Annotated in this window: 98 protein-coding genes, 4 tRNA genes and 1 pseudogene (2 of these 103 cut by a window edge); 61 read left to right on the plus strand and 42 right to left on the minus strand. The window is 41.5% G+C overall.

The window, feature by feature from the left end:
- The 27 genes from M2137_RS06895 to M2137_RS07025 all read left to right on the plus strand — a co-directional run.
- Positions 1-132 carry the end of a hypothetical protein gene (locus tag M2137_RS06895; RefSeq protein WP_280765731.1) on the plus strand. The gene continues 423 nt to the left of window position 1, outside the view, so 132 of the gene's 555 nt are visible here — the last part of the coding sequence; its start codon lies off the left edge, out of view; the stop codon is at positions 130-132.
- Between the two features lie 115 nt (positions 133-247).
- Positions 248-442 (plus strand): helix-turn-helix transcriptional regulator, encoded by a 195-nt coding sequence (locus tag M2137_RS06900; protein WP_280765732.1) that lies wholly within the window; start codon positions 248-250, stop codon positions 440-442.
- A 4-nt stretch (positions 443-446) separates the two neighbouring features.
- Positions 447-3620: a helicase-related protein gene (locus M2137_RS06905; RefSeq protein ID WP_280765733.1), complete on the plus strand. Its 3174-nt coding sequence runs from the start codon at positions 447-449 to the stop codon at positions 3618-3620.
- Between the two features lie 2 nt (positions 3621-3622).
- Complete coding sequence (locus tag M2137_RS06910) at positions 3623-4351, plus strand: DUF4391 domain-containing protein (RefSeq protein WP_280765734.1); 729 nt, start codon at positions 3623-3625, stop codon at positions 4349-4351.
- A 3-nt stretch (positions 4352-4354) separates the two neighbouring features.
- On the plus strand, positions 4355-6388 hold the full coding sequence (locus M2137_RS06915; RefSeq protein ID WP_280765735.1) for a site-specific DNA-methyltransferase: 2034 nt from the start codon (positions 4355-4357) through the stop codon (positions 6386-6388).
- A 7-nt stretch (positions 6389-6395) separates the two neighbouring features.
- Positions 6396-9371 carry a DEAD/DEAH box helicase family protein gene (locus tag M2137_RS06920; RefSeq protein WP_280765736.1) on the plus strand — a complete coding sequence of 992 codons (2976 nt, stop codon included), beginning with the start codon at positions 6396-6398 and terminating at the stop codon, positions 9369-9371.
- A gap of 54 nt (positions 9372-9425) precedes the next feature.
- The gene (locus M2137_RS06925) at positions 9426-10847 is read left to right on the plus strand and encodes a hypothetical protein (protein WP_280765737.1); all 1422 of its coding nucleotides are present in this window, start codon (positions 9426-9428) and stop codon (positions 10845-10847) included.
- 10 nt (positions 10848-10857) lie between these two features.
- Positions 10858-11274, plus strand: a complete 417-nt coding sequence (locus M2137_RS06930) for a phosphohydrolase (RefSeq protein ID WP_280765738.1) — start codon at positions 10858-10860, stop codon at positions 11272-11274.
- 15 nt (positions 11275-11289) lie between these two features.
- Entirely contained in the window at positions 11290-12318 is a 1029-nt protein-coding gene (locus M2137_RS06935; RefSeq protein WP_280765739.1) for a Fic family protein, read from the plus strand.
- A 38-nt stretch (positions 12319-12356) separates the two neighbouring features.
- Positions 12357-14030 carry a DUF4365 domain-containing protein gene (locus tag M2137_RS06940; protein WP_280765740.1) on the plus strand — a complete coding sequence of 558 codons (1674 nt, stop codon included), beginning with the start codon at positions 12357-12359 and terminating at the stop codon, positions 14028-14030.
- Between the two features lie 13 nt (positions 14031-14043).
- A complete protein-coding gene (locus tag M2137_RS06945; RefSeq protein WP_280765741.1) occupies positions 14044-14301 on the plus strand; it encodes an antitoxin VbhA family protein in 258 nt (85 codons plus the stop codon).
- A gap of 518 nt (positions 14302-14819) precedes the next feature.
- Positions 14820-15098, plus strand: a complete 279-nt coding sequence (locus M2137_RS06950; RefSeq protein ID WP_280765742.1) for a hypothetical protein — start codon at positions 14820-14822, stop codon at positions 15096-15098.
- Between the two features lie 134 nt (positions 15099-15232).
- The gene (locus M2137_RS06955; RefSeq protein WP_280765743.1) at positions 15233-15703 is read left to right on the plus strand and encodes a hypothetical protein; all 471 of its coding nucleotides are present in this window, start codon (positions 15233-15235) and stop codon (positions 15701-15703) included.
- A gap of 349 nt (positions 15704-16052) precedes the next feature.
- Positions 16053-16259: a helix-turn-helix transcriptional regulator gene (locus M2137_RS06960; protein ID WP_163172620.1), complete on the plus strand. Its 207-nt coding sequence runs from the start codon at positions 16053-16055 to the stop codon at positions 16257-16259.
- 3 nt (positions 16260-16262) lie between these two features.
- Complete coding sequence (locus M2137_RS06965) at positions 16263-17768, plus strand: class I SAM-dependent DNA methyltransferase (RefSeq protein WP_280765744.1); 1506 nt, start codon at positions 16263-16265, stop codon at positions 17766-17768.
- Between the two features lie 46 nt (positions 17769-17814).
- A complete protein-coding gene (xerA, locus tag M2137_RS06970; RefSeq protein ID WP_280765745.1) occupies positions 17815-18807 on the plus strand; it encodes a site-specific tyrosine recombinase/integron integrase in 993 nt (330 codons plus the stop codon).
- 13 nt (positions 18808-18820) lie between these two features.
- Complete coding sequence (locus tag M2137_RS06975; protein WP_280765746.1) at positions 18821-19531, plus strand: restriction endonuclease subunit S; 711 nt, start codon at positions 18821-18823, stop codon at positions 19529-19531.
- Between the two features lie 10 nt (positions 19532-19541).
- Positions 19542-20705, plus strand: coding sequence for a restriction endonuclease subunit S (locus tag M2137_RS06980; RefSeq protein ID WP_280765747.1), 1164 nt, complete (start codon positions 19542-19544; stop codon positions 20703-20705).
- A gap of 10 nt (positions 20706-20715) precedes the next feature.
- A complete protein-coding gene (locus M2137_RS06985) occupies positions 20716-21258 on the plus strand; it encodes a restriction endonuclease subunit S (protein WP_280765748.1) in 543 nt (180 codons plus the stop codon).
- Positions 21259-21271: 13 nt separating this feature from the next.
- A complete protein-coding gene (locus M2137_RS06990; protein ID WP_280765749.1) occupies positions 21272-21904 on the plus strand; it encodes an abortive infection family protein in 633 nt (210 codons plus the stop codon).
- An 11-nt stretch (positions 21905-21915) separates the two neighbouring features.
- Positions 21916-25086: a type I restriction endonuclease subunit R gene (locus M2137_RS06995; RefSeq protein WP_280765750.1), complete on the plus strand. Its 3171-nt coding sequence runs from the start codon at positions 21916-21918 to the stop codon at positions 25084-25086.
- 15 nt (positions 25087-25101) lie between these two features.
- Positions 25102-25773, plus strand: coding sequence for a hypothetical protein (locus M2137_RS07000; protein WP_280765751.1), 672 nt, complete (start codon positions 25102-25104; stop codon positions 25771-25773).
- A 38-nt stretch (positions 25774-25811) separates the two neighbouring features.
- Entirely contained in the window at positions 25812-26843 is a 1032-nt protein-coding gene (locus M2137_RS07005; protein ID WP_280765752.1) for a Fic family protein, read from the plus strand.
- 4 nt (positions 26844-26847) lie between these two features.
- On the plus strand, positions 26848-27111 hold the full coding sequence (locus tag M2137_RS07010; protein WP_280765753.1) for a hypothetical protein: 264 nt from the start codon (positions 26848-26850) through the stop codon (positions 27109-27111).
- Entirely contained in the window at positions 27108-27524 is a 417-nt protein-coding gene (locus M2137_RS07015; RefSeq protein WP_280765754.1) for a hypothetical protein, read from the plus strand. The genes M2137_RS07010 and M2137_RS07015 overlap by 4 nt, the downstream gene beginning before the upstream one ends.
- Before the next feature lie 20 nt (positions 27525-27544).
- Positions 27545-27802 carry an antitoxin VbhA family protein gene (locus M2137_RS07020; RefSeq protein ID WP_280765755.1) on the plus strand — a complete coding sequence of 86 codons (258 nt, stop codon included), beginning with the start codon at positions 27545-27547 and terminating at the stop codon, positions 27800-27802.
- Positions 27803-28385: 583 nt separating this feature from the next.
- The gene (locus M2137_RS07025) at positions 28386-29720 is read left to right on the plus strand and encodes a DUF2130 domain-containing protein (RefSeq protein WP_280765756.1); all 1335 of its coding nucleotides are present in this window, start codon (positions 28386-28388) and stop codon (positions 29718-29720) included.
- Between the two features lie 19 nt (positions 29721-29739).
- On the opposite strand, the gene M2137_RS07030 is transcribed toward M2137_RS07025, so the two are convergent.
- Positions 29740-31503, minus strand: coding sequence for a helix-turn-helix domain-containing protein (locus tag M2137_RS07030; protein WP_280765757.1), 1764 nt, complete (start codon positions 31501-31503; stop codon positions 29740-29742).
- Positions 31504-31684: 181 nt separating this feature from the next.
- Here M2137_RS07030 and M2137_RS07035 point away from each other — a divergent pair, with 181 nt between their 5' ends.
- Together M2137_RS07035 and M2137_RS07040 are read left to right on the plus strand one after the other, a co-directional pair.
- Positions 31685-31969, plus strand: coding sequence for a hypothetical protein (locus tag M2137_RS07035; protein ID WP_280765758.1), 285 nt, complete (start codon positions 31685-31687; stop codon positions 31967-31969).
- A gap of 222 nt (positions 31970-32191) precedes the next feature.
- Complete coding sequence (locus M2137_RS07040) at positions 32192-32797, plus strand: riboflavin synthase (protein ID WP_280765759.1); 606 nt, start codon at positions 32192-32194, stop codon at positions 32795-32797.
- Positions 32798-32811: 14 nt separating this feature from the next.
- Here M2137_RS07040 and M2137_RS07045 read toward each other — a convergent pair whose 3' ends face one another.
- Complete coding sequence (locus M2137_RS07045) at positions 32812-33636, minus strand: hypothetical protein (RefSeq protein WP_280765760.1); 825 nt, start codon at positions 33634-33636, stop codon at positions 32812-32814.
- A 134-nt stretch (positions 33637-33770) separates the two neighbouring features.
- Here M2137_RS07045 and M2137_RS07050 point away from each other — a divergent pair, with 134 nt between their 5' ends.
- The 23 genes from M2137_RS07050 to ccsA all read left to right on the plus strand — a co-directional run bounded on the left by M2137_RS07050 (position 33771) and on the right by ccsA (position 60987).
- Positions 33771-34115, plus strand: coding sequence for a translation initiation factor (locus tag M2137_RS07050; protein ID WP_280765761.1), 345 nt, complete (start codon positions 33771-33773; stop codon positions 34113-34115).
- Positions 34116-34205: 90 nt separating this feature from the next.
- A complete protein-coding gene (locus M2137_RS07055; RefSeq protein WP_280765762.1) occupies positions 34206-37376 on the plus strand; it encodes a UvrD-helicase domain-containing protein in 3171 nt (1056 codons plus the stop codon).
- A 76-nt stretch (positions 37377-37452) separates the two neighbouring features.
- Entirely contained in the window at positions 37453-38130 is a 678-nt protein-coding gene (locus M2137_RS07060; protein WP_280765763.1) for a phosphatidylserine decarboxylase family protein, read from the plus strand.
- The gene (locus M2137_RS07065; RefSeq protein WP_280765764.1) at positions 38121-38816 is read left to right on the plus strand and encodes a CDP-alcohol phosphatidyltransferase family protein; all 696 of its coding nucleotides are present in this window, start codon (positions 38121-38123) and stop codon (positions 38814-38816) included. Before M2137_RS07060 ends, M2137_RS07065 begins: the two co-directional genes overlap by 10 nt.
- 90 nt (positions 38817-38906) lie before the next feature.
- Entirely contained in the window at positions 38907-39158 is a 252-nt protein-coding gene (locus M2137_RS07070; RefSeq protein ID WP_280765765.1) for a DUF4834 family protein, read from the plus strand.
- Positions 39159-39161: 3 nt separating this feature from the next.
- Complete coding sequence (locus M2137_RS07075; protein ID WP_280765766.1) at positions 39162-40013, plus strand: sugar phosphate isomerase/epimerase family protein; 852 nt, start codon at positions 39162-39164, stop codon at positions 40011-40013.
- Complete coding sequence (locus tag M2137_RS07080) at positions 39998-41044, plus strand: DUF6340 family protein (RefSeq protein WP_280765767.1); 1047 nt, start codon at positions 39998-40000, stop codon at positions 41042-41044. Before M2137_RS07075 ends, M2137_RS07080 begins: the two co-directional genes overlap by 16 nt.
- Before the next feature lie 58 nt (positions 41045-41102).
- A complete protein-coding gene (locus M2137_RS07085) occupies positions 41103-41564 on the plus strand; it encodes a hypothetical protein (RefSeq protein ID WP_280765768.1) in 462 nt (153 codons plus the stop codon).
- 35 nt (positions 41565-41599) lie between these two features.
- Positions 41600-41672 (plus strand) — tRNA-Thr (locus M2137_RS07090).
- 137 nt (positions 41673-41809) lie between these two features.
- Positions 41810-43009: a site-specific integrase gene (locus M2137_RS07095; RefSeq protein ID WP_280765769.1), complete on the plus strand. Its 1200-nt coding sequence runs from the start codon at positions 41810-41812 to the stop codon at positions 43007-43009.
- Positions 43010-43077: 68 nt separating this feature from the next.
- Positions 43078-43947, plus strand: coding sequence for a hypothetical protein (locus M2137_RS07100; protein ID WP_280765770.1), 870 nt, complete (start codon positions 43078-43080; stop codon positions 43945-43947).
- Between the two features lie 195 nt (positions 43948-44142).
- Positions 44143-44673 carry a hypothetical protein gene (locus M2137_RS07105; RefSeq protein WP_280765771.1) on the plus strand — a complete coding sequence of 177 codons (531 nt, stop codon included), beginning with the start codon at positions 44143-44145 and terminating at the stop codon, positions 44671-44673.
- A 120-nt stretch (positions 44674-44793) separates the two neighbouring features.
- On the plus strand, positions 44794-45318 hold the full coding sequence (locus M2137_RS07110; protein ID WP_280765772.1) for a hypothetical protein: 525 nt from the start codon (positions 44794-44796) through the stop codon (positions 45316-45318).
- A 158-nt stretch (positions 45319-45476) separates the two neighbouring features.
- On the plus strand, positions 45477-47420 hold the full coding sequence (locus M2137_RS07115) for a hypothetical protein (protein ID WP_280765773.1): 1944 nt from the start codon (positions 45477-45479) through the stop codon (positions 47418-47420).
- A gap of 404 nt (positions 47421-47824) precedes the next feature.
- On the plus strand, positions 47825-48277 hold the full coding sequence (locus M2137_RS07120; protein ID WP_280765774.1) for a JAB domain-containing protein: 453 nt from the start codon (positions 47825-47827) through the stop codon (positions 48275-48277).
- A gap of 599 nt (positions 48278-48876) precedes the next feature.
- Positions 48877-49605: a hypothetical protein gene (locus tag M2137_RS07125; RefSeq protein ID WP_280765775.1), complete on the plus strand. Its 729-nt coding sequence runs from the start codon at positions 48877-48879 to the stop codon at positions 49603-49605.
- Between the two features lie 296 nt (positions 49606-49901).
- Positions 49902-50005: transfer RNA gene (locus M2137_RS07130), tRNA-Thr, on the plus strand.
- Between the two features lie 272 nt (positions 50006-50277).
- Entirely contained in the window at positions 50278-53121 is a 2844-nt protein-coding gene (locus tag M2137_RS07135) for a BACON domain-containing carbohydrate-binding protein (protein WP_280765776.1), read from the plus strand.
- 406 nt (positions 53122-53527) lie between these two features.
- Positions 53528-55267 carry a helix-turn-helix domain-containing protein gene (locus M2137_RS07140; protein WP_280765777.1) on the plus strand — a complete coding sequence of 580 codons (1740 nt, stop codon included), beginning with the start codon at positions 53528-53530 and terminating at the stop codon, positions 55265-55267.
- A 448-nt stretch (positions 55268-55715) separates the two neighbouring features.
- On the plus strand, positions 55716-56978 hold the full coding sequence (locus M2137_RS07145; RefSeq protein WP_280765778.1) for a leucine-rich repeat domain-containing protein: 1263 nt from the start codon (positions 55716-55718) through the stop codon (positions 56976-56978).
- 25 nt (positions 56979-57003) lie between these two features.
- Positions 57004-57774 carry a hypothetical protein gene (locus M2137_RS07150; protein ID WP_280765779.1) on the plus strand — a complete coding sequence of 257 codons (771 nt, stop codon included), beginning with the start codon at positions 57004-57006 and terminating at the stop codon, positions 57772-57774.
- 83 nt (positions 57775-57857) lie between these two features.
- Positions 57858-58406, plus strand: a complete 549-nt coding sequence (locus tag M2137_RS07155) for a hypothetical protein (RefSeq protein WP_280765780.1) — start codon at positions 57858-57860, stop codon at positions 58404-58406.
- A gap of 112 nt (positions 58407-58518) precedes the next feature.
- Complete coding sequence (gene ccsA / locus M2137_RS07160) at positions 58519-60987, plus strand: cytochrome c biogenesis protein CcsA (protein ID WP_280765781.1); 2469 nt, start codon at positions 58519-58521, stop codon at positions 60985-60987.
- Here the strand turns inward: ccsA and aroC are convergent.
- Positions 60947-62017 carry a chorismate synthase gene (gene aroC / locus M2137_RS07165; protein ID WP_280765782.1) on the minus strand — a complete coding sequence of 357 codons (1071 nt, stop codon included), beginning with the start codon at positions 62015-62017 and terminating at the stop codon, positions 60947-60949. The two genes, ccsA and aroC, sit on opposite strands and share 41 nt — an antisense overlap.
- A gap of 115 nt (positions 62018-62132) precedes the next feature.
- Complete coding sequence (locus M2137_RS07170; RefSeq protein WP_280765783.1) at positions 62133-62708, minus strand: FKBP-type peptidyl-prolyl cis-trans isomerase; 576 nt, start codon at positions 62706-62708, stop codon at positions 62133-62135.
- 163 nt (positions 62709-62871) lie between these two features.
- Here M2137_RS07170 and M2137_RS07175 point away from each other — a divergent pair, with 163 nt between their 5' ends.
- Entirely contained in the window at positions 62872-63306 is a 435-nt protein-coding gene (locus M2137_RS07175) for a thioredoxin domain-containing protein (RefSeq protein WP_280765784.1), read from the plus strand.
- A 20-nt stretch (positions 63307-63326) separates the two neighbouring features.
- The gene (locus tag M2137_RS07180; protein ID WP_280765785.1) at positions 63327-63575 is read left to right on the plus strand and encodes a hypothetical protein; all 249 of its coding nucleotides are present in this window, start codon (positions 63327-63329) and stop codon (positions 63573-63575) included.
- Here the strand turns inward: M2137_RS07180 and M2137_RS07185 are convergent.
- From M2137_RS07185 to M2137_RS07345, 33 genes and pseudogenes are all read right to left on the minus strand, one after another.
- Entirely contained in the window at positions 63560-65146 is a 1587-nt protein-coding gene (locus M2137_RS07185) for an FAD-dependent protein (protein ID WP_280765786.1), read from the minus strand. The two genes, M2137_RS07180 and M2137_RS07185, sit on opposite strands and share 16 nt — an antisense overlap.
- Positions 65147-65166: 20 nt before the next feature.
- Positions 65167-66537, minus strand: a complete 1371-nt coding sequence (gene radA / locus M2137_RS07190) for a DNA repair protein RadA (RefSeq protein ID WP_280765787.1) — start codon at positions 66535-66537, stop codon at positions 65167-65169.
- Between the two features lie 115 nt (positions 66538-66652).
- On the minus strand, positions 66653-67819 hold the full coding sequence (locus M2137_RS07195) for a glycosyltransferase (RefSeq protein WP_280765788.1): 1167 nt from the start codon (positions 67817-67819) through the stop codon (positions 66653-66655).
- Positions 67820-67821: 2 nt separating this feature from the next.
- Positions 67822-68979, minus strand: coding sequence for a diaminopimelate decarboxylase (gene lysA / locus M2137_RS07200; RefSeq protein ID WP_280765789.1), 1158 nt, complete (start codon positions 68977-68979; stop codon positions 67822-67824).
- Positions 68980-69046: 67 nt separating this feature from the next.
- Positions 69047-70387, minus strand: a complete 1341-nt coding sequence (locus tag M2137_RS07205; protein ID WP_280765790.1) for an aspartate kinase — start codon at positions 70385-70387, stop codon at positions 69047-69049.
- Between the two features lie 75 nt (positions 70388-70462).
- Positions 70463-71140 carry an ATP-binding cassette domain-containing protein gene (locus M2137_RS07210; RefSeq protein WP_280765869.1) on the minus strand — a complete coding sequence of 226 codons (678 nt, stop codon included), beginning with the start codon at positions 71138-71140 and terminating at the stop codon, positions 70463-70465.
- A gap of 64 nt (positions 71141-71204) precedes the next feature.
- Positions 71205-71798, minus strand: coding sequence for a bifunctional phosphoribosyl-AMP cyclohydrolase/phosphoribosyl-ATP diphosphatase HisIE (gene hisIE / locus M2137_RS07215; RefSeq protein WP_280765791.1), 594 nt, complete (start codon positions 71796-71798; stop codon positions 71205-71207).
- 26 nt (positions 71799-71824) lie between these two features.
- A complete protein-coding gene (gene hisF, locus M2137_RS07220) occupies positions 71825-72577 on the minus strand; it encodes an imidazole glycerol phosphate synthase subunit HisF (RefSeq protein WP_280765792.1) in 753 nt (250 codons plus the stop codon).
- Between the two features lie 78 nt (positions 72578-72655).
- The gene (gene hisA, locus M2137_RS07225) at positions 72656-73372 is read right to left on the minus strand and encodes a 1-(5-phosphoribosyl)-5-[(5-phosphoribosylamino)methylideneamino]imidazole-4-carboxamide isomerase (RefSeq protein ID WP_280765793.1); all 717 of its coding nucleotides are present in this window, start codon (positions 73370-73372) and stop codon (positions 72656-72658) included.
- A complete protein-coding gene (gene hisH / locus M2137_RS07230) occupies positions 73369-73959 on the minus strand; it encodes an imidazole glycerol phosphate synthase subunit HisH (protein ID WP_280765794.1) in 591 nt (196 codons plus the stop codon). The genes hisA and hisH overlap by 4 nt, the downstream gene beginning before the upstream one ends.
- 541 nt (positions 73960-74500) lie before the next feature.
- Positions 74501-75226 carry a CpsB/CapC family capsule biosynthesis tyrosine phosphatase gene (locus M2137_RS07235; RefSeq protein WP_280765795.1) on the minus strand — a complete coding sequence of 242 codons (726 nt, stop codon included), beginning with the start codon at positions 75224-75226 and terminating at the stop codon, positions 74501-74503.
- Between the two features lie 3 nt (positions 75227-75229).
- Entirely contained in the window at positions 75230-77578 is a 2349-nt protein-coding gene (locus M2137_RS07240; RefSeq protein WP_280765796.1) for a polysaccharide biosynthesis tyrosine autokinase, read from the minus strand.
- Between the two features lie 18 nt (positions 77579-77596).
- Positions 77597-78388, minus strand: coding sequence for a polysaccharide biosynthesis/export family protein (locus M2137_RS07245; RefSeq protein WP_280765797.1), 792 nt, complete (start codon positions 78386-78388; stop codon positions 77597-77599).
- A gap of 412 nt (positions 78389-78800) precedes the next feature.
- Positions 78801-79022: a hypothetical protein gene (locus M2137_RS07250; protein ID WP_280765798.1), complete on the minus strand. Its 222-nt coding sequence runs from the start codon at positions 79020-79022 to the stop codon at positions 78801-78803.
- 138 nt (positions 79023-79160) lie between these two features.
- Positions 79161-80252, minus strand: a complete 1092-nt coding sequence (locus tag M2137_RS07255; protein WP_280765799.1) for a GDP-L-fucose synthase — start codon at positions 80250-80252, stop codon at positions 79161-79163.
- Between the two features lie 7 nt (positions 80253-80259).
- Positions 80260-81330: a GDP-mannose 4,6-dehydratase gene (gene gmd, locus M2137_RS07260; protein ID WP_280765800.1), complete on the minus strand. Its 1071-nt coding sequence runs from the start codon at positions 81328-81330 to the stop codon at positions 80260-80262.
- Positions 81331-81574: 244 nt separating this feature from the next.
- Positions 81575-82324 carry a glycosyltransferase family 2 protein gene (locus tag M2137_RS07265; RefSeq protein WP_280765801.1) on the minus strand — a complete coding sequence of 250 codons (750 nt, stop codon included), beginning with the start codon at positions 82322-82324 and terminating at the stop codon, positions 81575-81577.
- A gap of 18 nt (positions 82325-82342) precedes the next feature.
- Positions 82343-83239, minus strand: a complete 897-nt coding sequence (locus tag M2137_RS07270) for a glycosyltransferase family 2 protein (protein WP_280765802.1) — start codon at positions 83237-83239, stop codon at positions 82343-82345.
- A gap of 3 nt (positions 83240-83242) precedes the next feature.
- Positions 83243-83791 (minus strand): putative colanic acid biosynthesis acetyltransferase, encoded by a 549-nt coding sequence (locus M2137_RS07275; protein ID WP_280765803.1) that lies wholly within the window; start codon positions 83789-83791, stop codon positions 83243-83245.
- A 118-nt stretch (positions 83792-83909) separates the two neighbouring features.
- On the minus strand, positions 83910-85022 hold the full coding sequence (locus M2137_RS07280; RefSeq protein ID WP_280765804.1) for a glycosyltransferase family 4 protein: 1113 nt from the start codon (positions 85020-85022) through the stop codon (positions 83910-83912).
- Between the two features lie 3 nt (positions 85023-85025).
- On the minus strand, positions 85026-86135 hold the full coding sequence (locus M2137_RS07285; RefSeq protein ID WP_280765805.1) for a glycosyltransferase: 1110 nt from the start codon (positions 86133-86135) through the stop codon (positions 85026-85028).
- Positions 86132-87499 carry a hypothetical protein gene (locus M2137_RS07290; protein ID WP_280765806.1) on the minus strand — a complete coding sequence of 456 codons (1368 nt, stop codon included), beginning with the start codon at positions 87497-87499 and terminating at the stop codon, positions 86132-86134. The genes M2137_RS07285 and M2137_RS07290 overlap by 4 nt, the downstream gene beginning before the upstream one ends.
- 17 nt (positions 87500-87516) lie before the next feature.
- Positions 87517-88545, minus strand: coding sequence for a hypothetical protein (locus M2137_RS07295; RefSeq protein ID WP_280765807.1), 1029 nt, complete (start codon positions 88543-88545; stop codon positions 87517-87519).
- A gap of 75 nt (positions 88546-88620) precedes the next feature.
- A complete protein-coding gene (locus M2137_RS07300) occupies positions 88621-89703 on the minus strand; it encodes a glycosyltransferase family 4 protein (RefSeq protein WP_280765808.1) in 1083 nt (360 codons plus the stop codon).
- Positions 89700-91226 (minus strand): polysaccharide biosynthesis protein, encoded by a 1527-nt coding sequence (locus M2137_RS07305; protein ID WP_280765809.1) that lies wholly within the window; start codon positions 91224-91226, stop codon positions 89700-89702. The genes M2137_RS07300 and M2137_RS07305 overlap by 4 nt, the downstream gene beginning before the upstream one ends.
- A gap of 31 nt (positions 91227-91257) precedes the next feature.
- Entirely contained in the window at positions 91258-92517 is a 1260-nt protein-coding gene (locus M2137_RS07310) for a nucleotide sugar dehydrogenase (protein ID WP_280765810.1), read from the minus strand.
- 4 nt (positions 92518-92521) lie between these two features.
- Positions 92522-93493, minus strand: coding sequence for an SDR family oxidoreductase (locus M2137_RS07315; RefSeq protein WP_280765811.1), 972 nt, complete (start codon positions 93491-93493; stop codon positions 92522-92524).
- Between the two features lie 28 nt (positions 93494-93521).
- Positions 93522-93728 (minus strand): annotated as a pseudogene (locus M2137_RS07320) (oligosaccharide flippase family protein); the annotation flags it as partial.
- 223 nt (positions 93729-93951) lie between these two features.
- The gene (locus tag M2137_RS07325; RefSeq protein ID WP_280765812.1) at positions 93952-94200 is read right to left on the minus strand and encodes a hypothetical protein; all 249 of its coding nucleotides are present in this window, start codon (positions 94198-94200) and stop codon (positions 93952-93954) included.
- Positions 94201-94563: 363 nt separating this feature from the next.
- Positions 94564-95178, minus strand: coding sequence for a nucleotidyl transferase AbiEii/AbiGii toxin family protein (locus M2137_RS07330; RefSeq protein ID WP_280765813.1), 615 nt, complete (start codon positions 95176-95178; stop codon positions 94564-94566).
- Between the two features lie 495 nt (positions 95179-95673).
- Positions 95674-96789: a glycosyltransferase gene (locus M2137_RS07335; protein WP_280765814.1), complete on the minus strand. Its 1116-nt coding sequence runs from the start codon at positions 96787-96789 to the stop codon at positions 95674-95676.
- Between the two features lie 25 nt (positions 96790-96814).
- The gene (locus M2137_RS07340; RefSeq protein ID WP_280765815.1) at positions 96815-97759 is read right to left on the minus strand and encodes an MraY family glycosyltransferase; all 945 of its coding nucleotides are present in this window, start codon (positions 97757-97759) and stop codon (positions 96815-96817) included.
- A 687-nt stretch (positions 97760-98446) separates the two neighbouring features.
- Positions 98447-99028 (minus strand): sugar O-acetyltransferase, encoded by a 582-nt coding sequence (locus tag M2137_RS07345; RefSeq protein WP_280765816.1) that lies wholly within the window; start codon positions 99026-99028, stop codon positions 98447-98449.
- 234 nt (positions 99029-99262) lie between these two features.
- Here M2137_RS07345 and M2137_RS07350 point away from each other — a divergent pair, with 234 nt between their 5' ends.
- The 3 genes from M2137_RS07350 (at position 99263) to M2137_RS07360 (ending at position 104171) form a co-directional block, all read left to right on the plus strand.
- The gene (locus M2137_RS07350; RefSeq protein ID WP_280765817.1) at positions 99263-100732 is read left to right on the plus strand and encodes an MFS transporter; all 1470 of its coding nucleotides are present in this window, start codon (positions 99263-99265) and stop codon (positions 100730-100732) included.
- Positions 100733-100880: 148 nt separating this feature from the next.
- Positions 100881-101180 (plus strand): nitrous oxide-stimulated promoter family protein, encoded by a 300-nt coding sequence (locus M2137_RS07355; protein ID WP_280765818.1) that lies wholly within the window; start codon positions 100881-100883, stop codon positions 101178-101180.
- 117 nt (positions 101181-101297) lie between these two features.
- Positions 101298-104171 carry a M16 family metallopeptidase gene (locus M2137_RS07360; protein ID WP_280765870.1) on the plus strand — a complete coding sequence of 958 codons (2874 nt, stop codon included), beginning with the start codon at positions 101298-101300 and terminating at the stop codon, positions 104169-104171.
- 67 nt (positions 104172-104238) lie between these two features.
- Here M2137_RS07360 and M2137_RS07365 read toward each other — a convergent pair.
- Positions 104239-104312: transfer RNA gene (locus M2137_RS07365), tRNA-Pro, on the minus strand.
- A gap of 242 nt (positions 104313-104554) precedes the next feature.
- Here M2137_RS07365 and M2137_RS07370 point away from each other — a divergent pair.
- Positions 104555-104627: transfer RNA gene (locus tag M2137_RS07370), tRNA-Phe, on the plus strand.
- A 240-nt stretch (positions 104628-104867) separates the two neighbouring features.
- Here the strand turns inward: M2137_RS07370 and M2137_RS07375 are convergent.
- From M2137_RS07375 to M2137_RS07390, 4 genes are all read right to left on the minus strand, one after another.
- Positions 104868-106190, minus strand: coding sequence for an ATP-binding protein (locus M2137_RS07375; protein WP_280765819.1), 1323 nt, complete (start codon positions 106188-106190; stop codon positions 104868-104870).
- A 730-nt stretch (positions 106191-106920) separates the two neighbouring features.
- Complete coding sequence (locus tag M2137_RS07380; RefSeq protein WP_280765820.1) at positions 106921-108975, minus strand: ATP-binding protein; 2055 nt, start codon at positions 108973-108975, stop codon at positions 106921-106923.
- A 14-nt stretch (positions 108976-108989) separates the two neighbouring features.
- Positions 108990-109637 (minus strand): response regulator transcription factor, encoded by a 648-nt coding sequence (locus M2137_RS07385; RefSeq protein WP_280765821.1) that lies wholly within the window; start codon positions 109635-109637, stop codon positions 108990-108992.
- Between the two features lie 186 nt (positions 109638-109823).
- Positions 109824-110786 (minus strand): hypothetical protein, encoded by a 963-nt coding sequence (locus tag M2137_RS07390; protein WP_280765822.1) that lies wholly within the window; start codon positions 110784-110786, stop codon positions 109824-109826.
- 476 nt (positions 110787-111262) lie between these two features.
- Between M2137_RS07390 and M2137_RS07395 the strand changes: the two genes are divergently transcribed.
- From M2137_RS07395 to M2137_RS07405, 3 genes are all read left to right on the plus strand, one after another.
- Entirely contained in the window at positions 111263-111823 is a 561-nt protein-coding gene (locus tag M2137_RS07395; RefSeq protein ID WP_280765823.1) for a DUF3575 domain-containing protein, read from the plus strand.
- A 17-nt stretch (positions 111824-111840) separates the two neighbouring features.
- Positions 111841-114288 (plus strand): hypothetical protein, encoded by a 2448-nt coding sequence (locus M2137_RS07400; protein WP_280765824.1) that lies wholly within the window; start codon positions 111841-111843, stop codon positions 114286-114288.
- 336 nt (positions 114289-114624) lie between these two features.
- On the plus strand, positions 114625-115343 hold the 5' portion of the coding sequence (locus M2137_RS07405; RefSeq protein ID WP_280765825.1) for an FISUMP domain-containing protein. The gene runs 1738 nt beyond the window's last position; only the first 719 of its 2457 coding nucleotides appear in the window; the start codon lies at positions 114625-114627; the stop codon falls past the right edge of the window.

The raw sequence follows: 115343 nt of genomic DNA on the forward strand, positions 1-115343 counted from the left end.
ATCCGAAAGCAAGTAGAGCAACATGAGAAAGCTGTATTGGAGGAGGCCAAGCGTTTGGAGCAGGCGAGGTTGAAAGAACAAGAAGCGGAACGACTAAGACGCGAAGCGGAGAATTTGAAGCAAAACAAGTAAGATACTGAAAGCGAGTGGTAATAAAGCAGGGATATTTATCCTTGCTTTATTTTTATAGCAAAATTTACACTATATTTGTGGCTACATTTTATATGTTTCACCGAAAAACAATCCGATGGAATTAAACAGAATAAAGGAAGTGCTTGACGAAAAAGGAATTAAGCAGACGTGGTTAGCTGAAAAACTTGGTAAAAGCTTCAGCTCAATAAATGCTTATGCTTGTAACCGGCAGCAGCCAAGTTTGGAAATGTTGCACCAGATTGCTAAGATTCTACAGGTAGAAATAAAGGATTTGATTAAAAACCAGTAAGAGCATGAACGAAATACCTCAATTAAGAGATATCATAAATAAAAACGTAGATTCAGGATCTAAATTGAAGATTATTTCTTCCTTCTTTACTGTTTACGGTTTTAAAGAAATCAAAGATGCACTTAATTCTATAGATAGCGTAAAGCTAATAATTAACCCGGATCAGTATGATACCAGCGGGAAATATATTGAGACCATTGAGGAAACGCCTCTTAAGAGCGAGCTTGACTACGAAGGTGTAGCAAAGGAATTTGCAAGCTGGATAAAGAAAAAGGCTGAGGTAAGAAAGATTAAATCGAAGAAAGTAAAGGGTAAGATGTTAAGCATAGACAACCATGAAAATTATGCAGATTACATCACACATTCAGACTTTAATGCAATCGGTTTAGGCAGTATTGATCTTGGCGGTCGAGTTCATATCAATGAAAAGATAGAAGACCCAATACATGCTCAAAGATTCAGAAATACATTTGATGCTATTTGGGAAAATACTCAGTTAGTTGAAGATATTAAAAGTAAGCTTTTAAAAGAACTTCAGTTAATCTATCAAGACAAGTCCCCTGAAGTACTTTATTTTTTCACTCTAAATCATCTTTTCAAACATTTTCTTGAAGATGTTGAAAAGGAGCAAATGATTGAGAAGAAAACAGGGATTACCAATACCCTTATCTGGAATAAGCTATACGATTTTCAACAAGATGGTGTTGTGGGTGCAATCAACAAAATAGAAACTTATGGAGGTTGCATTATCGCTGATTCAGTGGGGTTAGGGAAAACATACGAAGCTCTTGCTATAATCAAGTATTATGAACTGCGAAATCATAAAGTTTTGGTACTTGCGCCTAAAAAGCTGCGAGATAACTGGCGTATCTACAAATTGAACGACAAGCGTAACCCATTCGCTTCAGAGCGATTGTTCAGTTATACATTATTAAATCATACAGACCTTTCTCGTGAAAGTGGATACTCGGAAGATGTAGATTTGTCTTATGTGAATTGGGGGAACTTTGACCTTGTTGTTATTGATGAGTCTCACAATTTCCGTAATGCATCAACAGGAAAAGACAGAATGACTCGTTATGAGCATTTGATGAAAGAAATCATTCGCTCTGGGGTTAAGACTAAAGTGCTAATGTTATCTGCTACTCCAGTAAACAAAGAACTGAACGATATAAAGAACCAAATAGCTTTTATCTCAGAAGGAAAAGATGATGCGTTTGCTGAGAATGCAGAGATAGAAAGCGTTTCAAATACAATGCGAAAGGCTCAAGCCGCTTTTAATTTGTGGAATAAACTTCCCCTGAGCGAACAAACAACGGATAATTTATTAGAATATCTCAACTGGGATTATTTCAAACTACTTGATTCTTTGACAATTGCTCGTTCACGTAAACATATAGAAAAGTATTATGGATTAGAAAAAGTGGGGAAGTTCCCAACCCGATTAAAGCCTATTAACAAGTATTGCGAAATTGACATCCAAAGGAAGTTCCCTTCTTTTGGAGCGATTAATGAACTCATAATGTGTATGAATCTTTGCATGTACACGCCTATGTCTTACTTGCTTTCTGACAGAATCGGATTCTACGAGGATTTGTATGACACAAAACTAAAGGGTAAAGCGAGCTTCAAGCAAGTAGATCGTGAGTTTAGTTTGAAGGCTTTGATGCGCACCAACCTGTTGAAGAGATTAGAAAGTTCTGTTTATGCATTTAATAAGTCTATAAATTACCTTATAGAGAATATAGAGAATATTATTAGTAGTTTAGAAAATTCTGTTGCTGACATTAGTTATAAGAATGATGACGAGTACTGGGAAGATGATGAATTAGCAAACAACGAAATGACTATCGGCAAAGTCACAAAGATTAAAGTATCCGACTTAGATAAAGTGAAGTATAAGTCTGATTTGGAATATGATTTAGTTATCCTGAACCAAATAGCAACCGACATAAAGGCTGTAACTCCTGATAGAGATGAAAAGTTAGCCGAACTAAAGAGAATAATAGCCAATAAAATACAGCATCCTATAAATGCTGAAAACAAAAAAGTTTTAGTATTTACCGCTTTTGCTGATACTGCGGATTATCTGTATGAAAATATATCAGGTTGGGCGAATAACGAATTAGGAGTTTTTTCAGGCTTGGTTACAGGAACACGTGATCCACAAACCACGTTGCCTATGAAGCGGAAAGACTTCACGGGATTGTTGATTAATTTCTCGCCTTGCTCGAAAGAAAGAAATGAAGATGGGAATGAAATAGATATACTGATAGCAACAGATTGCATATCGGAAGGACAAAATCTTCAAGATTGCGATTATGTGGTTAATTATGATATACATTGGAATCCTGTGCGTATCATTCAACGATTTGGACGTATAGACCGTATTGGTAGCAAAAACAAAGAAATACAGCTGGTTAATTTTTGGCCTGCTCTTGAACTAGAAGAGTATATTAACTTGGAAAGAAGAGTGAAAGGGCGAATGAAACTACTTGACATCTCAGCAACCGGCGAAGAAAATATAATCGAAAACTCGCAAGAAATGCGTGATCTGGATTATAGACGTAAGCAATTGGAACAGATGAAAGAAGAAGTCCTCGACATGGAGGATTTAACAGGAGGTGTTTCAATTACCGATCTTACATTAAGTGATTTCCGCATGAATTTGGTGGATTTCAATGAGAAGAATCCAGGTTTATTGGATGGACTATCTAAAGGTATACATTCTATAACTCGGAATGAGAATGAGAGTTTGAATGAAGATATTAAGCCCGGCATTATATTCTGTCTTAAAAACATCTCTGATACGATAGATAAAAATGCCAGTACGTTAGCTCCTTTTTATTTGCTCTATATAACAGACGAAGGCGAAATTTTATTCTCTGATAAACAAACTAAGCAAGTGTTGGATATTTATCGTTCTCTTTGTTTAGGAAAAAGAGAACCGATTAAAGAGCTGATAGAAAAATTCGACAAACTTAGTTCAGGGCAAACAAAAATGAAACATTGGACTGAGTTATTAACACAAGCGAAGTCGGCAATCAAAAAGGTGGAAGATGAACAATGTGGAGATGTATTTGCGCTGGGAGGCTTAGTCGATTTTGGGGCAGGCGATTCCAATTTGCTTATTGCTGATGATGAATACGAGTTAATATCCTATTTAGTGATTATGTAAAGATGGTAGCTGTTTTTCAACAAATAGGGCTTCAGGGTACGGTTAAATCGTACGATAAACGGATTCCCAAGAAAGAAATTTTCATTCATGGGAAGTTGTCGAAATCCGAGCGAGATATCATAACCGAACGGATTGAGGAGGTTCGTTTAAAGTATGTGCTTAATAAGTTCACTTTTCCTATGGAGATAGTCGTAAACGAGACAGAACGTTTTGATTGCATTCTCTTCGCGCAAGTATCCTTACGAAAAGAGCTTGCTACGCAAAAAATTAATCGTCTTATGCAAGAGGTGATACCTTCACCTCTCATTGTAATATTCTCTTTGGAAGATAACTTGTTGTTTGCATCTGCCATAAAACGATTAAACAGAAATGAGCAAGAGAAAGTGGTGGTCGAAGAATACCATCAAACTGAATGGATGAATGCCGATACTTGTGATGATTTTTTGAAAACAATATCTCTGAAAAACATCCCAATCTTAGATTATAAGCAGGTATATACCATTATTCATGAAAACATATACAAGCAGGCAAACATCGATATTCTCAAAAAAGCGGAAGACTCTAATTTCTATCAATATAAAGAACGAACCGAACAGTATAAACTGTTGGAAAGCGAAGTGCAATATCTGACTAAAAGGCTGAACTTAAAGTCAACGCCTTTAAAAGAAAAAACGGAGTTGGCGCGAAATATAGAAGATCTAAAAAAGAAACAAAATAAAATAACATCATAAATTATGGACGGGAAAAGCAAAGATTTGATTACAGATAATATAGAGAAAATCAAAGTATTATTTCCAGAGGCAGTAGCCGAAGTGGCTGATAAAGACAGCAACATATCCTACAAAATAGATATGGAAAAACTTTCCATTTTACTCGGTGAAGCCGCCATACCGACGGAAGATGCGGAGTATTACCAAAAATATGGAGAGAAATTCGCTTTCGAGTGGTCTGGTAAAAGAAGAGCGATTGCCGAAGCTCAGAAACGAAGTACTGGCACCTTACGTCCATGCCCGGAAGAATCAGTTGATTGGGAGAATACTGAGAATCTTTACATAGAAGGGGATAATTTGGAAGTTTTGAAACTATTACAAGATTCTTACATGGGAGCAATCAAAATGATTTATATTGATCCTCCTTACAATACCGGGAAAGATTTTGTGTATAAAGACAATTACAAAGATAATTTATCCAACTATTTAGAACAGACAAATACGACAAATGCTGTGAATAGTGAAGCGAGCGGACGCTATCATACGAATTGGCTAAATATGATGTATCCACGCTTAAAACTTGCTCGTAATTTGCTTACTGACGACGGGGTCATTTTTATTTCCATCGATGATAATGAAGTGGCGAACTTAAGAAAAATTTGTGATGAGGTGTTTGGAGAAGATAATTTTGTGACTGAGTTTGTTTGGGAAAAGAAAAAGAAACCATCATTTTTACATCGAAATGTCGGAAAATTAGGCGAATATGTATTATGTTATACAAAAAAAAGTTTATTCTCAATACCATTTTCTATAGAAACGACTACTGAGGGGAAAAAATATCCACTCAATAATGCTGGAAACTCTTTGGCGGTTTTAAAGTTTCCACCTAAAAGTGTTAGATTTAATTTTCAAGATCAGCAAATTGCAGCTCAAGATATGTCCGAGGGGAATATAATAACACGATTATTGGATGAGGTTGTAATAATTGACAATATGAATGAAAATGAATTCAGACTTGAAGGCGAATGGCGTTATTCTCAAGAATTACTTAATACTATAATTGAAAACAAGGAAGAAATAATTATAAGCAAAATACCATTTCGTCCTAATCATGTAAAAAAAGGAGGAGAAATAAAAAAAATGAAAAACTTCTTTTCTCCAAATCACTATTCTATGGAGACGAATGAAGATGCATCATCTCAGATAATTGAACTGTTTGGTAAAGAAGTCTTTTCTTATCCTAAGCCAATTAAATTGATACAAACTCTTATACAGGCTATTACATATTGTGATTCAAAAGCAATTGTATTAGATTTCTTCTCCGGGTCAGGAACGACAGCTCAATCTTTATTTGAGTATAATATGAAAAATAAAGGTGAAAGGAAGTTTATTTTAGTACAACTTCCAGAGAACTTGGATGAAAATATAGGAAATGCTGATCCTGATACAAAAAAAATGTTACAGTCGGCTATTTCAACCTTAGAGGAGCTTAACAAACCTCATTATTTGACAGAACTAGCTAAAGAGCGCATCCGCCGTGCAGGCAAGAAAATACTTAAAGAACATAATTCAAAAGATACAGGCCTGTTTGCTGAAGACTATAAGCTCGACATCGGTTTCAAAGTCTTCAAGCTCGATCGTTCCAATGTGAAAAATTGGGATATTGAGTTAGATAATCTCAAAGAAAGTGATGCTGCGACACAATTAAAAGCAGAATTTAATAAAATATTAAATATTCTAAAACCCGAACGAACGGAATTAGACATTCTCTACGAAGTAATGCTTAAGCTCGGGCTTTCTCTTACCACAAAAGTGGAAGAAAAAGAGATTGAAGGAAAGAAAGCATTTGTTGTTGGCTCCGGAGTAATGGTTGCCACATTTGCAAAAAAGATAAGCTATAAACAAATTGGGCAAATGTTAGACCTAAAAGCCGACTTTGTCAATCCCGGAGAGTTCAAATTCGTGATTGCTGATGAGAGTTTTGCCGATAGCAAAGATAAAACGAATGCTTTACAACTCTTTAAGCAACGTGGAATCACCAACTACGAAATAATCTAATTGGAGTATGGCTAAGGAAACAAAAATAAAGTTTAATCCAAATTTGGATTATCAGAAACAGGCTGTTTCTTCTTCATTATTGATATTCAACGGACAGCGAAAATCATCTTCCCCTTTTACGATAAGCCAAGGGATAGGGATGTTTACGCAAGATGAAGACTCTTTAGTTGTTGGAGAGGGAAATAGACTTACTATTTCAGAAGGAAAGATTCTGGACAACCTGAGGTCGATACAAATGGAGAACGGGCTGGACGTATCAGAAAACATGAAGATGCCTGATTTTACCATTGAGATGGAAACGGGAACCGGTAAGACCTATGTTTATCTCCGAAGCATTATTAATATGTATCTGGAATACGATTTTAAGAAGTTTATCATTGTCGTTCCAAATCGTGCCATTCGAGAGGGTGTAAACGCCTCGCTAAAGGATCTGCAAGATCACTTTCACGCATTGTACGGTGTTCGATATAGACACTTTATTTATAACTCTCAAGATTTGGGACAAGTAACCTCGTATGCACGTGCTACTACTTTGGAGATTATGATTATCAATATTTCGGCGTTTAATCGTAGTTTTAAAGATATAAAGAAAGAAGATAAAGCGAATGTTATCCATCGTCCAAACGAAAAAACGCATGGCAGAAAACCAATCGATTTATTAGCAGAAACCAATCCGATTGTCATTATTGATGAACCTCAATCAGTGGACAATACTGATAATGCAAAAGTAGCGATAGCTTCTTTAAATCCATTAGCTCTCTTTCGTTACTCCGCTACACACCGACAAATAACGAATCCTATTTATAAATTAGGTCCGGTCGAAGCCTATAATCAAGAGCTGGTTAAACAAATCGAAGTCTTATCGATATTTGAAGATAGCGACTTGAATGGTTTATACATCAAAGTTATTTCTACCAATCCCTCAAAAAGAGAGGCTGAATTGGAAATGAACTTTATTAATAGTAGTGGGCATGCAAAGCGAGAACATAAGAAAGTGGCCTATAATAGGCTTTTACATGAAGTTACTAAAAATCCGGCGTATATTGGTTGTCGACTTACCAATATTGATGATAATAGCATAGAACTGAATGGTCATGAAAAACTATATATCGGGAATGTAAAAACGAATAATTTATTATACTCGGATGATGAATTGAAACGACAAATGATTCGCGAAACGATAAAAGTACATTTTGAAAAACAACTGTCGTTACTTGATAAAGGAGTTAAAGTGTTATCCCTTTTTTTTATTGACCGTGTTGCCAACTTTAGAGATTATGGAGCAGAAGATCAACGAGGTAAATATGCAAAGCTTTTTGATGAGGAGTTCTTGAAACTGACTCAAGAGAATGCTTTTTATCAAGAACTTTTCAATCGTTGGGGAGGTAGTGTTAGTAAATTGCGTGAAGGCTATTTCTCGGAAGACAAAAAAGGACTTCTAAAGGACACAAAAGGGGATACGGATGATGATATTTCGACTTACGATAAAATAATGAAACGCAAAGGGATATTGCTGAGCGAAACAGAACCGATTCGTTTTATATTCTCACACTCTGCATTGAGAGAAGGTTGGGACAATCCCAATGTATTCCAAATTTGCATCTTGAAAGACCCTCAAATTAAAGAAGATAAAAACATTCGCTTACGACAGGAAATAGGACGTGGTCTTCGTATTGCAGTCAATCAGAATGGAGAACGAGTTCATGATAAAGGGGTAAACACGCTTACAGTTACCGCAAATGAAACTTTCGGCGACTTCGTATCGCGCTTCCAAACTGAATTAAAAGATGATATCGGAGAGGAATTTAACAAAATAACGCCACACAAATTCCGTAATATCACCTATATGGATAATGATGGAGTTAGACATATTCTTGGAGATGCTTTGGCTGAAAAACTATATTCCCATTTTGAAGATGAAGGCCTTGTTGTAAAACATAAGCCAACTGAGAAGCTACAAGACGCTTTGAAAATAAATCCTCAATCAATAGTTCCTAAAGAAGAGGTATTCCAACCGTATGAGGAGGCTATTATAAAACGAACTGAAGAACTTGCAACTAAGATTGAGATTACAAAATACAAACCCAAACAGAAAGTTCGTATCAATAAACAGGTGAGATGCTCTGAAGAATTTAATGCGCTTTGGGATAAAATCAAGCATAAGACCACTTATTCTGTGGATTACAATGTCCATAATTTCAAATTGAAATGCATTAAAGAATTAAATGAACTAGAAGTTCGAAAGATAGTTTACAACATAGAAAAAGGTACTATCCAAATCGATTCAGACAAAGGTGTGTCAGATAAAGACGGTGTAAAAACCGATTTTAATGCCATGAGCTATTCGGGTAAAGTGCAAATCCCGGATATTATCCGTTACTTGCAAAATGAGACCGGATTAAAACGACAAACACTTATAGAACTTCTTTCTGAAACAAAAACGTTAGGGCAAATCATTTACAATCCCCAACTATACATGGAGTTGGTTAGAGATACCATTAAGCGTCTTATGCAACACGAATTAGTGGAGGGAATCAAATATGAAAGAATTGGAGAAGAATATGTGATGGAATTACCTGCTAACGACGAGATAGAGCAATTCTTTAATAAGCTGATTGCTGAAACACCTAATCGTTGCATACTCGATCATATAAGCGTTGATTCTCAAGAAGAACAAAAATTTGCTCAGCAGTTAGACAATAACGAAAAAGTAAGTTGCTTTATGAAGCTGCCATCCTCTTTCAAAATAGACACACCATTAGGCTCTTATAATCCAGATTGGGCTGTTTATGTGAAAGGGATAGAAAACAAAGTCTACTTCATTGTAGAAACAAAAGGCACAAATATCTTTTCTGAATTGAAACCATCAGAACAAGATAAAATCAATTGCGCAAAGAAGCACTTTGAAGTTGCTGCTCCTGAAGTAATTGTAGCAGCACCGGTTAAGGGTGGAGAAGCAAATAGATGGTTGAGTGGATTGTAGATTAAGAAAGAGAAGGAAATTAATAAAAAAAGTAAATAATACAGATATTAAAATATGGGAAAAATTGGCAAACTAATACTATTTAGCGAGTACTTTGGAATCGATAGTAAAGAGATGTCGGAAATAGGAATATTCAATCCTATATTGAATTTAGACACACGTTTGTTTATTGACCCGATATTATTAAAAACATCTATTCATGAAATCATCAATACGGATGCTGCTCAAGAGTATCGTACATATTTTTCAAATATTATTTCACTTTTGGCTCTTTCTAAACAGCCTGATGATTTCGCTTGGAAAAATGCTTTAAAACAATTACCTGAAAAAGAAATTGACGGCACTTGCTTGGGTTATGGAACAAATTCAATCTCAGGCAGAAGAATGAATGAAGATATTAAATTTTCGTTGATTACGACAGCAAAAGGCATTATTGATTTAGGGATTAAAGACCCTGAGTTGTTTTCTATTTTACCTTTATTCAACAAAGGTATCGGGCCGGATACCATAAGCGATATTGCTACAAGAGCAATTCATAAATCGTTGTTGAAATTCTCCGCTGCTCATGCTAAGATTTTGAAAATACCAACAGAAAGGGTTGATCTTTATGGTGAAGAGTGGGACGTGATTACAAATCCCATTAGGAGAAAATCTCACATCTTATTACTGCCTAATGATATATTAAGAAATCTTCCAATTGTAAATGACTGGAATGATATTGCAGATGCTGCCTCATTTAATAGTAATCTGAGGCATAAAATTAATAGACTGGTTGCTGAAATATTCAAGCAAAAAACGAAAGAAAGCAGAGCCAACTACATTTCTGAGATAATGCATGACAAGAGTGCGATTTTAGATTTTATAGAAGTTATAAGAGGCTGTAAAGGAGATGCATATAATCAGCTTGTAGATAATGACAGGATTGTTGTTTTTAGTAAAGCTGCTGAAATCATTCAACAACAACCGTGTGATAAAAGAAGTTTTCGAAAAAACAAAAGCGGACTTGAAGAGTTGGTGGCAACCATAATAGATCGATTTCAATTTTTAGTTGAAGATAAGGGGCTTAATAAACTACTTTGGAAAGAAGACAAAAAGAATAGATGCAAGGAGTCGGTAGCACAATTAATCTTTCATGCTGTGGCTCTAATCTATTGTCAAGCAAACGACATTGATGTAAGTCCTGAAACAGATACAGGTACAGGGCTTATTGATTTTAAATTCTCAGATGGATACAGAAATAAAATTATTGTAGAAATTAAGTATTCTGACAACCCCAGCTTGCTACATGGATTAGAAAAACAACTTCAGCAGTATTTGAAGTCAGAAGAGTGCGACAAGGGTTATTATGTTGTATTAGATGTGGGTAAATTAGATTCAAAACTAGACAAAATGAATAAATTGAATAACGATGCACAAATTAAGTCAGAGATTTTCTATATTGATGCACAACTCAAAAAATCAGCGAGTAAAAAATAATTAATTAGTTATGTTACAAAAAGCCATCCAAATAGCAACTAAAGCCCACGAAGGTCAATACGACAAAAGCGGAATGCCTTACATTGGCCACGTTATGCGTGTCATGGAAGCTGGAAAGAACGATAACGAAAAGATTGTTGCTGTTCTTCACGATATTGTAGAAGATACCGATTGGACTTTCGAGAAACTAGAAGAGGAAGGATTTGCTACATATATAATTGATGCAATACGATGTTTAACTAAGACATCAGAAGATGAGCCTTATGAAGAATTCATAAAACGGGTTCAGACAAATCCTTTGGCTGTGCGAGTGAAAATTAATGATTTAGCAGACAATATGGATATACGAAGACTTTCTGCTATTTCAGAGAAAGATGTTGAGCGTTTAAGAAAGTATCACAAAGCACATAAAAGGCTAACCACATAAGCAAATCAATATCGCATGAAAAAGACTAATAAAGAGCAACTTCTCCAACTTATTGATGAATACAATCAATTAGGGATTGGACAGCAGATAGATCATGATAAGTTCTATCTCTATTCTCTTATTACACATTCTACTGCTATAGAAGGCTCTACGGTAACGGAGGTAGAGAACCAATTGCTCTTTGATGAAGGTATTTCTGCAAAGGGGCGGACAATTGGCGAGCAGATGATGAACCTTGATTTGAAAGCGGCTTATGAATACAGTATGAAGTTGGCAAAACAACATACTGAATTCAACACAAAAATGCTCAAATCCCTTTCCGCAATTGTGATGAAGAATACTGGTAGCGTCTACAACACTTTGCAAGGTTCGTTCGATTCTTCTAAAGGTGACCTTCGTTTAGTAAATGTAATAGCAGGCACAGGAGGTAGTTCTTATATGAATTATCTGAAAGTTCCGGCACATTTGGAGGCTTTCTGCCAACAGATGAACGAACGCAAAAACACCCTATTGCAAAGTAATGATATAATAGAAAAGTATTTGTTGAGTTTTGATGCTCACTATTTACTCGTAACTATTCATCCGTGGGTGGACGGCAATGGAAGAATGTCTCGTCTAGTGATGAATCACCTGCAATTTGAGCTTGATCTTATTCCTACCAAGGTAGAGAAAGAGAATAAAGCGGAATATATACAGGCATTGATAGATTCTCGTGAACAGGAATCATTAGAACCTTTTCGCGAGTTTATGTTAGCTGAACATATCCGCAATTTGCACAAAGAGATAGAGGCTTATAAAAAATCAAATGAATTTGATCCATTAAAAGTGATAAGTGAACCTCAAGAACCCCAAGATGAACCTCAAGAAAAGACAATAGAAAAGATTATACTAGAAGAAATTCGGAAAAACAATAAAATCACAAGAGAAGAATTGGTGGAAATTACCCATACTAGCCTAAGCACGATTAAACGTAGACTTAAGAAGATGAGCGATAAGGTTGTTTATATCGGCAGCGGATATAGTGGTCATTGGGAGATAAAATGAAAAGTAAGTATTGTATTTAAGCTTAAGAACAAGTTAAAATGTCATACAAAGCAAAAATCTCTAAAACTGCGAATGGAGTAAAAGAGAAAAAATCGGTTCTCTTTATTGAATATCTACTGGTTGATGCTCCTGCGAAAACTAAAATAGAAACAGAAGACACAAATGCCAATATAGATGGATATATTGAACTTTTAGATGAAGATGGGTATCCTAAAGGTAAAGTAACTATACAGGTTAAAACGGTCAATAAGGTGGATGAAAACAAGAATCGTTTCCCTTGCCCAACATCTCTTTTTGCACATGCTGAAGTCACAACAGATATAGTTTTACTTATTGCTGTTGATCATAGCCAAAATGTTGCTCTATGGAAATACATATCTCGATCATTGCTAGAAGAGAATCGTAGTAAAGAAGAGCAAGAAACTATAACTTTGCATTTTGGAAATGAAGAAAAACTCTCATCATCAACACTATCCACCACTCTTCAAACTTGGCGCTCAATATCTCAACGAGAAGTTAAGATAAACCAAGATGCATCGTATCTTAGTGCTGAGAACGAAAAATTACGCCAACTGATTCTTCAGTCACAAAACTCTACTTTCAAAATTGCCAAAGAAGATGTAATCAAAATCCAACAGTTTTCAGATGCATACAATCATCTCCTTGATAGTGAATTTCGTTATATCAAAGAGACCATTTTCCCTAAGTGCTGGAAAAGAGGTATTGCAATTTATACATTTGGAGACACAGAACTCTGCTATTCTCTCTTCAATATCAAATATGGAGAAAATAGTCTTCTTATGAAGCAACTTCCCGAGACTGTCATGAGATATGACAAAGGTGATTATTCTTCATGTCAATATCAGTCAAATGACATAAAAGAGAACCATAAGTTAATGGCTATTAAACTCGTAAAGACCCATGTGGAAAAATTCATCAAAGAGCGAAGAATTATTCCTGCATATGATGAATTCATTTTAGAATATGTTAGAGATTTTTGTGTATATAGCAATCGGGAGCTTAATATTGACGACTCAAAGCTTTCAGATATACCAAAACTTATTGAACAAATAAAACACAAATATCCGCGCATTTCAAGTATGCCCCATACAGTACTTCGTGGACACAAGAAAATACCTATCAATATATTATACGAAGGCCTTCTTTTTCTTCAAAACCGAGGGTACACAAAGATACCTTCGCTCTATCCAAATCGTGGAAATTACGCAGACTCTGGATTAGTATCTAGCTGGTATACACCAGAATTAGCTTTTCAAAAATTGCAGATGGTAGTAACTGTCGCTTATAGTGCTTATTCTGATTTTATTAATAACAATTTCCCATTTTTAGCGAAAGAGCTTGATTGTTATTATGGGGCAAACATAATTGTAATCGATTTAGAATACACTTCTGATGGTTGGCCCTGTATATACATTCTATTTTTAAAGAATCAAATGCCTGATAATACTAAAAAAATCATATTCACAAAAAAAGAAAGTTCCCCACTGCTTAAGGAAAATGAGGTTGAGGAGTATTCCAAACTTTTTCAGCTTCCTTTAGTTACTTATCAAGGGAAACAATACGTTCTGTTTAGAGGACAAGGAGGTGATGCACATAAATATTTATTTGATCGATATAATTTTCTTTCTGTATTTTACGATGTCTTAGAAGATAGAATGCAAGAATACTTCAAACAGATTACTGAAAATTAATACTAAAAACAAAATGACCAACTTCGAAGAATACCTCCAACACCCCGACCCAGAAAAGCGAGAAAGAGCCGCTAACTGGCGAATGGCAATTGGTCTGCAAGCAGTCGATGGCTTGAAGACCTCGAACTACTTGGTTGAAATTGCTCGAAGACAGATAGAAGGGGAGATAACAATGGATGAAGTGCAAGAGTTAATTTCAGCGCATTATCAGGCAAAAAAGAAGCAGAAGAGTGATGCGGATAAGGCAGTGGAAACAGAAAAAAGGCTATAAAACGGGATTTTCACTCTCCCGTAATTTCGCCAAAGCGTTGCAAACACCAGTACTTCAGCATGTTAATACTTCTCTAATTTGGTAAAATGAAGAAAAACAGTACATTTGTACCGTGCGAAATGATAAACGATTGGTTCTCAATACATTCTATATACTTGTTTTTCGAGCTTTGTACCGTTAAAAATGCTATTTAGTTGATAATATGACAACTACATATCCTGTATCGGGAAATAATACAGTATAGCTTCCCGCCAACAAATGTCAGGATTGTTTAGCAGAGATGTTTAAGCGACAAATAGTATGAATAGTACTCAAAAAGAAGAGTTAAGATAAATTCCAATTGTCGTATATTTTGCGACAACTGAAATTTATCGTATAAAAACTACTATATTTGTAGATATTCCGAGTATATAAATATGGCATATAAGATCGAAAGTAAAAAAGCAAACTTGTTGTTGCAATAGCCTCTAATCCATACCTATCTATTCACTAACGAATACAAATAAAAATCTATTTTTATGAAAGACAAAAAGACAATATCAGTCAAATTTCCAACCATGCTTTATGACTTTTATATGGGTCAGCTAAAACTCTTTGGTTATTCAAATAAATCCGAGATAATAACCTACCTCATTGATGGATTGTGGAAAAGGCAAAATGGGAAAAAGAATTCGGATGTGGTAAATAGGATTCTTGATTTTGCAAGTGCAGATCGCCCTACTGTATTTTCACATGTACCTCACTCATTACTAGCCATTTTATTAAGAGGTCTTATTGTTACAAATTTAACAAAATAGAGGGATTCAGAAGCCAAGACAATCTCATTAATGCATTATTAGAAGCATTTCTTTCAGCTAAAACTTCAGACAAAAAGTTACTCAGAAAAGAAATCCATCGAGAGTATCTAAAATTGGATATTTCAAAAACACGAATGAACACTTATGTAAGTAAAGAGCAGTATGAGATGCTCCAAAAAACTGGAATGAGATGTAAAATGAATGTACCTAATCTAATCCATCTAACTATAAACCTAATATTAAAAAATGAAAACTCAAATCCGGATGAGCGTGTTCTACCCCCAAAAGTCCAGGAATTAATAACCTCATTTTTAATATTGGAAGGAAGTACACTTTCTGAATTTGAAAGAGATACTCAAATCGTCGTTTATTTCAAAGACGATATGTTGAAAGCTGCAATTGTGTGGATGATTATCAAGTATGAAATACCTGGTTGGAATGAATTTTTACGTCGTATTGTTCTTTTCCTTTTAAAATCCCCTAATCTCATTGATTTACGCGAAGCAGCAGAGTTCGAAAATGAGTCAAATATATTCTCCACAAAGGAAGAAGACGAGTATTTGAACTTAGCAAGAAAGGATTTTTATTTTGCATTGTATAAATAGTCTTGCAATCTAGGGAGATTACAAGACAAATAACGTCACCAAATTACTACACTATGGGAAATTATAAGGGTCAAAATCCATAGAAAACAACAAGTGAACCTCAACATGAACCTCAAGACCCTCAAAAAACAATAGAATATCGTCTTTGTAGGTAGCGGATACAGTAGGCATTGGAAAATAAAGGAAAGGAAGCATGATGAATGCGAGGCGGATAATTTGAAGCAAAATAAGTAACATTCTGAAAACGAGTGGTAATAAAGCAGGGATATTTATCCTTGCTTTATTTTTATAGCAGATTTTTAGCTATATTTGTGCGTGCGTTTTGTATGTTTCATAGAAAAACAATCCAATGGAATTGAACAGAATAAAAGAAGTCCTTGATGAAAAAGGAATTAAGCAGACATGGCTGGCAGAAAAGCTTGGCAAAAGTTTCAGCTCTATAAATGCGTATGCTTGTAATCGGCAGCAACCGAGTTTGGAAATGTTGCACCAGATTGCGGAATTACTACAGGTGAGTGTGAAGGATTTAATTGTAGATAATAAAAAGGAAAAGTAAAATATGGCTAAGAAAAATACGGCAGAGATAGGCTTTGAGAAAGAAATTTGGAAAGCTGCAGATTTGTTAAGAGGTAATCTCGATGCTTCTGAATACAAGTCAGTTGTATTAGGATTAATTTTCTTAAAGTACATCTCGGATTGTTTTGAAGCAAGATACCAAGTTTTGATAGAGGAGGGAGATGGTTTTGAAGAAGACAAGGATGAATACACCTCAGAAAACATATTTTTTGTTCCTACAGAAGCTCGTTGGAATGTAATAGCAGAAGCTGCTCATACCGCAGAGATTGGAACAACGATCGACAATGCAATGCGTATGATAGAGAAAGAGAACCTTCGATTGAAAGGGATTCTACCCAAGAATTTTGCACGTCCGGAATTAGATAAAAGACGACTTGGTAATGTTGTTGACCTGTTTACTAACATCCAAATGAAGGAACACGGCGATAACAAAGATATTCTTGGACGAACTTATGAATACTGTCTCTCCAGATTTGCGGAAGCGGAAGGTAAATTAGCCGGAGAGTTTTATACACCAGCATGTATCGTTAAAACATTGGTAGAAGTTTTGAAACCTTATAGTGGTCGAGTTTATGACCCTGCTTGTGGCTCTGGAGGAATGTTTGTTCAGTCTGCTAAGTTCATTGAAAAGCATAAACGAAATATTAATGACATTTCAGTCTTTGGTCAAGATAGCAACCCTACTACATGGAAAATGGCTCACATGAATTTGGCTATTCATGGGATAGAAGCCGATTTAGGGAAGTTCTATGCAGATACTTTCTTTGACGACCAACATCCAACGTTAAAAGCTGACTTTGTTATGGCTAATCCTCCTTTCAATCTCAGTGATTGGGGAGCAGACAAATTGCAAGAGGATGTACGTTGGAAGTTTGGAACTCCTCCTGCCGGCAATGCCAACTTTGCATGGTTGCAACATATGATTCATCATCTGTCTCCAAATGGAAAAATTGGGATGGTTTTAGCAAATGGCTCTTTGTCCTCTCAAACAGGTGGTGAAGGGTCTATTCGAGAGAATATCATTAAAGCTGATTTGATAGAGGGAATAGTAGCTCTTCCGGCTCAACTGTTTTACACAACGGGGATTCCGGTTTCTTTATGGTTCTTAAATCGAAATAAGAAACAGAAAGGTAAGGTTTTATTTGTTGATGCTCGCAATATGGGGACAATGGTTACCCGTAAACTCCGAGAACTTACAGACGATGACATCTTAAAAATAGCTAATACGTTTGAGGCTTTCGAAGGTAGCACATTAGAAAACGAAAAAGGTTATTGCGCTGTAGTTTCTTTAGAAGATATAGCTAAGCAAGATTATATACTGACACCCGGTCGTTACGTGGGAATAGCAGAAATTGAAGATGACGGAGAACCGTTTGATGAAAAAATGACACGCCTAACCGGCGAGTTATCTGATCTCTTCGCACAATCACATGAATTAGAAGACGAAATTCGCAAACAGCTGAAGAGTATTGGATTTACGATAAAATAGCATTCATGTTCTCTTCAGTTTAATAATCACTTATAATTGAAGAAATATGAAAGAAAAATTAATTAAAGAGATTGAAAATTCTATGTCGGGAGCTTTAACACTGGAACAAACAGCGCAACTCAGCACTTCGTTGCTTCAAATACTTAGTAAGTATGAAGTGGTTGAGGATAAGGAAAGTGTGCATGAAGATTCTGCATCAAATACCCGGTTATTGGAAGTTTTCTTATCAGCAAAACAAGTCGAAGGTTGCTCAATTAAAACAATCAAGTATTATGAATCAACGATTCGCCATTTGTATAAAGGTTTACCTAAGAATGTAGCGGATTACACTACTGAGGATATTCGAGCGTACTTGGCTGTTTTTCAGAGTAAACGTAAATCAAGTAAAGTCACAATAGATAATATCAGGCGGATATTTTCCTCCTTTTTTTCTTGGTTGGAAGAAGAGGATTATATTCTAAAAAGTCCTGTAAGGCGGATCCACAAGGTAAAGACAGGTACACAAATAAAAGAGGTACTGAGTGATGAAGCGTTGGAGATGCTTCGGGATAATTGTGAAAATATACGGGATTTAGCAATAATAGACCTTCTTGCGTCAACTGGTATTCGTGTGGGTGAACTGGTAAAACTCAATCGGAACGATATTAACTTTCAAGAACGAGAGTGTATTGTTTTTGGAAAAGGGAACAAAGAACGCATGGTTTATTTCAATGCACGAACAAAGATTCACTTACAGCAATACCTAAAATCTCGCAAAGATAAAAACCCTGCTTTGTTCGTCTCGTTGGCTAAACCTCATAAACGACTGGAAATATCCGGCGTAGAGATTCGTCTTCGGAAGGTTGGACAAAAATTGAAAATAAACCGGGTACATCCTCATAAGTTCCGACGAACACTGGCAACTATGGCCATTGATAAAGGTATGCCTGTTGAACAAGTACAACAATTATTGGGTCATGTTAAGATTGATACGACCATGCACTATGCAATGGTCAATCAGACAAACGTGAAACTCTCTCACCGAAAATTTATTAACTGATAATTGATAATTTATGTGGGTATGTAATCTAACACATAATTGTAGGCCTCGTTTCTCCCCAAAGAGAGCGAATAATGATAATTTAGAGCAGCAAGCACAAAGTCTATACGATGAATTGTTTGCTAATGAAAGTGTTAGTAGTCTAACTAATTTGGGAGATGTGATAGAAACGACTTCGGGTGGAACACCTTCTCGTTCAAAGCCTTCTTTTTATGAAAATGGCACTATAAATTGGGTTAAGTCAAAAGAGCTTAATAGATCTTTTATAATTGACACTGAGGAATTTATTACGAATGAGGCTGTGACAAAGTCTGCTACGAAAATACTACCAAAAAATTCTGTTTTGATTGCAATGTATGGAGCAACCGTTGGAGAATATGCAATCATTTCTAAACAAATGACGTGTAATCAAGCTGTTTGTGCTTTGTTGCCAAATAACAAGTATCCCTATCCTTATTTATTTATGTTCGCTAAGAATAAAAAAAAAGAATTAATTAACAATGCTATAGGCTCAGCTCAACAAAATATTAGCCAAATATTGGTGAAGCAACTTTTTATTTCAAGAAATGTTGAACTGATCAATAAATATGACTTAATTGTCCGTCCATTATTTGAAAAAATATTAGAGTTACAGATAGAAAACGAAAAAATATCTCAGCTCCGCGACGTGCTTTTACCCAAATTGATGTCCGCCGAGTTAAAAATCAGTGATTTAAACAGCTAAATTCTCATTTATGGAAGAGTGGAAAAAATATAGATTGGGTGATGTTTGTACTATATCTTCAAGTAAAAGGATATTTGCGAGTGAATATCAGAGTATAGGCATTCCTTTCTATCGAGGGAAAGAAATAATCGAAAAACAAAGGGGGGCTAATATTTCCAATGAATTATATATATCGAAGTCAAGGTATAACGAAATCGAAAATAAGTTTGGAGTCCCTAAAAAAGGAGACATGTTGTTAACTTCTGTCGGTACATTAGGCATCCCATATATCGTTAAGGATGAAGTCTTTTATTTTAAAGATGGAAATCTTACTTGGTTTTATAGTTTCGATAGTATCAATAATGAATATCTTTATTATTGGTTTCTATCACCCATTGCTAAGCATCAGATTGACACAAAAGCTATCGGATCAACTCAAAAAGCATTGACTATAGAGGTCCTGAATAAGTTTGACATAACACTACCGCCGAGAGAATTGCAAAGTAAAATAGTTAATATCCTCTCTTCCCTCGACAATAAAATCGCCCTCAATCGCCGGATAAATGATAATTTAGAGCAGCAAGCGCAGGCTTTATACAAGTCTTGGTTCGTTGATTTTGAGCCGTTTAATGGAGGAAAATTCATTGATTCGGAGTTAGGGAGAATACCGGAAGGGTGGAGAGTAGGCAGTTTGGAGGATTTAATTATCGTAAAATATGGGAAAGATCATAAGAGGTTAAGAGATGGGGATATTCCTGTGTATGGTTCTGGAGGCATTATGAGGTATGTTGATGATTATCTGTATTCTGGAGAATCAGTTTTAATTCCTAGGAAAGGTTCTTTAAACAATGTTTTTTATATAAATGACAAGTTTTGGAGTGTTGATACAATGTTTTATACACAGATGAGACAAGAAAATATTGCAAAATTTGTTTATTTCTTTGTCTTAAGTCAAAATTTGAGTTCTATGAATGCAGGATCAGCGGTGCCAAGTATGACTGTTGATATTCTTAATGGCTTAAAATGTGTAATAGTACCATTAAATATCATGGCTCAATTTAACACTCTACAAACTCCTATTTTTGATGAGATGAAAAAAAACATGATAGAAAACGGAAAATTGTCTCAGTTCCGCGACTCGCTTCTCCCCAAATTGATGTCCGGCGAGTTAAAAATCAGTGATTTAAACAGCTAAATTCTCATTTATGGAAGAACTTAAAAAATATACATTGGCAGAATTAACAACGGATGGTAAAGGAGCATATGGCATTGGAGCTCCTGCCGTTGATTTCGACTCTCAGAAGTATACTTATCTACGTATAACAGACATTAAAGATGATGGAGGCATTTATTACGTAGGACTTAAATCAGTTGAGGATAAGGATGCCTACAAATATCTTCTAAAAGAAAACGATATAGTTTTTGCCCGTACGGGTAATAGCACCGGAAGAACATATTTTTATGAAATTTCTGATGGAGAGCTTGTTTACGCTGGATTTCTCATTAAATTTAATTTAGATCCAACGAAAGTGAATCCGCGCATATTAAAATATTATACTCATTCAAAAAAATATTATGATTGGGTTAAATCATTTGATACAGGTGGTACAAGGGGAAATATTAATGCTCAAACATATGCAAATATGCCAATTGAGCTTCCACACAGAGAATACCAAGATAAAATAGTTAATATCCTCTCTTCCCTCGACAATAAAATCGCCCTCAATCGCCGGATAAATGATAATTGATATTTGAACTAGTATGGATTGGACAAGAGAATATATCGCTAAGATGCCGAGTTTTGGCGCTTTTGAAGCACATGTTTTAATGATAGAAGAATCTATCGAAACAAATGCATCGCTATGCATTGAAACTTGTAAAAGTCTAATCGAAGGAATATGTAAAACCATCCTAACCAATAAGAATATCATATACAAACAGAGCGAGTCTTTTCAGGGTTTAGTTCGCAAAACTGTTGATACAATAACTCCTTCTTGTTATAATAATGAGAAGATTTGTGAATTATCAAGACGAATTGCCGCCGTTACACAAACGATTGCAGAATTCAGAAATGACTGTGGCTTTGCCTCGCATGGAAAAGATATAAAAGAGCCTCGAATAGACAGGAGCTTATCCTTGCTAACCTATAAAATAACTGATGTTCTTGGAGGGTTTATCTTACACTATTACATAAAGTATAATAAGCCCCAAAGGAATGGTCGAATACACTACGAAGATTGCCAGATGTTCAATGAGTATTTTGACTATGCAAACCCTTTGGTTATTGGATTACTTAGCCTTTCTGCTTCGGAAGCTTTGTACCAACAAGACTACCATGCATACAGAGAGGAATATCTATACTATTTAGAGACTAAAGATGAATTTGATACTTAAAACGATATAATATGTCATTCACAGAGAACAGCTACGAACAGGCTCTTATCAAGCTATATCAAAAGTTAGGATACGAGTATTTATATGGTCCGGATGTTGAACGGGACTATTATGTTCCTTTTTATGAAGCTCAATTAAAACAAAGCCTTATTGAACTGAATAGGTCGATACCACAAATCGGTATTGAAGAGGCTATTTCTAAGTTGAAAAATCTGGATACAGGTAGCTTGACTCAACGAAATGAACATTTCATGGATTATCTCCAACATGGCATAGAGGTTAGTTACTTTGACGGAAAAGAACAACAAAGCAATCTCGTTTACCTGATAGATTATGATTATGAACATATTCATAAAAACACATTCCAAATCATAAATCAGTGGACTTTTGTTGAAAAATCCGAAAAACGCCCGGACTTGGTTGTTTTCATAAATGGATTGCCACTTGCTATTGTTGAAATCAAATCTCCATCACGAGAAGAGACTGATGCATCTGCCGCTTATCGCCAATTGCGAAACTATATGCAAGAAATCCCATCTATGTTTGTATATAATGCAATCTGTGTGATGACTGACATGAGTGCGTCTAAAGCGGGCACCATAACCAGTAAAGAGGATCGTTACATGGAGTGGAAAACCAAAGATGGAAGTTATGAAAGCACGCAATTTGCCGATTACGATACCTTCTTTGAGGGAATCTTTGTTAAAGAGCGCTTTTTAGATATAATCAAAAATTATATTTGTTTCTCTAAGGATGACAAAAGCGAATCTATCAAGATATTAGCAGGATATCATCAATACTTCGCCGTAAGCAAAGCGATTGAACGAACCAAACAAGCTATAGGGAATGATGGCAAAGTTGGTGTCTTTTGGCACACACAAGGAAGTGGGAAATCGCTCTCTATGGTTTTCTATGCTCATTTACTCCAACATTCTTTATCTCAACCAACGATTGTAGTTATAACCGACCGGAATGACCTTGATGATCAGTTATACACACAATTTGCAAAATGCAAGCAATTCTTGAGACAAACACCAATACAAGCCAAAAGTAGGGAAAACCTCAAAGAGTTGCTTCTAGGTAGGGAGGCGAATGGGATTATATTTACTACCATGCAGAAGTTTGAGGAATCAAACGAGCCATTGTCTGAAAGACGGAATATAATCGTTATGACCGATGAAGCACATAGGGGACAATACGGCTTTGAAGAAAAGATTCGTCTCACAAAGAACAAAGAAGGCAAAGAAGAGGCTAAAGTCGTTATAGGTGCTGCTCGTATTATTCACGATTCTTTACCCAATGCATCTTTTATCGGATTTACCGGCACGCCCATATCAACAAAAGACAAAGATACACAAGAGGTCTTTGGAAATTATATTGACGTTTATGACATGACCCAGGCTGTAGAAGATGGAGCTACTCGTCCTGTATTCTATGAATCGCGTGTTATCAATTTGAAATTGGAAGAAGAAACACTTAAATTAATCGATGCAGAATATGAAAGCTTGGCCGAAGAGGGAGCAGAGGTAGAGCAGTTAGAAAAAAGCAAACAAGAACTATCTCATCTCGATGTCATACTTGGAGCTCCTGAAACTATTGATTCGCTTTGCATAGATATTATCAAACACTATGAAGAAAACCGTCAGTTTGAACTGACAGGAAAGGCTATGATTGTCGCTTATTCACGATCTATCGCCATTGATATCTATAAAAAAATACTTGAACTACGTCCGAAATGGGATGAGAAGGTAAAAGTAGTCATGACTGGCGGAAATAATGACCCGGAAGAATGGCACTCAATTGTTGGTAACAAGCAATACAAGAAAGAATTGGCTAAAAAGTTCAAAGATAATGAAGACCCGATGAAGATTGCCATTGTCGTTGATATGTGGCTTACAGGATTCGATGTGCCATCGCTTGCAACAATGTATGTTTATAAACCGATGAAGGGGCATAATCTGATGCAAGCGATAGCGCGTGTCAATAGGGTATTCTTAGATAAAGCAGGAGGTCTTGTTGTTGACTATATAGGTATTGCTAAAGCCCTGAAAGATGCCATGCGCGATTATACCAAACGAGATAAGAGTAATTTTGAGAAATTAGATATAAAGGAAACGGCGCTATCCAAGTTCAAAGAAAAGTTAGAAGTCTGTCGAGATATATTCCACGGATATGATTATGGAAGTTTTCAAACAGGAACAGATGCCGACAGAGCGCAGTTAATAAAGGGTGGAGTGAACTTCATTATGTCTCCTGATAAGGAGGCGCAAAGAGATGCATTCTTAAAGGAAGCAAAATTATTGCATGACGCAATTACTTTGTGTCGTAGTTTGTTAGATAATAAACTGCGTTTTGAAGCTGCATTCTTTGAAACTGTCCGTATATTGTTGAGTAGAATGTCCGGCAAGGGAAAGGTTTCAAAACGAGAAATCAACGAACGGATTGGTGAACTCTTAAAGCAAAGCATAAAGAGCCAAGGAGTTATCAACCTATTCTCGGATGTTAAGACAGAGTTTTCGCTATTCGATGCTGCCTTCTTGGACGAGATATCAAAGATGAAAGAGAAAAATATAGCCATAGAATTACTTAAACGCTTATTGGCAGAAAGAGTAAGCCTTTACAAAAGAACCAATCTTGTACAGGCAGAAAAATTCTCTGAAATGTTAAATCAAGCTTTATCAAACTACCTCAAAGGAATGCTTACCAATGAAGAAGTGATTCAGGAACTTCTAAAAATGGCAAAAAATATAGCCGAAACAGAAAATGAGAAGAATGAGCTTGGGCTCAATGCGGAAGAAAAAGCTTTCTATGACGCATTAACTAAACCAAGAGCCGTTCAAGATTTCTATACAAACGAACAGTTAGTCGAAATGACTAAAGAGTTAACTGATATGCTACGTAAGAATAGGACTATTGACTGGCAAAAGAAAGAGTCAGCAAGAGCAGGTATGCGCCGACTCGTAAAACGTCTATTGAAGAAGTACAAATATCCACCAGAAGAATCTGAAAATGCGATGGCTGTTCTTCTGAAACAATGTGAAGAATGGAGTGATAATCCATCAGATTCCACTGACTTATCTGACTCGAGGCATAAGCTTTATAAAACAACTCTCAATGATGAATTTGTGCAACAAGCGGCTGAACCTATTGTAAAATACGGTAAAGATAAGAACGAATTATAAATACTTTTTTTGATTATGACTAAATTAGAAACATTATACAACTCCATACGTGGACTTAAAGAATTAGGTTTACCTTTGAATGAAGAGACCCTGAAGGCGGTAGATCAACTGGAAGAAGAATTGATTAAAGATGATGTAATACCTCGACTTTCAGATAGTATAGAGCCTATCATAACTAAGATAGAACGTCCAATTGTCTTAGTTGTCGATTATATTCCGGGGGAAAACTTGTCTGTTCGCTTAACTCGTAAACGGGTTATTACAGATGAAAAAGAAACAAAACAATACCCTCTCTCTTCAGAGCGAAAGGAAGCCCAAGAAAAAGTATATGCGACTAACGAAAAAGTTAAAAAGAAAAAAACTGAACGAAAAATGAAGTTCGCTAATAAGGCGAAAAAGACCCGTCTTTCTGTTAAATTTCCAGACGGTACAATTATTGAAAATTCATATGCTTATGAAACTTTTATAAATACTATCCTCAGAATAGGAGTAGAAAAAGTTGCCGAGCTAAATATGAAATGGGTTGGTCTTCCACTTGTTTCAAAAGCAAAAGATGACTTTTATAACCAACATGAAATAGAAGGTGGTTGGTGGATTGTCACTCATTCGGCCACAAATCAAAAAAGATTGCAATTGGAAGAGATGTCCAAGAGATTAAAATTGGGGTTAAACGTGGAGATAATATAATTCAGTGGGCAACTGTAGTATAAGCAAATAAATATCGCATGAAGAAGACTAATAAAGAACAACTTCTCCAGCTTATTGATGAATACAATCAATTAGGAATTGGGCTGCAGATAGATCATGATAAGTACTATCTCTATTCTCTTATTACGCACTCTACTGCCATAGAAGGTTCTACGGTAACGGAGATCGAAAACCAGTTACTCTTTGATGAAGGTATTTCTGCTAAAGGACGGACGATTGGCGAGCAGATGATGAACCTTGATCTAAAAGCGGCTTATGAACACAGTATGAAGTTGGCAAAGCAACATACTGATTTCACTACAGAGATGCTCAAATCCCTTTCTGCTATTGTGATGAAAAATACCGGTAGTGTCTATAATACCATGCAGGGTTCATTCGATTCTTCGAAAGGAGATCTTCGTTTAGTAAACGTAACAGCAGGTACAGGGGGAAGTTCTTATATGAATTATCTGAAAGTCCCGGTTCGATTGGAAGAGTTTTGCCAGCAAATGAATGATCGCAGAAATTCCCTATTGCTAAGCGACGATATAATAGAAAAGTATCTTTTGAGTTTTGATGCTCACTATTTACTCGTAACTATTCATCCGTGGGTAGATGGTAACGGTAGAATGTCTCGTCTTGTGATGAATCATCTGCAATTTGAACTTGATCTTATTCCTACCAAAGTGGAAAAAGATAACAAAGTGGAATATATACAGGCATTGATTGACTCTCGTGAACAAGATTCCTTAGAGCCTTTCCGTGAGTTTATATTGGCGGAACATATCCGCAATTTGCACAAAGAGATAGAAGCCTATAAAAAATCAAATGAATTTGATCCACTAAAAACGTCAAGTGAACCTCAAGAACCCCAAAGTGAACCTCAAGAGATAACAATAGAACAGATTATACTGGAAGAGATTCGGAAAAACAATAAAATTACAAGGGAAGGATTGGTTGAAATTACCAATACTAGTTTAAGCACCATTAAACGTAGACTTAAGAAGATGAGTGACAAGGTAGTCTTTGTTGGTAGTGGATATAGCGGGCATTGGGAAATAAAAAAATAGAATTATGAGAAAATTAGAAGAATTAAATGGAAAATACACATGGATTCTACGATGCGATACATGTGCTAGTGATGACCAGTTTGAAATCTCAGAAGATCAATCTTACATTAAATGTATCTGTTGTGATCGTGAGTATTTGGGCGGTATAGAAGAACTCAAAGAATATAACAGCGCATCATTAGAACAGATTAAAATCGATTTGGCAAAAGATGCAAAGAAGGTTGTAGAGGAAGAGTTACGAAAAGCTTTTAAGGGATTTCTCAAATGAATGAAAAGGTTATTTCATTGATAAATTGGATTATTTCCCATTGGGAGATTACTACTTCCATAATTGTAGCCATTACAGCTGTCATTTCTTTTCTGTATAAATGGAGAAAGAAGTGGGTTGCCAATAATCATGCTGAATTACGAGCTAATATTTTCCCTCAAAAACCAAGCCGTATAATCCGTATTTATAATCCATCAGAAGCTGAGGCGACAAATATTAGGGTTGAAGGTTTGGAAATTGATAACATAGCAGTATATCCTATCGACTTACCTTTTCCATCATTGAAGTCTAAAGCTCGGTTTGATATTAAGGTATCACCATTCAGTTCATCTCCTGACTATCTTAAAATTAAAATAATTTGGGATGATAAATCTGGTAAAAACCATGAAGCTTTCGAGGTACTACAACTGTAAAAACACAAAAGAACTTAGCAATGCAAATCTTCGAAGAATACCTCCAACACCCCGACCCAGAAAAGCGAGAAAGAGCCGCTAACTGGCGAATGGCAATTGGTCTGCAAGCAGTCGATGGCTTGAAGACCTCGAACTACTTGGTTGAAATTGCTCGAAGACAGATAGAAGGGGAGATAACAATGGATGAAGTGCAAGAGTTAATTTCAGCGCATTATCAGGCAAAAAAGAAGCAGAAGAGTGATGCGGATAAGGCAGTGGAAACAGAAAAAAGGCTATAAAACGGGATTTTCACTCTCCCGTAATTTCGCCAAAGCGTTGCAAACACCAGTACTTCAGCATGTTAATACTTCTCTAATTTGGTAAAATGAAGAAAAACAGTACATTTGTACCGTACGAAACGCTAAATAATTGGTTTTCAATACATTCTATACACTTGTTTTTTGAGCTTTGTACCGTTAAAAATGCTATTTAGCTGATAATATGAAATATACATATCCTGCGTGGGGAAGTGATATGGCTCTCGCAAAAAAAATAGTGGAGCTGTTTAGGATAAGACGACTCTCTAATACAAACATCTTAGTGACATATAAAAATAGGAGAACTGGAGGAGCTTAGCACATGTTCCATTTTGGAACATACTGCCAATGATGCTAAAAACTATATTGTTGTCACACAACTGCCATTTCTTTATAGCTGAAGTGCATGAGTTATAAAATTCTCGGTAGTGATAAAGTAATTGAATCTAAACAAATTCGCTATATTTGTATGATACAAGATACGCTTCATCCAAGTCCTAGTAAGCTTGGCTTTGCATTCAGCTTTCACGTATATTTGTATACGTTAATTATTTATGAAAAAGAGATGAAAGAACTTAAGTGTCCTAATTGCGGGAGTGTGTTTACTGTGGACGAAGCGGATTATGCTTCGATCGTTAGCCAGGTGAAGAACAATGAGTTTCAGGCCGAGGTGGATCGGCGGTTAGAGGAATTGCACAAACAGCATATTGCCGAACAGAAATCAGAGGTATTGAAAGCCGAGCAAAGCTTTCAGACGAAGCTTTCCAACAAAGAGGTTGAACTGAATAAAAAGGTGACAGAGATTGCCCGGCTTACCGAACAGTTGAACGCCATTGCCCAATCCAAGCAACTGGAGTATACCGAAATATTGGCCAAGAAAGAGCAGGAAATAGCCAAACTCAAATCGTCCATTGAGCAAAAGGAGAGCAGTATAAAGATTGCTGTATTGGAAGAACAGGGGAAAGCGCAACAAACAGCTCAAAAGAAAGATGAACAAATTGCCGAGCTGAAAAACAAGATTATCCTTGAGCAAAACACGGCGATTGAGCGACAAAACAGCCTGAAGGAGAAATATGAGTCGGAGCTCAAACAGAAGCAGGAACAGGTGGATTATTATAAAGACCTGAAATCGCGGATGTCGACCAAAATGGTTGGAGAAACGCTTGAGATACATTGCAACACCGAGTTTAACCGGATGCGCCCTCTCTTCCCGAATGCTTATTTCGAAAAAGACAACGATGCCTCGGGAGGCAGCAAAGGTGATTTTATTTTCCGCGATTTTGAAGATGGGATAGAATATATATCCATCATGTTTGAGATGAAGAATGAGATCGAGACAACAGCCACCAAGCATAAGAATGAAGACTTCCTGAAGAAACTGGATGAGGATCGGACAGCTAAGAATTGTGAATTCGCCGTCCTGGTGTCTCTGCTTGAGCCCGATAGCGAATTATATAATACAGGGATCGTGGATGTGTCGCACAAATATCCCAGGATGTATGTTATCCGTCCTCAGTTTTTCATGCCGTTGATTACACTTCTGATGCAAACCTCCAAGAAAAGCCTTGCATACAAAATAGCGCTAAAAGAGGCACAAAGCCAGTCGGTTGACGTGACCAACTTCGAAAAACAACTGACAGAGTTCAAGGATAGGTTTGGACACAATTATCGCTTAGCCAGTGAAAAGTTTCAAACAGCGATTGCCGAAATCGACAAATCGATAGAACATTTGCAAAAGATAAAGAGTGCGCTTCTGGGTTCCGAGAACAACCTCCGGTTAGCCAACAACAAAGCGGAGGAGTTGACCATCCGGAAACTAACCTACAAAAACCCCACCATGAAAGCCAAGTTTGACGAGGCCAGGGCTAAAGACCGGCAAATCGAAGAAGAGAACGAGTAAATAGAGCTAACACCCCATCCTACCCATTCGCCCGCTCCTCGGCGGCTATGCGGCGAAACTCGGAGGGACTCATGCCATAACGTTCACGAAAGAGGCGGTAGAAGGTGGTGCGGGAGCCAAACCCACAGGCTTCGCCAATATCCTCGATAGAGCTATCTGCGGCGGTGTGTAACAGCAACTTTCTGCCATGTTCCAGGCGCAGGAGGCTGATATACCCGGAGAACGATAGATTTAGTTTTTCCTTGATCGCGTTATGAAGATAATTTTCATTGGTAGACAACTCCGTAGCGACCGCCTTGCGCGAAATATCAGGCTGTGTATATACTTGTTTTTCCTGCATCAACCGATCCAGACGGTCGAAAAGCGAGTCTGCTGCCTGCGATTCCTGCAAGGTTGTCTGCTTGTCGGTATCCAGTGGGCGCACAATCTCCAACTGTAACAGGTGGTCTTTCTCTGCCAATTGACGGAAAAGCAGCCGATTCTTCTCATGCGCGCGCCGGGCATTCAGTAGTGCCATGACTGAAATAGCAACAATCAATAAAAGGATTACAGCCAGCGCCACGATAATGATACGAGCCGAGCGCACCCGTTCCCGCTCCTGTTGGGTCAGCAACTCCTGTTTATCGAGTTCGTAAACCGTACGCAGCTCATTGATATTCTTATAGAAATCCTCCTCTTTCAGTTCGTTGGTCAGGCGTAGGCTTTCGGCATAGGTCTCTGCCGCCTCTTTGTGCCTGTTCAGCAATGTATAACAAAGCCCTACATCCTCTAAGATAGAAGCCAAGTCCTCTTTCCACCCTTTCGATTCATAGTGGTGGGCGATAAGCAGTTTGTATTCCAAGACCTTATCAAAGTCCTCTTTCCCTATATAGTATTTAGCATATAGCTGATTGAGCATCAATGTGTAGTGTGGGCTGGGCTCAGTAGAGAGCAACGCTTCCGCCCGGCGGATGTAATGCAATGCTTCGTCGAACTGTTTCAGATCACTGTATGCGCATCCGGAGAAATAATCCGCTTCAAAGGCATAATTGGTTTGCCATTGCGCCGGGATACTTCCCAGCATCATGCGCATCGTATCGGCATAAGCCAATGTCTGCTCATACTTTCGCTGGTTCAGATAAGCACCTGCCAAATCGGTCATCGCCTGTATCAAGACAACGGTATCCGGCACCGCCGCCATGCGTCCGACCGATATAGTCTCTTTGAAGTATTTTTCCGCCTCCTCATCTCTGTTCATATAGTTATAGGTAAACGCCAGGGCAGAGAGTGCCCGCGCCATACCCGTATAATGGCCTGTTTCTTTCGCCTCATCATATACTGCCCGTGCCTTTTCCTGCGCCTCATCGAATTGTCCCAGGTCGGTAAACAGTTTTGCCAAGCTCTCTCCAGTCAGGAAAAGCCCGTCGTACATCTGATGTTCACGCGCTATCATCTCCGCTTTTTGATCCATCATCAACGTACTGTCCAAAAATCCCAGTTCATAATAGTTGCTTCCCCATAAACGCGCCACATCAAAAAGCATCTTCGGGTCGTTCTGCCGCTCTGCCTCTTCTTCGAGCCGACGGATATATTTTTTTTGTTGCGAAGGATGATACTCGGTAAACTGAGCCAGGGAGAAAAGCGCCGATAAGCGTTCTTTCCCTTCGAGACGTTCCAGTACTTTTTCCACACTATCGATTTGTGCTGTTAGCTCGGCAGGCAATGCGTCGCCTTGCCCCCAAATGGTACAAGAAAAAAAGAGAGAGAGGATAAAAAAGAGATGTCGCATAGAGTTTGTGGTCATGAATAGATCATTTAGTGAAATTAAATACAATTCGGGCGTAAAAGTAATAAAACTCGCCCCTTTTTGGCTCAAAAAGCCCATTTTCTCCGGATATGAAACATCATTTTTCAGATTCGAAACATCTCTACGCCGGTTTTTAGGCAGTTTTGCAACGTGATAAATAAAGCATGAAACAGCTGCGATGAGATCAAAGAGAATAACCCCTTGTTATGATTACTGCTGGGTATTTATTACCCGGGAGAAGCATTCACCGCAACATATATACATCGGAATGGTCGCCAACCTGCCTCAACTCTTTCGTGACAACGCGGATAAGGATATCCTCTATTACCGGCAATTTGCCACGACAGTGGAAGGCATAGGACATAAGCTCTTCCTTTCCCATATAAAAGAGGAGACCCTTTGGCACACGATCCGGGGCATGAATCCCGAAGGGCGGGATTTAAGAAAAGAGTTTTATGAATGATGAAATAGTAACCCCTTCATTATATGTTCCATGTCGCACCGCACCGCCTTTACCCTTCCCCTTTTGGGGTAAAGGTCGGAGCGGTTGCGATTATTTATGGTAGGAGTATCCCCCCTACCTGCTCTTCCCCCAGCAGTCCATTGACTTATGCGAGCATTATTTGCCGGATGAGACTAAATGTGTACCTTTGTTCAACGTAAATAAACTAAAGAAGATTGTCGTATGTTTTCAGGAATAGTAGAAGAAGCGGCCCGGGTAGTGGGCATTGAGAAGGAAAAAGGCAATGTGCATCTGACCATGCAATGTTCGTTTGTGAACGAATTGAAGATCGACCAGAGTGTGGCTCATAACGGGGTATGCCTGACGGTGGTTAGTCTGACGGAAGATACCTATACGGTGACAGCTATTCAGGAAACCCTGGATCGTTCGAACTTGGGACTATTGCAAGTGGGCGACCGGGTGAACCTGGAACGTAGCATGATCATGAACGGACGTTTGGACGGGCATATCGTACAGGGACATGTCGACCAGACAGCGGTTTGCACCGAAGTACGTGAAGCCGACGGTAGCTGGTATTACACCTTCGAATATACCTTCGATAAAGCCATGGCGCGCCAGGGATATATGACAGTAGAAAAGGGTTCGGTCTGTGTCAACGGGGTCAGCCTGACGGTTTGCAACTCCGGAACGAACAGCTTTGAGGTGGCTATCATTCCGTTCACCCACGATATGACCAATTTCGGCGATATCCAGGCCGGAACAGTCGTAAATATTGAATTTGATATTGTTGGCAAGTATCTGAGCAAGATGATGCAGTTCAACGACTGATCTCCGGTTCGTGTTTAATTCACCCGGATCTGTATCATCTTTGAGTTGAAGACCGGATAGATCAGATATTGCGGTTCCATGCGGCGACGGCGGGGGTTATATTCATAGTTGACCCCTACGCCCACACCGAAATCGTCATTGAATTTAAATTCGAAAGCACCTCCCGCTCCGGTATGATAGAAGAAGGGATTCATCAGCATGTGGGGATTGTTCTTCTCTTCGCCGAAGTAATGGGTGTATTGCCCCCAACCACGGATAGCCATGCGGTCGTTTATTTCAAAGCGGGCGCCGACGTTTGCCCCGGCATTGTAGGCGGGACTGGCATTGAACGGAGTGAAGAAGCGTCCGACAAAGCCACCTCCGGTAAGCGTCCAGTTGCCACTTTGCCAGGCGTAGGCGGGAACGATCGAGGTGAATCCTCCGGCTCCCGGCCAGGTGTATTGATGGCCGCTGATGAGGAAGGTGGAGTGTTCGGTCAGTGGCACCACTTTCGTCTCATGAAAATCGAAAGCCATCGGTGATACCCTGCGCAGCATGGGGGCATAGATGTTGAAGAATGGACGATAAGCCTCTGACAGGATCTGCATATCCATGGGGCGCTCGTCGAGCAGAGTCTGTGTGTACTCGGGCGTGAAGCTATTTAGCTGCCTGTCTAAGCGTAGGGTAGAGGCCGGCGTATACGACTCCATTTTGACCTCGGGAATCTTTAATTCATAGCTTTTCAGGCGAGGCAAAATAAACATTTTACCCTCCTCGTTAAAGAAAAACTGGAAGTGGGATTGTCCGAATAGCAGTCCGGCTATTCCACAAAAGATAAGTATCAGGAAAATTTTTTTCATAACATCGGTCTCCTTTCAAGCGGCAAGTTACATTATTTTTGGCAGACTTCGTGTTTTGTTTCTCCGGTTTCTTTTTTGCGGGAGCATCGTATTCCAAGTATTTTATATAAGTTTGCCTATTATACAAGTGATATATGAAAAATAATGACTGGAAAGATCGTCTGGGCGTGATGTATTCGACCAATCCCGACTTCAACTATAACACGGGAGAAGAGGAGGAAGAGGAAACGCTCGACAAAGAAAAACAACAACTACGTGTCTCTTTAGATAAACGCAACCGGGGAGGGAAAAAGGTGACACTTATTACCGGCTTCCGCGGAACGACGGAAGATCTGGAGACGTTAGGTAAATTTCTGAAAGGGAAATGCGGCGTAGGTGGTTCGGTAAAAGAGGGAGAGATCATCATTCAGGGTGATTTCCGACAAAAAATAACAGAGTTATTACAAAAGGAAGGGTATACAAAGACGAAAACAATATAATAATTATGAATTATGAATTATGAATTATGACTCAGTCAAGACATTTATAGTTCATAATTCATAATTCATAATTCATAATTTTTTCAAGTTGTGCTAACAATATACAGAGCTTCGGCCGGAGCCGGTAAGACACACCGGTTGACCGGTGATTATCTTCGATTGCTGTTTCTTCATCCGGGAGCCTATCGCCGGATCCTGGCGGTTACCTTTACCAATAAGGCGACCGATGAGATGAAAACGCGTATCATCGAAGAACTTTACCTATTGGCTTCGAATAAAAAGTCCGATCATCTGAAGGATCTGATGAGGCAGACCAGATGGGACGAAAAACGGTTGCGCGAGGAGGCACGCCGTGTGTTGGTGGTGATCCTGCATGATTACTCCGCTTTTCAGATCAGTACGATCGATCGCTTTTTTCAGCAAACCATGCGTGCTTTTACGCGAGAGATTGGTCTGCGGGGTGGTTATGGGCTGGAGATGGACGAGCGGCTGGTACTGACCGAGGCTGTCGATAATATTCTGGCCGATCTGGATAAGAAAGAGAACAGGGAACTATTGAACTGGCTCTTGCGCTTTGCCGAAGATAAGGTCGAAGAGGGAGGCGAATGGAATCTGCGACGGGATATTATGGCATTGAGTAGCGAGGTGTTTAAAGAACGTTTTAAGCAGTCGAGCGATCAGATCAGCCAAAATATAGCCGACAAAGGCGCCTTGGAGGCCTATCGAAAAACCTTGCAGGCGCTTATCCAAGCCACAGAGGCCGATGCCAAGAAACTGGGTGATAAAGGAATGGAGATGATGCAACGAGCCGGTTTACACCCGTCGGACTTTAAATGGGGAAAAAGCTCAGGCCTCTCCTTTTTTGAAAAATTAGCGGCCGGTGCGATGGACGCGCCGAAAGATCGGTTTCTCGGACTGGCAGACAATGTCGATAATTGGTACACCAAAACAACAGATCCGGAGAAAGGCATCGCTATCATTCGTTTGTTTGACGCAGGCATGAATGAACTGGTGAAGTCGGTGTTCACCTTCTTTGAGAGCCTGACCTCTTATTATACCGCTAAGGAGATTACCCGTTATTATTATACACTCGGCATATTGAATGATATTTCCGGTAAGATTGCCGAATACAGGGAAGAGAAAAATGTGATGCTGATTGCCGATACGACCGAATTGCTCAGTAAGGTGATCGACGGGAGCGAGGCACCTTTTATTTATGAAAAGACAGGCACCCGGATCGATCATTATATGATTGATGAATTTCAGGATACAAGCAGTATGCAGTGGCATAATTTCCGTCCGCTCCTGCACGAGAGTTTGGCGGCCACGCATGACAACCTGATTGTGGGTGATGTGAAGCAGAGCATATACCGCTTTCGTAATTCGGATTGGAAACTATTGGATGAAGAGGTCGTGCATGACTTCCGGCCGGAGCTGATTGCCGAGCAGACATTGACCGAGAACTGGCGAAGCTGCCGGAAGGTGGTGGAATTCAATAATTCGTTTTTTGCTACGGCTCCCGCGCTTCTGCAGGCGATGTATAACGAAGCGCTTATGGAGTCATCGTTGAACGAAGAGGAGAGAGGCCTTTTTGCTACTAAGATCCTATCGGCCTATAAAGAAAACAGTCAGGAGGTGGCTCCGCCTTTTAAAATAAAAGAGGGACATGTGCGGATTGAATTTATAGAGGAACAAGAAGAGAAGCCCTGGAAGGAAGAGGCGATGGAACGTTTGCCTTCGCTGTTGGAACGTTTGCAGGATAACGGATATCGTTTGAGTGATATCGCTGTTTTGACGCGGACGAATTACGAAGGGGCGTTGGTGGCCGATACCCTGTTGGCCTGTCAGGAAGAACGGGCCGGTAATGGCTACCGCTATGATATTATCTCGGATGACGCGCTTTTTGTCGGGAGTTCGCTTGCCGTGCGTTTTGTTATTGCTCTGTTGGGCTATCTGACGCATCCCGAAGAGAAAACCTACGAACAGATGGCGCGTTTCTCCTGGTATGCCATGAAAGGGATCGACGATACGATAGAACCCTTTTTCCCGGAAGAGGAAAAGAGCAACCTGTTGGCGCTTATTCCGTTGTCTTTGTATGAAATGACCGAAGGGTTGTGCCGCCTGTATGGCGATCATTTCCCGGATAACGAACAGGCATTCCTGCAGGCGTTCTTAGATCTGGTGGCGGAATACACCCGGCAGGAGAACGCCGACGCGCGGCGTTTCCTGAAATGGTGGGAAGAAACAGGTGTCAGGAAGACCATCGCTTCGCCGGATGGACAGGATGCTGTCCGCATTATGACCATTCATAAGGCAAAAGGCTTGGGTATGCCGGTGGTGATTCTGCCTTTTGGCGACTGGGAGATTGATCATCGCCCGACACAATCGGTGATTCTCTGGTGCAAGCCGCAGCAGGCTCCCTTCGACCGCTTGTATCTGGTGCCGGTACGCTATGGGAAGAATCTGGGGAATACGCATTTCGCCGTGGATTATTTCAATGAGAAACTCTATGCCTATATCGATAGTTTGAATACGCTCTATGTGGCTATGACGCGTGCCAAAGAGGAGATGATTGTATTTGCTCCAAAACCGAAGAAACTGACAAAGAGCGGGGAGGTGGAAAAGACCGATTCGATAGCCAAATTGATGTGGGCCGGATTGCAGCCGGATATCGAGGAGGATGTGTATGAGTCGGGTACCTGGTGGATGCACGAGCGAAAGGAAAAGGCGAAAGAGAAGGAAGAAATTGCCATCCGTCGATTGGATTCTGTCTCTTTCGACGACAGATTGCATCTGCGTCTGTATGGAAAAGGTTTTTTCTTCGATAATAAAGAGAGGAAGCGGGGTGTATTAATGCATGAATTATTGAGTCGTATCCGCAGCCGGGAGGATATCGAAACGTCGGTGAATAGCTATCACCTGGAAGGATTGATCAATAAAGAAGAGAACGATGAGTTAATCGAACGGTTGAGTCGACTGCTAAGCGACGATCGGGTGAAAAGCTGGTACACGGAGCCGACACGGGTCTTGAACGAGGTCGAGATCCTTTTCGGAAAAGGCGAAAGCCGTCGTCCGGACCGTGTGATGCTGCATGGCGAAAAGGCTATTGTGGTGGATTATAAGTTTGGAGAGGTGAAAGAGGTGAAGTATCAGAAGCAGGTGAAAAGCTATATGCAATTGATAACCGAAATGGGTTATTCGGAGGTAGAAGGATATATCTGGTACGTTGAATCAGGAGAGATAGAAAAAGTTGTATTTTAACCGAAGGTTTTATTATTCGGCAAAAATGAATAATTTTGTAGTGAGTTAACAACACACATTACAAAGAAACAACATAATGAAGGTACATAAAGAAGGGACAGGCTTATTGCTGACTGTATTCACTGTATTTTTTATAGTGAATGTTACCGTATTCTATATGGCAGGTTCCAATTGGCTGTTTTACTCTGTGTTGACAGCGACAGGTATCCTTTTTCTTTTGATGCTGAATTTTTTCCGCAGTCCTTTCCGACGCTTTCCGTATGACTCGGAAGGCTTGGTGATTGCGCCGGCTGACGGCACGATTGTGGCCATCGAGGAGGTAATGGAAAATGAGATATTACATGAAAAAAGAATGCAGGTATCTATTTTTATGTCGATTTTCAATGTGCATGCCAATTGGTTTCCGGTGAATGGAACCGTTAAATATATCTCTCATAACAAAGGGCGTTTCATGGCGGCCTATCTTCCGAAAAGCAGTACGGAGAACGAACGTTCGGCTGTTGTGGTTACCACACGGAACGGTGTCGACATCCTGGCACGGCAAATAGCAGGAGCGATGGCGCGGCGTATTGTCACTTATGCGAAGATCGGAGAGAAATGCCATGTGGATGAACATTTGGGATTTATTAAGTTCGGATCGCGCGTCGATCTATATTTGCCACTTGATACAGAGATTTTGGTGGAAATGGATCAGAAAGTGACAGGCAACCAGACACCGATAGGGCGATTAAAGCAACCAGCACCATGCAATTAACAAAACATATTCCCAATACCATTACTTGTTTAAGTCTGTTTTCCGGTTGTATTTCCATTGTTATGGCTTTACAGGGGAATTTGTTATGGGCAGCCGGCTGGATCATTATTGCTGCTGTTTTCGATTTTATGGATGGCTTTGCCGCCCGCATACTCAAGGCCTATTCAGCCATTGGGAAAGAGTTGGATTCTTTATCGGATATGGTCAGCTTTGGTGTGGCGCCGGGCGTGATCCTGTATTATCTACTCGCCCAGGCAGCCCCGCTGCTACCGTTAGGTGGTTTGAATATGCTTGTTCCTTATCTGGCCTTTATTATACCGGTCTTTTCCGGATTGCGTCTGGCAAAATTCAATGTCGACGAGCGGCAGACATCCTCCTTTCTCGGCTTGCCGGTGCCAGCACATGCCTTGTTCTGGGCTTCGATCGGTTATTCGGTGCAGCCTCTTGTCGGGCAATATCCTGGCTTGTTTACGGGGGGGTCGCTTGTGATAGCGTTGCTCACCTCGCTGTTGCTGGTTTCAGAGATACCGATGTTTTCGTTTAAGATCAAGTCGCTGGCCTGGAAAGGGAATGAATTGCGTTACATCCTGGCCGTCTGTGCTGTCCTGTTTGTTTTAATCTGGGGATTTCTCGGCTTGGCGGGTACCATTGTACTTTATATCGTGTTGTCGCTGATCAAGCGATAACGGATGTTTAATTATCTTAACATCAGATACAATCGGGTGTGTATTCAACTATTATACCTATCTTTGTCTTTCACTTATGATGTTTAGACTATGTTTCGATTCCTAATAATATGCGTTTTCTTTTTTGTGATCCTGATGTTTCTGATGGGCTTTTCCGTGTTCAAAACCCTCAGAGAGATCTTTTTTGGTAGTTCCGGAAAGCGAGCCGCTTCCAACCAGCGCAGCCGGCCTTCCAGCCAGTCGGCGCAACAACCGCGACAGGAGGAACAGCCGCCGCAACGCAAGAAGATATTCGCCAAAGATGAAGGCGAATATGTCGATTATGAAGAGGTGAAAGAATAACATATGAAAAACGCAAGACGTAGGTTCTTAAAACAAAGTTTGGCCGGAACGCTATTGATGGGTGTAACGCCTATGTTTCGTGCGCAAGCTTCTTCTCCGGTTCAGCCGCAAAGGATTAAGTCGATCAACCCTTTCCATTTGGGTATGGCTGGTTATACCTTTGTGAATTTCGATCTGGAGACGACGCTTAAGACCATGCAACGGTTGGATATGCACTATCTTTGTATCAAAGATTTTCATTTGCCCTTAGATAGCAACGACGAACAGATAAAGGCTTTTCATGAGACCTGTGCCGCGCACAACGTGACAGGTTATGCCGTTGGACCGATCTATATGCGTAGTGAAGCCGAGGTTGACCGGGCGTTTGAGTATGCCAAACGGGTAGGAGTGAAGCTTATTGTGGGTGTGCCCAATTACGAATTACTGCCTCATGTCGATAAAAAGGTAAAAGAGTATGGTTATCATTATGCCATCCATTTGCATGGACCTGATATGCCTTTGTATCCTGATGCGGATGATGTCTGGGAAAACACCAAAGGACTCGATCCGAAAATTGGTATGTGTCTGGATATAGGGCACGACCTGCGTAACGGGAAAGATCCGGTTGCCGATCTGAAAAAACACCACACCCGTGTGTTCGATATACATATTAAAGATGTGACCGATTCGACAAAGGCGGGTCGGAGCATTGAGTTTGGACGTGGAAAGATCGACTTCCCGGCTTTTGTGAAAGCTTTGCGGGATGTGAATTATACAGGAATGTGCAGCCTGGAGTATGAGAAAGATATGAAGGATCCATTCTTGGGTATAGCAGAATCGATTGGTTATTTTAAAGCAGTATGCGATATAATTTGATAAAACAGGTGGGACTCCTGGCCGTCTTATGCCTTTTTTCGGCTTGTGGCAGCATCACGTATCTGGATATAGAAACCTATAATCCGGCCACTATCACGTTTCCGGAGAAGGTGAAGAAGGTTCTTGTTGTCAATAATGCGGTTCCGCAATCGTCGGATGTGGGTTATGAGTTGAAGATATATGGTATTGAACAGGATACATGCAGGGCAGTTGCTGATAGCGCCCTGTATTATGCCTGTAAGTCTTTGGGAAACGCCATTGTCGAAGCGAATTATTTTGAAGATGTCCTTTTATATAATAGCCCGACCCGGACAGACGATCTTTATCTGGCAGACGAGAAACTCTCCTATAATAAGGTGAGAATGTTGTGTCGTGAAACGGGAGCGGATGCAGTTATCACCTTTGATCGCCTATTGTTTCAGATGAAAAAAAATGTCATAGCCTATCTGGGCGGTTATGTGAGCGGGGAAACAAAAGTGAATGCGTCTGGCGTCATACGTGTGTATCTCCCGGAACGAACTTCTCCTATGACGACAATTATGGTGAGCGATAGTGTTGCTATCTTTGAGATGGCGGATGATTTAATGCAGTTGAATGAAATCATGCCCTCTCCCGATGAGTCGTTGTCTATTGCCGGCCGTGTTATCGGGCATAACTCGTACCCTCTTTTTGTGCCTTACTGGCAGGAAGAACCGCGTTGGTATTTTAAGGGTAACGGAGCGCGTTGGAAGGAAGCCACCGCTTATGCCGATGCGCAGAAATGGGATCAGGCAGCCGAGTTGTGGAATCTGCTCTATCAGAATGGGCGTGGCAAGGCGAAAGCAAAAGCGGCATCCAACATGGCATTTTACGAGGAGATGCAAGGAAGGCTTCAGAAAGCATACGATTGGTCCATTCTTTCCTACGATTTGTTTGTAGCCCATCAAGGCAAGGAGTCAAAAGAAGTGGAGTTGTTAGGCGCCTATAAACAGGCCTTAGCGGAGCGAATTGCTGCCGATACAAAGCTGAATATCCAATTTGGCGAAAAATAAGATTCCATTCGACAATAAATTACTAACTTTGAGTCCAATTATTCGGAAGACAAGAAAAATGAATGCAAACACCACTAAAGTCCAATCTATTATTGAGACAACGTTTATTTCTGCTATCGAACGCCTGAAAAGGGAGGGAAGCGGAAGTTTTGTGAGTGACCTTTATGTTCAGGTGGATCCTGAAAGCGGAGAGGTACAAATCTATGATGAAAATGAAAATCTGTTGGATAAGGTGGTCATATTCGACTGGATCAACAAGAGTCATCAGATGGAATCCTTCCAAAAACAGGTGATCGCAACCTTAAAAGCCGTGCTTACAGTGCAGTCCACGAAAGGAATGTTTGAAGATCCCCTTTTTATCAAACCGGTTTCTGTTAGCTTGACAAATGAATACTTTGTTGTGGTAGAGGAACTTCTGTTTCTTGACGATGATCTATTCCGTTTGGATGATCCTTTGTTGAAAGATTTAGACGCAGAATTAGATGATTTTTTAAACAATCTTCTTTCTGATATCAATTAGAACTATTACTTTTGCACCCGTAAAATAAATGAGCGGCCGAAATAGCTCAGTTGGTAGAGCAATTCATTCGTAATGAATAGGTCGCCGGTTCGAGTCCGGCTTTCGGCTCAGAGAGAAATATCTCACTTTCTGCATTAAGCCTACGTTTCACAGCGTAGGCTTTTTTCATCCTCTAAACATCTCTTGTGTGTCTTTATTGGTTTTTAGATGGCAGAGTTAAACCAGGAGTTAAACCGCAAATCAGTATGAATGCAACGGTTAATGTCTTGTGTTACAAATCTAAGACTTTGGCAAATGGAGAAAATCCATTGATGATTCGTGTCTGCAAAGACGGGAAAAAGAAGTATTTGAGTTTAGGAGTGTCCGTTAATCCCATTTATTGGGACTTTGAGAAGCAAAAGCCTAAACGAAATTGCCCTAATAAAGAAGAACTTCAACGGCTCATTACGATGAAGACGGAAGAATATCAGAAACTGATATTAGACTATAAGGTAGCCAATAAAGACTTTTCGGCAACATCATTAATAACAAAAACAAATGCAGCCTCGAAGGCAAGAACAGTGAGAGAAATGTTCGATCTCTACATTGCAAGGTTGAAAGATGCAAATCGTTTGCGTTATGCACAAATGTATGAGTCAACGCTCACTTCTTTACTGGCTTACAATGGCCATTTAGATATTCTCTTTTCTGATATTGATGTACCTTGGTTGAAAAGATATGAAGCATGGCAATATAAGCAAAGCTTTGCATTAAATACCATAGGAACGAGATTTCGCCATTTGAGGGTGGTTTACAATTTAGCGATTGAGGAGAATATTGTTAAACCTGATCACTATCCATTCAAGAAGTTTAAGGTCTCAAAACTAAATGAGCAGACAGCAAAGCGATCTATCACGAAAGAAGAGATCATAAGTGTTCTCAACTATCAAGGAAAATCATACTACGAGTGTTTAGCTGTAGACGTCTTCACCTTTGCTTACCTTACGGCTGGTATCAATTTTGCAGACATTGCAAGGCTGACAACAGACCATATAATGGATGATCGTTTGGTTTATTCTCGAAAGAAGACAAAGAAGCTTATAAAGATTCCATTGCAAGAAAGAGCGATAGAGCTGATAGCAAAGTATCGGCAAGATAATTCTCCGTATCTCTTTCCAATCCTCTCTACCTTTCATAAGACTGAGCAGCAGAAAGTGAACCGAGTGCATAAGGTTTATAGTCATGTGAGCAAACACCTGAAAGCCATTGGAGAGGAGTTGAAGCTGCCGATCAAGTTGACGACCTATGTAGCCCGTCATTCCTTCGCGACCAACTTAAAACGTTCCGGCGTAGCCACGCCAATCATCAGTGAATGTCTTGGTCACAGTTCTGAGAAAATCACTCAGATTTACTTAGACAGTTTCGGGAATAGTCAATTAGACGAGGCAATGAAAAACCTACTCTAAAAAATATCCCGCCTTCAGTGATGGAGGTGGGATATTTTGTATTTTTATGCCTTCAAACGATGTTTATTATGGAAGAATATAATAACCCAGATAATGGAGTATGCTCAATCCCTCGTAACAGAATAGACAACACTACTGTATCATTATATCTTGCAGGAATAAAGGGGTATAAGAAGTACAAGAAAGCATCGGTGGACGCAAACAGAACTCTTCAAGATGCAGAGGTTATTATCGAAGCTATTTGTGAATATGCTAAACAGAACCACATTCTGATAAAGGATGAAGATGATTTGAACAAACTGTTAAACTGTTTCTATATCCAATACAAATTACCTGGCAATCCAATCGTGGAGTTAAGCTGTATGTTGCAATCGTTTTCCGCTGACGATATACGAATTAAAATAGATGGGCATTTCAAGTCTCTTTCTGACTCTGCCGCCAAAACCCTTAGAGAAGCTCTGATGGAGAAATTGTTGAGCTTATTATACAAAAGGTACAAAATTGATGACTATACTTCATACATTGAAGTGAAAGAAAATGTTGAAAATGCTGATAAACTAAAAGTTGATGGAATGTACCTTTATTCTTCAGACAATATTAAGAAGCTTACTGTTAATGCAGACGGTCTTAATAAGATAATTCAGACAGAACAAAGTTTAGATACGACAAAAGAAGAGAACTATTATGTCAGCAACTTATACAAAAACTTAGTTGAATCAGGTTTTACCCAACAACTATCTACATATATCGGATGTTTTATTTACGATACACTCACCTACATCAATATTCTTAATTACTATATGCCTGAGGAAAAAAAGAAAGATAGAAGAAAGGTAGGGGAAAAGGAATATTACGAAAAGAAGGGAATGAAAGACCATTCGAAACCCAGACATGAAATAAGAAGGAAAAAGTTCGAAATCATAGAAAGGAAAATCTAGTACAATTCCTTTAAAATCAAACACTTCGAAACCAAAGCTGCATAATTAGGGGATTTCTCTACAAAACCACCCTCAATCTCACCCCAATAACAACACTTCAGATTTGTTTATTCTGCAGAAATTTGCAACATACTCAAAATGGGTATGCTGTGACTTGCGTTACAGGTAATATAAACTCCATAAAACAACGAAAATATGGAAAACTTAATTAATGTAGTAGAGCAAAACTACTATGTGATTTCAAAAGAACAGTTCCTGAAAAACTTGGCAAATGATGTCAAAAATAGACCTAATACTGTTCAGGTTACAATGTATGATTCTAAAGATGGAGCACATTTCCGATATAGAGCCTTGTTCGAAAGACAGGTTGGAGGTTATCGACGAACAGACTGTACATGCCAAGCTGATGAAAACTTGGTGAAGGAAGTTGAAAATATTCTTTCAAAGAAACTCAACAATGTTCCTGCCTATAAAGGAATAAGTGAGGAGATTTCTCCTTACGAAGGAAATTTTGAGGTGGATATGCTAAAGCGATCTATTGAATCTGGCAAAATTCCCACATATGCGGGTGAATTTACCGACAAAAAGGGAACAGTTCGCTTACGGTTATTCAACACGTATGCTCGTCGAATAGAAATGCACTTTACTCCAGCTAAAACGGAAGAGTTGATTGCATACCTCAGAAAGCATGAAGTGATTAATCCCGAATCATTTTTTAACAATTAAAATAAGTGTATGAGAAAGAAAGAAGAGGACTTGAAGTCCAAGTTGGAAAATCATCCACTCATGAAATTCGTAGTGTATTCAAAGTGAATACATTGAAACAATTATAAATTTTTTTACAATATGTATGATGATGATAAAAAGTTAGTCGAAATGTTCGACTTCGTAGTGCCAAGAATACACTTTATTAATGGTATGATTCAGGAATTTGTCGAAAACGCACCTGATTATGCTCGCATAAAATTTGGGCAATCCACAGACAAGATCCCACGCGTACGAGTATTAGTATTCTCTAAAACAAGAAAGGGAAATATCCGAGAAACAGACTATAAATGTTATTCGGATGAAAAGATTGTTGAGTATGTTGAGTCAATGGCATATCGTCAAGAGCCTGACACTTTTGAACTTGAAGATTGGACTGCAAAAATCCAACCTCTCGATGAGGACTATGAGACTATCGTTCTAAAACAGTTCATCGAAAAAGGAAAAACCTTCAGGAATACAGGAACTTTTACAGATGAAAATGAAGATACCCGTATTCGTCTCATTAGGGTTTTTAGTTCTAAAATTGAGATGATCTTCACTCCTGTTTTGACAAAGGATTTGCTACACTATCTCATTGCAGAAGGAGTGATAGCTCCTATATGAGAGCATTGCTTAATTAGCTTTAGAGCGGGAGAGGGGGCAACCCCTCTCTTTCGTTAGAAACAGTGATTAACTTCGAAAATCAAGATTAGTACGGAATTTGTTTAGGGGCATATACACCCAATTTAATCAACTTTCGTACCACATAAAAGCAGAAGATTATGATCAATTCTGAAGAAGTTTTATCTCTTCCAGTTGAACAGATAGAAATAAATAAAGGTGAATACATTACCGATGCCTTAAAAAAGGCAGGGTATGACTATATCCCCACCAATGTGTTCTTAAATAAAATTGAACCCGGCTCGGGAGCAACACACGGCGAATTAATTGCCAAACGTAACTCCATAATAATAGAGCCACCTGTTCCCGCAGTTGTCGGCAAGACTGAAAACAATCCCAACTATCTAGGTGTTTATGAGAAGATAAGCCAGCGAGACGTTGAGCAATATCTGAAAAGAAAAGACATTAAGTATAAAAAGGTCATCACCACTCCTGAAGGCTACATTAAGAAAATTTTACCCGCCGCAAAGAAACTCGGAATAGACCTTCATAAGGATTTCTTCTGTTTGTATGATGAATGCGACAAGCTGATAGAAGATACAGATTACAGACCTGCAATCTCTATACCTATTAAAGATTTCTTTAGGTATGAGGGGAAAGCATACGTTTCAGCTACCCCAATTCAACCGCGAAGCCCAATCTTTAAGGAGAAAGGTTTTCGTTGCTTAGAGATTAAGCCTACATATGATTATAGAAAAGATGCAACGCTGATTGTTACCCGTAGTATTAATCGGACTATCAAAGAAGAAATTCTTCGCCTACTGGAAACCTCTAAATGTATCTGCATCTTTTATAAGACTACAAAAGGAATAAACAAACTCCTCTCGTGGCTACTGGATGAAGGGATAATCAAGGAGAAAGACTACAAAGTGTTTTGTTCCCAAAAAAGTGTGAAGAAGCTTAAAGACGTGCGTTTCAAAAACAGCTACGAGCAAATTGATCTGCCATTGGAAAAGATAAATTTCTTTACTTCTCGTTTCTTTTCTGCATTCGACTTGTGGGTGACAAAACATTGTGATCTACTCGTACTCAGCAATTATCGGGAAGCTATTCATTCCATTATTGATCCATTTACAGAAGCCGTTCAGATACAAGGTCGATTCAGAAGAGTACTCAAGGACGGGAAACGATACAACTCTCTCACATTTATCACGAATGTGAGTGAGAGACTGATAATTAAATCGGAAGAAAAAGTCACATTGGAGATAGAAGCCTATCGAGAAGAATATGAGGACATTCACAAACGCCATAAAAACGACCCTAATAAAATAAAGAAAGCAGTACACAAGAAGCAACTAGATAAAATGGATTATACCTTGCTCTTGGATGCTGACGGAGAGATTGACCCGTTCAAGGTTGAGAATCGTTACAATGAGGAGAGGGTGAAAGCATACTATACTGACCAGTATAAATTAAAACAAGCATATGAAGCTACTGGGCATTTCAATTTGACCTTCATTCCCGAATCAGAACTACTTGGAGAAGACGATAAACTTGCAATGTCTACGGCTAAACAAAAAGACCGTTGGAAGTTGATAGTTGATAATATCGAACGAATAGAGCAAGTGAGCAAACAAAATGATACATTCAAACTAGAAGAAGGCATTGAGTTTATTCGCACCGCTTACAGAGATGATGAATTTATTATTGATGCATACTTTAAAATAGGCAGACCTGCAATAGAAAGGGCTGAATGGGGAAAAAGGAAGATTGAAACAGAACTTAAAGCTTATCATTTGCAAGTATCAAAGGAACTTCGCTTTGCCTCCGAAGTGATTGCAGATATAGAAAAAGAGTTCCATCATGAATTGGAAACGCAATGTTTCATATCAAAGGATGATTTCAGGAAAAGACTGAAGACAATATATCAGGCGCATGGCATAACCTTTAAAGAATACGGAGATGGGCGAAAAGGCAACTCCGTGGTCTGCAGTATTTCGAATGAAACGGTGCATGATTACTTTGATGCCACTATTCATAACTGCGAAGTTCCGGCGTCGTATCGACTTAAGGCCTTAAAATTCGAGTTAGTACGGAATTCTTGATTACCCATATGAAGATGAAAAAACAAAATTTCATACCTGGATAAAAGGTTTGATAGAACACCCTCTCCCGTTCTCCTTTTATAAGTGATTCAATTGATAACCCGTTTCTGTGTGTTAGACGCCTCTCCTGTTCCATATTAGACCCCTCGCAGACATTTAGAGGAAAATCGAAGTATATAAGTTGAAAATGGTAGAATCAAAAGAGACTCCTTTTTTCACTTTCTCTTTCCTGTTTTGAAATCGTTCTGAGAAAACCAAATAGAAGTAGAACTTCACAAAGGGAATCAGGCAACTTTCAACTTCTGGGAAGATTTTTACTTCGTACTTCCACTTTTACACAATCCCAAATTGAGCCATCTCATTGCGAGGTGGCTCTTTTTATGTCTAACTAAATCATTTACCACATGAACAATTCTTTTAACGCTTGTGAGGTGAAACTCACTTACAGCAACAAAGTCAAGGCAGCAGACAGGGTGAAAATAAGAATGTCCAAAGACACCTATGATTTTCTGCAGAAAGTCTATGATCCCAATACGATGGATCATCATGAATCTTTTAAGGTTCTCCTTCTAAATCGTGCAGGAGAAGTTTTAGGAGTGCATTCTATTTCAGAGGGTGGCATTACTGGTACTATTGTGGATATTCGCTTAATCATGCAATCTGCAATCCTCGCAAATGCGTCTGCTATTATTTTGAGCCATAATCACCCTTCTGGAAATCTTTGTTCCAGCATTGAAGACAATGATATGACTTTAAGAATAAAGAAGGCTTGTGAAGTGATGGGCATAAGCCTACTGGATCATCTTATTCTTACGACAGCAGGATACTACTCTTATGCAGATGAAGGGATGATTTAAAATAGCTTCTTCACTCTGATACGAACATTATAAAACACTTTTTGTTATATTTGCAGTACACCACATCCATAGAGATGGAGAGGTGGGGTACTTATTAAACACGAAAGCGTTAAACGACATTATCCTTGCTCAGAAAATCGCCAGTTTTCAGAACAACTCAGGGATAGAGGAATTGACGCTCACGTTGCATTATGCATACTTCTCATTTGAGGATTATCATAAATGGACGTGAGCTGATTCCTGCTATTTGAGTTGGGGTTTCTGGCGATACCTTTGAGCAGATAGTTAGGTTTCAGTCTCACGTTTTCATTTTATATAATCGCTTCTGATGAGACAAGGGAAGCATTATCTATTCAATCATGAAGTATGTCTTAGCGTTATTTTCCCCAGCACTTATTGCAATCGCTGTACGTATTGTGTTGTTTATACTCTGTTGGTTGTTTGAGCAATTGGATATAAGCTACTTGTATTATTTGCTCGATTTTGAAGCTTTTATCTGGGATGACTCTTATGGCTATTGGAGCATTGTTATTATTCTCACATTTGTGGCCGAAATGTATATTTTTAGTGGAGAGTTAGACGATTAATAAATTGAAAATATGAAAGCATTATTTATTGCGACACTAATACTCCTTTCTTCTTGCGAATTTAGAGAATTTAAATCTAAAAAAACGCCGCAAATAGCTGACGAATTAATAGAATCATGCGGTTTCCACTATTCCATTGTTCGAGACAACAAAGGGCGTGCAATCAGACTCTTAAATGATGATAATGTAATAGCTTCTGTTTCTTATGAAAAAAAACAATTTTCAATAAATTATGGTTACAGTGTTGGTGATTCTGAAACTACGTACAAAGTGTCTGGAATATTAAACAAAGATGGATATATTGATTCTGCAAAAGAATACCGATGTAGAAATAGTGTTTTTGAAGAGGAACATTCCTATAAATTCACCTATAATGATGGATTCCTTCGCGAAGCATTTATAGAAACCCCTGAATGTACATATTACTATAAATTCTATTATCTTTCCAATAAAATTACAATTGATTATAGTAGCCATTGTACTGGTTCTATAGGAACAGGAAAATACTACGTCATCCCCCTGACGAATGAACCTAACACTAATGGAGTCATTGATGTACTATCTAAAGAAATAACTTGTTTTGACGGGATAGCTTATTTTTTAGGGATATTAGGCAAACCTATACCCTACTTGCCCCCATACAAAGAAATCAAAAGAGACTCTAAAGGAAGAATTCTTGTCACAGAACAGGAGGTGTCTCCAGGAATAATCTATTATTGTGATTATATATATAAAGACTAGTTTTTATATAAAATCTGAATTTGTCCCATATCTTCCCAAGCCTATCTTAGCTATATAAACATAACAGGGCATTATATGCGCAAACGACATATAAAACTATTATATTTAATAGCAGATAGCCTTACGAAGATATTACCGTTAGCTTTATGGGCAGGCGGGCTTCTGATGCTCTTTCGGACGAGGAAGAGAAGATATAAATTTATTGTTAATTCATCTTGATTTAACGCTGTCAGTTAAACCGCCAGTTAAACCAAGCGGATGTTGATGATGGGGATAATTGAGAACGACGATACAAACCGAAATAGCTCAGTTGGTTGCGACGAATGCGAAGCATTTGTTGCCGAAGAAGAGCAATTCATTCGTAATGAATAGGTCGCCGGTTCGAGTCCGGCTTTCGGCTCAGAGAAGAATATCTCACTTCTCGCATTAAGCCTACGTTTCACAGCGTAGGCTTTTTGTTTTCCTAAACATCTCTTATGTGTTTTTACTATCACGAACATTCTTAGAGGTTTATTGTTATATTACATACCTCATGTTTACAAAGTGGATGGGGAATACACATTGCTAAAGCGTTTATTGCAACTCTTTTCGTTGATCAATCCCGCAAATTTGACTTTTGGCACGGAAAGGTAACTGTAAATGTTCACTTCTGATTAAATAAAATAATTCAATATGGAAACTAAATTTACAAACTACCACCTTCATTTGTTTAAAAAAATAATCGTATTACTGGTTGCCTTATTACCTCTCTATTCTTGTTCTGAAGACAAGGGGACAGAGCTCGAAGTCGATCATAAAATAGAAATATCCGAAGAGTTTCTAACACCTGTTTTTTTAGAATCGTCAGGTAGTAAAGTCGTTGAATTTACGTCGTCAGGAGATTGGTCTCTTTCTTTTGCAAACACCAGAGCAGAGTCCTGGATATCCGCACATCCAATGAATGGTGGACGTGGGAAAAATCAGATCACAATAAGTGTTGATAAAAATGACACCTACGATGAGAGAAATGCAACACTACATATCATATCAGGAACAGAGAAACAGGTAATATCTATCACTCAAAAACAGAAAGATGCATTACTACTTGAATCATCAGTAATTGACTTATCTTCTGAAGGAGGAGCTTTTAGTATTGAAGTTAATACAAATGTATCATTTCAAATAGAAGTGAAATCGGATTGGATTAAAGAAAAGGGAAATTCAACAAAAGCATTAAGCGATAAAACCTTGACTTTTGTTGCAGAAAAAAATGAAACAGGAGACAAACGTGAAGGAGAGATCATCCTTAAGAGTGGTGATCTTCGAGAGACAATCAAGGTATTTCAGAGTTTTGATAAATTTATCACTATATCACAGAATGAATACCTTCTATTCGGCAATGATACTGTCATTCAAATAGAATTGAAAAGGTCTGTAGACTACAAGGTTAAATCGCCTGATGTAGACTGGATAAAGGAGGTTTCAACTCGCTCCATTTCGACCCATACCCATTTTTATGAAATAGAATCCAATGAAAGTGATGAAAATAGAGAGGCGGAGATCGTTTTCTTTAATGAAGAATATAATTTGTACGATACGGTATTCGTGTGTCAATTGTTTAAAGAAGCCATCGTGCTGTCTCATAGTCATTACGAAATTGACCATGAGGGAACAATTATCGAATTACCAATATCTTCCAATAACAAGTTCACTATTCAAGCAACAGTTGATTGGATAAATCATATAGAAACAAAAAGTCTTACAGACTATAACTTGCGTTTTGAAATAAAGGAAAATATAGGTAAATCTGATCGTGAAGGATTTATTGTGTTTAGATCGCAAAACAGTACAATAGAACAGAGTGTCCAAATAAAGCAAAAAGGGTTAACGGCGTATGATGAAATAGAAAGGCAGATCTTAGTTGAGTTTTACGAGAAAACCAATGGCAAAAATTGGATAAACAAGAAGAATTGGTGTAGTGATAAACCGTTGAGTGAATGGTATGGCATAACGGTGCAAGATGGACGTGTGATAACAATATGTTTGCCCAACAACAACTTGATAGGAAGTTTGCCGGAATCTTTTTCGAAATTATCTAAATTAAAACGCATAGAATTGAACAATAACAAACTGAGCGGGAGATTTTTCGATACACTTATAAAAATGACTGACATAGAGTGGGTTGTTGTTAGTCATAATAATTTTACGGGATCAATTCCTGCAGAAATCAATCAACTAACACGACTGCTGGTGTTAGCAGCGTGGCACAATTCGTTTACTGGACACCTGCCCGATGAAATCACAGAGCTAAAGAATTTAGATACGTTGCAATTGGGGAATCATGATGAAAATGGTGATTATCCTAAAAACAAACTAGAAGGAGAAATACCTAAAAATATTGGTGCGTTAAAAAAATTATCAACCTTAGATTTAGCAAACAATAATTTTACAGGGACTTTACCTATTTCCTTAAGTCAAATGGATGGTCTATATAATATCTATTTACAAGGTAATCGTCTAAGCGGAAACATATCTTCTGAAATAGTAAGATCGATGCCTTGGAAATTATATTGGACTCCTTCTATTTCGGTTATTCCACAGCAGGAGGGTTATACGTTGACTGTTGAGCATTACATCTCTACTGATTACTCGAAAGATGGCGAGGTGAAGCAATTGCATAAAGCAACGAAAGGGAATGGGATTGATATCGTTATTTTAGGAGATGCTTTTGTTGACAAAGAGATCGAAGATGGCACTTATGCTAAAGCAATGGAAAAGGCTATGGAATTCTTCTTCGCTGTAGAACCAATAGCCTCCTTTAAAGAATATTTCAATATATATTCAGTAACAGCTGTTTCTAAAAATGACGGAATTGAAGGATCTTCCTCAACTGCATTTGGGACAAAATATGATCCCGCAACGGATTTAGCTCCACATATTACTGATCATGATGCTTGTAAAAGATATGCCAGTATGGTTGAAAACAGCAAGCATAGGCTTATTATGGTGATTGTAAATACTGTCATAGGTGGGGGAACTTGTTCTATCTCAACAGATATTTCTATTTCATGTAGTCCTTTGCCTATCATTGATGATAGAGGAATGTATAGATATCAAAACCTATTATACCATGAAGCAATTGGGCATGGTTTTGCAATGATGCATGATGAATATTATTATAATGCTATGCCAATGCCGGATTATATGATAGATAATTTTGAAAATGCTCAAAAAAGAGGACTGTATTTAAATATCTCAACAACAAATAATCCAGATGAAGTTCCTTGGAGTTATTTTCTTAATAATCCACTATACGAAAAAGAAGAATTAGGCGTATTTGAAGGAGCTGTCTACAAAGAAGGAGTATACAAATCTAGTCTTGAAAGCCTTATGGGACCAAATAATAGTAATAACCGTTGGTGGAATGAGTTCAATGGGCCTCAGAGGAATCTCATTTTTAAAAGAATTATGGAATTAGCAGGTGAAGAATATTCCATTGAGAAGTTTGCAAAATATGATACGATCAATTTGAGATAACGTCAGGCGGAGTTGGCTTGGACTGATGTGATAGTTGCGAGCCAACTCCATATACTTCATAAAAAATCTCTTGATGTGACTCTCTTAGTCACCCCAAAATTTAAGGAAATATCGTTCGTTTACCGAAAGGGGGCAATTTGACATTTTGATATTTTGGTAGGAGTTTGCGCGCAAAAAGGTAGGGGTTTGCGAATAAACTCCCGGGAGTTAGTATTTGTTAACATTTGAAGTGTAAGCAAACCACCCTCATTTTAACTAAAAACCATCCCTTGTTGCTTACACCTCGTTTTCTCATTTGAGCCGTAAAAGGGAGTCTCTCAAAATAAGTTTTGCGGAAAATGGTATATTTGCTGTCAATTTCTATAATTCAAGTCATAGGGGGTAATCATTGTCAAAGTAGTAGATCATGAAAATATTTAGTAAGTTGGCTGTTGGGATAGTCTGTGTTTTGTGTTTTTCGTTTGCAGGGAAAGCTGAGGCTGAGCATCGTTACTCTCACCTGGAGGGAAAGGAACGCTTAGATTCCTTGTTGTATTTTGTTGATAAAAATCTTTTCAGTGATTCCCCGACTGCATTTCATTATATAAATATCTTGGAAAAAGAGGCCAGGCAGCAGGACAATGTGACTATGATTGCCTATGCGCTTGTCCGTAGAGCCAGCTATCATTCCCTTCAATACGATACGGATAGCATTTTTGAATCAACACGTGTGGCGGAAGGGTATCTGCGGGAACATAAGAATTATAACGATCTGTTTGTTATTCAGTTGAACCTCCTCAATAGATTGCTTTATAAGGGTGAATATGCCCAGGCGATAAGAAGGGGGAGAGCCATGTATGAAGAGGCTAAGGAGATTGGTAACTACACCTATTTAGCACAGGCTTGCACCGGAATAGGTGTTGTTAATAAATTGATGGGGTTCGGTGAAGAAGCATTAATACAGTTTAAAGAAGCGTTGAGGTATCTTCAGATGGGTGACAAACCGGCAAACCAATCCTATATGGATTTATGTCGTCAGATAGCGGGTATTTATAGTTCCATGCATATTGTGCCTGATAGCGCTTTGGTTTATGCTGATCTGTTGCGTGCAAAATGTGAAAGCCTCCCTCAGGCAACTGCTAAGCTTTACGGTGATCATTATAATTTTTTTGCTGCCCATTATGCTGCCCGTGCCTACTTAGGGAAAGGAGAGCCAGAGAAGGCTTTGCTCTACCTTACGCGGATAGACTCGCTCTACCTGGCGGGAAGGTCTACGGGCGACTACAAAGAGGCAAGAGACCGACTCAAACATGACTATTATGCTACTATAGGAGACTATACGAACGCATTACCTTATATTAATGCGGTAATTGATTTTCAGAAAGCAAATAATTTTTTTCATGCCGACCGATATAATGATCAGGCAAAAACACTCTTTATGTTAGGTCGAAAGGATGAAGCGCTTGAAATCTATGTCGATCTGCATGAACGCTTGTGGAAAGAGAGAATCGATGACTATAACACACAGGTTGCCCAATTGCGTATCTTTTACGAATTGGATAAAATGGAGTTGCAAATGCAAAAAGACAAGTTGCAGATAAAGGTGACTAATAACAGATTGATGTTTTTTATAACCGCAAGCTTGCTACTGGCTGTAATAACGCTATTGGTGTTGTTTAATATGCGACGTATGCGAAAAAAGAATATAGGTTTAGTGCAACGCATACGGGAACAAGACCGGTTGAAAGCAGAGAATGAAAGACTGAATGAAGAGCTGGAAAAAAACCGCCTCACCATCCCGAGCAACGAGCAGGCGGAGCAGGATGATTTAATGCTGAAACTGAAAACGATGCTGCGGGAGAATCCCCTTTATACCGATCCGTCTGTCAACCGGAAGGCTTTGGCTGATATGTTGGGCACAAATGAAAACTACCTGCGCACGGCGATCAAAGAAAAACTTGATCTGACCGTGAATGAATATATCAATGAGCTGCGTTTAGACCATGCGAAAAAGTTATTGGCCTATTCGCCGGAGGAATACACCATCGAAGATATAGCGCTTGCCTCCGGCTTTGGAACGCGAAGCACCTTTCACCGACAGTTCCGTAAAAAATATGAACTATCGCCGGATGAGTACCGGAAAATTATCAGAAAAGAAACGGTGTAATAAGCTGAAATTCAATATCTGTATTCGGTTTTCCTGATTTGCGACACATTTTCTCCAAATGTGCGACACCCTGTTGCGCCCTTGCGTTTACCTTCGTCTTATCGTTAAAAAGAACATCGAACTTGATAACTATACGCTTTTTCGTATATTTGTATATCTGTCCGCAAGGGGAGATACATATTAGAAAAGCGTTATTGAAACTATCTTCATCAATCAAACTTCGCAACTTTGAAACGGTACGAGGATGGTAGCAACAACGCTCACGCGTTTGGTGTATGCAGCCCTTTTAGAGGATTGTTATATAAAAAATGGCGTGGGCGACTGTTGCTTATCCGTACCAAGGCATTGCGAAGGCCTGATTGATGGATAAGCGTAAATACAGTTCCCACGCTTTTTTATGTTTAATGGCCAACCATTAGGGAACGGGGGAGGCGCAAAAGGAAAAATAATGAAAAAAATGAAGACGTTTGGCTTAAAAGGAGTGGCAATACTAATCGCAATCTCCTTATGTGTGCAATTTACTTCCTGTGGGGAGAGCGGGGGTGAACCGGATCCTATACCACCCACCCAAACTACTCCCATTGCACATCTTTCATTCGAAATGAAAGAGGCTGGGACATTCAAACAGTTATTAGAAGCTAAATTAAAGACGATTACTGCGAATAAAGAAGTTTTCCATAGGATAGATACCCTTACCTTAAGTGGGAAGATGAATATATTGGATTTTGACGCTAATGAGATAGAGGCTATTGCGTCCTCCTTTTCTCCACATGTGGAGATGAGGTTAATATGTATAGATTTAACGAATGTTCAGATTGTTGAAAGCTCATGCAATGCAGCCAATCAGTTGGCATATTTGGGGAAAGATTCTAATTATAGATTTATTTTTAGTTCTTATGAATATAAGCTTCCCAAAAGTCTAATAGAAATAGGTAGTGGGCTTTTTAATAATCGTTGGTTCGGAAAATTAGTAATACCAAGTCTTGTTAAAATAGGGAATAATGCTTTTGAACGATCTCAGGGGGGGATAGGAGACATTATATTACCTGAGAATTTGGAAGAGATTGGAGATTGTGCTTTTCAATATGTTGAGATGAGTGGTAAAATTACCATACAAGGAAAACCAAAGATAGGGAAATCTGCATTCCAGGGGATTAAATGTGATTTAATAACGATTTCGGCAAGCGAAATAGGTGAAAGAGCTTTTGCTTCTAGTAGGAAAGTTGTATTCAATTCTACTCCAATTGAAAGAATTGGCAATTATGCTTTTGAAAAATTGAATATTGACACTTTGACATTAGATTGTAAATATATAGGAAATGGAGCGTTTATAAACGCTAGCATTAAAGAACTCAATTTGTTAAACACGATCGAAATCGGGGATGCTGCGTTTCATAATAATAAGTTCACTACAATTGAAAACCTTCCTGAAAGCTTGAAAAAAATAGGGGGATTGGCATTCGGTAGTAGTAATTGTAATATCAAATCTGTTGTCATTCCCGAAAATTTGAAAGAAATAGGGGATGCTGCTTTTTATCTTAAGCCTGGATCTGGCACTTTGGGCTCTTCAGTTGTTATGAAGTCCTCAACTCCACCTGTCGGCAAAAAACCTTGGATCGGTTATCCTACCATCTACGTTCCCAAAGGCAGCAAAAGTGCTTATGAAAAGTATTACGATAAGTCTCTTTATTTTCAGATAATAGAGGAATAATCAATAATTCATAAACGATAAGGATATGATAATAATTGATAAATCCTCATTTATCTCCCCCAAGGAGAATGTGTATATAAAGGAAGGTGTCTCTTTAGATCAAAAGATATTCCGATATACCAATCTGTCGAATTTATTGATGATATTGGGAAGTAAAAAAGAAACGAATGGACAGCTATTTGTATCGAGAAAGAGTTCATTTTCGGACAAAAAAGAGAAAGAATTTTATGCTGTTCTAAGATGCCTTGCCAGCAGATTTTCTCCGGTGTCAGAAAAGGAACCGGATAGTATCTCCGAAGAAAGGGAAGAAAATGGAAAAGAAAATGCAGAAATTAGAGAAGCGTGCAAATTATGTACTTCCTGCTGGACTTATAAAGATAAGGAAGACTACCTGATGTGGAAAGCGTATTCAAACACAGAATCCGGCCTTCGTATAGGAACAACTGTCCGCAAATTGGTTTGTGCTTTGGATGCCGGTTCTTACGAGATATATGGAGCTAAAATAGCATATGGCAAAGGGATACCATGTCAGAATGTGCTTGATTCCATGTTTAATAAAGCGATTTTCTATGAACAGGAAAAGGAATTTCGATTATATATAAATGATTCTCAAGAAGAGAGAAATGCGGAAAGACCAATAAGACTGAATATTAATCCCCAAGTTTTTATAGAAGAAATCACTCTCTCCCCTTTTATGGGAGGAGTAGGTGCTAAAGTCATGAAGGATATGCTTAGCAGCAGCTATCCATATCTAAAAGACAAAATTCAATTATCTCAGATAATGGAGTATAAATAATAATTTTAAAAAGCGGAAAGGCATTCAAATTCTCTTCGTTCATTAAGAAGATTTGGAGACCTTTCTACAAAATTTATTCTAATATGAATCGTATTATTTTATTATTAGTCACATTGTTAGGGTTTGGAAACATAGCATATTCACAGAATACTTCGAACCCAATTTTTGAAAGAGATGCGGAGACGACCGGCTATCGGGGATTTGTAGAGTTGGGATACACGCTCGGTGTGGGTGATTATAGTATGGGAAGAGCCGAATTCTTAACAAGTCATGGATACCAACTATCTCCTTATCTCTTCTTGGGAGCAGGGACTGGTGTGCATTATTATCATACCAATGGAGCGGATGATTTTGTTATACCGGTATTTATGGATTTCAGAGCCAATATTCTAAAAGGAGCGAATGTGCCCTTTATCGGGTTTAAAGCCGGATATACGTTTGGCCTAAGATATCCCTACGAGGATGGCATGGGGACATATATAGCACCAACGGCAGGTATCAAATTTATGACGTCGGCAAAAAGATCTGTCTACTTATCGCTTGGATATACGCTCCAATATGGTGGATATTTTGGTTTTAGTGATAAGGTGGAGTTTGGCGGATTCAGTATGAAAATAGGATATGAGTTTTAATTCACATTCAAAATAAGTTTTTGCGGAAATATACAGCCTATCCATGAAAGTAGTACTTTTGAATTTCTTTGTGTGTGGCGCTTATAGCGAGCTAAAATAAGAGGGATTCATCATGAAAAATATAGAAAAACTACTTTCTTCTTATACGACGACTATTGTTTTGTTGGTGCTTTATGCCATCGGTTTGGGTGGGGCTACTTTTATTGAGAAGTATTTCGATACCTTGGCGGCTAAGAACCTGGTCTATTATTCTCCTCTGTTTTTTCTGCTTCAGTTCCTCTTGGTGGTTAATTTTGTGGCGGTATGTTTCCGTTACAAACTATTTGCCCGGAAGAAATGGGGGATGCTTGTAGTGCATTTCTCTTTCGTGGTTATTCTGTTGGGGGCATTTGTTTCTCATCTGTTTGGTGAGGAGGGGGTGATGCATCTGCGGGAAGGGGAAAAGAGCAAACAGATGATGGTGTATACCTCTGCCGGAACCTATGCCCGTAGCTTGCCTTTTGAGGTGGAATTATTGAAGTTTACACTTACCCGTTATCCGGGTTCCTCCAGCCCCTCGTCTTATGAGAGCGAGTTGCGCCTGTATGTGGACGGGGAAATTCGCGAGGCACGCGTTTATATGAACAATGTGTTGGATCTGAAGGGCTATCGTTTCTTTCAGGCGTCATACGATACCGATGAAAAAGGGACGATCCTGTCGGTCAACCGGGATGTAGCGGGGCGTTCGATTACCTATGTCGGTTATTGCTGTTTATTGATAGGTTTTATACTTTGCTTTACCGGACGACATTCCCGTTTCAGGCAATTGGCTCGCCGCTTGAAAGCGTTGCGATCGGAGGTGAGAATCATATTATTCATGGTGTTGGCTGGTATAAACCTGTTTGGGGCGGAGGCTAAGAAGGTGCCCAATCCGGTATTGGATGCTGTGCAGCGTTATGCAATCGATCCCGCCCATGCTGAGAAGTTCGGCATCTTGGCGGTTCAGTCTTCCAATGGGCGCGTACAACCGATGAATACCTTCTCTTCGGAGATATTGCGGAAGCTGCATAAAGCGGCAACGATCGGCAATATGAATTCAGATCAGTTCCTGATCAGCCTGTGGGCGCTGCCGGATATGTGGATGCGTGTGCCTTTTATTGTCGTGTCGAACGAGGAGTTGACTGAGGCTTTCGGGCTGAGTAAAGATGAAATCGCCTATGTAGAGGCATTCGATCATACAGGGAAGTATAAACTTCAGGATCGTTTGGAGGAGGCCTATCATAAGATGCCGGCCGAACGAACCTCTTTTGATAAGGATTTGATGAAGCTGGATGAGAAAATAAATATTGTCCGTCAGTTGCTGGATCTTCAGCTTGTCCGTCTTTTTCCGAAAAAAGAGGCAGCTGATCAGACTTGGTATACTGCCGGTGATGAACTGTCCGTTTTTGCAGGGGAAGATTATCCTTTTGTTGCTCGGATCATTCCATGGTATATAGGTGAGGTGCAGGCGGCTATGCAGGCGGGTGATTGGTCGGAAGCAGATGAACTTGTTGGTATGATTGCCTCCTATCAGCAGAAGAGGACTACGCTGCAGGATCTGAATCCCCGGCGGATTCAGATGGAGATCAGGTATAATCGGCTGAATATTTTTGCGAAAGCGAAAAAGGGGTATCTGATATTGGGCGGTTTGCTGTTGGTATTTTCTTTTATAACTATGTTCCGCAAAAGGAGATGGCTGACGGTGGTGACGCAGGTGTTGAGCCTGGCGGTTGGTCTTGTCTTTCTGTTTCATCTGGGCGGGATGGTGATGCGCGGTTATATTTCCGGCTATGCTCCCTGGAGCAACGCCTATGAAACGATGGTATATGTGGCCTGGGCCACGGTATTAGCGGGTATCCTGTTTGCCCGTCGAAGCCCACTGACCTTTGCCTTGGCGACTCTTTTCGGAGGTGTTATCCTGTTTGTCTCCGGCCTGAACTGGATGGATCCTCAGATCAATCCGCTGATGCCGGTGTTGAAGTCGCCCTGGCTTATGTTTCATGTGGCGGTGATTGTGGCAGCCTATGGTTTCTTTGGTATCAGCTGTCTGATTGGACTAACCAACCAGGGCATGATGCTTGGACTGAAAGAGAAGAACAGAGCGTTTCTGTCCTTGCGTATCAAGGAACTGACCCTTATCAATGAAATGTCATTATGGATTGGCCTGGCCTTGATGACGATCGGGACATTCCTTGGTGCTGTCTGGGCCAATGAGTCTTGGGGGCGTTACTGGGGATGGGATCCGAAGGAGACCTGGGCACTGATTACGATGGTGGTCTATGCCATCACGCTTCATCTTCGACTTATCAAGCGGTGGGATAATGTCTGGCTATTCAACCTGATGTCGGTTCTTTCGTTTGCCTCTGTATTGATGACCTATTTCGGAGTCAATTATTTCCTAAGCGGGATGCACTCGTATGGGCAAAACGATAGCGTAAACCACCTGTTTATGTATTTGTATATCGCAGCAGGAGTGGTGTTTTTCCTGGCGATCTTTTCCTATATTCGATGTAAGAAGCGGTTTACTGCCGGCTCTTCTGCATCAACCAATAATCCAATATAGTCATAGCTGCCATGGCTTCGACGATGGGCACGGCCCTGGGCAGGACGCAAGGGTCGTGGCGACCCCGTGCTTTGAGGAGGGTTTCTTCGCCGACTGTTGTTACGGTCTCCTGTTCCATCAGGATGGTGGCCACCGATTTGAAGGCAACCCGGAAATAGATGTCTTGTCCGTTGGAGATGCCTCCCTGGATGCCTCCGGAATAATTCGTACGGGTACTGATTGTTCCCTGACTGTTGAAGAATGGATCGTTATGCTCCGAGCCGCGATACAGACCGGCCTCGAATCCATCACCGTATTCAAAACCTTTCGCCGCGTTGATACTCAGCATAGCGTTGCCTAACGCCGCATGCAGTTTTCCAAATACAGGCTCTCCCAATCCGTGAGGAACTCCTTTGATTACGCAGGAGATAACGCCGCCGATCGTGTCTCCCTGAGCGCGTACTTCGTGGATCAAGGCTTCCATCTCAGCCGCTTTTGCCGGATCGGGGCAGCGAACGGGATTAGACTCTATATTATCCAGGTCGTATTCCTGATACGTTTTATCGAGTTTGATTGAGCCGACCTCCGAGGTGTAGGCTGTAGTGGTGATACCTTCTTGCAGAAGAATCTGTTTGGCGATGGCGCCGGCCACGATGCGCGCAATGGTTTCGCGTGCCGAGGATCGTCCTCCTCCACGCGGATCGCGCAAGCCGTATTTCTGATCGTAGGTGTAATCGGCATGTGACGGGCGGTATTTCGTCTTCATCTCCTCGTAATCGGAAGAGTGCTGGTTCTCGTTCCATACTAAGAAACCAATCGGTGTACCGGTGGTTTTTCCTTCGTAGAGGCCGGAAAGAAACTGCACTTCGTCCGCTTCTTGGCGGGGAGTGGTGATGGAAGACTGGCCGGGACGACGGCGGTTGAGCTCCGCCTGAATGGCATCCCTGTCCAATGATATGCCTGCCGGGCATCCATCAATAACACCTCCTACCGCCGGTCCATGCGACTCGCCGAAGGAGGTAAGACGAAAAATAGTACCGAAAGTGTTCACTTTGTTTAATTGAAAATTGAAAATTGAAAGTGGAAAATGGAAAGCTGACTTGCTTTACACCTTCGGCTAAGCGAATGATGTTTCAATTTTCAACTTTCCATTTTCAATTATATGATTAGTGGCATCCGCCGCATCCGCAACCATCGTTCTGGGCATGGTCGCCACAGTCGCCACCTTCACAGTCACCACAGCTACAACCACCGGCCGGAGCTGTCAATGCAGCAATCTCTTCAGCTGTCGGCTCATGTACGTCGATCACCTTACCAGTGAAATGAAGTGTCTCGCCTGCCAACGGATGATTGAAGTCCATCACAACCACCTCTTCGCCTACTTCCAATACGGAACCCATCATGCGGTTGCCTTCATTGTCCATCATAGGCACGGTTTCGCCTTCTTTGATGGCGTCTGAATCGAATTTACCATCCACCATAAAGATATCTTTGGGAAGGTTGATCACGTGATCTTCCTGGTATTCGCCATAAGCATCAGCGGCAGCAATCGTAAAATCAAACTCATTGCCTATTTCCAGTCCGCTCAGTGCTTTCTCGAAAGCCGGGATCATCATGCCAACCCCATATATGAATTGTAATGGATTCTCAACGGTTGCCCGTTCCATTAATTCCTGTTCGCCTTCGTCTCCTACGTTCAGGTCGTACGTAACCGCCACGTATTTTCTTGTTGAAATTTTCATTATCCGTTTTATTTTGATGAGTATAATGTACAAAGATAATACCAATCGAAGGATTTACCTTACATTTAAACCAATAAAGTCGATTTTTGAACGGTATTCGTTCTCTTTTTTATGCAGATATTTGCTTAGGTATTAGAAACGATAAATAGAAAAGAACCTTATTATGGAGCAACAAATTTTCAAAATCAGACCATGGCATTTGGCAACAGCCTTAATTTTACTTATTACATGTATCCATGTAGTAGGTGCCAACAGGTTGAACGCAACGTATGTGATTCCACAAGCCGAGCAATTAGAGCTGCTGACAGAAAACGATTTCGCGGAAGCAACCTCATCGGGTATGATTTGTATCCTTTTTTATCATAAGGACAATGAAACCAGTCAGGAGATGGAGCAAAACCTGATTCGTGTCCGGGAGGAATATAAAGATTCTATTCGTTTCTATAAAATGGATATGGAATCGATAGATGCCCGTCGTCTTTCCCCGCATATTGTGGGTATGCCCAGCATACTTATATTTAAGAATGGAGAGGAAAAGGCCGGAATAATGGGACATTCTTCAGCCAGCAATATCCGGAAAATCATTAATCGCTGCTAAAGGGGAAGGGGGATTCTGATATGATGAGATGGATCAGACAGTTTTTGTCTGCTAATCAAAAGGCTTTGATAGGTGTGATCTTAGGCGCAGTAATAGGGTATTTGTACTGGTATTTTTACGGGTGTTACTGGGGTGTGTACTACCTGTTTTCCGAGTGTTGGGTGAACAGCCTCTTGGGGGGACTCTTAGGAGGGTTGATTATTACCTCCGTAGAGGATATGAGGCATAATTCACAGGCGGAAAAGGCCGATGCTCACGGAGCCGCATAAGCTTGGGCAATCGATTCGGCACACCTCTCTCCGTCCATCGCGGCCGAGACAATACCTCCGGCATAACCGGCTCCTTCCCCGCAAGGATAGAGACCTCGCAGGGTAATATGCTGACAGGTTTCGCGGTCGCGTAGGAGGCGGACAGGGGAGGAGGTTCTTGTCTCCACTCCGATCATCAACGCTTCGTTGGTCAGAAAACCGGGCGCTTTCCGCCCAAACTGGCGGAAGCCATCTTGCAGGCGTGAGGTGATAAACTCCGGCATCCAGAAGTGTAGGGGAGAGGCGATCAGCCCCGGCGTGTAGGATGATTCCGGTAGATCGAACGAGTTCTTTTTCCGGATGAAGTCCTCCATGCGTTGTGCCGGAGCGATTTGTTTTTGTCCACCGTTCAGCCAGTTGAGCTCCTCGAGGCGTTCCTGAAAAGCCATCAGGGCAAGGGGTGAGTCCGGTTGCACTATCATCTTTTCCCCTTTCATCAAGGTAGGATAGTCTTCCGGATGGATTTCGACGACCATGCCCGCGTTGGCCCAGCGCGAACCCCGATTAGAGGGCGACATCCCATTCACCACCACCTGACGTGAGCCACTGGCGGCCGGAACGACAAAGCCTCCGGGACACATGCAAAAAGAGTATACACCGCGCCCGCTTGCCTGGGCAACGAAGCTGTATTCGGCGGCAGGAAGATAGTCTCCCCGTCCTTCTTTGCGGTGATATTGGATCTGATCGATCAGGTGTTGCGGGTGTTCCAAGCGGACACCTACGGCAATGCCTTTGGCTTCTATGGGAATTTGTTGCTCGTATAGGTAGTGATACACATCGCGGGCGGAATGACCGGTTGCCAGAATAACCGGGCCATGGAAGGTCTTTCCGGTATTTGTTTCAATGCCAATCACCTCCTCTTTCTCGATAATCAATCGCTCCATCCGTGTTTCAAAATGCACCTCTCCGCCGCTGCGGATGATTTGTTCGCGCATATTCTCGATAACACGTGGCAGCTTGTCCGTACCGATATGCGGATGAGCATCCGACAGGATAGCCGTGCTGGCACCATGCTGGCAGAATACCTGTAATATCTTATCCACTGATCCCCGCTTTTTGCTCCGCGTATAGAGTTTTCCATCCGAGAAAGCCCCGGCGCCCCCTTCGCCAAACGAATAGTTCGATTCGGGATTTACCTGATGTTCCCGGCTGATGAGTGCGATGTCTTTCCGGCGGTTGTGTACATCTTTCCCGCGTTCGACCACTACGGGGCGTACCCCCAGTTCGATCAACCGCAAGGCAGCAAACAGCCCGCCCGGCCCGGCTCCCACCACAACCACCGGCTTTCCTTGCGACACATCCGGATAGTCAATCACCGGATATTCATTCTCTTCCGGCTGCTCATTGATAAATATACGTAACTTTATATTGAGATAGATCGTACGCTGCCGGGCATCAATGGAGCGTTTCAATACACGCACGGCTGTGATGGCAGATAACTGTTCGCCGGTTTCGCGGGCAGCCACCTGCTTTAATGCCTGTTCATTGACCGCCTCTTTGGGGAGAAGGCGCAGTTGGAGTTCTTTGATCATGGGTGGATTGGCTGTTTGGGTCAACTAAATAACTGTCGGAAGGCATCTTCTACCTTTCTGACCTGGATGATTTTGATTTTACTCTTTGAGGTATCGAAGCCTTTCAGGTTGTTATGCGGAATAAGAATGCGATCGAAGCCCAGTTTCTCGGCCTCCAGGATGCGCTGTTCGATGCGGTTCACCGGGCGTATCTCCCCGGAAAGTCCTACTTCGCCTGCCAGACAGGTGCCCGGTTCGATGGTGATATCCAAGCTGGAGGAGAGGATGGCGCTGATCACCGCCATGTCGATGGCCGGGTCGTTCACCCGCAGTCCGCCGGCAATATTGAGGAAGACATCTTTTTGTCCCAGTTTGAAACCCGCCCGTTTCTCTAATACGGCCAATAGCATGTTCATGCGTCGGATATCAAACCCGGTAGCGCTGCGCTGAGGCGTGCCGTAGACGGCAGAGCTGACCAACGCCTGTGTCTCGATCAGGAAAGGACGAATTCCTTCGATCGTAGCGGCAATGGCAACTCCGCTCAATCCCTCATGGTTCTGTGTCAATAGGAGCTCGGAGGGGTTGCTCACCTGACGTAGGCCGTTTTGCCGCATTTCGTAAATGCCCAGTTCAGCTGTGCTTCCGAAGCGGTTCTTGATGCTGCGGAGGATGCGATACATATAATGCTGGTCGCCTTCAAACTGAAGCACCGTATCGACAATATGCTCTAATACCTTGGGGCCGGCAATGCTGCCTTCTTTGTTGATATGCCCAATCAGCAATACCGGCACACCGGTCTCTTTAGCATACTTCAGGATAGCGGCGCTACATTCGCGCACTTGCGACACACTGCCCGGCGACGATTCAACGCTTTCGGTGTAGACAGTCTGAATCGAATCGACAATCATCAGATCCGGTTGGATATTCTGTGCCTGCACAAAGATCTGTTCCAGTTGTGTCTCGGCAAGAATATAGCAGTCGGTATCGTCGTTGGAGAGGCGTTCGGCACGAAGTTTCAACTGCCGTCCGCTTTCTTCGCCTGATACATAGAGTGTCTTCAGCCCCTTCAGTCCTAATACCGTTTGCAATACCAGAGTGGATTTGCCAATGCCCGGTTCGCCTCCGATCAATACTAAGGAGCCTTTCACCAGACCGCCTCCCAGCACACGGTTCAGTTCCGCATCCCTCAGATCGATACGCGCCTCTTCCTCCGTCGTAATATCACGGAGCAGGGTAGGGCGGCTCTTCCCTTGATCGGTAATGCCTGGGATCGTACGCTTGGCCGCCGGTTCTTTGGCGACAAGTTCTTCCACGTATGTGTTCCAGGCTCCGCAAGCGGGACATTTTCCCACCCATTTGGGCGAATCCGCGCCGCAGTCGGAACATATATATACTGTTTTTGTTTTTGCCATCGTGCAGTAGGTGTGATTATCAGACACAAATGTATGAATAATAATTGTTTTGAACTGGAATTTTGCTGATTAGTGGATTTCCAGGATTAGATTTATTAATCAGCGAAATACTGGCTTAAGACAATCGGAAGGTGTAGTCGTTCTTCCCTCGGAACATACGGTAGATCCGGATATACAAGCTGTGGAGTGGTTGGATGATCTCAAATAGGAACAATAGTCCGGTGGCTGGCTTTTGTTGCAGCATCTTGGCTGACTTATGCAAAATGACCGCTTTGGTGATAAAGCGGATAACAAACAGCAGCCCGGCAGCTACGCTAACAAGCCAATTGCCGGCCAGGCCGATCAGGATGGCAGCGACGACGGCTAAGAGGAAGAAGAAATAGCTAAGCTCTTCCAACCGGTAGAAAAACAGTTTGCCCCCTTTATAAAAGCGTTGGGTAGCCGCGCGTGAAGCTTTCATCTCGCGCCAGATATTATAACGATCGACCTCCTGCATCCGGGTGATGCTTTCCGGCGTGTAGATCACCTCGGTGTTCTTTCGGTTGGCAGATTCATTGATGAAAAGATCATCATCGCCGGCATGTAATCCTAAGGATTTCTGGTAGCCATTGTGTTGAAAGAACAGCTCTTTGCGGTAAGAGAGATTGCGTCCGTTGCCAGTGAACGGGCGATGGCGCAATGCAGAAGAGAGATAAGACAAACCGGCCAATAGGTTATCATAGGCAATCAATTTGTGCATAAAGCCTCCTTTGAATTCATAAGCACAAAAGCCTAAGACAATCTCCGTGTCTTCCTTATAGGCATTACCGATAGAGGTGATCCAGTCGGTTGAAACAGGATGACAATTGGCTTCGGTAAAAAGCAAGAGGCTGTTTTTAGCCGCTTTAATACCCACGGTAAGCGCAAGCTTCTTGCGACTCAGGTATTTGACATCTTGGGGTATATAGGTATGGTAGAGATGTCCGTATTCCTGCTCGAATGTTTTAAGCACGTTGTCGCTTTCGTCGGTAGATCCGTCGTTGACAACAATGACTTCATAGTTCGGATAGTCTTGTTTGAGAAGCGAAGGAAGATTCTTTCGTAAGTTTTCCGATTCATTCTTTGCATAAACCACGACCGAAACGGGCGGGTATTGTATTGTTTCCGGTTGGGTTCTTTTCTTGGCTCGACGCAAGGGGCGGGCAAAGGCAATCAGCCAGTATAATAATTGAATGATAAAGAAAACCCCGACAATACCGGTCAATAGGAGTTCAAGCGGAGTAAATACGAATAGATGTTCCATGGTTATAATTCATCCGAATAATAGGCAACAGGTAAACGACGGCAATTGTATTGGGAAGCCATCACCTCTCCATAAGCACCGGCCGAACGCAAGGCGATCAGGTCGCCACGATGGGCGCGGTTCAGTTCAACCTCTTTCCCAAACACATCCGAAGATTCGCAGATGGGACCGACCACGTCGTATAGTTCAACCTCGTCATCGTTGCTGATGTTTTCAATACGGTGATACGCATCGTACATAGCCGGACGGATCAGTTCGGTAAATCCGGCGTCAAGAATAGCAAACTGCTTCACCTCGCCCTTCTTTACATATAAAACCTTTGAGATCAGATTGCCACATTGGGCAACAATGGAACGTCCCGGCTCGAAATGAACCTGTTGCCCCGGTCGTACCTGCAAGAGTTTATGAAAGGCGGCAAAATAATTGTCGAATGGCGGGATAGGCATATGATTCGGATGATAGTAATCGATGCCCAGTCCTCCTCCGAAATTGATATGTTCCACCTGCAGTTCTCTTTTCTCTAACTCATCCTGTATATCATTGAAGCGGATGGCCAGGTTGCGGAAGGCGGAGATATCGGTGATCTGCGAACCGATATGGCTATGAATGCCGATCAGTTTCAGATTGTTCAATGTCTTCAATTGATCGAGCACATCATTCAGCATACTCAGGTTGATGCCGAATTTGTTCTCTTTCATGCCGGTTGTTATCTTGGCGTGCGTACGGGCATCCACCTCCGGATTAATGCGAAGCGCGATAGAGGCTGTTTTTCCTCTGGCCGCAGCTATTTCGTTGATGATCTCGAGTTCGACAGCCGACTCCACATTGAAACAAAAAATATCATTATCGAGACCTAATTCAATCTCCCAATCGGCCTTCCCTACACCGGCAAAGACAACTTTATCCGCCGGAAAACCTGCGTCGAGTGCCGCACGAACTTCGCCGCCACTGACACAATCCGCCCCGAAACCATACGCCGCAATAGTGGAAAGAATACGTGAGTTAGCATTTGCCTTGACCGCATAATGCACATGGTAGCCATACTTGCCCGATTCGGCCTTTACGGTGTCTAATGTCTCTTTCAACAGCGCTATATCGTAGTAATAGAAAGGTGTCGGAATCGCTTTGAATTTTTCTGTAGGAAATGTTCCTTTGAGCATAATGAATTGGAAAATAGCCCCACCAACCTCCCCCAAGGGGAGGCTTATGAGGCAAATTTATACTATTTTAAGCCTCCCCTTGGGGGAGGTTGGTGGGGCCATTAAACAAATGATCGCTTAATGCTTGCAGCGCCTTTTTCTTGTCGTCGGCTTTGATCAACAGGGAAACGTTGTAGTTGCTACCGCCATACGAGATCATACGCACCGGGATATTCTTCAATGCCTGCACAATGCTGGCCTCGAATCCGATGTTTTCCCAGTCCATATCGCCCACCACACAAACAATCACCATATCGGAGTCAACCGTTACCGTTCCGAATTTCTTCAGATCGTCGATGATCTCTTCCAGGTGTTTGCGGTTGTCGATCGTAACGGATACACCCACTTCCGAGGTAGTCACCATATCGATCGGTGTCTGGTAGTTTTCGAAAATCTCGAATACCTTACGCAGGAAGCCGGTGGCTAATAACATACGTCCACTCTTTATCTTAATAGCCGTGATGTTTTCTTTGGCTGCGACCGCTTTGATTTTGCCCTTCTCTGTTGCGTTAGAGATCAGTGTGCCGGGCGCTTCCGGTTCGATGGTATTCAATAGACGTACCGGGATGTTATTCAATTTGGCCGGAAGAATACAGGTCGGATGCAGGATCTTGGCTCCAAAATAGGCCAACTCAGCCGCTTCTTCGAAGTGAAGGTTGCGAACGGGCGCTGTTTTGTCGACAATACGCGGGTCATTGTTGTGCATACCGTCGATATCGGTCCAGATCTGAATCTCTTCCGAAGAGATAGCTGCTCCGATCAAGGAGGCAGTATAATCGCTGCCTCCACGTTGCAGGTTATCGATTTCACCATATGCATTGCGGCAAATGTATCCCTGAGTGATAAACAGATCTGCATTTTTATTCTCTTCAAGCAGTTTGCTGAGTTTCTCTTTGATGTAAACCGGATCGGGTTCCGCATTCTTATCCGTACGCATATAATCCAACGCAGGCAGAAGAACAGAGTTAATGCCCTGCTCCTGCAGGTACAGATTCATCATACCGGTAGAGATCAATTCGCCCTGTGCCAGGATTACGCGCTCTTCAAACAAGGTGAAGATATCTTTGGTAAAGGTGCGGATATGGTCGAAATGTGTTTTTATCAGTTCTTTGGCTTTCTGTTTATATTCGGGTGTACGATAAAGAGCTTCCACATGGTCATAATATTTCATGGCCAAACGGTTGATAATCTCATTGGCTCCATCCGGATTCTTCTTATACAGATAATCAGATATTTCCACTAATGAGTTGGTTGTACCGGACATGGCTGAGAGGACAACGATATTACGTTCGCCCGCAATCAGTTTTGCTACATCTTGTATTCTCTGTGCTGATCCCACAGAAGTACCGCCAAACTTTAAAACTTTCATTTCCTTCTTTTGTAATTCTTATTAATAATCTTCTCTATGTCAGTCTCTAAAACGCTTGCAAAGTTACATAAAAAATTATTCCCCTACATCACTCAGGCAGGCATTCTCACATTTCACCACACGAGCCGGGTAATTATGAACCAATGTGTAGTTGTGCGTAGTCATCATAACTGCTGTTCCTTTCTGGCAGATATCATGCAGTAATTGTACGATCTGCCCGCTTGTTTCCGGGTCAAGATTGCCTGTCGGTTCGTCTGCCAGGATCAATTCCGGATGGTTGAGCAGGGCGCGAGCAATCACAATACGTTGCTGTTCGCCGCCGGATAACTCATGAGGCATCTTATATCCCTTGGTTTGCATGCCCACCTGTTGCAATACCTCCTCGATGCGGGCATTGATCTCATTCTTCTTTTTCCAACCGGTGGCTTTGAGGGTGAACTCCAGGTTTTTGATTACCGAGCGATCGGTCAGTAGCTGGAAGTCCTGGAATACGATACCCAGTTTGCGGCGAAGATAAGGAATATCTTTCCGCTTGAGTTTGCGAAGATCATAGCCCATCAGCCAGGCTTCGCCCTCTTTGATAGGGATCTCCCCATAGAGCGATTTCAGGAGGCTGCTCTTCCCGGAGCCTACTTTACCAATGATATATACAAACTCCCCATTCTGCAATGTGAAGTTGCAACCACGCAGAATCATATTCTCATCGCGGCTGATCTCTACGTTATCTAATCGGAGTAAGGTGTCCATTCGAATTATGAATTGTGAATTATGAATTATGAATTACGAAGAGTCGAAAACAATTCATAATTCATAATTCTCATTTGTGTCTCTTCTTCAGTTCCTTTGCCAGGTCTTCAATCCGCATGCCTTTGCTGGTGAGCAGGACAATGAGGTGATAGATCATATCGGAGGCTTCGTAAATAAAGCCTTCGTTGGTCCCATTGGTGGCTTCGATCACTGTTTCTACAGCCTCTTCGCCAACCTTCTGCGCCATGCGGTTTACCCCCTTCTGGAAAAGTGAGGTGGTATAGGAACCTTCCGGCATCTCCTGCCGACGCACTTCGATAAAGTTCTGCAACTGCTTCAGGAACAATACATCCTCTTCGTTTTTCTCTCCAAAGCAGGTGTCCGTGCCTGTATGGCATACAGGTCCTGCCGGATTGGCCTTGATCAACAGGGTGTCATTGTCGCAATCTTCCTTGATCGATACCACCTGCAGGAAGTTTCCGCTGGTTTCCCCTTTCGTCCATAGACACTCGCGGCTGCGGCTGTAAAAGGTTACCTTTCCGGTTTTAACCGTTTTGTCGTAGGCCTCTTTATTCATAAAGCCCAGCATCAACACTTTGCTGGTGTTATTGTCTTGTATGATAGCAGGGAGTAACCCGTTCAGTTTGTCAAAATCTAATTTCATTCTAATTCATAATTAACAATTCATACTTATCTTACGCAGATACCTTCGTTGCGCAGGTAGTCTTTTAGTTCGCTGATATTGATTTCACCAAAATGGAATACGCTGGCAGCCAATGCCGCGTCCGCCTTCCCTTGGATAAATGTATCTCTGAAATGCTCCATCTTGCCGGCGCCTCCGGATGCGATCACCGGAATATGCAGCTTGTCAGCCAACTCGGCCAGCGCCTCATTGGGATACCCCTCTTTCACACCGTCGTGCGTCATGCTGGTAAACAGGATCTCTCCCGCACCCCGGCTCTCCGCTTCGGCAGCCCATTCAAACAGTGTCCGTTCCGTAGGGATGCGTCCTCCGTTGAGGTAGCAAAGCCACCTGTCGTTTTCATAATTGGCATCGATAGCCACCACGCATACCTGACTCCCGAAGTTTTTAGCAATCTCTTCGATCAAAGCGGGATTACGCAAAGCAGCCGAATTGATCGATACCTTATCAGCACCGGCATTCAACAGACGATCGACATCCGTTATCTCATAGATCCCGCCGCCAACCGTGAAAGGGATACTGATATTAGCCGCCACTTTCCGAACCAGATCCGTGAAGGTCTTGCGTCCCTCATGCGATGCCGTTATGTCCAGAAAAACCAACTCGTCGGCTCCCGCTTCGCTGTATTGAGCACCCAGTTCAACCGGGTCTCCCGCGTCACGGAAGTTAACAAAATTAACCCCTTTTACTGTCTTGCCGTCTTTTATATCCAGGCATGGAATGATTCGTTTTGCTAACATAATCTCTTTTTTAATGATGAATTATGAATTATGAATTATGAATTTTTGAGTTCTTCCCTCATAATTCATAATTCATAATTAACTAAAAGCGCTCAGCTCTTTTAGTGTTATCTTCCCTTCATAGATAGCCTTACCGAAAATAACCGCCGGTATCTTGGCCTCCTGTAGTTTCTCTATATCTTTTATCGAGCTGACACCGCCACTGGCAATCACATACACCTCCACCGCTTCACGGATCTCTCGATAGAGATCAACTGCCGGGCCTTGCAACATGCCGTCGCGGCTGATATCCGTGCAGATCACCTTGGTGATGCCTTTTTGGTGGTATGATTCGATAAACGGGATCAGTTCCAGCTCCGTACTCTCTTCCCATCCGCTGATAGCAATCTTGCCCTCTTTCGCATCGGCACCGAGGATAATACGCTGGCTGCCATATTTTTCTATCCAGGAGGTAAAAACTTCCGGGTTTTTAACCGCAATGCTACCGCCGGTCACCATCTGAGCGCCACACTCAAAGGCAATCTCCAGGTCTGCCTCCTGCTTCAAGCCGCCTCCGAAATCAATCTGAAGATCGGTGCGTATGGCCAGTTTTTCCAAGGTACGGTGGTTGATAATACGTCCCATGCGGGCGCCATCGAGATCGACCACATGCAGCCGGCGTATGCCATGATCTTCAAACATCTTGGCTACTTCAAGCGGATCTTCGTTGTAGATCTTCTTTGTATTGTAATCCCCTTGCGTCAGGCGTACGCACTTTCCGTCAATTATATCTATGGCAGGAATAAGTTCGATCATATATGCAGGAAATTTTGTAAAATGATTTCACCAACAGAACCACTCTTCTCGGGATGAAACTGGGTCGCGTAGAAATTATCCTTATGCAAAGCGGCGCTGAAAGGAAGGATATAGTCGGTCGTTGCCGCCGTATGTCCATTGATCGGCACATAATAGCTATGCACAAAATAGACAAACCGGCTTTCCAGATCAGAAGAGAGAAGTTCGCTCTTCACGTCTGTAATCGTGTTCCATCCCATATGCGGCACCTTGTCTTCATGCTTTTGTGGAACAAAGCGTTTCACCTCCGTGTCGAATATGCCCAGGCAATCCGTATCGCCCTCTTCCGAATAGCGACACATCAGTTGCATACCCAGGCAAATGCCCAATACAGGTTGCTTTAATTCGCGAATAAGCTTATCCAGGTGATTGGATTTCAGGTATTCCATAGTCGTAAAAGCCTCGCCTACACCAGGAAAAATCACCTTGTCGGCCTTTCGGATCACCTCGTGATCGGCCGTGATCGTAGGAGTAACCCCTATGCGCTTCAATGCGTAGTCGACAGAATAAATATTTCCGGCATTGTATTTGATAATGGCTACTTCCATTGCTTTTTATCTTTAAATCGACCGCAAAAGTAACAAATTATCATGAGATATCGGTGTTTAGCTATCATTAATATACTTGTAGAACGGGATTTTACTTTCTATTCTTTTATGGAGCTTTCAGCGAATAGCTTCCGCTTGGTAGGATGCGCGGAGAGTACTGTAAATAGGTAGGCGAAGAGAGGGGAATCGCTCGGGCAAGCCCACACCGTTCATTTTCGCACGCTAACTTTCTAAATGTTAAAATACGGATTGTAAGCAAAATGACTGTTTTGCTTACAATTCCATACGTTAAAAAATGTTTCTCCCGGGAGTTTGTCTCCGAAGTCCCGCTTTTTTGCGCGCAAAGTCGGGCGGGAATTACAAATCGTAAATTGGAGGTTTTGTCGGAAATAGGGAAATTAACAATTGTTTACATATAATTACGGGATGGTTGAATAGCTACATAATAAGGAGAATTCAATTGTTGTATTTAAAAACAATGTGGGTGTACCAAAGATAACTTTTGGTACACCCACATTATGTTGAAAGAGAGAAGAGTTATTTACCAGACCAGATGATTATTCTCCAAGAGCCGGGTTAGTTCTTTCTTTTCGTTTTTATCGATATGGATCGACTCTATCCCTTTTTGGTATCTTTCCCAGTTATGGATGTCTGAACCGATATGATCATAACGTCCCTCCTTCAGTAAAATACGAGCCATATCCTCCGCCCGCTTGCCGTAATGCCCCGAAAGCGATAATAGGTTGAGCTGCAGCTTACACCCTTTGTTTTTCAAATCCCTATAATCTGAATCGACCATATACATATAGCGCTCCGGATGTGCGATAATCGGATTATACCCGTCGAGCACCAAGTCATACAACAGCGTGATCAGATCGGGTGGAGGTGCCATGTAGGAGGTCTCGACCAATACATGCCGGCCGTTCATAGCCAATAGTCCCTCCTGACGCCAAACCGGGAAGCCCATATCCAGCATATATTCGGCTGCCAGACGCAATTCGATATCTGCCGGCTTCTGAGAAAGTAATTCCTCAAATCTCTCCTGGTAAAGCGCTTTATAGTTCGTGTCGGTCGTATCCATCACATGGGATGTCAGATACATCCTTCGCACACCCAACCGGGCTAAAGCCGTTAGGGTACGGATCGATTCTTCCATCGTAACAACCCCATCGTCGACACCCGGCAACAGATGCGCGTGTATATCGGTCATACCGTCCAATAGGGCGGTAGACAACAGACTCTCTTTGCGTGTAAAAAAAGAAAACATCGTTTATTTCTCCTCTTTCGAGTAACCGTATCCGTAGGTGTAGCCGTAGCCATAACGATAGCCGGTCTTATCATAGCGGATATCATTGAGCACGGTACACATGTTTGTATAACGATCTTCCCGATACAACCGTTCGATATCAGGCAACTGGCGACGATCCAACAAGCCGGCACGCACCACATAGACCGTGATATCCGCCACGCGGTTGATGATCGAAGCATCCGCTACAATGCCTGCCGGTACTGTGTCTAAGATGATATAGTCGTATCTCCGCTTCAATAGTTCGATCAAAGCCTCCAGACGGTTGCTCAATAACAGCTCCGCGGGGTTGGGAGGTACCGGCCCGACATGCAATACATCCAGGTTGTCCTCCAGGTAACCATGCTGAATAATATCATCAACATGATCGACCCTGCCCGACAGGAAGTTGGTAATCCCTTGCCCTTTATAGCCGACCCGGTCGCTCAATGTCCCTTTGCGGATATCCAAATCGACCAGAATCACCCGCTTATTGGTCAACGCCAAGCTCACTGCCAGGTTGGTGGAGATAAATGTTTTTCCCGAGCCGGGCGAAGAAGAGGTAAACATCACCACCTTCATATCTTTGGCCTTCACCCGCATAAACTCCATATTGGTACGGATGATACGGAAAGCTTCCGAAACAGAGTCGCGGCTCTCCTTACGTACCACCACGTCGTTCCCGTTCTCTTTCTTATCACGATGGGGTATCTCGCCCAACAACGGGATCGTAGTGGCCTCTTCCAGGTCTTTGCGTCCTTTCACCTTCGTGTCGAGTGTGTTTTGCATCCAGATAACACCTCCCGGAATGATGCAACCCAATAGAAAGGCTGCCAGCAGAATCACGGCTGCCTTCGGAGCCACCGGGATATTACTGCCCGAAGCAGCGTCTACAATGCGGGCATTGCTCTCGGTCATTGCCTGCGACAAGGCATTCTCCTCCCGTTTATTCAACAGGTAGAGATAGAGTTCTTCTTTGATCTTTTGCTGACGTTCGATCGAAAGCACCTCTTTTTGTTGGGAGGGAACGGCGGAGATACGACGCGCGGTCTGCACCTCACGTTGCTTCACGTTGCCGATCTGCAGGTTGAGTCCCGCAATCAGGTTGTCGATCGCCCGGATAATAGTCTGCTTCATGGCGCTGAGCGAGTTGTTCAGATCCATCACCACCGGGTTCTTGCTGCTGCTGTTGCCGATCAGTTTGTCGCGCTTCAACAGTAATTCGTTGTACGAAGCGATCTGTCCTTCGATATTCATATCCGACAATCCGGTGTTGGAAGGGATCAGATCGGAGCTATGAGTCGGAGCTGTCAGGTACTCCCGGATATACTTCGCCAACGACAACTGGTTCTCCAATGCCAGCTCTTCCTGACTGAGTTGGCTGGTTGTCTGCAGATACATACCCGATTCCGACTGAATATCGGTCAGTTGATGTTCTCGCTTGAACGACTCGATATCCGAATCGACCGAGCCTAATTCTTTCTCTATAATAATCAGACGCTCATTAATAAACTCGGAGGTATTCACCATGATCTGGTTTTTGTCGTTTACCACATCGGCATTATAGACATCGATCAGGGTATTGAGCACATCCTCCGCCCGCGCGATCGATACATCCTGCAACGTCAGGTCGATGATAGTGGCGGTCTTACTGGCCAGCGATACCTGCAAAGCACTCTGGTAACGGGTCACCACACTCTCCAACCGCTGCTTCAACACCGTAACCGGCGTATGCAGATAGGAGTCAGTAAAATACAAGGTCGGGGTGACCACCAACGGGCCAATGGCCGTTTGCAGCGTATCATTCAATAGTGTCTTATAGGATTCTTCCAGGTATAGCTCTTCTCCCGATTCGGTGATGATCCGAAAATCGGTCAGACTCACCTCCTTGTCGGAGGTCAGCGTAGCTACAAAAGAGAAACTCTCCATCTCATCCACCTCCGGAAAAGAGGCAGAGATCGGGGCACGGGTATAGAGTTCCTGCGTGCGAAGTGCCTCTTTGACCGTGTAGCTGACATCCAGATTCAACTTCCGTGCCGTTTCCCGCATCAGTCGTCGCGACTTGAATACCAATACCTCGTTGTCTACATTCCGCTTCATGTTAAACATCGACAGCTCTTCAAAAGCAGCCGCCTCGCTGGCTCCTCCACTTCTGGAATCATCCTTTATCAGCACCGAAGCCGTACGGGTGTATTCTTTTGGCGTTATCTTCAGATAAAGAAAAGCCGCGCCAAGGCAAAGAATAATAGACAATACGAACCAATACCATTTCCCAACAACAATATGAACAATATCAACCAGGCTTATAAACTGTTCTTCCTCTTTTCTTTCCATTTCTCTTTCGTACTCTTCTTATTTTTTGAAAATCAATACAGCCACCGTCGTCAAGAAAGACAAAACGGAAATCCAGACTCCGATTGTATTGTTTTGATTGATATCACTCTGTTCCGCTTTCCGCTTGTTCGGTTCTACATAGACAATATCATTTTGTTGCAGATAATAACAGGGAGAAGTAAATATATCCGACGAACGGAGGTCGTGATAAAGAATCGAACGTTTCCCGTCTTTCTCGCGGATCACCGCCACCCGGTCGCGCTTTCCGTAAATGGTCAGGTCACCTGCCATACTCAACGCCTCTAATAAAGTGATTCGGTCGCCAGAGATGCTGAAGCTACCCGGGCGGGCTACCTCGCCCATCACCGATATCTTATAGTTCAGGAACTGCACCGTTACGATCGGATCCTTGATCAGGTCTTCCTCTATCAGTTTACTTTTGATCAATTCTTTCAACTGGTTGCGTGTCAATCCCTCTACCTTTAGTCGCCCGAGAATCGGGAAGTCGATCTCCCCATTCGGATCCACTAAGTAACCCAATACCCGCTGCGTCCCGTAGCTCTGTCCTTCGGTACCCAACTGATAGGTCACCATCGGCATATTAAACGGCATAGCCAACTCCGGGTTCCGGCTGTTCACCATAATGGCTAATAGGTCGTCATGGTGGACAATCACTTCGTAGTTTTGCTCGATCGGCACCATCTTATACGGATCTACATCCTGCAGATAAAGCACATCCTTCGGACTCCCACACGCCACCAGCCATAGGGTTAATACAAGGCACACACTTAGTTTGTAAAACTGTTTCATTTTTTAGTTGTTATTTGAATTTATTCATTTGTCAATTTGTCTTAGATGCGTGTCGAAAATGATATTTCCGGCATCTTACGGATAGTATAACAGCCACACACTACACATAGTTCATCCACCCCCCCCTACATTCATTCACACTATGAAGAACAACCTATGGCTAAATCAGTCTGCAAAAATACGATATAAATTGATAAACATCCCCTGGTAGGTTAGTATTTCTTTTTGAACTACACAATCTCATAAATAGTGTGCTGTCTTTTCGGTCTATTCGGCAATGTTGTTTTTATATCATACAGCAATTCATCCACATACCTCAACGCGTTATCTTCCAATCCAAAATAATCCTTTTCAAATAAGATAGTGGTCAAGTTATTAAAATAGTCTAAGGCTTCCGGTAAAAAAACTATCCTCATTTCTTATCTTGCTTGTATAGCTCCCTGATATGTTTTTTTGCCCCAATAGCAAAATCCTCCATATTAATCGCACGATAAAAGTCGTCGTCTGGTTCCTTTATTGGTTTTAGACTGGCAGTCTCCTCGACTAAAGGCTCCTCCGTTTGGTAAACAGATGCAGGCTCATGGAGGTTGTCCTGTTTGTCGGTCTTGTCGTTTGTGTTGTATGTTTGTTTCATAGCTATTTGTTCTTATACAAATATACTAATTTTTTCTGAGATTACGACGTTTTTATTCTTTCTACTTGGTGCGACTTGGGGTTACTTCGTGGTTAAATCTCTTCTGAACCACGAAGTGGCTCTAAGTCACACGAAGTTTTATTTTCTCAACATGGAAAGCGAGGAAAGATACCATTGATACATCCGATGCACCCCCTCTTCAATCTCAACCTGATGCTGCCAGCCTAAGTTATGTAACTTGCTCGTATCCGTCAGTTTGCGCATCGTACCATCCGGCTTGTCCTGATTGAATACGACTTTCCCTTTATATCCGGTCTCTTCTACAATCAACTCCGCCAACCCGGCAATACTGATCTCCTTGCCTGTCCCGATATTGATATGGCAATTACGAACCTCGGCTGTCCCCGGCTCATAGGTGTCTTTAAAGTCAACGTGTTCCATAATATACACGCAGGCATCAGCCATCTCTTCGCTCCAGAGAAACTCACGAAGCGGCTTCCCTGTGCCCCAAAGCTCCACCTGCTCTTTACCGATTCCATAGCTTCCCAGAAGGGCTATAATCGCTTCCTCCGGACTGTTCTCATCCACCCCTTTCACCGGACGAACCTGCAAATCCTGGCGTATAGCCTGCCAGTTGTCTTCATGCAGACACTTCGCCAGATGTATCTTCCGCATCATAGCAGGCAACACATGGCTCTTCTCCAGATCGAAGTTGTCATTCGGTCCATACAGATTGGTCGGCATCACCGCGATATAGTTCGTGCCGTATTGCAGATTAAAGCTTTCGCACATCTTCAATCCGGCTATCTTGGCTATGGCGTATGGCTCATTGGTATATTCCAGTGGAGCGGTCAACAGAGCTGTCTCTTTCATCGGCTGTTCCGCCTCCCGCGGATAGATACAGGTGCTGCCTAAAAACAACAGTTTCTTTACATTGTGCCGGAAGCTCTCGCCGATTATATTTTGTTGTATCTGCAGATTCTCGTAAATAAAATCCGCCCGATAGGTATTGTTTGCCATAATCCCCCCCACGCGGGCAGCCGCCAGGATAACATACTCCGGCTGCTCTGTGTCGAAGAACGCCTTTACCGCCATGCCATCCAACAGATCCAATTCCTGATGCGTTTTCCCAATCAGGTTGGTATATCCTTTATTTACCAGATTCTGCCAAATGGCTGAACCCACCAATCCGCGATGGCCTGCCACATATATCTTTGCTGTTTTCTTCATCGCTCTCTTACGCTTCCATTCCTGACTCCTTCACAAACGCCATATCATGCGCCATCATAATCTTGACTAACTCGTCAAAAGAGGTCTTACGTGGGTTCCATCCCAACAGGGTCTTTGCCTTGGTCGGATCACCCATCAACTGCTCCACCTCCGCCGGACGGAAATATTTCGGATCCACCTCCACCAATACCTTGCCCGTCTTCCGGTCAATGCCCTTTTCTTCTACGCCTTTGCCTTTCCAGTCGATATCGATACCGGCTTCGTTGAATGCCTTCGTGCAGAACTCCCTCACCGAATGCATCTCACCGGTGGCGATCACAAAGTCCTCCGGCCTGTCATGTTGCAACATCAGCCACATACACTCCACATAGTCTTTCGCATAACCCCAGTCGCGCAACGAGTCCAGGTTCCCCATATACAACTTATCCTGCAACCCCTGTGCGATACGGCTTGCGGCAAGGGTGATCTTACGGGTTACGAAGGTCTCCCCCCGTCGTTCGCTCTCATGGTTAAACAATATACCATTCACCGCAAACATACCATACGCCTCCCGATAGTTCTTTGTGATCCAGAAGCCATACTGCTTCGCCACTCCGTACGGGCTGCGGGGATAAAAAGGCGTCGTCTCCTTCTGGGGCACCTCTTGTACCAGACCAAAAAGTTCGGAAGTGGAAGCCTGGTATATCCGGGTCTTCTTCTCTAATCCCAGGATCCGCACCGCCTCCAATAAGCGAAGCGTACCTACCGCATCGGTCTCTGCCGTATATTCAGGCGTGTCGAAACTCACCTTCACATGGCTCTGTGCCGCCAGGTTATAGATCTCATCCGGCTTGATCTGTTGTATGATGCGGATCAGCGAACTCGAATCGGTCATATCGCCATAATGCAGATTGACCGCCCGCGACTGCTTCATGTCGCGCACCCACTCATCTAAGTACAGGTGTTCGATACGTCCGGTATTAAAAGAGGAGGAGCGACGAAGTATCCCATGTATCTCATACCCCTTCTCAATCAGAAACTCAGCCAGAAACGAACCATCCTGTCCGGTAATCCCGGTAATTAAAGCAACTTTCTTCATATATTATTATTTTATACTTCTGTCTGTTTTGAAGATATTTTAATCGTAATTATAGTCATAAACGGCAACCTTCGGTATGAACCCACAACAGCCCAACAGGAGATCTTGTAAGATATAACGGCAAGGCAGACCGAAATGAACTATCTAAAAGCTCCCCGCCTTCGCAAGGCGGGGAGCCTTTAGATAGTTATCTGCCACTATTCTCAGCCACAAGATAGATAAATTATTTTGAAGCGATTCCGATTCACCTCCTGAAGTATTCTGTTATTTTATACAGATACCTCAGTGACAACAGGAAGCGATTGGTAGAAACTCCGTTCTCCCTGAATGCCCTCAAATGCTCCTTCATAATCTGTTTATGCGAAGAAAACCCATTGGTGCTAAGTCCCCCTGTGCGCATGGTGACAAAATTCATCGGAAGATAGGCTGTCTTTATCTGATGAATATACAGATACCGAAGCAAAAGCTCAAAGTCAGCGCATATCTTATAATCCGTTTTGTATAATCCATACTGCTCATAACAGCCTCGTTTCATGTAAAAAGAGGGATGAGCCGGCATAAACCCCAAACGCATAAGAGGGCGCTTGAATATCTTAGAAGAGTATTTGCGCACAGATTTGGAGAGATCCGTAGGCTTCACAAAGTGAATATCCCCATAGACAGCATCCACCGGATGCGCGGCAAACGCATCGACGATATGCTCTACAATGCGTTCATCCGTAAAGAAATCATCCGAGTTCAAGATCCCGATGATATCCCCCGTAGCCAGCCTGATCCCCTTATTCAGGGCATCATACAGTCCTTTGTCTTTCTCCGACACCACTGTTTGCCTATCGGAGGCATACTGCCCGATAATATCCAACGTCTTATCCGCCGAGAGCCCATCAACAATAATATGCTCTATATGCGGATAGGTCTGACGATTGACAGAAAGCATCGTATCCACAATCGTAAATTGACTGTTATAGGTACAGGTGATAATGGAGACTTTCATCAAAACACTTTTAGCTTACTAAATATCTATTTGATATTTCTCTTTTAGATAATCTCTTATCTTTTTTTTATCTGAACCACACGCCCTTTTCACTTCCCAGACCTTAGCGTCTACTAAAGTTCTATACCACCAACCTTGCAGAAAGTGCCATAGAAAAGCTTCTTTTCCCTCAGTAAAACCCAATCGAACAATATATCGATAGATAAAATAGAGAAAAGGGCGAAGAAACAAGGGCTTTCTAACATAAGATTCTTTCAATTTTCTTTTTTTATGTGCTTGTACTCCTATGTTACCAATAGCGGATTGGTCATTCTTTAAGTTGTATTCTATATCCAACAAGTCCGCGGCTTCCCGAATAGCGTAGCCGACATGCTTAATACTCCACCAGGAGATATTGTTGAGATTATAATCGACAAAATCATATTGGAACTCGACACATCGTCCTTCTGTGATTTGAATGTGCTCGTCCATTAGCCGTTGTTCACAAAAAGCTTTCTTATATCTGAAAATCCGTAACAACTTTACAGGATAAACACCCTTCTTTATCCATTTCCCTAAAAAATAGTGGCGCCGTTTCAGAAGAATTCCTGTCACATCATCAGGTTGTATGGGCAATTTCTCTTTTAATTCTTCGATCAACTCCTGTGTACAATACTCATCTGCATCTAAACGAAGAACCCATTTAGTTTGGATAGGAAGATTCTCTAATGCCCAGTTAAATTGTTTTGCATAATTGTTTTCCCATTTGTTCTGAAAAATAGTTGCACCTGATTCTTTAGCGATATCCAAGGTGGCGTCTGTTGAATAAGAATCCACAATAAAAACATCCTTCGCAATAGATTTCATATTCTCTACACAACGCTGAATATGCATTTCTTCGTTATAAGTCAATATAATGACAGACAGATCAAGCATAATTTAGTTTTCGATAATTCGTTTTTTGATAAATTTAGCAGGGTTTCCTCCGACTACAGTCCAAGGTTCCACATTTTTAAATACTGCTGCACGAGCCCCGACGACGGCTCCTTGACCAATTGTAACACCCATGCCAACAAATGCGTCAGCAGCAATCCATGCTTGATCTTCTATAATAATTGGAGCTGTAATCAATGGGTGAAGTGGGTTTGTAATATCGTGGCTTGCAGTACATAAATATGCACCTTGTGAAACTGTAGTATTGGCTCCAATTTTTATCGGTGCTACATTATAGCAATTCACACCGGAAGCCAAGCAGGCATGTATATCCATCTCCAAATTGGCGGGATAATAAACTTTTGTAGAAGAATAAACGATAGCAGTCGAATGTATCTTTGCTCCAAAGGCTCGAAGAAGAAAACGCTTCCAGCCACTACCTATACTTCGAGGTAATGGGCGAGCAAAAACATTCCACACAATTGCCCATAGCATCCTTATTAGTTGATGCTTTCGACTCAATGAATTGTGATACCTTGAAAGATCTATTTCCATGTTATTCATTTTGTTACAAAATTCTCTCACATTACAGGAGCAGGAGAAGAGGGTTCCATGGGTTTCTTCTCCGGAATGAGGTTGTTGAGTATTTGCCTAATAAAACACATAAGCATTATTATCCCCCTATCGACTGCCAGATATTTTCTAATTCACGCCATACAGTAGAGATCGAATACAATTCATTCACTCTTTTTTGTGCATTTAATCCACATTGTAAGGCATACTCCCTATCCTCCAGCATTTTAAGGATAGCATCTCTTAATTGTTGTACATTTTGGGGCTCAATACATATCCCATAATTAAATCCATTCTCTATATCTAGCATCTCAGGGATAGCACCGACAGAAGTAGTTACAATAGGGCAAGCGCAAGCCATACTTTCCAAGATTACATTAGGGAAGCCTTCAGTATAAGTAGGTAAGACAAAAACACCGGTAGACATCATTTCTTTAATGGTCTGTAGAAAGTCTTTTCCCCCAGCTATTTCCAACCAAGTATGACTTTGCTCACCGGCTAATTTTATTAAATCTGCCTTCATCTGTTCAGAGACATCTCCGATCATTTTAAGCTTAATATTCTTTATTTGTTTGCAGGCTTCTATTAACTCGAATACTCCTTTAGTCTTGACAACATGACCGGCAAATAAAAGGGTACGTTCTTCCCGAACAAGACCAGCATTATCTCTGATTATATCATTCACTTTGGGTGTTAATGGATTAGCTAAAAACAGGATATTCTGATATCCTTGTTCGATCAAAGTATCATAGGTTTTTTTATCGATTACGATTGTTTTATTGACAGTTTTAAGAACCTTGTCTAATAACCGAAACTCCCAGTTCTTTTGCTCCAGTATTTGTGGTATTCGCCCAAAATGAAAATGGATTAGTGATTTTGTATTGTGTCTTTTTATAATTTTTATAGTGAGAATATCTCGTATTAGAGAAATGGAACCACTCGATATAAAATGGACAACTTCATAGTGATTTGTTTTTAGTTTTTTTTTCAACCTCCAAAGAAAAGGAATATAGGAATTTAAGCCTCGAAGTAGACGGATTAGAAAAGACGAATTTTGACAAACCCCTTTTGCAACAATATAATATTGTTCGAGAATAATGTCGCTATCAATACTATTATAGTAATCAAGAATATGTCCAGTCCATCGAGATATTCCCCCTACCGCTCCTTTATCTGGGGAACATAATAATATTTTAGTTTTTTGAGTTTTCATTTTTTACGATTTTTCCGAGTTGGTTTTATCGCATATTACATTAAACCATTGAATTGTAAGAGTTTTTTCCCCAAACAGTTCTTTAGCTTTCACTTTCGAATATTCACCCATTAATATTAGTTGCTCGTTATTCACATCCAAGATATGATTTAGAGCAGATTTAATGCTATCAACATCATTCCAATCGCATAAAAAACCATTTTTTTCATCGACTAATAAGTCGTAATCAGACACTCGACTCATGATTATAGGTTTGCCCAAAGTCATTCCTTCACATATTGCATTTGGCAAACCCTCAAATTGGCTAAATAATCCGACAGCATCTGCATGATTCATCTTTTCCACAATAGTAGCGCTTGCATCATTCAAGTATATTGTGGTATGAAGATTATATTTATTCACAAGCTCAAGCGCTTTGTTATAAAGCTGCATTCCATCTGATGCTGCTTGTTTAGATCCATACCAACGTATCGTTAATTGTTGCTTTTTGTCTTTGTTTAATAAGTTAACCGCTTCGATAACCCGTAAAGGATTTTTTAAGCTTTGATAACTTGCTGCCACGAGGATGTGGGTTTTTCCATCTTTGCGTAGATGATAGGTAGAATGTATCTTAGGAATTGTTACGATATTGTAGATTACAACTAATTTTTTTCGATACTGAGGATAATATTCAACCCACATTTGACGAGCATTTTCCGAATTACAAACAATAATATCAGCATACCGATTCATCCAAGCCCCGAGTCGTCCTCGAAAAGAGTTGAATTTTTCTTTTTTTGCACTTCTCTCGCTGGTTATCACTTTCCATGTATGTCCTCCAATTGCTGCTAAGCAATTTAACAAATCCGGTGTATCCAAAAAGGAGACTACCGCTTGGTAATTCCCTGAGCGGATAAATTTTCGTATTTTCAAGATACGAATCAAGTAATTGCCAGGTGTTATCCAATGTATGGGAATATTATTATCGTTCAGCGGCTTAGAGAAAAAGTTATTTTTATGATAACACAAAACCTCCACGCTGATTCCTTTTTGTTTTAATAAAGGTGCTATGGTTGTAAGTTGCCTTTGTGCACCTCCAGAGCCGAGAGAATCAATCAAGAAAAGTGCCTTCATAAAAATTTCATTACTAAATACAAGAATAATAAAAGGCTATATACACACACATATTGTAGTTTTTGGTTTTTAATTTCTTTTTTTGTTAAAACAAATTGGCTTTGAACAAAAAAGGCATATAAGACAGGATACATACAAACTAATCGCCTAGTGTTTATATTTGAAGAATTTAATAAAAGGAAAATCAAGAAAGAAAGTAACAAAAAAATTAGCATCAAAGAGGAATTTGATACACTTCGTTTTAATTGGTTAAAAGAAGAAAAAACCACATAGAACCAAAATAGTGGAGCAATAGTTCCAGGAAAAGAACAAACAAGTTGCAGAATTGATTTATCTCCAGAAAGAGGCGCCCAAAAAGGAAATGGGTGCATTTGAGAAAACATTGTTATAGCGATTTGTTTTATACCATTCGGCAATGCATACAGAATTTTGCCTAACCCATCTGTTTCATTCGCTGCATCCTGAGTATACTCCAAATAATGTACCAAGGTTTTATTAATTGATCCAAATCGGACTATCAGGTTTTGCCCAAAATAGAATAGAGCAAAACCAATAAAAACAAAGGTAGTCACATATAGTGTATTTTTATACACATAATTATTCCCTTTTATAAATATGTAAACAAAAATAAATACACTAAAGAAAAAGCCTGTTTCGAGTCGAAGTTCTATGGCAACTGGTAATATTATAAACAAAAAGAGCAAGCGTTTAACAGAAAATGGCAGGTGAATTATATATATACCAACAGTAAACAGTAGTGCAATATGCATATCCCGAAGTACACACGGGGCATACTCAAGCAAATAAGAACAAAACATATAAAGTATTGTATACTTAAATGCTTTTGTTTTATTTGTGTAAAATAAAAGTATTTTATATATAAACAAATTTATCAACAGAGCAACAAAAGCTGCATTAACTATCTGAAAAAGAACTGAATTGCCATCGAAAAAACAGTTTGCAATATAGGCTAATGATCCTGTCAGGAAATAAAAACCTTCTTGTTCAATATGTACCCTATCAATAAAACAAAGGTTAAAGATAGCAGAAATAGAATTGGAGTTTCCTAAAGCACTAGCCACTTCATAAAAGTGATTTTGATCAGGATATTTGTAAAACGATCCAATTTCATTATAGGCAAAATTTGCTATCAATGCCATCGTCATATAAACAAAATAGCCTAAATTAAATATCGACAACAAATCACTTTGTTCTTTTCTATTCCCTCGAGACAACAATAACGCTAATATTGTTCCGGCAAGTAAGAAGAAAAATAGAAAAAACATAACAGCAGTACTTCCACTGTATAAAGAAATAACCACAGCGGTTATCATTGCTATTATTACGGGAATAGTTATTTTCATCACAGATCGATCTATTATTATATCTGCTTAGTATTTCTATTTTTTATCAGACTTTCTACTATCCAAGCTTGCGGATTAAGTTTACCCTCATGCCACTTTAAGTCCGATGACCAATATCCTTCGCATTTGTCATGCAGACTCATGAAAAAACCATAACCTATTTCGACGATTAGCGGGTTGCTTTCATCATCAAAAACAAAATCGTATGCAATACAATGACTTTTTATTTTTTTATTAATTTCAAACCCAATCTCCACACATCGAATGTCAATTTCCTCTTTTGTAAAAATAGGCATTCCGCTTCCAGATGCCCTAAAGTCGTTTTTACGGACCAATCTTTTTATACCAAAAGCTTTATTTCCGACAACTACGATTCGAATATCATACTTATTACCAGGAATAAAATCTTGGAAGTAGGCATATCCTTTCTCTCGTGGCATCATTTTCGAGAACTTGGTTGGGATAAATAACCGTACAAACCCCTTGCATACCCCACAAAGAGTATCTTTCCCTGCTCTGTATTTTTTGATTCGATCTTTCACGTAACCCACTCTGTCAAATTGTAAAAATCCTTTACCAAAGGATTTTTTTATGTATTTTTTACATTCGAAGTAAGAGCGTATTAGTTTTACATTACTTGCACCGGCTCCCCCTTTCAGCTTAAACACTTTTGGGTAGCAGGTATTTTCTGCCCAAGCTAATGCTTCTTTTTTATCATAAAATACGTAGCTGGGCACAAACGGTGCTCCAATAGCTTCCAAAAGGTATTTTTGAGCTACTTTGTCATCAAAGTACCAACCCGTATTAAAGTCAGGAAATACTTTTTTGCCGGCTTGTTCTAAAGCAAATAGTATTTTCTTTGCAGACAAAACATCCTTATAGCTGCTATGATGATGATGCCACATAAAAACATCGTAGTCACTTAGTTGCTGAACGATATCAGAGTCATATGCATTTACAATCTTGTAATCGATCTGATTATTTTCACAATACGCAATCCAACGTTCTGAAAAACTTCCTTTATTATGATGAATAGCTATTTTCATTTAACAAAAATATTTACTCCTACCAAACTACATTTTATATATTCCCATTTTTAAGGCAATGTCTATTTCTACAATCTATTTATTATCTCTTTTCAGACTCTGAAACAAACCCTCCCACTTATTCACTATATTATCTACATTAAACATAGTAACACCCTTTACTGCTCTTAAAGACAAGGATTCCCTTAACGTACTATCGACTATTAATTGCTCCAACCCGTTCTTCATTTCAGCCATATTCTGGTCCTCAATAAGCAATCCGCTTATTCTATTTTCAATAATATCTCTTGGCCCAGTATTACAATCAAAACTAATACAGGCACACCCTTGAGACATCGCTTCAATAAGGACCATAGGTAAGCCTTCATATCTAGATGATAAAACAAAAATGGAACTTTGTCTCATAACTTCGTCTAAGTTCTGACAAAACCCTTTCAATTTAACAGATTCAAAAAGCTGATATTCACCTATCAGCATATCTAGTCTTTGAGTATCTCCGGATCCATATATTTCGAGTTCCCATTCGGGATATTTATAAGCTAATTCCGACCATATTTTTATTAAGTTATCAAATCCTTTGTGGAAATAGCGATCCAGACTGCCAATCGCTATAATGATTTTCTTTCGTTGAAGCATGTTGTTTTTTTTGTAAATAGGGAAAGAAAGAGGATTTGGCATCAGTATTACATTTGTTAATTTATTCTTTAGGAACAGAACGTCACTTTTTGTCAATACAGTAGTAAAATTGGTTAGTTTATTAATATGTAATCTAGACATTTTTTGGCAGAATGACATCTTTTTTCCTATAAAATTAGTATGTTCTGATACTATTACAGGTATTGAAAGCCCCAAAGTAGACAATAACACCAGTGCATTTAGCTGCCACATGAAGGAAATAATGATATCCGGATTATTTTTCTTTGCTATTTTATGTATATCTCTCATGTAATTATACTTCCTTAAAAGCCGATTTCTTTTCTTATCTGGGCTAAGATTAACCAATTTAACTCTATCGTCTAATTTGTAAGCTATAGGAAAAGATAAATTGGTAGCCAAAGTCACTTCATGGTTGCGCTTGATTAGCTCGTTACATAGAATTGACATCACTCTTTCGGCGCCCCCTCCTCTCATAGAAGAAATATAGAACAATAATTTCATTTTATTTTATTTAGCATTGTAGATAGATAATTTTTGATATATTTTTTTTCATCCGCAGTAGAACCAAGAAGAAAAACGCAGATCAAAACAATCCCACAAATAACAACTATATTAAGTATCAGTTGCGGAATACTAGATATGTCTCTATTGTAAAAAATAAGATATACCGGAAAAAAAGAAAAAAGAAACACCAAAAACGACGGAAATACAACTTTTTTCAAATACAACATAATAGAAACCCCTATCATCTTACTTGACAGCAATAGCAATACAAAGAGATTTACAACCTCTACAACTATCATTATTACAAAAACAATCTCTACCTGCCTGCCCGATTTTAAGAGAGCGTAAGAAACTGGCAATACTAAAGACAAAATTACAGATTCAGACATTTGATACATTTTCATTTTTCCAGCGGCCTTAAACAAACTATCAAAACTCATATGAAACACCCTAACCAGTAAAAACAAAAGAATGAGGCGAACAAAACTAACGGAATTTGTTGGGATTTCTTCTAACCAAATATCCAGAACTTCATTGGTGTAGACAAAAACGGGAAGCACTACAAACAAAGAAAGAAAAAAGCAAAATTTGGACGATAAAAATGCTAAATTAAACGACTCTACTTTTTTGTTTTGAGCATATAAATGAACTATCTGAGGATTAGAAGATGTTTGAATATTTGAAAGAAAGTTAGTAACAACATATCGGACTTGATACGCAATGGTCCTTGCTGCGTTTAAAGCCGTTCCTCCAAACAAGTTCAATAAAATATTTACACCTTCATTTGTTAACGAAAACACTGTGTTTCCCATGAAATTCCACCCAGCAAAAACACTAAGCTCTTTAAATAATAATCTATCTTTTGTAAATCTGTAGGAGGCTTCCTTAAAATGACTCTTACAATACAAACAATTTATTAGACGAATAGTAAGTGAAACAAAAAAAACGAGAACAGCATAGACGATTAACTTATCTTCTCCAAAGAAAGGAAGAAGAAATATAATACCCAATTTAAGGCAGGAGTCCAAAATCGATAGATAAGCAAAAATATCCATTCTCTCTCGCGCGATGAGTATTGCATCGTATGGGATTGTCATCATTACTACAACTGTTGATAATATAGATAAATGAAACACCCATAATGCAGCTGTAATTTTATCAGGGTCAATTATTAATTTGTTATGAATAAGCCACAGCCCGACTATCTCACAAATAATTACTAAAAAAATTGATAACAGAAATTGTATTGAAACCCCAAGGCTAAATATCTTTTGTAGTACTTCCTCATTGTTCCCTTTGCCAATCTCAAAATTAAGAAATCGTTGGATTGAAGAGGCGAAAAGCCCTCGTAAAGAGCCAAACATAGCCACCACGCCTCCAATCAAACCATACAAACCAAAAGCCTCAACCCCAAGCTCACGAAGCAAGATTCGAGATGTGTAAAGAGAGATTAGTGTGACTATTATTAATCGAAAGAAAAGGAATCTTGTATTTTTTGCTATTTTATTATAATTTGTCATTTAGATAAAACTTTCTTGTAAAAGAAAATACTTACAATCTTCCTTCAACTAACTCTTTCGACAAGCAACCCTTTACATCATAAACGACGCTCTTTCCTTTAAGCAAGGTAGGTATCTCTATCTTTTTTAATTCTTCGTGTGCTACCGCCAACACAACCGCATCAAATTTGTCTTCCAAGACTTGATTGCAGACTTCGATGCCGTACTCTTTCTTTACTTCTGCAGGATTTGCCCAGGGGTCGCATACGGTAATATTTAGGTTATACTCTTTTAAGGCGTGGATAATATCGATCACCTTGGTATTACGCACATCCGGACAATTTTCTTTGAAGGTAAAGCCTAAGATTAGAATATTAGAATCTAATACCTGAATACCTTTTTTTAGCATTAGCTTTACGACCTCCGAGGCAACGTATTCACCCATGCTATCGTTTAAACGACGACCGGCAAGAATTATTTCAGGATGATAGCCATAACGTTGCGCTTGTTGAGCTAAGTAGTAAGGATCTACCCCGATACAGTGACCTCCTACTAATCCCGGCTTAAAAGGCAGGAAGTTCCATTTAGTGCCCGCAGCCTCCAGTACATCATGGGTGTCGATACCCATGCGGTTGAAGATTTTGGAGAGTTCGTTTACAAAGGCAATGTTGATATCCCGTTGAGAGTTTTCGATTACTTTTGCTGCTTCCGCCACTTTAATGGTAGGAGCTAAATGGGTGCCTGCCGTGATAACCGAAGCGTAAAGTTCGTTTACTTTCTCACCTACTTCCGGCGTGGATCCTGAGGTTACTTTCTTAATTTTTTCTACCGTATGTTCCTTGTCTCCCGGATTGATACGCTCGGGACTGTATCCGGCAAAGAAATCAACATTGAATTTTAATCCGGAAGTACGTTCCACTACAGGGATACAATCTTCTTCGGTGGCACCAGGGTAAACGGTGGATTCGTAGATTACGATATCACCTTGGCTGATTACCTTTCCGACAGTCTCGCTGGCTTTTACCAATGAAGTCAGGTCGGGTGTATTGTTTTTATCTACGGGGGTAGGTACAGTAATGATATAGTAATTGCAATTCTTGATGGCATCTATATCGTTAGTACAAACAAAACCATTATTAATTGCCGATTGTAAAAGTTCGTCACTTACTTCCAACGTATCGTCGTGTCCCGCCATCAGTTTTTCTACTCTTTTTTTATTGATGTCGAATCCCACTGTGGGATACTTTGTGGAAAATAAGCGAGCCAAGGGCAAGCCTACGTATCCTAATCCTATAACTGCTACTTTTATCATGTTTTTAATTAATTCTTAATTTATTATAGTACCAATCTATGGCTTCCTTTAGTCCCTCCCTCATGGAATATTTGGGGGAATAGCCCAGTATCTTTTTGGCTTTGTCGATAGAGGCCAATGAGTGTGGGATATCACCCAAGCGATTAGGACCATGAATAATTTCTATTTCACTAATCTTAGCGTCATAGGGCGTAAGGTATTCCTTGAGGTAAGATACCAATTGGTTTAAGGTGGTTCGTTCACCATAAGCGGTATTGAATACCAAGCTGAAAGATTCTTCTGCTTTATATCCGAGGGCTAAGATATTCATATCGATAACATTCTGAATATATGTAAAGTCCCGCGAATACTCGCCATCACCATTGATTGTTGGCGATTGATAGTTGATCAATTGTTTGATAAACAAAGGGATAACGGCAGCATAAGCCCCATCGGGATCTTGTCGTTTGCCAAACACATTGAAATAGCGCAATCCAATGCACTGCATCCCGTAGGTTTTAGAAAACACATCGGCATACAATTCGTTTACATATTTGGTAATGGCATAAGGGGATAGAGGTTTTCCTATCACCTCTTCCGTCTTAGGCAAGGTTTTTGAGTCACCATAGGTAGACGAACTAGCTGCGTAAACAAAGCGTTTTACTTTGGCATCGCGAGCAGCTATCAACAGATTTAGGAATCCTGACACATTGACATCGTTACTTGTGATCGGATCTTTTATAGAGCGAGGAACAGAACCTAAGGCTGCTTCGTGCAATACAGCGTCTACACTTTCGCAAGCTTTTTGGCAATCGTCCAACTTCCGAATATCACCAACTATCAGTTGAAAATTCGGGTTGGAATAGAAAGGAAGGATATTCTCCATCTTCCCGGTTGCAAAATTATCCAGACAAACCACCTGGTACCCTTTTTCTAATAAGGCTTCGCATAAATTGGAGCCAATAAATCCGGCTCCTCCGGTTACCAATATTTTCATTTTGTTATTTATTAGTTTTCATCCACACAAACTTAGCCGTATATCGTACAATCGCATTCCCGAATCCCAGATCAAGGATGGTTAAATAGGCAATGATCGATGCAACCAATGAATACAGGCCATATTCAGATTGCCCCAACATACGCAGTAGATAAGGTGTATACAACAACCCTACGGCTGTATTCAACCCTAAAACGACATAGGACAATAAAGCACCTGCTTTCAATTGGTTCATAAGAAGAATTTGCTATTTCTCACTATTGCGCGAAGGCGCACGAAGTTTTATATAACACGGGAGACACAGAGGATTTAGTTTTTTAATCATTCCGTTAGACTACGGGGATCAGCACGGCAGCACCAAACGCGGGTTATAGTCAACCATCGCAATATAAGGATGAGTACGTAATATTTCTATTTCATCCAGGATTAAATTGTAGATTTTTGTAACCAAATGATATTCATGAGGTATGCCTTTTTCGCATCTCTTCCTGAGTGGTAAAGTGTTTGCCATCTCCCTTTTTATATGCTTGGAGAGCATCGGCTGCAGAAGAACGGAGCTCCTCTATAGAATGCATACAGGGATATTTGGGTGCAGTCAGCTTCTTTACCATTTGTGACAACTCATTCAAAACTTCTTCGCTATCGATATCGTTCAAAATGGTTTGCACTAACTCTGCCTTTTTTGCATTCAATTCCAGTAAAGTCATAGCTGTTTATTTTATACAAATATACTATTTTAATGGTTAATTGCTTAAAACCACAAGGAATTTCTTTTACTTGGCGTGACTTGGTGCGACTTGGTGGTTAGGTTATTTTTTACCACGAAGGGGTTACTAATGGTGAATTATGAATTTCTAATTATGAATCGGAGATCGCTTAGCGAAGCATAAAGCAATCGAAGATCGCTCTCCCACCACCCCACCGTTGCAAGCAACGGTCCACCCCCTCCTCAGGCAGGAGGGGAGCTTTAAGGAGTTTTAGGTAGTTTTCTTCTACTTAGTGCGACTTGGTGATACTTAGTGGTTAGTTTCTTTACCACGAAGGGGCGCGAAGGCGCACGAAGGGGGGATTTACTTAAAGCTTCGAATGCATTCTTGTATGGTGGACTTCACTGTTAGCCAATCCACTTTTTGAAATAATTTGGGCATTGGGTCGCTTTCCGCATCTTCAAAATAGGAGAGGCTTCTGATAACATTAAAAAGAGAACCGTCCCGATATTTTTGCGTATAAAACGTACACATTTCTTCTAAAGAGAACATTTGAAGCAGAAAATAAATATCCATAAAATCCTTCTTCGTACCCCGGTTGGTAATAGCGGATAATTTCATTGCCGCTATATCTTTCAGCCCGGCCATTCGTACTCCTTCCGTTTCAACGGGTGGCTCTATCCACTCATAGGGATAATTTACGATATCTACTTTTACGCCGTTTATTTCCAATACTTTTATCACTCTTTTGTCATACTTCAGAACAACCTGAAAGAAATCAGTTTCTAAGGAGTTCATTATTTGAAGCGTTTCAAAATTATGTTTCCCAAAAAAGTCCAGATCAATAGAAAAGCGATGCCCTATTTGCAAAGCAAGCGCTGTGCCTCCTACTAAACGAAAAGAATGAAACAAGGGGATCTCTTGTATCTTCTTTAAAAGTTCCAGTGTGGATTCTTCGACTGTAATTGTTTGTAGCATCTAAATTGGTTTTCCGGCACTTGGGTTACTGTTGCGATAAATGAAAGGGATTCCGGGAACATACTCCTTATCCCTAAAGCAATCTCCCTTAAGCGCTCTATGCCGTAGTAATCGCGAATAAAAAGCCAGTCTTCCATAAGGCCATAGTCTAACACTCGTCCGACAATAAATGCCGCGTGTTTGTCCATATCTATATCGGCAGGATCTACATCCCAAAACAAATTCGCTGAAAAGGCCATAGCTATATTAGTTGAAGTTACCAATACAAAGATAGTGAAAGTCGAACACAGAGCCAAACTTGTTTGCTTTACGCTTGCGCTAAGCGACCGTTGGTTGAGCTATGTTGAGGCGCATCCTATCTTATGTAAAAATACTATTTTAATGGTAAATTGCTTAAAACCACAAGGAATTTCTTTTACTTGGTGCGACTTAGTACACCTTGGTGGTTGGATTATTCTTTACCACGGAGTAACGCAAAGGCGCACGAAGGGTTGTTCAACAAGGAAACACGCTATTCTCAAAATGTTTTCCGACAATTTGTTTAGTGGCATCGAAGGAATAGTGTTCGAGGAAGGCGGTGCGGGCATAGGTGGAATATTGCTGAAGGGTTGCGCGGTTTTCTTTTTTTGAAAAATGGTTGATCCATTGGATGAACTCTTCCGCGTTATTACATAAGACGCCGGCTTTTTCGATATCCATACGTTCGTAGCCGACAAAAGCCTCGTTCGTGCCCAGTATGGGTTTGCCATACATCAAGGCTTCTGCTGTTTTTGTTTTCATACCACTGCCTTCGAATATAGGTGATACCACTATGTCTGCTTTTTTATACCATTCTTCCAGGTTGTCTACTCTTCCCCGGATATGTATTCGATCGTTTCCGCCGATCAACGCGTTTAATTCTTCCATGCCTGCTCCTACAATAAATAAACGTGCCTGCACGTAAGGCATGATATATTTGGCAAACCAGATCAAGCCATTGATATTTGGCAAAAAATAGGTGCCGACAAATAAGAGGGTCAACTCTTCGTTGGGTACGGTTTGCCAAGCGTTGTCTGCTATATCCTCAAAGGAGGTGGGCAACACCAGGTCGAATGGTTTTCCGTACAATTTATTGACACATTGGCTGTCTCTCTCTGTGAGTCCCCATATCTCGTCACTGTATGTAACAGAGAGGTGCTCTTCTTTATACACGAAATACCTTCTTATGATATCGTAGGCAGGTAAAAACATTTTATGATATTCGTACTCGCAGTTATGGAAAAAGGTGATCACGTAGATGTTGGGGAGCTCTTTCTTCAACAAATGTTGTATCGAATTGGTGTCAGAACCATTTATCAGAATCAGATCCGGCGATATTTCTTTCAGGCGGTTGATAATATCCGCGTATTTCTTCGATTTGAAATAGACTTTCCGAATCCGATCCCACTTTCTGACCAATAGATACTTGGATGTCTTGAATGTATATCCAAGACATTGAACATCTTTGAAAAAGGAGTGACATATTTTTGTGTTTCTATTCCTGATAACGACGCCTCCCCCTACCTCGGATGAAGAGTCGTACAGGTGAACTGCGCGCATATGGCTATATATACCTTTGCACTTATTGGGCATGGTAGATTCTTTTATCTCCCCAGCCTTACGCCCTCTTTTCCTTCATCTTTACCGCTTTGGCTTCCTGGAATTGGGGTTGTGGGGAAGTGGTGGCGGTGATGGTAGCCGTTGCTTCGGCTTGGGTTTTATGGCCTTTGGATAGCCAGAAGCTGAAGGTGATCCATATCAGGAGGTTGGCGAAGGCGATGAGGTTGATGTCGAGGCCTCTGGAAAGGGCAAGGATGTTGAGGATGCCGTAGAGGTAAGCCATCAGGATGACGGTGCCCATGGCTTTGCGTACATTGTAGCCTTTGGCTAATAGCATGTGGTGGATATGGTTTTTATCCGGCAGGAACGGGTTTTTATGGTGCGCCATACGCACGATCATCACGCGTATCACGTCGAACATTGGTACAAACAGGGTGGAGAAGGCCACTATGTAAACAGGCACTTTCGACAACACCGGAATCACGATCGGGATATTCGCCGAGAGGCTCAGGCAAAGAAACGCCAACAGATAGCCCAATGTCAGGCTGCCGGTGTCGCCCATAAAGAGCTTCTTTTGCCTTTCGGCTTTCCCGTACATATTATAATAGAGGAATGGGATAAGCACTCCGGCGGTCGCCAGAGAGATCACGGCATAGATCCACATATGGCTAAATGCAAACAGGGTACTCAGAATGATCAGGGAGACTAAGCTGAGTCCACCCGCTAAGCCGTCGATGCCATCAATAAAATTCATGGCATTTATAATCAATACGATCAATAAGACAGTAATGGGGATACCTACCCAGGGAGCCAGTTCGTATATGCCGAACAAGCCGTTCAGATTCTTCAGCCAAAGACCGGAGGCGGGTAGGAGGGAAGCGACAATAAATTGGATAAGGAATTTAAAGCGATAGCGCACTCCGACCAGGTCGTCGCGGACACCGGTCATATATAATAATAGAGCTCCACAGATAAAAAAACTTACCTGAGATAATACTTTCATAAAACCATTTGATAAAATGAATCCGGATAATAGATACATTCCTACGGAGAAAAAGCAGGCAAAAAGAATGACGGGAAGAAAGGATAAACCGCCTAAACGAGGAATATTTCCTGAATGAACTTTGCGTGAATCAGTCGAATCGAACCATTTTCTTTTATGGCTTATTTTTAAAATACCAGGTAAAACAATAGCCGTCAAAACGACTGACAGACAAAATGTTATCAACAAAAACAACCATTCCATAACACACACACGTTTTTATACCAATGTCTCGTCAGTCCCATGCAGAGATGACCCCAAGCAAATTCGAGTGACAAAAGTAGTATATAAATTAATAATCAAAAACAATATCAATGAAATATTAAAATTTCACGGGTAAATTTGCTAAATCAACAAAACTACTTGACGAATTAACAAACCAAGGGAATAAAAAGTTCTTGCAAACCATGAATTTCTTGGTATATTTTTAATTTATTTGGGCGGGAGGTGTGTGTGGGTGGTTTTACGATTTTCCAAAACACAAGTGTAAGCAAACAGGGCCTGTTTTTAGTTAAAATAGCCCCTGTTTGCTTACACTTCAAATGTTAACGAATGCTAACTCCCGGGAGTTTTTTCGCAAAGTCCTTGGTTTTCGGCGAAATTCTCCCGGCAAAATATCATTTTGTCATTTTGGCTTATGGGAATTTTTTACAATTCCCGCACGATTTTACAGGGGTTTCCGACGGCTAAGCAGTTGGCAGGAATGGATTTGGTTACAACGCTTCCGGCTCCGATGGTGGTGTTATCGCCGATGGTCACACCCGCCATGATCACTGATCCGCCACCGATCCACACATTATTGCCGATCGTGACCGGTGCCGAATTGATTTTCCAGGTAGAGAAAACCCCGCCCCGCTGACCCGCCAGGCGCTCCACGGGGTCGACCGGATGGCTTACGGCATAGATCTGCACATTGGGGCCGAAACCGCAATTATCACCGATCGTAATCTTATTGCAATCTAAGAAAACGCAGTTCATATTGATCTCGCAGTTGTTTCCGATATGGATATTCTCCCCATAATCCACAAAGAATGGCGCCGAGATCCATAGGTTTTCGCCTTTTGAACCCAGCAACATATTCAACAGGTTGTTGAGTTTCCGGTTGTCGGTCGAATCGGCGTGGTTGAATTCTTTCATTAGTTTTTTGGCAAAGTGCCAGCGTGTCATTAATGTTTCGTCGCTGGCATCATAATATTCGCCGGCCAGCATCTTCTCTTTTTCTGTCTTCATACGATTTAGTTTTTTTACGGCGGGAAGATAATAAAACTAAAGATAGGAACCACTTTGCTGAAGGTTATTAATAAAACTCGAAGCTTGTTTGTTCCTATTTGTTTTTGTTTTTTAATAGTGTGCGCGCACATATTTTTTCAAAAAATGTCAGATCAACCATGAAATAGCGGAAAAATAGCCTATATTTGCTCCCCAGAATTGCGTAATAGTTATAAACCTAATTCATAATGTATCATGAGTAACATCAAAAATGCACAGGGAAAGATGACCAATTACCGTTGGACCATCTGCGCCATGCTCTTTTTTGCAACTACCATCAACTACCTGGATCGCCAGGTGCTTTCGCTTACTTGGGATGAGTTTATCAAGCCTGAGTTTCACTGGAACGAAGAACACTTCGGAAACATTAACGCGATTTTCTCTATTGTCTATGCCATCTGTATGTTGTTTGCCGGTCGTTTTATCGACTGGATGGGCAGCAAAAAGGGTTTCTTATGGGCTATCGGCGTATGGTCGGCAGGTGCTTGTATGCATGCGCTTTGCGGCATTGTCACCGAACAATATGTAGGACTTGGATCTGCTGCTGAACTGGCGCAGGCTACGGGTCAGGTGGCGGTGGTGATCTCCACGGTCAGTATGTATTGCTTTATTGCCGCCCGCTGTATATTGGCGTTGGGTGAAGCCGGAAACTTCCCGGCCGCTATTAAGGTAACGGCGGAATATTTCCCGAAGAAAGACCGTGCTTTCGCGACTTCTATCTTTAACTCCGGTGCTTCTATCGGCGCGCTGGCTGCTCCGTTGACGATCCCTATTCTGGCGAAACATTTTGGTTGGGAGATGGCTTTCATCGTGATTGGTGCCCTGGGTTTCATCTGGATGGGCTTCTGGGTATTTCTGTATGACGCGCCCCGGAAGAGTAAGTTTGTCAACGAAGCCGAGATAGAATACATCGAACAAGACAAAAACGACCTGACAGCGGAAGAAGTTATTCAGGAGAAAGAAGAGAAAAAGATACCTTTCTGGAAATGTTTCTCTTACAAACAAACCTGGGCTTTTGCTTTCGGTAAATTCATGACCGACGGTGTGTGGTGGTTCTTCCTGTTCTGGACGCCTACCTATTTGAACACACAGTTTAATATTAAGACGACGGAAGGGTTGGGTATGGCACTGATCTTTACGCTTTATGCTATTGTAACCGTATTGTCTATCTACGGAGGTAAACTGCCTACGATCTTTATCCAGCGTAGCGGTAGCAATCCCTATGCGGCTCGTATGAAAGCGATGTTGATTTTTGCTTTCTTCCCGCTGTTGGTATTGTTTGCGCAGCCATTGGGTATGTATTTTGCCGATTGGGGTAAACATGCTGCCTGGATTCCGGTGATTCTGATTGCCATCGGTTGTTCGGCTCACCAAGCCTGGTCGGCCAATATCTTCTCGACGATAGGCGACATGTTCCCTAAATCAGCCATTGCTTCTATCACGGGTATCGGTGGTATGGCGGGTGGTATCGGCTCTATGATTATGCAAAAGGGCGCGGGTAACCTGTTTGTGTATGCCGACGAAGCACAGATGACCTTTATGGGATTTCAAGGCAAACCGGCGGGCTATTTCATTATCTTCTGTATCTGTGCCGTGGCTTACCTGATCGGTTGGACGGTTATGAAGTCTTTGGTGCCGAAGTACAAACCTGTCATTGTGGAATAAGTCAAGAATGATTGAACGCATAAAAAAAGAGTTGCTTCCTGCGGGAAACAACTCTTTTTTTGTGTATTCAGTGGCTTAGTTCCACACTGCTTACCTACTTTAACTTCTTTCACTATCTTTGTCCGCTACAAAAAAACAGATGGGCTGCATGAAACAATCACGCATCGAAAGAGAAAAAGTGACCATTGAGCGAATGGTGCGGATCTATTGCCGGAAGAAGGAGAAAAACGAACAGCTTTGCCCGGAATGTGAAGTCCTGATCGCCTATACCCATCAGCGACTCGATCGTTGTCCGTATGGTGAAGAGAAAACAGCCTGTAAGCATTGTCCGGTTCATTGCTACAAACCGGCGATGCGCGAAAAGGTGCGCCAGGTGATGCGTTATATCGGGCCGCGTATGATCTACCTGGCGCCGGCAGACTTTATCCGTCACCTATTCGGCAAGTAGAAAAACAGAAGGGCATTTCGATTTTTTCGTAAAATAAATTCTATATTTGATGCCAATTAATCCCTAATACTAAATATTATGCGAAATTCTTTTTTGTTAATTGCGCTGGCTGTTATCATGGGTATGTTGACGGCTTGCCAGGAGAGCTCTCCGTATAATTACGAGACTGTACCGAACGACCCGATGAAAGCCCGTATCTACACATTAGACAACGGTCTGAAGGTCTACATGACAGTGAATAAGGAAACGCCACGGATCCAAACCTACATCGCGGTAAGAGTAGGAGGAAAGAACGACCCGGCAGAGACTACCGGACTGGCACACTATTTTGAACACCTGATGTTTAAAGGCACCAAGCAGTTCGGTACGCAAAACTACGAACAGGAAGAGCCTTTACTGAACGAAATCGAACGCCTTTTTGAAGTCTATCGCAAGACCACCGATGAGGCGGAACGCAAAGCGATCTACGCACAGATCGATAGCATCTCTTACGAGGCATCCAAACTGTCGATCCCCAATGAATACGATAAATTGATGGCGGCAATCGGCGCCGACGGCACCAATGCCTATACCTCGTTCGACCAAACGGTTTACCAGGAAGATATTCCTGCCAACCAGGTGGAGAACTGGGCAAAGATACAGGCTGATCGTTTTAAAAATAATGTGATCCGCGGATTCCATACCGAACTAGAAACAGTTTACGAAGAGAAGAATATGTCGCTTACGAACGATAGTCGGAAAGTGAATGAAGCCATGATGGCTGTTCTCTTTCCCGATCATCCCTATGGTTTGCAGACCGTATTGGGAACGCAGGAACATCTGAAAAATCCATCGATCACCAATATCAAGAATTATTATAAGACCTGGTATGTGCCTAACAATATGGCGATCTGTCTGTCGGGTGACTTCAATCCGGACGAGATGATCCGCATCATCGATACCTACTTCGGCGATATGCAACCCAATGAAAGCCTGCCGGCTCAACCGGCTATCCACCCATCGCCCATCAAAGAGGTGATCACGCAGGAGGTATTTGGCGTGGATGCCGAAAATGTAAATATCGGATGGCGTATGCCGGGAGCCTCAAGCCTTGAGAGTGATTTGATGGGATTGGCACGTAGTATCCTGTATAACGGGAAAGCGGGATTGATGGATATCAACATTGCCCAGCAGCAAAAGGTATTGAGCTCGTATGCCAGTGGTTGGACCATGGCGGATCATGCCTCTTTTATATTGAACGGACGCCCCAAAAGCGGACAAACCCTGGACGAGGTGAAAGATATTCTCTTAGCAGAAATAGACAAACTGAAGAAAGGAGAATTTAGCGAAGACCTATTGGAAGCCACGATTAAAAACTATAAATTGTCGGAAATGTCGCGTCTGGAGTATAACAGCGCGCGTGCTTCCCTGTTTATCAATTCGTTTATCAACGGTACCCCCTGGAGAGATCAGGTGGAACAGATGGATCGTTTGAGTAAGATCACCAAGCAGGACATTGTGGCGTTTGCCAACAAATATTTTGGCGATAACTACGTGGTGGTCTACAAGCGTCAGGGAAAAGATCCGAACGAAACAAAGATCGAAAAGCCCTCTATCACCCCAATCGAAACCAATCGCGACAAAACCAGCGCCTTTCTGGCGGAGATCCAGGCGTCCGAAGTGAAGCCGATCGAACCGGTATTCATCGATTTCAACAAGGATATGCAGAAATTGCAAACAAAGAATGATATCGAGGTGCTTTACAAACAGAACGAAACCAACGATATCTTCTCCCTGCTTTATGTGTTCGATATGGGTAACAACAACGACAAGGCGCTGGGAACGGCTTTCGAATACATGAGATACCTGGGCACCTCGACCAAGAGCCTGCAGCAGATCAATGAGGAATTCTATAAATTGGCCTGTTATTTTGGTGTTAGCCCCGGAAGCGAACGCACATACGTTTCGCTGGAAGGATTAGCCGAAAAGATGCCTGAGGCGATGCAGCTCTTTGAAGAACTGCTTGCCGACGCGCAGGTGAATAAAGAGGCTTACGCCAATCTGGCGGCGGATATACAGAAACGTCGGATGAATGCCAAATTGAACCAGAGTCAGAATTTCAATATGCTGACCCAATATGCGATATGGGGTCCCGATTCTCCGGCGAAGAATGTACTGAGCAACGCGGAATTGCAAAATATGGATCCGGCACAATTGGTTGATCGCATCCACAAAATCAATTCGTATAAGCATAGAGTCCTCTATTATGGACCGGATAAACCCCAGGAACTGATCGCATCGATCGAGAAATACCACAAGGTGCCCGATGCCTTCGAGCCGATACCAGCAGGGAAAGAGTTTGTGCAGTCTAAAACAACCGAGAATACAGTCTTACTGGCACAGTACGATGCGTCGCAGATCTATTATACGGCTGTATCCAACCGGGGAGAAGCCTTTGATTGGACCATTTACCCCATACTTACGATGTATAATGAATATTTCAGTGGTGGCATGAATGCGATTGTTTTTCAGGAAATGCGCGAAGCCCGTGGGTTAGCTTATTCATCCAGTGCCTACCTGAATGCACCTTCTAAAGAGAAGTATTCGTATATCTATCGCTCTTTTATTGCGACACAAAATGATAAGATGATCGATGCGATGAAAGCCTTTGACGATATTATCAATAATATGCCGGAGTCGGAACAGGCCTTCTCGCTGGCGAAAGAGTCGCTGATCACGCGTATGCGTACCGAACGGGTAAGTAAATCGGATATCCTTTGGTCGTATATCTATTCGGAAGACCTGGGGCTGGATCACGACGGACGCAAACAACTCTACGACGAGGCGCAGACAATGACCCTCAATGATGTGAAAGCCTTCCAGCAGAAATGGATCAAAGGCCGCAAATACACCTACTGTGTCCTGGGTGATGAGAAAGACCTGGATCTGAAATCATTGGCTGAATACGGCCCGATCCGTAAGCTTACGAAAGAAGATCTTTTTGGGTATTAATAAAGTAGAGTGGTTAAAGTAAAATACAACAAAAAAGGCTGACAATCATTGATTGTCAGCCTTTTTGTCGGGATGAGAAGACTCGAACTTCCGACCTCCACGTCCCGAACGTGGCGCGCTAGCCAACTGTGCTACATCCCGTTTTTTCAATACGCATGCAAAGGTACAAATATTTTCATATCATCAAATATTTCCGTTAATTTTTATCCGTTTTTCTCACAATACAGGCCTTCTCTTCGTGGGGAAGAGTGTTTTGAAGAATAATCGTGATAAAAAATAATCCCGTTTTACTTTCTTTTCTTCCCGAATAATTTGGTTGCAATAAAACTTTCCCTATCTTTGCACCCGTATTGAAAAAAACGGTACAAAAACGCGCAAGCAAGGGTGCCATAGCTCAGTTGGTAGAGCAAAGGACTGAAAATCCTTGTGTCCCCGGTTCGATTCCTGGTGGCACCACTTTTAAGAAGATGTATTTAGATAAAAGCCTTGAAATTCAGAGATTTCAAGGCTTTTTCTTTGCATTTCAACGTCTAAAAATGGACATCCGGGGACAAATCAAAGTAAGGGATCAACGTCAAACCCCGGTGGAGGTTCTTTTTTTAATTTTCTTGTCATCTCAACTTCTTAATCGTATCATCTGAATTTATATTTCAGAATAAGATTGTATTTACTTATAAAACGAGTTCACAATAACCACTACATATCCTCCAACGATAGGCAAACCCTATCAATCTGATACTTTGGCAACAACTTATTCTTAAGATGCTCTACCTTTGCTACCAATAACTCTGGCTTGAAGTTCTTCTTCTGTCGCTTTACTTCTGCTGCTACTGCTTGATTTTTCTCCAATTTCAGAGCAACAATATCAATTTCGTTCTGATTACCTTTAGGTTCCCACCATGAACCAATGGCTCTGTACTGGAAACTTTCAGCAAACAACTGTTTGAAATATCTTTCCAACATGATGCCCGAATAAGTTGGATAGTCGGATTTAATGATAGCCTGCAATCCAACAAAGTTCTTTATCTCTATCAGCGAGCGATGGCGGTCGAAATAGTTGAACCAAAAACGAATAAAATTATCTTGTATTTCGTACCGAACGGCTTGACTTCCCTCTTTTGCCAATATAGGGCGTTGGCGAATAATGATATTGTAATCTTCAATTAACCGCTTGATTTGTCCACCAATGCTTTTATCTCCTAATGCTGCTTCTATTTCGGGTTGTGTATTGATACCTCCTGAGATGGCACTTAGGATAGAGAAGTAGGTTGCATAATTTTTTCCGAACTCTTCTATCAATAGATTTTTTCCTTCATCGGTAAAGGGAGAGTTTTCCCGAACCATAAATGAAATCATTTCATCTATACTCAATGTGATGTTATCGCAAAATAACTCAACATACTTGGGAACTCCACCTGTAAAGGTATAAAGCGCAAGCAAGTCATCATTGGTATAATAGGGATTGTAATCACGCATAATTTCTTTTAGCGTGGTTAAATCAAAAGCAGATAGTTTGATGATATTATCCGCTCTACCGAATAGAGGTTCTTTATTGTTCTGAAATATTTTCTGCATCAACGAATAAATAGAACCGGATACTATCAGATTCATTTTAGACTTCTTCCGATAGGCATCCCAAATATTCTGCATGTCGCTATATACCGATTCATTGATGTTGTAAAACTCCTGAAATTCGTCAATGACAAGATTGAACGATTTCTGCGAAGCTAGCTCCATCAGATATTGGAACAATGACCGGAAGGTGCGTATTTCCGCAGGAACAAATGTGTCGAGTGATTGACTTATAATCGGAATAAACTCAGAACAAAGCGTTGCTTCGCTTTTACGACCGACAAACAGATAGACAGTCGGTAAATTTACGACCGACTTCATGATAAGGCTTGTTTTACCAATTCTTCTTCTTCCTGTTACTACAGTCAGACGGGAGTGGTCACTGAACGACAAGTTTTGTATCCGTTTCAGCTCTGCTAGTTCACTTATCCTATTATAAAACTTCATGTTCTCTTTTTTGTTACACCCGTAACTGTTACGGCGGTTACAAAGATAGATAAAAGTTTGGATATGCAGTCATCTTTCTCAATTTTAAACCAATAAATACTTTTTTTGAACACTAATCGGTTATTACCGTGTAAGTCAGGGAGCAAGTGACCGCACAAGGCAACTCAACAAGTTTAGTAGTAATAAAAAACATATATATGGTATAATTTTGTCTTGTCTACATCCTTATATTCAGTGGATTATCTTCGAGCGAAAGGTATAAATAATTTGCATTGATGTACAAATTGTGTCCTTTATTGCAAATTATTTATTAGTCACCAAACAAATGGGAGTAAGTTACCCAGCAAATGAATGAGAAAAAGCTCTTTTGTTTTGTGCACAAAACAAAAACGGTATATTTTCGTCTTGTTGGCAAAACGGAAATGTCCTTAATTCATCTTAATACGTTATTTTGTTTCCATAATGTACTATTTATGCTGCATAATAAAAACAAAATAAAAAAAATGGAGAATTTATAGATTCACTTACAGAATAACTCGGTTCCGAAATGCGCATTTCGGAACTGACGGTTTCGGAACAAAGGAAAGTAGGAAGAAAACTACTTCATTTTCTTCCTACTCGATTTCCAAGAAATCCTCCATTTTTAGCAAAATCAAGCAGTTATAGAACATTTCTCTTTGTTCATTCATATGCTTTTTCTTTCGACGAAAAAAGGCAAACGGAATAGTGTTTAATGTGTTGAATTTCTGTGTTTTGGTGTGTTGTGTAAAACAAACCAGAAACGGCTTCCTTTGCCTATTTCGCTTTGCACGTGGATAGTGCTTCCGTGCTTTTCGATCAATTCCCGGCAAACATTAAGACCCAGTCCACTGCCCGATTCACCTACTGTTCCGGTGCGCGAGCGTTGATGACCGATATGGAAGAGGTTTTCCAGTTGTTCTCGGCTCATGCCTGTTCCCGTGTCGACTACGGAAATCCTATAACGGTCGTTCGCTTCCGGTTGTATCTCCAGGTGAACCTTTCCACCGTTGTCGGTGAACTTTACTGCGTTGGTGAGTAGGTTGCGTACAACGGTGGTCAGCATATGGCGGTCTCCCGTCACAATCGCCGTTTCCGGCATTTGGAGATCCAGACTGATGCCTTTCCGATCCGCCATGTTTTTTGCCAAAGCCATATCGGAACGGAGTTCGAAAACCAGGTCGAATTGGGTCGGGGCATAGGGCATACGTCCGGTTTGTACCTGTGCCCAGTTCAATAGATTATAGAGCAACTCCACCTGCCCGTCGGCCGAAATGAGCAGCTCTTCATAATATTGCGAGAGCGACTCGGTGTCCCATTCGCCGGCATGGGCGATCAACTGCTGTAAGGCATCGCGCTGGGCAATGGCCGGATTTTTCAGGTCGTGCGAGATAAGGCTGAAGAACTTATCTTTGGTAGCATTCGATTCGACTAAGATTTTATTGCGTTTATTGCGCAGGTTTGCAATATAGATAAATAACAAGAGTAATATGCTTGCTAATATCAGTCCACCGATGTAAACATACTGTTTGGTGCGCTGTCTGTCTAATTCTGATTGCTGACGCACAATCTCCAGCTCTTTCTGCTGCACGTCGTATTTCACCTCCATCTCCTGCAGAGAGTTATGGAGATTCGCATCCGACAGATTTGAAACCGCTTCGTTGTATTTCGTCAGATAGGCTTCCGATTGGGCTATATCGCCCGACAGGGCATACATCATGATTAAATAGCCGTAGATATCATACAGGTTTTCCCAATCTTCTTTTTCAACATGCGCCAACACCAGCTCGGCATAACGGCAGGCTGTTTTGTAGTCCTTTAAACCGAAACAGGCTTTCGTCAGGCTTTTTTCAGCAGAACTGATCAGGTTGGGCATCGACGTTTTCTCCGATATTTCTTGTGCCTCCCGGGCAAAGGTAAAGGCCTGCTGATAGTCTTTTCGCTCTGTGTAGTAAAAGTTGGATAATCGGCATAACGCTAAGACAATTTCTGGCACTAATTCTTTTTCAACAGCCATTTCGTAACTCTTCTGCAGCAAAGGCAATGCTTTGTCAGGTTGTTTCGTTGTAGTATACATACTGGCAAGCATGCCATTCAATTCGATCGTGAAATAGACAAAGGCAATTCGCTCGGTGGGGTTATCGTCCATGATCTTCTTCGCGCGAAGCAAGTAGTCGATCGCTTTGTCGTAATTCAATAATTTGACATAAATATCAGCGATCATCGAATAGGTAGACGCCTCAATGCCGAGATTATTCAGGATGTTTTGCTGCGCCGCCACCTTTTGGCTTTTATCTTTTTCGTTTAATTCCAATGCCTTCAGATAGGCATCCAATGCTTTCTCATATTCATATCCCGCAAAGAAAGCACCCCCTTGCACTTGATAATTGGCGCATTGCTCATAATCAAACCCTTTCCCTTTTATAAGCGTAATCGCTTTGTCTATGCAGTAATAGGAAGAATCGCTCTTTCCCAGGTCTTGATATACCTCTGCTATCCGCCTCCAATAGGCCGACTCCCAGTCTAACTGATCTTTCTCCTGCGCATAGGCTACCGCTTCCCGGAAGTAACGATAGGTCTTTCCCATATCAATCGGGCTGCAAAGCGTGATTAAGTCGATGTAATTCTTCAGCATTTTTAGTTCATCCACCTGGCCTTCGGCAATCTCCTTTTCATAGAGTTGAATGCGTTCGGTTACGCTAAGAGTTGTTTGTGCCTGCAGTTGGTATGCCAGGCAGAAAGAAATGATCGCGATGATGTATTTCATACTATAATAGCTTGTTATTCGATGCGGATAATTCCATGTTTTAAGGCATATTGCACCATCTCCATCGTGTTGTTGATGCCAAGTTTGCGGAAGATGTTATTCTTATGGTTGTCTACCGTGCGCGAACTGATACATAGCCGTTCGGCAATCTGTTTGCTCAATAGGCCGTCGCGGCAAAGCCCGATCACCTCCCTTTCCCGATCGGTAAATTCCGGGGTGACGTCGGCTGTCCGCTTTTTCGACACGTATATTTTGTAGATGATGGCGGAGATATCATGGCCGAAATACTCATATCCGTTCATAATCGTGCGGATGGCCTCTGCAATTTCATCCACCCCTCCCTGCCGTTTGCTGATAAACCCTTCGATGCCTATTTCGATCATCTCCTGCACCACCTCTGCCGTGTTCTCTGCCGAGATCGCCAGTATCTTTATAGCAGGGTATTCTTTTCGTAGCCGGCGGGCAATAGTTGTTCCAGTCATGTCGGGTAGCAGTATATCCAACAGGATGATATCCGGCGTCGTAGTTTCGAGCAGACAGAACAAGACCGTTCCGCTATCCGCTTCACCGACAATACCGATGTCGGTATGCCCATTCATAATAGCACTTTTCACGCCTAATCGAAACAGGGCGTGATCATCGACTAAGATCGTACGTATCATACACAAAAACTCAGGGTAGTTTGTTATTATAGCAGCCTAAAGTACTGTATATCCATTACAATTCAAAATTTGAGAATGATTATCTCTTATAATGAAGAGGGAATATCCGGAACAGGTGAGGATAGCTCCGAAGAATAGGGATTTTTATGATAGTTTGAAGAAATCGCTAAGAGGAGAGACCCTCTTTCACAGCGTATCTATCACCTGCCGTTGTTTGTTGAAGAAGTACAGGCGTTCTTTTTCGCCGCTTTCGGAAATCAGAATCGAAGAGGCTTTTTGCGAGTTGATACGGTTTTTCATATCGCGGCACAATTCGGGATCCTGTGTAAACATTGAGCGAACCACAAACGCGCTCAGGTAATACACCCAGTTGTCTTCCGAGTGCATATAGGCATGGGAGGTATGAATATTCATAGATGCCGTATAAAACTCAAAGCGGTTGCCCGTCTCCGGGTATTTGCCGTTCGCCACGCGCTTTTCCAAATCGTCCAACATGACAAACAAATCCTCTTTGATTAATTGCGTTTCTGCCCGGCTTATCAGGCTGATGCTTTCATAGTATTTGATATCCCTGACCAAGTTCGGAATGATCTGCACATCCCATATATAAAAGGTTCTTTTGAACTGCATCAGGTTCGTCCGCTCCCGCTCTTGCAAAGCTTTCAGGGGCTCGGCCACCTGTACCGTCTCGAAGCGGCGGTATTCATCCAAATCGGTATAATAACGCCCCCATTTGAAAAGAAAGAAACGCGCCAGGTTATCATAGGAAAGGAAGAATGCCCGGTTCAAAACCCCCAAAGCGGCGCCCAGTTCGGAATCTTCACCGGACAGAAACTTTTCCGAACAGAACAGATGTTCCTCCAATAAATCATACAGAATACCATCCTGGTCGGTGATATTCGGTAGCTCCAGTTTAACGGTCCGGTAATCCTTCTCCCGGATATTGTCGGTGATCTCATCCAATGAAAGGCCAAAGTGCCGGGCAATCATACCCACCTCATCGACAGAGAAGCGCACCTCCTCGCGCAGCCGGCGATAAATAGATGTTTTATCGGTATTGAGCAGGTCGGCCAAACGCTCTGCCAATTCGGACTTATTGGGAAACTTTTTGTTTAGCGTTTCTAAAAATAGCGTATTCAATCCCTTCATTTTCATAGTAAAGCTTTAAAACGATCTCTCCCTCTTCTGACAAATATACGTATTATCCTTTTGATATGCAAGCTTTTAGGAGCAAATAAATCAAAAAATGTTCCGGAAAAAGCAATTAAGACAAAAACTGCCACAATTATAAAAATTAGATTATCGGTTTTTTGATTGTGCGTGAAGTAACCGTTTATACAAGGCATATTTTGCTTTTCAAAGACTTCCGGTAATATGTTTATTGTCCTGTCTATTTATTGACTTCCGTTTGGTCTCTTTTTTTGATTCTGAGAAAAGGTGATTTTAGTATTTTTCATGCTTGACTACTCTCTTCCTTCCTTCTAACTTCGCAAAGAAAAAGAAAAAGTAGTTTTAGAATAACCGAAATAGAAATCGAGCAATACGCAACCTCTGGGAGTATACTTCATTGTGTAAAGTATAATTAAATGTCATGCGTTTGAATAATTTTCTAAGGACTGGAACCTGTGAAAAAGAATTGGATCATATTATGTATGTTGCCGTTGTTTTTCCTTCCCGGAAAGATAAACGCACAAAAGGTAGCCGAAAAGACTAATCTGTTGTACTGGGCGACTTCCACACCGAATTTCGGATTGGAGGTCATGTTGCATAACCGGTGGAGCCTTGATTTTTCGGTTGGTCACAATCCCTGGGATTTACCCGATAACCTCAGCCTGCGTCACTGGCTTGTCAGGATGGAGCCGCGTTTCTGGATGCGGGAAGCGTTTAAGGGTCATTTCTTCGGAGTGAATGGCGTTTATGCCGCCTATAATATAGGTAATATCCCTTTTATCGACGATTTAAAAGAACATACGTATAAAGGTAACCTCTATGGCGGAGGATTGACCTATGGGTATCATTTTGTACTGAACAAGCGCTGGGGATTGGAATTATCGCTCAGCGGCGGTTATCTGCGTATGGAATACGATCAATACTTCTGCTCCGACTGCAGGGAGTTGATCGGCCATACTGCCCGTTCCTATATTGGCCCTACCCGGGCGGCTGTATCACTGGTTTTCATGTTGTGACCGAAGGGAGGCGAAAAATGAAACGACGAATAAACATATTCATATACCTGATAGCGGGACTCTTATTGACCTCCTGTTATAACGAGACGTGGATCCCCACCGACAAGACGCCGTCTTTAGGCGATGATATGGCCGGATTGGAGATTCGCCTCGCCAGTGTACGCACGCGTGCCGACGAACTCTTCCGGATATTGGATGGCGAGACCTCGATTCGTTCGGTTGCCTGCTTCGTGCGCACCCGCGACCAGGGCAAGGTGGGCGATCAGCACTACAAAAAGGGCGGATTCTACACCTTCCTGATTACCGACGACAACAACGAGATCACCTTCAACGAAGAGGACGGTACCTATTCGATCTCCCTGCAGATCAAAAGCCAGAGCTTCGCCGGCAAGAGCGAGGTGGCATTATTGGCCAACTACCGGGAGAACGGACTCACCGACGCAGTGAGCCGGGTAACTCAATGGGACGACCTGTTTGATCTCACCTCCGTTCCCCTCACCGATAAAGGCATTCACCCGCCCCTGTTGATGCTGGGGCATAAGGAGGTGGCGCTTACCCAATCGACCTATGTGAAGGAAGAGATCCGACTTATCCGTCTGGTGGCACGCATCGACATTGTCAACAAAGCGGCCAACGCACCGGAGAAACCTTTTCTCCTGAAATCGGCTACCCTGATCAATCCCAAAACCTATACTTATATAGTAGAAGGAAACGAAGAGGCTTTTAATATTCCTGTCCGGCCAGCGGAAAACGACACGCTCGTCTGCAACGACGACCTCCGTATCGACGGGCTCTATGCCTACGAGGCGGCCAACGACGGCTCGGTACCCCATACCGCTTTGCAGATCGACGGCCTGTTCGACGGAGAACCCTATACGAAACGCATCGAACTGATGCGCGACGGACAGATGATCCCGCTGACACGCAATACCCGTTACCAGCTTCTGCTTCAGCTAACCGAAGAGGGAACCGATATCGACTGGTCGGTTGCCGTCAGTGAATGGTCGGAAGGCATCACCATCCCCGTTACACCTACCTTCAAACGTCCCGAATACGACGATGTAGCCTTTAAGAACGAAGAGGGAGAGACCGAAACGCAAAGCTTCTGGGATGAAGAAACACAAACAGCCCACCTCGACAACCTCGAAGAGGGCTATACGATCACCTTTGTGGTGCATAATATACAGGAGACGGAACCCGAAGTGATTCTGCTCAATGGAAACTGGGAAGACCTGGGACTGGCCACCCCCGAAGCGCGTGCCCGTTTCATCAGTAAGATAGGCATGGTGATCGAAGAAGGCGAAATCATGGAATTATATGAGATCACCTTCCCGCAAAAACCAATCGACGAGTTCGAGATAGAGATACGCATCGAGAACGCCGCCAAGCCGGAACTCTACAACACACTCCGCCTGCTTTTCGCTCCCGATTACAGTTGTGAGCTCGAAGAGTTGCATTTTGTCAACGCCGCCGGCGACGATGTCAGCCTCAACACCTGGAATCCGACCGCGCATACCTGCCTGATCGACCATGTGGGTCCCGGTTATGCCATCTGGTTCAGGGTACGCTCGATCCAGGGCACCGACTACTACCTCAATATCTCCCTCGAAGATATGGCAGGTCTGGGTATCGCCTCGATCGATGAGATGGTCTATAAGTATAAGACAGAGAAAGAGGGCATATACACCCTCGAATACTACGCGGTGGTCTTCCGACAGCCGCCCGTCGGCGATATCAAAGCGGAGCTTCGCATGTATAATTCGGTCAACCCCGATTTCTATACCTATCTCCGCTTAGATGCCAACCATATCGTCTACCCCGGTACCAATACGCGTGCCGTGCGTATCGGCAACCTCTACTGGGCGCCGGTCAACGTAGGGCAGACCCTGCTCGAGGCCTCAACGCCATCGACCGCCTCCACCGGCCATTACTTCCAGTGGGGTCGCACGAAGGCGTTCACGCAAAACCCCGAACCGGCGCGTGTCCGGGGACCTGTCAGCCTGTTGGCCGCCCTGTCGGGCACCAACCGCGACCAGTTTGTCTATGGCGTATCGACGGCATACGACTGGCTCAATACAAACAGCAATGAGCAATACGCCCGCAATCTCCTGTGGAGTACGCCGGCTAATACCCCCTGCCCCGAAGGTTGGCGCTTGCCGACGGTGGCTGAACTGATCGCATTCCGCGACAGCCGCAACGGCACAGTCACCGGCGAGCATGTCAAATCGCGCCGCTATGTGGCGGGCGACGACGGGCAGTGGCTCTATTTCCCCTATATGGGCAGTATCCGGCATAACGACGGCCGCGCCAACGCGGCGGCTATCTACCGCGATATCGGCCTCTGGGCCGCCGAAGGCACCGGGCAGCAAAAAGGGTATGCCCTGCGCGTCAACAGTGACCTCAGCATCACCGTCACCGCCGAATATCCGGCAACGGGGTATGGGGTGCGATGCGTGAGGAAATGATGAATGAAGAATGAAGAATGATGAATCGAAGATCGCTTAGCCGAAGGCGTAAAGCAATTTCCCTAATCCAGTTCCCCTCCTTAGCTCCCACCACCCCGCCCTGCGGGCACCCCTCCTCGGGCAGGAGGGGAATTGGGGGGACCGTTGCTTGCAACGGTGGGGTGGTGGGAGAGAATAGTTGCTCTGAAAACCCTGAAAGGGGTTGAATGTGGATAACCCCGGGTGCAACCCGGGGTGGAGAAACACTCTCTCAGGCGAGCCCCGTAGGGGTTCAATATAGTATGATATAGATTAAGTATATAGACAATCATTTAATTAAAAACAAAAAGAAAAGAGATGAAAAATTATTTAGTATTATTTATGGTACTGATGGGAGTGATCTTGTCCTCCTGCCAGGAAGATCCGTATGAACGGGGAGGGGTAAACCCATACAACCCGGCCGACGGGGAGGTGGCTGCCCTGACATTGCGTGTCGGATCGCTCCGTACGCGCGCCGATCAGGTAGAGGTGTTGCCGGGCGAGGCCGAGATGAAGTCGGTGGCCTGCTTCGTACGCACCAAAGACTTTGGCAAACCGGGCGATGCGGGCTATAAGCAAGGCGCCTTCCTGGCCTATTTTCTTACCGAAGCCGCTGATATCAAAGAGGTGAGCACAGGCAACTTTGAAGTCAATCTCAAGGTGCAAAGCCCCAGTGTGGCGGGCAAGACCGATGTGGCGGTGTTTACCAACTACAAAGAGAACGGCTTGGAAACGGCTCTACAAGGCGTTGAGCAATGGGACGACCTCTTTAACCTGGTGACGACAACCGCCACCGCGACCGGCCTTCGCACGCCGCTTATGATGTTTGGCTATAAAGAGGTGACCCTCTCGTACACCATTCCCGCGACCGAGACCATCACCCTGCAACGCGTGGTGGCGCGCTTCGATATCGAAAACAAAGCCGCCGACGCCCCGAAGAAACCCTTCCTGTTGAAGTCGGTCGAGGTGATCAACCCCAAGAGCTACGCCTACCTGATCCCGGGCAACGAAGAGGCCTTCGATATTCCGGTACTCAC

It is taken from the genome of Parabacteroides sp. PFB2-10 (assembly GCF_029893085.1).
Classification (GTDB): Bacteria; Bacteroidota; Bacteroidia; order Bacteroidales; family Tannerellaceae; genus QVMG01.

What these genes read in the sequence shown, in the direction of transcription:
- M2137_RS06900 (WP_280765732.1), top strand. Translation starts at nt 248, where the DNA reads ATGGAATTAAACAGAATAAAGGAAGTGCTTGACGAAAAAGGAATTAAG.
- M2137_RS07315 (WP_280765811.1), bottom strand. Translation starts at nt 93,493, where the DNA reads ATGAAAATATTGGTAACCGGAGGAGCCGGATTTATTGGCTCCAATTTA.
- M2137_RS06945 (WP_280765741.1), top strand. Translation starts at nt 14,044, where the DNA reads ATGACCAACTTCGAAGAATACCTCCAACACCCCGACCCAGAAAAGCGA.
- M2137_RS07085 (WP_280765768.1), top strand. Translation starts at nt 41,103, where the DNA reads ATGAATGCAAACACCACTAAAGTCCAATCTATTATTGAGACAACGTTT.
- M2137_RS07155 (WP_280765780.1), top strand. Translation starts at nt 57,858, where the DNA reads ATGAATCGTATTATTTTATTATTAGTCACATTGTTAGGGTTTGGAAAC.
- hisH (WP_280765794.1), bottom strand. Translation starts at nt 73,959, where the DNA reads ATGGAAGTAGCCATTATCAAATACAATGCCGGAAATATTTATTCTGTC.
- M2137_RS06925 (WP_280765737.1), top strand. Translation starts at nt 9,426, where the DNA reads ATGGGAAAAATTGGCAAACTAATACTATTTAGCGAGTACTTTGGAATC.
- M2137_RS07325 (WP_280765812.1), bottom strand. Translation starts at nt 94,200, where the DNA reads ATGACTTTACTGGAATTGAATGCAAAAAAGGCAGAGTTAGTGCAAACC.
- ccsA (WP_280765781.1), top strand. Translation starts at nt 58,519, where the DNA reads ATGAAAAATATAGAAAAACTACTTTCTTCTTATACGACGACTATTGTT.
- M2137_RS06985 (WP_280765748.1), top strand. Translation starts at nt 20,716, where the DNA reads ATGGAAGAACTTAAAAAATATACATTGGCAGAATTAACAACGGATGGT.
- M2137_RS07205 (WP_280765790.1), bottom strand. Translation starts at nt 70,387, where the DNA reads ATGAAAGTTTTAAAGTTTGGCGGTACTTCTGTGGGATCAGCACAGAGA.
- M2137_RS07035 (WP_280765758.1), top strand. Translation starts at nt 31,685, where the DNA reads ATGAGATCAAAGAGAATAACCCCTTGTTATGATTACTGCTGGGTATTT.
- M2137_RS07100 (WP_280765770.1), top strand. Translation starts at nt 43,078, where the DNA reads ATGGAAGAATATAATAACCCAGATAATGGAGTATGCTCAATCCCTCGT.
- M2137_RS07030 (WP_280765757.1), bottom strand. Translation starts at nt 31,503, where the DNA reads ATGACCACAAACTCTATGCGACATCTCTTTTTTATCCTCTCTCTCTTT.
- M2137_RS07115 (WP_280765773.1), top strand. Translation starts at nt 45,477, where the DNA reads ATGATCAATTCTGAAGAAGTTTTATCTCTTCCAGTTGAACAGATAGAA.
- M2137_RS06990 (WP_280765749.1), top strand. Translation starts at nt 21,272, where the DNA reads ATGGATTGGACAAGAGAATATATCGCTAAGATGCCGAGTTTTGGCGCT.
- M2137_RS07335 (WP_280765814.1), bottom strand. Translation starts at nt 96,789, where the DNA reads ATGCCCAATAAGTGCAAAGGTATATATAGCCATATGCGCGCAGTTCAC.
- M2137_RS07015 (WP_280765754.1), top strand. Translation starts at nt 27,108, where the DNA reads ATGAATGAAAAGGTTATTTCATTGATAAATTGGATTATTTCCCATTGG.
- M2137_RS07045 (WP_280765760.1), bottom strand. Translation starts at nt 33,636, where the DNA reads ATGAAAAAAATTTTCCTGATACTTATCTTTTGTGGAATAGCCGGACTG.
- M2137_RS07065 (WP_280765764.1), top strand. Translation starts at nt 38,121, where the DNA reads ATGCAATTAACAAAACATATTCCCAATACCATTACTTGTTTAAGTCTG.
- M2137_RS06915 (WP_280765735.1), top strand. Translation starts at nt 4,355, where the DNA reads ATGGACGGGAAAAGCAAAGATTTGATTACAGATAATATAGAGAAAATC.
- M2137_RS06980 (WP_280765747.1), top strand. Translation starts at nt 19,542, where the DNA reads ATGGAAGAGTGGAAAAAATATAGATTGGGTGATGTTTGTACTATATCT.
- M2137_RS07095 (WP_280765769.1), top strand. Translation starts at nt 41,810, where the DNA reads ATGAATGCAACGGTTAATGTCTTGTGTTACAAATCTAAGACTTTGGCA.
- M2137_RS07135 (WP_280765776.1), top strand. Translation starts at nt 50,278, where the DNA reads ATGGAAACTAAATTTACAAACTACCACCTTCATTTGTTTAAAAAAATA.
- M2137_RS07140 (WP_280765777.1), top strand. Translation starts at nt 53,528, where the DNA reads ATGAAAATATTTAGTAAGTTGGCTGTTGGGATAGTCTGTGTTTTGTGT.
- M2137_RS06920 (WP_280765736.1), top strand. Translation starts at nt 6,396, where the DNA reads ATGGCTAAGGAAACAAAAATAAAGTTTAATCCAAATTTGGATTATCAG.
- M2137_RS07240 (WP_280765796.1), bottom strand. Translation starts at nt 77,578, where the DNA reads ATGGAAAGAAAAGAGGAAGAACAGTTTATAAGCCTGGTTGATATTGTT.
- M2137_RS07070 (WP_280765765.1), top strand. Translation starts at nt 38,907, where the DNA reads ATGTTTCGATTCCTAATAATATGCGTTTTCTTTTTTGTGATCCTGATG.
- M2137_RS06955 (WP_280765743.1), top strand. Translation starts at nt 15,233, where the DNA reads ATGAACACTTATGTAAGTAAAGAGCAGTATGAGATGCTCCAAAAAACT.
- hisIE (WP_280765791.1), bottom strand. Translation starts at nt 71,798, where the DNA reads ATGAAATTAGATTTTGACAAACTGAACGGGTTACTCCCTGCTATCATA.
- M2137_RS07330 (WP_280765813.1), bottom strand. Translation starts at nt 95,178, where the DNA reads ATGCTACAAACAATTACAGTCGAAGAATCCACACTGGAACTTTTAAAG.
- radA (WP_280765787.1), bottom strand. Translation starts at nt 66,537, where the DNA reads ATGGCAAAAACAAAAACAGTATATATATGTTCCGACTGCGGCGCGGAT.
- M2137_RS07060 (WP_280765763.1), top strand. Translation starts at nt 37,453, where the DNA reads ATGAAGGTACATAAAGAAGGGACAGGCTTATTGCTGACTGTATTCACT.
- M2137_RS07120 (WP_280765774.1), top strand. Translation starts at nt 47,825, where the DNA reads ATGAACAATTCTTTTAACGCTTGTGAGGTGAAACTCACTTACAGCAAC.
- M2137_RS07345 (WP_280765816.1), bottom strand. Translation starts at nt 99,028, where the DNA reads ATGAAGACAGAAAAAGAGAAGATGCTGGCCGGCGAATATTATGATGCC.
- M2137_RS07380 (WP_280765820.1), bottom strand. Translation starts at nt 108,975, where the DNA reads ATGAAATACATCATCGCGATCATTTCTTTCTGCCTGGCATACCAACTG.
- M2137_RS06995 (WP_280765750.1), top strand. Translation starts at nt 21,916, where the DNA reads ATGTCATTCACAGAGAACAGCTACGAACAGGCTCTTATCAAGCTATAT.
- lysA (WP_280765789.1), bottom strand. Translation starts at nt 68,979, where the DNA reads ATGCTCAAAGGAACATTTCCTACAGAAAAATTCAAAGCGATTCCGACA.
- M2137_RS07145 (WP_280765778.1), top strand. Translation starts at nt 55,716, where the DNA reads ATGAAAAAAATGAAGACGTTTGGCTTAAAAGGAGTGGCAATACTAATC.
- xerA (WP_280765745.1), top strand. Translation starts at nt 17,815, where the DNA reads ATGAAAGAAAAATTAATTAAAGAGATTGAAAATTCTATGTCGGGAGCT.
- gmd (WP_280765800.1), bottom strand. Translation starts at nt 81,330, where the DNA reads ATGAAGAAAGTTGCTTTAATTACCGGGATTACCGGACAGGATGGTTCG.
- M2137_RS06965 (WP_280765744.1), top strand. Translation starts at nt 16,263, where the DNA reads ATGGCTAAGAAAAATACGGCAGAGATAGGCTTTGAGAAAGAAATTTGG.
- M2137_RS07350 (WP_280765817.1), top strand. Translation starts at nt 99,263, where the DNA reads ATGAGTAACATCAAAAATGCACAGGGAAAGATGACCAATTACCGTTGG.
- M2137_RS07305 (WP_280765809.1), bottom strand. Translation starts at nt 91,226, where the DNA reads ATGACAAATTATAATAAAATAGCAAAAAATACAAGATTCCTTTTCTTT.
- M2137_RS07255 (WP_280765799.1), bottom strand. Translation starts at nt 80,252, where the DNA reads ATGAAGAAAACAGCAAAGATATATGTGGCAGGCCATCGCGGATTGGTG.
- M2137_RS07390 (WP_280765822.1), bottom strand. Translation starts at nt 110,786, where the DNA reads ATGAAGGGATTGAATACGCTATTTTTAGAAACGCTAAACAAAAAGTTT.
- M2137_RS07245 (WP_280765797.1), bottom strand. Translation starts at nt 78,388, where the DNA reads ATGAAACAGTTTTACAAACTAAGTGTGTGCCTTGTATTAACCCTATGG.
- M2137_RS07050 (WP_280765761.1), top strand. Translation starts at nt 33,771, where the DNA reads ATGAAAAATAATGACTGGAAAGATCGTCTGGGCGTGATGTATTCGACC.
- M2137_RS07170 (WP_280765783.1), bottom strand. Translation starts at nt 62,708, where the DNA reads ATGAAAATTTCAACAAGAAAATACGTGGCGGTTACGTACGACCTGAAC.
- M2137_RS07175 (WP_280765784.1), top strand. Translation starts at nt 62,872, where the DNA reads ATGGAGCAACAAATTTTCAAAATCAGACCATGGCATTTGGCAACAGCC.
- M2137_RS07270 (WP_280765802.1), bottom strand. Translation starts at nt 83,239, where the DNA reads ATGCTTGATCTGTCTGTCATTATATTGACTTATAACGAAGAAATGCAT.
- M2137_RS07280 (WP_280765804.1), bottom strand. Translation starts at nt 85,022, where the DNA reads ATGAAAACTCAAAAAACTAAAATATTATTATGTTCCCCAGATAAAGGA.
- M2137_RS07150 (WP_280765779.1), top strand. Translation starts at nt 57,004, where the DNA reads ATGATAATAATTGATAAATCCTCATTTATCTCCCCCAAGGAGAATGTG.
- M2137_RS07300 (WP_280765808.1), bottom strand. Translation starts at nt 89,703, where the DNA reads ATGAAATTATTGTTCTATATTTCTTCTATGAGAGGAGGGGGCGCCGAA.
- M2137_RS07195 (WP_280765788.1), bottom strand. Translation starts at nt 67,819, where the DNA reads ATGGAACATCTATTCGTATTTACTCCGCTTGAACTCCTATTGACCGGT.
- M2137_RS07250 (WP_280765798.1), bottom strand. Translation starts at nt 79,022, where the DNA reads ATGAAACAAACATACAACACAAACGACAAGACCGACAAACAGGACAAC.
- M2137_RS06940 (WP_280765740.1), top strand. Translation starts at nt 12,357, where the DNA reads ATGTCATACAAAGCAAAAATCTCTAAAACTGCGAATGGAGTAAAAGAG.
- M2137_RS07125 (WP_280765775.1), top strand. Translation starts at nt 48,877, where the DNA reads ATGAAAGCATTATTTATTGCGACACTAATACTCCTTTCTTCTTGCGAA.
- hisA (WP_280765793.1), bottom strand. Translation starts at nt 73,372, where the DNA reads ATGATCGAACTTATTCCTGCCATAGATATAATTGACGGAAAGTGCGTA.
- M2137_RS07400 (WP_280765824.1), top strand. Translation starts at nt 111,841, where the DNA reads ATGAAACGACGAATAAACATATTCATATACCTGATAGCGGGACTCTTA.
- M2137_RS06910 (WP_280765734.1), top strand. Translation starts at nt 3,623, where the DNA reads ATGGTAGCTGTTTTTCAACAAATAGGGCTTCAGGGTACGGTTAAATCG.
- M2137_RS07355 (WP_280765818.1), top strand. Translation starts at nt 100,881, where the DNA reads ATGAAACAATCACGCATCGAAAGAGAAAAAGTGACCATTGAGCGAATG.
- M2137_RS06935 (WP_280765739.1), top strand. Translation starts at nt 11,290, where the DNA reads ATGAAAAAGACTAATAAAGAGCAACTTCTCCAACTTATTGATGAATAC.
- M2137_RS07180 (WP_280765785.1), top strand. Translation starts at nt 63,327, where the DNA reads ATGATGAGATGGATCAGACAGTTTTTGTCTGCTAATCAAAAGGCTTTG.
- M2137_RS07295 (WP_280765807.1), bottom strand. Translation starts at nt 88,545, where the DNA reads ATGAAAATAGCTATTCATCATAATAAAGGAAGTTTTTCAGAACGTTGG.
- M2137_RS07080 (WP_280765767.1), top strand. Translation starts at nt 39,998, where the DNA reads ATGCGATATAATTTGATAAAACAGGTGGGACTCCTGGCCGTCTTATGC.
- M2137_RS07275 (WP_280765803.1), bottom strand. Translation starts at nt 83,791, where the DNA reads ATGGAAATAGATCTTTCAAGGTATCACAATTCATTGAGTCGAAAGCAT.
- M2137_RS07340 (WP_280765815.1), bottom strand. Translation starts at nt 97,759, where the DNA reads ATGAAAGTATTATCTCAGGTAAGTTTTTTTATCTGTGGAGCTCTATTA.
- M2137_RS07110 (WP_280765772.1), top strand. Translation starts at nt 44,794, where the DNA reads ATGTATGATGATGATAAAAAGTTAGTCGAAATGTTCGACTTCGTAGTG.
- M2137_RS06975 (WP_280765746.1), top strand. Translation starts at nt 18,821, where the DNA reads ATGTGGGTATGTAATCTAACACATAATTGTAGGCCTCGTTTCTCCCCA.
- M2137_RS07360 (WP_280765870.1), top strand. Translation starts at nt 101,298, where the DNA reads ATGGGTATGTTGACGGCTTGCCAGGAGAGCTCTCCGTATAATTACGAG.
- M2137_RS07265 (WP_280765801.1), bottom strand. Translation starts at nt 82,324, where the DNA reads ATGAAAGTCTCCATTATCACCTGTACCTATAACAGTCAATTTACGATT.
- M2137_RS07235 (WP_280765795.1), bottom strand. Translation starts at nt 75,226, where the DNA reads ATGTTTTCTTTTTTTACACGCAAAGAGAGTCTGTTGTCTACCGCCCTA.
- M2137_RS07020 (WP_280765755.1), top strand. Translation starts at nt 27,545, where the DNA reads ATGCAAATCTTCGAAGAATACCTCCAACACCCCGACCCAGAAAAGCGA.
- M2137_RS07290 (WP_280765806.1), bottom strand. Translation starts at nt 87,499, where the DNA reads ATGAAAATAACTATTCCCGTAATAATAGCAATGATAACCGCTGTGGTT.
- M2137_RS07310 (WP_280765810.1), bottom strand. Translation starts at nt 92,517, where the DNA reads ATGATAAAAGTAGCAGTTATAGGATTAGGATACGTAGGCTTGCCCTTG.
- M2137_RS07040 (WP_280765759.1), top strand. Translation starts at nt 32,192, where the DNA reads ATGTTTTCAGGAATAGTAGAAGAAGCGGCCCGGGTAGTGGGCATTGAG.
- M2137_RS06930 (WP_280765738.1), top strand. Translation starts at nt 10,858, where the DNA reads ATGTTACAAAAAGCCATCCAAATAGCAACTAAAGCCCACGAAGGTCAA.
- M2137_RS07285 (WP_280765805.1), bottom strand. Translation starts at nt 86,135, where the DNA reads ATGAAGGCACTTTTCTTGATTGATTCTCTCGGCTCTGGAGGTGCACAA.
- M2137_RS06905 (WP_280765733.1), top strand. Translation starts at nt 447, where the DNA reads ATGAACGAAATACCTCAATTAAGAGATATCATAAATAAAAACGTAGAT.
- M2137_RS06950 (WP_280765742.1), top strand. Translation starts at nt 14,820, where the DNA reads ATGAAAGACAAAAAGACAATATCAGTCAAATTTCCAACCATGCTTTAT.
- M2137_RS07185 (WP_280765786.1), bottom strand. Translation starts at nt 65,146, where the DNA reads ATGATCAAAGAACTCCAACTGCGCCTTCTCCCCAAAGAGGCGGTCAAT.
- M2137_RS07005 (WP_280765752.1), top strand. Translation starts at nt 25,812, where the DNA reads ATGAAGAAGACTAATAAAGAACAACTTCTCCAGCTTATTGATGAATAC.
- M2137_RS07105 (WP_280765771.1), top strand. Translation starts at nt 44,143, where the DNA reads ATGGAAAACTTAATTAATGTAGTAGAGCAAAACTACTATGTGATTTCA.
- M2137_RS07075 (WP_280765766.1), top strand. Translation starts at nt 39,162, where the DNA reads ATGAAAAACGCAAGACGTAGGTTCTTAAAACAAAGTTTGGCCGGAACG.
- M2137_RS07375 (WP_280765819.1), bottom strand. Translation starts at nt 106,190, where the DNA reads ATGAAGTTTTATAATAGGATAAGTGAACTAGCAGAGCTGAAACGGATA.
- hisF (WP_280765792.1), bottom strand. Translation starts at nt 72,577, where the DNA reads ATGTTAGCAAAACGAATCATTCCATGCCTGGATATAAAAGACGGCAAG.
- M2137_RS07000 (WP_280765751.1), top strand. Translation starts at nt 25,102, where the DNA reads ATGACTAAATTAGAAACATTATACAACTCCATACGTGGACTTAAAGAA.
- M2137_RS07010 (WP_280765753.1), top strand. Translation starts at nt 26,848, where the DNA reads ATGAGAAAATTAGAAGAATTAAATGGAAAATACACATGGATTCTACGA.
- M2137_RS07025 (WP_280765756.1), top strand. Translation starts at nt 28,386, where the DNA reads ATGAAAGAACTTAAGTGTCCTAATTGCGGGAGTGTGTTTACTGTGGAC.
- M2137_RS07385 (WP_280765821.1), bottom strand. Translation starts at nt 109,637, where the DNA reads ATGATACGTACGATCTTAGTCGATGATCACGCCCTGTTTCGATTAGGC.
- M2137_RS06960 (WP_163172620.1), top strand. Translation starts at nt 16,053, where the DNA reads ATGGAATTGAACAGAATAAAAGAAGTCCTTGATGAAAAAGGAATTAAG.